105 protein-coding genes, 2 tRNA genes, 1 other RNA gene and 1 pseudogene (1 of these 109 running past the window's edge) are annotated in these 115343 nt (G+C 41.0%); 26 read left to right on the forward strand and 83 right to left on the reverse strand.

Features of this window, described 5'->3' with window-relative positions; all coding sequences use genetic code 11:
- Positions 1-724 precede the first annotated feature (724 nt).
- The 8 genes from AAHJ11_RS09340 to AAHJ11_RS09375 form a co-directional block, all read right to left on the reverse strand.
- Entirely contained in the window at positions 725-850 is a 126-nt protein-coding gene (locus AAHJ11_RS09340; RefSeq protein WP_320975246.1) for a hypothetical protein, read from the reverse strand.
- Between the two features lie 69 nt (positions 851-919).
- Positions 920-2131: a clostripain-related cysteine peptidase gene (locus AAHJ11_RS09345; RefSeq protein WP_148367910.1), complete on the reverse strand. Its 1212-nt coding sequence runs from the start codon at positions 2129-2131 to the stop codon at positions 920-922.
- 90 nt (positions 2132-2221) lie between these two features.
- Positions 2222-2623, reverse strand: coding sequence for a hypothetical protein (locus AAHJ11_RS09350; RefSeq protein ID WP_004296669.1), 402 nt, complete (start codon positions 2621-2623; stop codon positions 2222-2224).
- A 77-nt stretch (positions 2624-2700) separates the two neighbouring features.
- Entirely contained in the window at positions 2701-3324 is a 624-nt protein-coding gene (locus tag AAHJ11_RS09355) for a murein L,D-transpeptidase catalytic domain-containing protein (RefSeq protein ID WP_320975247.1), read from the reverse strand.
- 134 nt (positions 3325-3458) lie between these two features.
- Entirely contained in the window at positions 3459-4319 is an 861-nt protein-coding gene (locus AAHJ11_RS09360; protein ID WP_002561589.1) for an RNA polymerase sigma factor RpoD/SigA, read from the reverse strand.
- A 183-nt stretch (positions 4320-4502) separates the two neighbouring features.
- Positions 4503-6038 carry a trypsin-like peptidase domain-containing protein gene (locus tag AAHJ11_RS09365; RefSeq protein ID WP_148367908.1) on the reverse strand — a complete coding sequence of 512 codons (1536 nt, stop codon included), beginning with the start codon at positions 6036-6038 and terminating at the stop codon, positions 4503-4505.
- Positions 6039-6257: 219 nt separating this feature from the next.
- Positions 6258-7409 carry a dipeptide epimerase gene (locus AAHJ11_RS09370; RefSeq protein ID WP_148367907.1) on the reverse strand — a complete coding sequence of 384 codons (1152 nt, stop codon included), beginning with the start codon at positions 7407-7409 and terminating at the stop codon, positions 6258-6260.
- 4 nt (positions 7410-7413) lie between these two features.
- A complete protein-coding gene (locus AAHJ11_RS09375) occupies positions 7414-8394 on the reverse strand; it encodes an NlpC/P60 family protein (RefSeq protein ID WP_234133884.1) in 981 nt (326 codons plus the stop codon).
- A gap of 98 nt (positions 8395-8492) precedes the next feature.
- Between AAHJ11_RS09375 and rnpB the strand changes: the two genes are divergently transcribed.
- The 3 genes from rnpB to AAHJ11_RS09390 all read left to right on the forward strand — a co-directional run bounded on the left by rnpB (position 8493) and on the right by AAHJ11_RS09390 (position 13650).
- Positions 8493-8879, forward strand: an RNA gene (rnpB, locus tag AAHJ11_RS09380) — RNase P RNA component class A.
- A gap of 112 nt (positions 8880-8991) precedes the next feature.
- On the forward strand, positions 8992-10311 hold the full coding sequence (locus AAHJ11_RS09385; RefSeq protein WP_099147404.1) for a YihY/virulence factor BrkB family protein: 1320 nt from the start codon (positions 8992-8994) through the stop codon (positions 10309-10311).
- A gap of 54 nt (positions 10312-10365) precedes the next feature.
- Positions 10366-13650, forward strand: a complete 3285-nt coding sequence (locus AAHJ11_RS09390; RefSeq protein WP_320979168.1) for a S41 family peptidase — start codon at positions 10366-10368, stop codon at positions 13648-13650.
- Between the two features lie 212 nt (positions 13651-13862).
- Here AAHJ11_RS09390 and AAHJ11_RS09395 read toward each other — a convergent pair whose 3' ends face one another.
- From AAHJ11_RS09395 to pstC, 6 genes are all read right to left on the reverse strand, one after another.
- A complete protein-coding gene (locus AAHJ11_RS09395; RefSeq protein ID WP_099147586.1) occupies positions 13863-14408 on the reverse strand; it encodes a nitroreductase family protein in 546 nt (181 codons plus the stop codon).
- A gap of 32 nt (positions 14409-14440) precedes the next feature.
- Complete coding sequence (locus AAHJ11_RS09400; protein WP_004303876.1) at positions 14441-15043, reverse strand: riboflavin synthase; 603 nt, start codon at positions 15041-15043, stop codon at positions 14441-14443.
- Between the two features lie 410 nt (positions 15044-15453).
- Complete coding sequence (gene phoU / locus AAHJ11_RS09405) at positions 15454-16143, reverse strand: phosphate signaling complex protein PhoU (RefSeq protein ID WP_004296659.1); 690 nt, start codon at positions 16141-16143, stop codon at positions 15454-15456.
- A 143-nt stretch (positions 16144-16286) separates the two neighbouring features.
- Positions 16287-17045 (reverse strand): phosphate ABC transporter ATP-binding protein PstB, encoded by a 759-nt coding sequence (pstB, locus tag AAHJ11_RS09410; RefSeq protein WP_099147582.1) that lies wholly within the window; start codon positions 17043-17045, stop codon positions 16287-16289.
- 8 nt (positions 17046-17053) lie between these two features.
- Positions 17054-17929 carry a phosphate ABC transporter permease PstA gene (gene pstA, locus AAHJ11_RS09415; protein ID WP_148367901.1) on the reverse strand — a complete coding sequence of 292 codons (876 nt, stop codon included), beginning with the start codon at positions 17927-17929 and terminating at the stop codon, positions 17054-17056.
- Between the two features lies 1 nt (position 17930).
- Positions 17931-19127 carry a phosphate ABC transporter permease subunit PstC gene (gene pstC, locus AAHJ11_RS09420; protein ID WP_320975250.1) on the reverse strand — a complete coding sequence of 399 codons (1197 nt, stop codon included), beginning with the start codon at positions 19125-19127 and terminating at the stop codon, positions 17931-17933.
- 177 nt (positions 19128-19304) lie between these two features.
- Between pstC and AAHJ11_RS09425 the strand changes: the two genes are divergently transcribed.
- The 4 genes from AAHJ11_RS09425 (at position 19305) to AAHJ11_RS09440 (ending at position 24133) form a co-directional block, all read left to right on the forward strand.
- On the forward strand, positions 19305-20117 hold the full coding sequence (locus AAHJ11_RS09425; RefSeq protein WP_099147584.1) for a PstS family phosphate ABC transporter substrate-binding protein: 813 nt from the start codon (positions 19305-19307) through the stop codon (positions 20115-20117).
- Positions 20118-20165: 48 nt separating this feature from the next.
- Positions 20166-21905, forward strand: a complete 1740-nt coding sequence (locus tag AAHJ11_RS09430; protein WP_074638588.1) for a glutamine--tRNA ligase/YqeY domain fusion protein — start codon at positions 20166-20168, stop codon at positions 21903-21905.
- 101 nt (positions 21906-22006) lie between these two features.
- Positions 22007-23458 carry a tetratricopeptide repeat protein gene (locus AAHJ11_RS09435; RefSeq protein ID WP_148367898.1) on the forward strand — a complete coding sequence of 484 codons (1452 nt, stop codon included), beginning with the start codon at positions 22007-22009 and terminating at the stop codon, positions 23456-23458.
- Between the two features lie 30 nt (positions 23459-23488).
- Entirely contained in the window at positions 23489-24133 is a 645-nt protein-coding gene (locus tag AAHJ11_RS09440; RefSeq protein WP_074558997.1) for a DedA family protein, read from the forward strand.
- A 125-nt stretch (positions 24134-24258) separates the two neighbouring features.
- On the opposite strand, the gene AAHJ11_RS09445 is transcribed toward AAHJ11_RS09440, so the two are convergent.
- Together AAHJ11_RS09445 and tpx are read right to left on the reverse strand one after the other, a co-directional pair.
- Positions 24259-25143 carry a DUF3078 domain-containing protein gene (locus tag AAHJ11_RS09445; protein WP_074558996.1) on the reverse strand — a complete coding sequence of 295 codons (885 nt, stop codon included), beginning with the start codon at positions 25141-25143 and terminating at the stop codon, positions 24259-24261.
- Positions 25144-25325: 182 nt separating this feature from the next.
- Positions 25326-25826 (reverse strand): thiol peroxidase, encoded by a 501-nt coding sequence (gene tpx / locus AAHJ11_RS09450; RefSeq protein WP_074559007.1) that lies wholly within the window; start codon positions 25824-25826, stop codon positions 25326-25328.
- A gap of 137 nt (positions 25827-25963) precedes the next feature.
- On the opposite strand from tpx, the gene AAHJ11_RS09455 reads away from it, so the two are divergent.
- The 4 genes from AAHJ11_RS09455 (at position 25964) to AAHJ11_RS09470 (ending at position 28769) form a co-directional block, all read left to right on the forward strand.
- The gene (locus tag AAHJ11_RS09455; protein ID WP_004296649.1) at positions 25964-26527 is read left to right on the forward strand and encodes an HdeD family acid-resistance protein; all 564 of its coding nucleotides are present in this window, start codon (positions 25964-25966) and stop codon (positions 26525-26527) included.
- Between the two features lie 83 nt (positions 26528-26610).
- Positions 26611-27090, forward strand: coding sequence for a DUF4494 domain-containing protein (locus AAHJ11_RS09460; RefSeq protein ID WP_004296648.1), 480 nt, complete (start codon positions 26611-26613; stop codon positions 27088-27090).
- A 6-nt stretch (positions 27091-27096) separates the two neighbouring features.
- Complete coding sequence (locus AAHJ11_RS09465; protein ID WP_117934866.1) at positions 27097-27765, forward strand: YggS family pyridoxal phosphate-dependent enzyme; 669 nt, start codon at positions 27097-27099, stop codon at positions 27763-27765.
- 26 nt (positions 27766-27791) lie between these two features.
- The gene (locus AAHJ11_RS09470; RefSeq protein ID WP_074558993.1) at positions 27792-28769 is read left to right on the forward strand and encodes a dihydroorotate dehydrogenase-like protein; all 978 of its coding nucleotides are present in this window, start codon (positions 27792-27794) and stop codon (positions 28767-28769) included.
- Between the two features lie 113 nt (positions 28770-28882).
- On the opposite strand, the gene AAHJ11_RS09475 is transcribed toward AAHJ11_RS09470, so the two are convergent.
- Positions 28883-30208 carry a PhoH family protein gene (locus AAHJ11_RS09475; protein WP_148367896.1) on the reverse strand — a complete coding sequence of 442 codons (1326 nt, stop codon included), beginning with the start codon at positions 30206-30208 and terminating at the stop codon, positions 28883-28885.
- Between the two features lie 131 nt (positions 30209-30339).
- On the opposite strand from AAHJ11_RS09475, the gene AAHJ11_RS09480 reads away from it, so the two are divergent.
- Positions 30340-31830: a bifunctional folylpolyglutamate synthase/dihydrofolate synthase gene (locus tag AAHJ11_RS09480; RefSeq protein ID WP_195650450.1), complete on the forward strand. Its 1491-nt coding sequence runs from the start codon at positions 30340-30342 to the stop codon at positions 31828-31830.
- On the opposite strand, the gene AAHJ11_RS09485 is transcribed toward AAHJ11_RS09480, so the two are convergent.
- A complete protein-coding gene (locus AAHJ11_RS09485; RefSeq protein WP_148367895.1) occupies positions 31798-32172 on the reverse strand; it encodes a RidA family protein in 375 nt (124 codons plus the stop codon). The genes AAHJ11_RS09480 and AAHJ11_RS09485 overlap by 33 nt on opposite strands.
- 95 nt (positions 32173-32267) lie before the next feature.
- Between AAHJ11_RS09485 and AAHJ11_RS09490 the strand changes: the two genes are divergently transcribed.
- From AAHJ11_RS09490 to AAHJ11_RS09500, 3 genes are read left to right on the forward strand one after another with little or no spacing between them, the layout of a single operon-like run.
- On the forward strand, positions 32268-33884 hold the full coding sequence (locus AAHJ11_RS09490) for a formylglycine-generating enzyme family protein (RefSeq protein ID WP_320996227.1): 1617 nt from the start codon (positions 32268-32270) through the stop codon (positions 33882-33884).
- Positions 33885-33905: 21 nt separating this feature from the next.
- On the forward strand, positions 33906-34574 hold the full coding sequence (locus tag AAHJ11_RS09495; protein ID WP_074558988.1) for a hypothetical protein: 669 nt from the start codon (positions 33906-33908) through the stop codon (positions 34572-34574).
- Positions 34575-34594: 20 nt separating this feature from the next.
- Positions 34595-37876 (forward strand): CHAT domain-containing protein, encoded by a 3282-nt coding sequence (locus AAHJ11_RS09500; protein WP_413579427.1) that lies wholly within the window; start codon positions 34595-34597, stop codon positions 37874-37876.
- On the opposite strand, the gene AAHJ11_RS09505 is transcribed toward AAHJ11_RS09500, so the two are convergent.
- The 3 genes from AAHJ11_RS09505 to AAHJ11_RS09515 form a co-directional block, all read right to left on the reverse strand.
- Positions 37851-38144, reverse strand: a complete 294-nt coding sequence (locus AAHJ11_RS09505; protein WP_320979164.1) for a RyR domain-containing protein — start codon at positions 38142-38144, stop codon at positions 37851-37853. The two genes, AAHJ11_RS09500 and AAHJ11_RS09505, sit on opposite strands and share 26 nt — an antisense overlap.
- Before the next feature lie 37 nt (positions 38145-38181).
- Positions 38182-40440: a hypothetical protein gene (locus tag AAHJ11_RS09510; RefSeq protein ID WP_413579428.1), complete on the reverse strand. Its 2259-nt coding sequence runs from the start codon at positions 40438-40440 to the stop codon at positions 38182-38184.
- A gap of 95 nt (positions 40441-40535) precedes the next feature.
- Entirely contained in the window at positions 40536-40895 is a 360-nt protein-coding gene (locus AAHJ11_RS09515; RefSeq protein WP_148367890.1) for a hypothetical protein, read from the reverse strand.
- Positions 40896-41047: 152 nt separating this feature from the next.
- On the opposite strand from AAHJ11_RS09515, the gene AAHJ11_RS09520 reads away from it, so the two are divergent.
- From AAHJ11_RS09520 to AAHJ11_RS09535, 4 genes are all read left to right on the forward strand, one after another.
- Positions 41048-43318 carry a DUF3987 domain-containing protein gene (locus AAHJ11_RS09520; RefSeq protein WP_148367889.1) on the forward strand — a complete coding sequence of 757 codons (2271 nt, stop codon included), beginning with the start codon at positions 41048-41050 and terminating at the stop codon, positions 43316-43318.
- A 248-nt stretch (positions 43319-43566) separates the two neighbouring features.
- Positions 43567-44055, forward strand: coding sequence for an HU family DNA-binding protein (locus AAHJ11_RS09525; protein WP_148367888.1), 489 nt, complete (start codon positions 43567-43569; stop codon positions 44053-44055).
- Positions 44056-44125: 70 nt separating this feature from the next.
- Positions 44126-44224, forward strand: coding sequence for a smalltalk protein (locus AAHJ11_RS09530; RefSeq protein WP_004303901.1), 99 nt, complete (start codon positions 44126-44128; stop codon positions 44222-44224).
- A 16-nt stretch (positions 44225-44240) separates the two neighbouring features.
- Positions 44241-44684, forward strand: coding sequence for an N-acetylmuramoyl-L-alanine amidase (locus AAHJ11_RS09535; RefSeq protein ID WP_217723665.1), 444 nt, complete (start codon positions 44241-44243; stop codon positions 44682-44684).
- A 62-nt stretch (positions 44685-44746) separates the two neighbouring features.
- Here AAHJ11_RS09535 and AAHJ11_RS09540 read toward each other — a convergent pair whose 3' ends face one another.
- The 27 genes from AAHJ11_RS09540 to dnaN all read right to left on the reverse strand — a co-directional run bounded on the left by AAHJ11_RS09540 (position 44747) and on the right by dnaN (position 74450).
- Entirely contained in the window at positions 44747-44980 is a 234-nt protein-coding gene (locus AAHJ11_RS09540; protein WP_004296628.1) for a DUF4248 domain-containing protein, read from the reverse strand.
- A 546-nt stretch (positions 44981-45526) separates the two neighbouring features.
- Entirely contained in the window at positions 45527-46285 is a 759-nt protein-coding gene (locus AAHJ11_RS09545) for a WecB/TagA/CpsF family glycosyltransferase (RefSeq protein ID WP_320982833.1), read from the reverse strand.
- A gap of 11 nt (positions 46286-46296) precedes the next feature.
- On the reverse strand, positions 46297-47373 hold the full coding sequence (locus AAHJ11_RS09550; RefSeq protein WP_320979953.1) for a glycosyltransferase family 4 protein: 1077 nt from the start codon (positions 47371-47373) through the stop codon (positions 46297-46299).
- Positions 47370-48341 carry a glycosyltransferase family 2 protein gene (locus AAHJ11_RS09555; protein WP_320996232.1) on the reverse strand — a complete coding sequence of 324 codons (972 nt, stop codon included), beginning with the start codon at positions 48339-48341 and terminating at the stop codon, positions 47370-47372. Before AAHJ11_RS09555 ends, AAHJ11_RS09550 begins: the two co-directional genes overlap by 4 nt.
- Before the next feature lie 12 nt (positions 48342-48353).
- Positions 48354-49151 carry an alpha-1,2-fucosyltransferase gene (locus AAHJ11_RS09560; RefSeq protein WP_320982835.1) on the reverse strand — a complete coding sequence of 266 codons (798 nt, stop codon included), beginning with the start codon at positions 49149-49151 and terminating at the stop codon, positions 48354-48356.
- Positions 49152-49178: 27 nt separating this feature from the next.
- On the reverse strand, positions 49179-50402 hold the full coding sequence (locus tag AAHJ11_RS09565; protein ID WP_320982836.1) for an O-antigen ligase family protein: 1224 nt from the start codon (positions 50400-50402) through the stop codon (positions 49179-49181).
- 249 nt (positions 50403-50651) lie between these two features.
- The gene (locus AAHJ11_RS09570; protein ID WP_320982837.1) at positions 50652-51821 is read right to left on the reverse strand and encodes a Coenzyme F420 hydrogenase/dehydrogenase, beta subunit C-terminal domain; all 1170 of its coding nucleotides are present in this window, start codon (positions 51819-51821) and stop codon (positions 50652-50654) included.
- A complete protein-coding gene (locus AAHJ11_RS09575; RefSeq protein ID WP_320982838.1) occupies positions 51821-52927 on the reverse strand; it encodes a polysaccharide pyruvyl transferase family protein in 1107 nt (368 codons plus the stop codon). Before AAHJ11_RS09575 ends, AAHJ11_RS09570 begins: the two co-directional genes overlap by 1 nt.
- Before the next feature lie 20 nt (positions 52928-52947).
- Entirely contained in the window at positions 52948-53952 is a 1005-nt protein-coding gene (locus AAHJ11_RS09580) for a glycosyltransferase family 10 domain-containing protein (protein WP_320982839.1), read from the reverse strand.
- 87 nt (positions 53953-54039) lie between these two features.
- Complete coding sequence (locus AAHJ11_RS09585; protein ID WP_320982840.1) at positions 54040-55587, reverse strand: hypothetical protein; 1548 nt, start codon at positions 55585-55587, stop codon at positions 54040-54042.
- Positions 55588-55729: 142 nt separating this feature from the next.
- Positions 55730-56377: a galactoside O-acetyltransferase gene (locus tag AAHJ11_RS09590; RefSeq protein ID WP_320982841.1), complete on the reverse strand. Its 648-nt coding sequence runs from the start codon at positions 56375-56377 to the stop codon at positions 55730-55732.
- A 4-nt stretch (positions 56378-56381) separates the two neighbouring features.
- Complete coding sequence (locus tag AAHJ11_RS09595; RefSeq protein WP_320982842.1) at positions 56382-57719, reverse strand: fatty acid--CoA ligase family protein; 1338 nt, start codon at positions 57717-57719, stop codon at positions 56382-56384.
- Between the two features lie 19 nt (positions 57720-57738).
- Positions 57739-58437, reverse strand: a complete 699-nt coding sequence (locus tag AAHJ11_RS09600) for an SDR family oxidoreductase (RefSeq protein ID WP_320982843.1) — start codon at positions 58435-58437, stop codon at positions 57739-57741.
- Entirely contained in the window at positions 58437-58730 is a 294-nt protein-coding gene (locus tag AAHJ11_RS09605; protein ID WP_004297017.1) for an acyl carrier protein, read from the reverse strand. The genes AAHJ11_RS09600 and AAHJ11_RS09605 overlap by 1 nt, the downstream gene beginning before the upstream one ends.
- 137 nt (positions 58731-58867) lie before the next feature.
- Positions 58868-60277: an undecaprenyl-phosphate glucose phosphotransferase gene (locus AAHJ11_RS09610; RefSeq protein ID WP_320982844.1), complete on the reverse strand. Its 1410-nt coding sequence runs from the start codon at positions 60275-60277 to the stop codon at positions 58868-58870.
- A 22-nt stretch (positions 60278-60299) separates the two neighbouring features.
- A complete protein-coding gene (locus tag AAHJ11_RS09615; protein WP_320982845.1) occupies positions 60300-61427 on the reverse strand; it encodes a chain-length determining protein in 1128 nt (375 codons plus the stop codon).
- A 12-nt stretch (positions 61428-61439) separates the two neighbouring features.
- The gene (locus AAHJ11_RS09620; protein WP_320996234.1) at positions 61440-63854 is read right to left on the reverse strand and encodes an SLBB domain-containing protein; all 2415 of its coding nucleotides are present in this window, start codon (positions 63852-63854) and stop codon (positions 61440-61442) included.
- On the reverse strand, positions 63832-64428 hold the full coding sequence (locus tag AAHJ11_RS09625; protein WP_217721039.1) for a UpxY family transcription antiterminator: 597 nt from the start codon (positions 64426-64428) through the stop codon (positions 63832-63834). The genes AAHJ11_RS09620 and AAHJ11_RS09625 overlap by 23 nt, the downstream gene beginning before the upstream one ends.
- Positions 64429-64785: 357 nt before the next feature.
- Positions 64786-65730: a tyrosine-type recombinase/integrase gene (locus tag AAHJ11_RS09630; protein WP_413579433.1), complete on the reverse strand. Its 945-nt coding sequence runs from the start codon at positions 65728-65730 to the stop codon at positions 64786-64788.
- A gap of 399 nt (positions 65731-66129) precedes the next feature.
- Positions 66130-66522 carry a HEPN domain-containing protein gene (locus tag AAHJ11_RS09635; RefSeq protein WP_148364975.1) on the reverse strand — a complete coding sequence of 131 codons (393 nt, stop codon included), beginning with the start codon at positions 66520-66522 and terminating at the stop codon, positions 66130-66132.
- On the reverse strand, positions 66519-66830 hold the full coding sequence (locus AAHJ11_RS09640) for a nucleotidyltransferase domain-containing protein (protein WP_148364974.1): 312 nt from the start codon (positions 66828-66830) through the stop codon (positions 66519-66521). The genes AAHJ11_RS09635 and AAHJ11_RS09640 overlap by 4 nt, the downstream gene beginning before the upstream one ends.
- 210 nt (positions 66831-67040) lie before the next feature.
- Positions 67041-68747 (reverse strand): serine protease, encoded by a 1707-nt coding sequence (locus AAHJ11_RS09645; protein ID WP_148364973.1) that lies wholly within the window; start codon positions 68745-68747, stop codon positions 67041-67043.
- Position 68748: 1 nt separating this feature from the next.
- Complete coding sequence (gene rlmB, locus AAHJ11_RS09650) at positions 68749-69492, reverse strand: 23S rRNA (guanosine(2251)-2'-O)-methyltransferase RlmB (RefSeq protein WP_148364972.1); 744 nt, start codon at positions 69490-69492, stop codon at positions 68749-68751.
- 41 nt (positions 69493-69533) lie between these two features.
- Complete coding sequence (gene recN / locus AAHJ11_RS09655) at positions 69534-71195, reverse strand: DNA repair protein RecN (protein ID WP_148364971.1); 1662 nt, start codon at positions 71193-71195, stop codon at positions 69534-69536.
- 32 nt (positions 71196-71227) lie between these two features.
- Entirely contained in the window at positions 71228-72436 is a 1209-nt protein-coding gene (gene coaBC / locus AAHJ11_RS09660) for a bifunctional phosphopantothenoylcysteine decarboxylase/phosphopantothenate--cysteine ligase CoaBC (protein ID WP_148364970.1), read from the reverse strand.
- Positions 72436-73215, reverse strand: a complete 780-nt coding sequence (locus tag AAHJ11_RS09665; RefSeq protein WP_004316864.1) for a 3'-5' exonuclease — start codon at positions 73213-73215, stop codon at positions 72436-72438. Before AAHJ11_RS09665 ends, coaBC begins: the two co-directional genes overlap by 1 nt.
- A gap of 110 nt (positions 73216-73325) precedes the next feature.
- Entirely contained in the window at positions 73326-74450 is a 1125-nt protein-coding gene (gene dnaN, locus AAHJ11_RS09670; protein ID WP_004297029.1) for a DNA polymerase III subunit beta, read from the reverse strand.
- A 153-nt stretch (positions 74451-74603) separates the two neighbouring features.
- Between dnaN and AAHJ11_RS09675 the strand changes: the two genes are divergently transcribed.
- Positions 74604-74978, forward strand: a complete 375-nt coding sequence (locus AAHJ11_RS09675) for a DUF3127 domain-containing protein (RefSeq protein WP_087318232.1) — start codon at positions 74604-74606, stop codon at positions 74976-74978.
- A gap of 150 nt (positions 74979-75128) precedes the next feature.
- On the opposite strand, the gene AAHJ11_RS09680 is transcribed toward AAHJ11_RS09675, so the two are convergent.
- From AAHJ11_RS09680 to AAHJ11_RS09700, 5 genes are all read right to left on the reverse strand, one after another.
- Complete coding sequence (locus AAHJ11_RS09680) at positions 75129-76709, reverse strand: DUF3352 domain-containing protein (protein ID WP_413579436.1); 1581 nt, start codon at positions 76707-76709, stop codon at positions 75129-75131.
- Between the two features lie 83 nt (positions 76710-76792).
- On the reverse strand, positions 76793-77551 hold the full coding sequence (locus AAHJ11_RS09685) for an MBL fold metallo-hydrolase (protein WP_148364968.1): 759 nt from the start codon (positions 77549-77551) through the stop codon (positions 76793-76795).
- A gap of 158 nt (positions 77552-77709) precedes the next feature.
- Positions 77710-78702 carry a UDP-N-acetylmuramate dehydrogenase gene (gene murB / locus AAHJ11_RS09690; protein WP_373149799.1) on the reverse strand — a complete coding sequence of 331 codons (993 nt, stop codon included), beginning with the start codon at positions 78700-78702 and terminating at the stop codon, positions 77710-77712.
- A 47-nt stretch (positions 78703-78749) separates the two neighbouring features.
- Positions 78750-79598 (reverse strand): DUF4348 domain-containing protein, encoded by an 849-nt coding sequence (locus AAHJ11_RS09695; RefSeq protein WP_217721042.1) that lies wholly within the window; start codon positions 79596-79598, stop codon positions 78750-78752.
- Complete coding sequence (locus AAHJ11_RS09700; RefSeq protein WP_320979394.1) at positions 79598-80551, reverse strand: NAD-dependent epimerase/dehydratase family protein; 954 nt, start codon at positions 80549-80551, stop codon at positions 79598-79600. The genes AAHJ11_RS09695 and AAHJ11_RS09700 overlap by 1 nt, the downstream gene beginning before the upstream one ends.
- 136 nt (positions 80552-80687) lie before the next feature.
- Between AAHJ11_RS09700 and kbl the strand changes: the two genes are divergently transcribed.
- Both kbl and AAHJ11_RS09710 read left to right on the forward strand, forming a co-directional pair.
- On the forward strand, positions 80688-81881 hold the full coding sequence (gene kbl / locus AAHJ11_RS09705; RefSeq protein WP_148364964.1) for a glycine C-acetyltransferase: 1194 nt from the start codon (positions 80688-80690) through the stop codon (positions 81879-81881).
- Between the two features lie 170 nt (positions 81882-82051).
- A complete protein-coding gene (locus AAHJ11_RS09710) occupies positions 82052-82459 on the forward strand; it encodes a DUF2721 domain-containing protein (protein WP_149939683.1) in 408 nt (135 codons plus the stop codon).
- Between the two features lie 31 nt (positions 82460-82490).
- Here the strand turns inward: AAHJ11_RS09710 and AAHJ11_RS09715 are convergent, their stop codons facing one another.
- The 10 genes from AAHJ11_RS09715 to purU all read right to left on the reverse strand — a co-directional run bounded on the left by AAHJ11_RS09715 (position 82491) and on the right by purU (position 92781).
- Positions 82491-84755, reverse strand: a complete 2265-nt coding sequence (locus AAHJ11_RS09715) for a sensor histidine kinase (RefSeq protein ID WP_148364962.1) — start codon at positions 84753-84755, stop codon at positions 82491-82493.
- Between the two features lie 154 nt (positions 84756-84909).
- Positions 84910-85389, reverse strand: a complete 480-nt coding sequence (locus AAHJ11_RS09720) for a ferritin (protein WP_099146809.1) — start codon at positions 85387-85389, stop codon at positions 84910-84912.
- 141 nt (positions 85390-85530) lie between these two features.
- Positions 85531-86691 carry a diaminopimelate decarboxylase gene (gene lysA / locus AAHJ11_RS09725; RefSeq protein WP_217721044.1) on the reverse strand — a complete coding sequence of 387 codons (1161 nt, stop codon included), beginning with the start codon at positions 86689-86691 and terminating at the stop codon, positions 85531-85533.
- Positions 86692-86769: 78 nt separating this feature from the next.
- Positions 86770-88089, reverse strand: coding sequence for an aspartate kinase (locus AAHJ11_RS09730; RefSeq protein ID WP_099146807.1), 1320 nt, complete (start codon positions 88087-88089; stop codon positions 86770-86772).
- A 13-nt stretch (positions 88090-88102) separates the two neighbouring features.
- On the reverse strand, positions 88103-88831 hold the full coding sequence (locus AAHJ11_RS09735) for a cell division ATP-binding protein FtsE (protein WP_004304028.1): 729 nt from the start codon (positions 88829-88831) through the stop codon (positions 88103-88105).
- Positions 88832-88871: 40 nt separating this feature from the next.
- Positions 88872-89483 (reverse strand): bifunctional phosphoribosyl-AMP cyclohydrolase/phosphoribosyl-ATP diphosphatase HisIE, encoded by a 612-nt coding sequence (gene hisIE, locus AAHJ11_RS09740; protein ID WP_148364961.1) that lies wholly within the window; start codon positions 89481-89483, stop codon positions 88872-88874.
- Positions 89484-89662: 179 nt separating this feature from the next.
- Positions 89663-90415, reverse strand: a complete 753-nt coding sequence (gene hisF, locus AAHJ11_RS09745) for an imidazole glycerol phosphate synthase subunit HisF (RefSeq protein WP_148364960.1) — start codon at positions 90413-90415, stop codon at positions 89663-89665.
- A 103-nt stretch (positions 90416-90518) separates the two neighbouring features.
- Positions 90519-91238 (reverse strand): 1-(5-phosphoribosyl)-5-[(5-phosphoribosylamino)methylideneamino]imidazole-4-carboxamide isomerase, encoded by a 720-nt coding sequence (gene hisA, locus AAHJ11_RS09750; RefSeq protein WP_148364959.1) that lies wholly within the window; start codon positions 91236-91238, stop codon positions 90519-90521.
- Between the two features lie 95 nt (positions 91239-91333).
- A complete protein-coding gene (gene hisH, locus AAHJ11_RS09755) occupies positions 91334-91924 on the reverse strand; it encodes an imidazole glycerol phosphate synthase subunit HisH (RefSeq protein WP_148364958.1) in 591 nt (196 codons plus the stop codon).
- Complete coding sequence (gene purU / locus AAHJ11_RS09760) at positions 91924-92781, reverse strand: formyltetrahydrofolate deformylase (protein WP_004297049.1); 858 nt, start codon at positions 92779-92781, stop codon at positions 91924-91926. Before purU ends, hisH begins: the two co-directional genes overlap by 1 nt.
- Positions 92782-93200: 419 nt before the next feature.
- On the opposite strand from purU, the gene AAHJ11_RS09765 reads away from it, so the two are divergent.
- Positions 93201-93274: transfer RNA gene (locus AAHJ11_RS09765), tRNA-Asp, on the forward strand.
- Positions 93275-93328: 54 nt separating this feature from the next.
- Positions 93329-93402: transfer RNA gene (locus AAHJ11_RS09770), tRNA-Asp, on the forward strand.
- A 125-nt stretch (positions 93403-93527) separates the two neighbouring features.
- On the opposite strand, the gene AAHJ11_RS09775 is transcribed toward AAHJ11_RS09770, so the two are convergent.
- From AAHJ11_RS09775 to AAHJ11_RS09815, 9 genes and pseudogenes are all read right to left on the reverse strand, one after another.
- Complete coding sequence (locus AAHJ11_RS09775) at positions 93528-94529, reverse strand: aldo/keto reductase (RefSeq protein ID WP_148364957.1); 1002 nt, start codon at positions 94527-94529, stop codon at positions 93528-93530.
- A 95-nt stretch (positions 94530-94624) separates the two neighbouring features.
- Entirely contained in the window at positions 94625-95515 is an 891-nt protein-coding gene (locus tag AAHJ11_RS09780; RefSeq protein ID WP_148364956.1) for a helix-turn-helix domain-containing protein, read from the reverse strand.
- Positions 95516-95518: 3 nt separating this feature from the next.
- Complete coding sequence (locus tag AAHJ11_RS09785; protein WP_148364955.1) at positions 95519-96346, reverse strand: hypothetical protein; 828 nt, start codon at positions 96344-96346, stop codon at positions 95519-95521.
- Between the two features lie 3 nt (positions 96347-96349).
- Positions 96350-97216: a DUF488 family protein gene (locus AAHJ11_RS09790; RefSeq protein WP_235016832.1), complete on the reverse strand. Its 867-nt coding sequence runs from the start codon at positions 97214-97216 to the stop codon at positions 96350-96352.
- Between the two features lie 350 nt (positions 97217-97566).
- Positions 97567-98730: an aldo/keto reductase gene (locus AAHJ11_RS09795; RefSeq protein WP_148364954.1), complete on the reverse strand. Its 1164-nt coding sequence runs from the start codon at positions 98728-98730 to the stop codon at positions 97567-97569.
- 12 nt (positions 98731-98742) lie between these two features.
- Positions 98743-99306: a flavodoxin gene (locus AAHJ11_RS09800; RefSeq protein WP_148364953.1), complete on the reverse strand. Its 564-nt coding sequence runs from the start codon at positions 99304-99306 to the stop codon at positions 98743-98745.
- Between the two features lie 75 nt (positions 99307-99381).
- Positions 99382-99948, reverse strand: coding sequence for a sugar O-acetyltransferase (locus tag AAHJ11_RS09805; protein ID WP_148364952.1), 567 nt, complete (start codon positions 99946-99948; stop codon positions 99382-99384).
- A 42-nt stretch (positions 99949-99990) separates the two neighbouring features.
- Complete coding sequence (locus tag AAHJ11_RS09810) at positions 99991-100815, reverse strand: carboxymuconolactone decarboxylase family protein (RefSeq protein WP_148364951.1); 825 nt, start codon at positions 100813-100815, stop codon at positions 99991-99993.
- Between the two features lie 11 nt (positions 100816-100826).
- A pseudogene (locus AAHJ11_RS09815) lies at positions 100827-101186 on the reverse strand (putative quinol monooxygenase); the annotation flags it as partial.
- A 253-nt stretch (positions 101187-101439) separates the two neighbouring features.
- Between AAHJ11_RS09815 and AAHJ11_RS09820 the strand changes: the two are divergent.
- Complete coding sequence (locus AAHJ11_RS09820) at positions 101440-102336, forward strand: helix-turn-helix domain-containing protein (protein ID WP_148364949.1); 897 nt, start codon at positions 101440-101442, stop codon at positions 102334-102336.
- Positions 102337-102374: 38 nt separating this feature from the next.
- Here the strand turns inward: AAHJ11_RS09820 and AAHJ11_RS09825 are convergent, their stop codons facing one another.
- On the reverse strand, positions 102375-103634 hold the full coding sequence (locus AAHJ11_RS09825) for a phosphatase PAP2 family protein (protein WP_320974376.1): 1260 nt from the start codon (positions 103632-103634) through the stop codon (positions 102375-102377).
- 414 nt (positions 103635-104048) lie between these two features.
- Complete coding sequence (locus AAHJ11_RS09830; protein WP_413579441.1) at positions 104049-104615, reverse strand: flavodoxin; 567 nt, start codon at positions 104613-104615, stop codon at positions 104049-104051.
- A 236-nt stretch (positions 104616-104851) separates the two neighbouring features.
- On the opposite strand from AAHJ11_RS09830, the gene AAHJ11_RS09835 reads away from it, so the two are divergent.
- Positions 104852-105751 (forward strand): helix-turn-helix domain-containing protein, encoded by a 900-nt coding sequence (locus AAHJ11_RS09835; RefSeq protein WP_234133870.1) that lies wholly within the window; start codon positions 104852-104854, stop codon positions 105749-105751.
- Positions 105752-106543: 792 nt separating this feature from the next.
- Here AAHJ11_RS09835 and AAHJ11_RS09840 read toward each other — a convergent pair.
- From AAHJ11_RS09840 to AAHJ11_RS09880, 9 genes are all read right to left on the reverse strand, one after another.
- Entirely contained in the window at positions 106544-106966 is a 423-nt protein-coding gene (locus tag AAHJ11_RS09840) for a pyridoxamine 5'-phosphate oxidase family protein (RefSeq protein WP_167511767.1), read from the reverse strand.
- A gap of 92 nt (positions 106967-107058) precedes the next feature.
- Positions 107059-107937 carry a helix-turn-helix domain-containing protein gene (locus tag AAHJ11_RS09845; RefSeq protein ID WP_413579443.1) on the reverse strand — a complete coding sequence of 293 codons (879 nt, stop codon included), beginning with the start codon at positions 107935-107937 and terminating at the stop codon, positions 107059-107061.
- Between the two features lie 124 nt (positions 107938-108061).
- Positions 108062-108610 carry a Crp/Fnr family transcriptional regulator gene (locus AAHJ11_RS09850; protein WP_117934956.1) on the reverse strand — a complete coding sequence of 183 codons (549 nt, stop codon included), beginning with the start codon at positions 108608-108610 and terminating at the stop codon, positions 108062-108064.
- A gap of 40 nt (positions 108611-108650) precedes the next feature.
- Entirely contained in the window at positions 108651-110015 is a 1365-nt protein-coding gene (locus AAHJ11_RS09855; RefSeq protein WP_195475319.1) for an MATE family efflux transporter, read from the reverse strand.
- A gap of 237 nt (positions 110016-110252) precedes the next feature.
- Positions 110253-111818 (reverse strand): STM4011 family radical SAM protein, encoded by a 1566-nt coding sequence (locus AAHJ11_RS09860; RefSeq protein ID WP_413579445.1) that lies wholly within the window; start codon positions 111816-111818, stop codon positions 110253-110255.
- Between the two features lie 11 nt (positions 111819-111829).
- Positions 111830-113107 carry an STM4012 family radical SAM protein gene (locus tag AAHJ11_RS09865; protein ID WP_413579446.1) on the reverse strand — a complete coding sequence of 426 codons (1278 nt, stop codon included), beginning with the start codon at positions 113105-113107 and terminating at the stop codon, positions 111830-111832.
- Positions 113104-113958: an STM4013/SEN3800 family hydrolase gene (locus tag AAHJ11_RS09870; RefSeq protein ID WP_413579447.1), complete on the reverse strand. Its 855-nt coding sequence runs from the start codon at positions 113956-113958 to the stop codon at positions 113104-113106. The genes AAHJ11_RS09865 and AAHJ11_RS09870 overlap by 4 nt, the downstream gene beginning before the upstream one ends.
- Entirely contained in the window at positions 113945-114955 is a 1011-nt protein-coding gene (locus AAHJ11_RS09875) for an STM4014 family protein (protein ID WP_413579448.1), read from the reverse strand. The genes AAHJ11_RS09870 and AAHJ11_RS09875 overlap by 14 nt, the downstream gene beginning before the upstream one ends.
- A gap of 3 nt (positions 114956-114958) precedes the next feature.
- Positions 114959-115343 carry the end of an STM4015 family protein gene (locus AAHJ11_RS09880; RefSeq protein ID WP_413579449.1) on the reverse strand. It continues 689 nt past the right edge of the window, so 385 of the gene's 1074 nt are visible here — the last part of the coding sequence; its start codon lies beyond the right edge, outside the window; it ends in the stop codon at positions 114959-114961.

The raw sequence follows: 115343 nt of genomic DNA on the forward strand, positions 1-115343 counted from the left end.
AAACTATTTTTTCTAATTATTTTTGAATACATTTGCTAAAGTGCTGATGCATAACGATGTTGTAGAACATATTTTTTTGATAGGATTAGAAGGGCGTAGAAATAGACGAGGAAATGAGAGTAATACCAGATGCATTAGGAAAGCCTTAGAAGAGCTATGTTTTACGAGTGCTAAAGCTATGCTTTAGCACTCGTAAAGCACCGCTTTAGCATTGCCAAATCACCGCATTGTTAATAACAAGCGGGGACAGTAGGGACACTTTTTCGAGGCACCATCACACACACGCGTACATATATATGCTCCCTGACTAGCTACATTGATAAACATTCCGCATTGGGTCAGAAGTCAGGAGGGGTACATATCTTCCTTCACCTCATGGCAGCCACCAGCTACCATACCTATGTACAGACCAATTCTGCTCTCTACTTGTCAAAGAAGAAATTCTCATCAACATTCATACGATAACTAATGTCTACAGGAAGAAGGAACGGCAGAATATGCGTGACATGGGCAGTAGAAGTGTCCGCTCCGGCTTTACAGATAAGCCCTATTCCGTTAACGTCGATGTTTGCAGAACACCTGTGGATATTATTCCTCAAAATAAAGATCACTCTATTTGCGGACATTTACAGGACTTCCGTGGTTCATAAGACGCTCACCAGTTCAGCCAGTCAGCTTCGGAGAAAAAAACAATGAGATATTGCGGTTCACTACCCGGTAACACTCATTCTTCACCGCCATCCCCTTCTTCCCCCATCGTTTCATTATTTTCTACCTTATTATACGCGCGCATGTGTGTGTGTGAGAATATTATGCGGTGTCCCCACTGTCCCCTTTGTACCTGTTCCACTATTCATGACTTTATTTTTGCAAGGGTGGCTCCTGCGTGCGTTGGTATTTGGAAAACTCCCTCTCGCATTTACCAACCAGTTTCATTCCATCCGGCAGCGGAATACCATTGTAATGTTCGATAAAAATTATTCATTGCAGAACTATGCGTTCCATTAGGAATGTATGTAGAAAGTCCTTCTGCTTTTTCCATAGAAAACATATTCTTGGTTATTCCCGAATAATTTTTTGAGGTAGTCTTAGAATATATAACAGTCTCAACGAAGGATTGACGCCATAACTGATAATCTGTATTATCTTTTCCTCCCGTCAAAGTCTGAATTAAATTATCAAAATCATAATTGGCATGATTATTAAAATCATAAAGCAATATACCATTACGATCTACCACGCTTTCATCTTTGATATACTTAGGAATAATAGTTTTAGTAACCATAGCGAAATTGTCTAAAGCAGTACTATTAATCACAGAAATAGCAACTCCACCTGTCCAGTTAGCATCACTCCATGGTATTTCACCTGTATAATATCTTTCATAATAATCAAAATAAGCATTTGCGATATTAATGGGTAAATTATTTTCAGTAAACATTTCCGGAACAACCGCACTATAAGGTGCTCCAGGCCCTGGTATTTCAGTAGGTGAACCAATAAAATATTCTGCACAATCGCGTAACTCATAAGCTACTTCAACAGCCTGCATAGAACACGAATCAAATAAGATAAATTTCAGAGGTTTAGGAAAAGAAGACAATAACACTTCATGAAAATCCGGGATATTCATTTGGGTTAGACGATAATATCCGATTGAGCGAGAGTTTGCATCTTTAGTAGCCGGCACCCATGAAGAACTATGAGATAGAAAAACAAAGCCATAACTATCTGCAGGGAAGTAACTAACTGTTTGAGAAATAACAGCAGACATCACATTCTTATCTAAAGGATTTTGCTCAGCATAAGTAAAAAGGGTATCTGCCACTACTTCACCATTCTGATTTTTTAATGAAATAAGATGGGGAACATCATCAACCATTTCGCTATAAACCACTAAGTTGCATTTGGAATAGTCAACCTCTTCCATCCCCTTTTTCATGTCTCTAAAATTATTTTTAAAGAGAGTAGACAGTTCGTTGTTCCCATTATCACCTACAATATATATCAACACAGTACGCCCCACCTGTTCACGTGGTTGAGGTGTAATAGGACCTTCTTCATCATCGTGACAAGCTGCCACCAACATTGCAACACAGAACAAAAGGGATAATATTTTAATCTTTCTCATAATATTTTTTATTAATGACGAGGCAAAGATAAAAAAATAAGAGATGCAAAACTGCATCTCTTATTATATTAACAATTCAACTATTGCTTATTACTCTTCCGGTTTCGTAAAATGGAATTTATCGGAATCAATCCGCGACACCGTCATTCTATTATTCTTCTTGTATTTATTCAGAATCTTCGTTGCTTCTTTCTCTAATTTCTTCTTGTTTTCCGAGAAGTAAATCATACATGTACTATTCTGCTGCAACTGATTATCCTCCAGATAATTCTTCAACTGATAACTATATAACTCACGGTGAGACAAGAAACCTTCCTTGCTGACCTTCGCACTATCTAATATCTGAATGTCCGTGAAATAGACTACTGTATCCGTAAATGAAGCAGAAATTCCAAAAGCATAAACTGGTTTAGAGTGGTCTTTTTTCAAGGAAAAAGCGGAGCACATGGTAAACACAAGTGCAATTGCAAATAGTATTTTTACGTATTTCATATCATATAATTTTTAACCTTGCAAAGGTAACAAAAAAGAGGAGATTACCTCTATTTATCTCAAATAAATAGCATTTCTTAGTCATAGACCCATAACAGGAGTGGTTTCTTCTCCGCTTTGAGCAACCCGTCAACTTTCCTCATCACTTCATCAGATATTACAGGACACCCCTGACTGATTCCTAACGGAAGATGCAAAGGATATACCTCTGTTTCCGGCAATGGAGTATAAGAATGCAACACGATATACCGCTTGAAAGCATTATTATTCGTCGCTTCCAATCCATGTAATTTATAATGAATATTGATTCCCCACTTGCTATACGACCGGATACCCACCTTGTATTTCCCCAACGAAGAGCAATAGCTACCTTCCACATTGCTGAATACAGGCTTGGACACAGTGCTATTTTTCCCATATCCATGAGCACAGAGACTGGCATATTTCACGGAATCTCCCTTGAAGTCCCATACAAAGAAACGCCTCTTACCAGAATGAATACTGAAATCTACCAGAAAGCAATAATTCGTATTATATCCGTTCTTATCACAATAAGCCTTTCCCGCCTGTGCTTTCTCCCGCAAACGCTGCTCTACTTTAGCAGGCACCGAATCAGAAGAGGATGCCGCACATTTTGCATATGCCACCATCCCAGCTCCCAAAGCAATAAGAACCAATGATATTAAAACTGACCTTTTCATTAAACTCGCATAGTATAAGATTGAATTATAGAATGGGGCTTATGTAAAAAGTCGCATAAGTACATTCTTCTATATGAAAAGTGCGACTTATGCGACTCAAATTCTTTTTTCTTTCAGAAACTGATATTCCTTACTTATCCCAAGTAAGATTTGAGCAATTTACTACGATTACTTTGTCTAAGTCTTCTAATTGCTTTTTCTTTAATCTGACGAACGCGCTCACGTGTGAGGCCAAATTTATCGCCGATTTCTTCCAATGTCATTTCTTGCTGTCCGATACCGAAAAACATCTGAATGATTTCTTTTTCTCTATCGGTTAACGTAGAAAGAGCTCTATCAATTTCCCTCGCAAGAGACTCATTAACCAGAGAGCGGTCCGCCATTGGCGAATCATCGTTAACCAACACATCCAACAGGCTGTTGTCCTCCCCTTCCACAAAAGGCGCATCCACCGAAATATGACGGCCGGATACCTTCAGCGTATCAGAGATTTTATCAACCGGAATTTCCAGTTCGTCTGCCAACTCCTCGGGAGACGGGCGCCGCTCGTTTTCCTGTTCAAACTTCGAGAAGGCTTTGCTGATCTTATTCAGCGAACCTACCTGATTCAACGGGAGACGAACAATACGCGACTGCTCTGCCAATGCTTGCAGAATAGACTGGCGAATCCACCATACAGCGTAGCTAATGAACTTAAATCCACGTGTTTCATCAAATTTCTCGGCAGCCTTAATCAGTCCTAAATTGCCTTCATTAATCAAGTCAGGCAAACTCAAACCTTGGTTTTGGTACTGTTTAGCCACAGATACGACGAAACGAAGATTGGCACGTGTCAATTTTTCCAATGCTACACGGTCACCCTTACGAATGCGTTGAGCGAGTTCCACTTCTTCCTCGACAGTAATCAGGTCTTCACGGCCGATTTCCTGCAAATACTTATCAAGAGAAGCGCTCTCTCTGTTAGTGATACTTTTGGTAATCTTTAGTTGTCTCATTCTTTAAAAACAGATTTGGAGTGCAAAGTTACGACAAATAATTTGTTAACATACAAAATTAAGTAACTTTTACACTATATTTTTCATCTAATAAAACAAAAAGAGATGCCGACAAGTTGATTGGCGGCATCCTTTTTCTATTTCATTAGCTTATCCTGTGATCTTCTTACCTTATTTTATATATTACTCTTGAGTCAGATCGACAGCGAAATATCCGCGTTTACCTGATGGGAATACACCAGTCAGGAACAATACCTGATTCGGAGACTTAACAGCAGCTTTCATCACTTCTTCCAGATCGCTGACTTTGCGCATCGGCTGGTCATTAGCTTTCAGGATAATGAAGCCTTTACGAACTCCCGCATCCGACATCTTACCGGAGGAAACTCCTGTCACTTGCAGACCGTAGCCCAGATTCAATTGCTTCTTCAAGTCATCCGGCAACTCTTTGAAAGCAGCTCCCAGGATTTCCATACCTGCATCCTTCACAATCTTGGTAGTACCTTGCTCGTTCTTCAACGTTACTTCAACGGTCTTTTCCTTCTTATCGCGCATCAGTTTCACTTTCACCTTATCACCCGGACGATGTTTAGCAAGTGCTTCCTGCAAGTCAGCCATATTGGACACTTTCTTATTATCCACACCGATAATTACGTCATCGACTTTGATATCAGCTCCTGCAGCAGAACCATTCTCTACGATTTCAGAGACCCATACTCCTTCTACAACACCCAGTTCTTTAGCTTTATCTGCCAGAGTCTTACCGGATTTGTCAATCGGTTGACGGTCGTCCATCAAACTGCTACCGATAGAGCCACCACGAATACCGAGCAATGCACGTTGTACTGTTCCGTATTGTTTCAGGTCGGCAATTACTTTCGTCATAATGCTGGTCGGGATAGCAAAACCGTATCCTGCATAAGCACCTGTCGGAGAAGAAAGCACTGAATTGATACCAACCAATTCACCTTTGGCATTTACCAGTGCACCACCACTGTTACCCTGGTTGATGGCAGCATCCGTCTGGATGAATGATTCTATACCACCATTATATACTCCCAGAGAACGGGCTTTTGCACTTACGATACCGGCAGTTACAGTAGAGTTCAAATTGAACGGGTTACCTACTGCCAATACCCACTCTCCTACTTTCAACGCTTCGGAGTCTCCCACCGGAATAGTCGGAAAATCATCACCCTCAATTTTCACCAGCGCAAGGTCGGTGCTAGGGTCAGTACCAATCACGCGTCCTTTAAATTCACGGTTATCATTCAGTTTCACACTGATTTCATCCGCACCTTCAATCACGTGATTGTTCGTTACGATATATCCATCCTTCGAGATGATTACTCCCGAACCAAAACCTACACGAGGTTGAGACTGTACCTGACGTTGCTGTCCGCGTCCATCACCAAAAAAGAAATCGAAAATGTCCGGCGCTTGCTGAACAGTTCTTGTTTTAGCTTCTTGAGTAGACCTTATATGTACGACAGCATGAAGCGAATTCTCAGCAGCCTGGGTCAAATCAACAGGTTGGGCGTTCACAGCATCAAAAGCAGCCAATTTTACATTGGGATTCTGCTTGAACATCTCATTGAAAGACGTCTCTTTGGCAGCTTCGTTAGATTGCAACAGTTTGTAAGTTGTCAATCCTGCAACTCCTGAGCTAAGAAGAACGATTGCTCCTACTCCCAGAATGTTCTTTGTTGTTTGTTTCATGATTTATAATTCTTTAAAATGTTAATATTCGACATTGTTTTAACTTTTACGACGTTAAAATAATAACAAATATCGTTCACTTATTCTACTTGTCACTCTTTTTTGTCCACTTTTAACAGAGAATATTTGGAGCTTAACAGCGGTTAACGACAACACCTGACAAATTTACATTCGTTGTATGTCAGATGGCTTTAACACTCTGACATTCATTCAGTAAAGTCAGATTTTCATGACACCGATTCCGGGTAAGTCATTCAGGGTGATCTTTCCTTTCACCACTTCCACCCCTTTAAAACGATCATTAGAGATAAGCAGGTTGCCATCCAGATCGGCAAAATCAACTAATGGCGAGAACTGTGAAGCTGCAGAAATAGCACAGGAAGTCTCTGTCATACAGCCCACCATCACACGCATGCCGAGTGCATGAGCCAATGTCACCATCTTCCATGCTTCACGCATACCGGTACACTTCATCAGCTTTATATTGATTCCCGTGAAAGCACCTTTCAAAGCGGCTACATCTCCCAAACGCTGCAAGGATTCATCCGCAAATATCGGTAGCGGGCTCTGTTGCGTTATCCAGGCAATATCCTCTAGCTTCTCCTTAGGCATGGGCTGTTCTATCATCACAACGCCTTTTTCTTTCAACCAATGAATCATATCGAGCGCATATTGGCGGTCTGTCCATCCTTGATTGGCATCTATTGCTATCGGAAGGTCTGTTACCGAACGAATGGTTTCAATCATCTCCTTATCATTGTCCCGTCCCAGTTTCACCTTTAATATATTAAACTGATCGGCACACTCTTTTGTTTTCGCCCGTACCACATCCGGTGTATCGATACCTATCGTAAAGGTAGTGGAAGGTGTCTTTTCTTTGTTCAATCCCCATATCTTATACCAGGGAGCGCCCAACAGTTTCCCTACCAGATCATGAAGGGCGATATCTACCGCAGCTTTCGCTGCCGTATCCTTTGGTGAGAGGCTGTCAACGTATGACAAAATGTCATCTAGCTGAAAAGGATCACTAAACTGTTCCAGATTCACTTTCCCCAGGAAATTCATCACAGACTCTACTGTTTCTCCCAAATAAGGAGGCATAGAGGCTTCTCCGTACCCCGTCACGCCTTCATATTCTATTTCTACCTGCACATCGGGAGTTGTTGTACGCGAATAAGTGGCAACTGTAAACACGTGCCTCAACTTCAGTTCATAAGGAAAAAAAGTCATTTTCATCTTCCCTCCCAAACCGAGCTTATTTATATGAATGGTAGAAAGCGACGATTCTCCGGCTAATGCCTGACGGACTACTAACCCCGAACCAAAAGCAGCCAAAGCTGCCGTTTTCAAAAAATCTCTCCTGTTCTGCATTCTTTTATTTATAAAAGGGGTTCTTATTTGTGGTATTCATTCCTTTCTCCTTATTTATATAAGGTAAGAAACGGACAGCAAAAAGTAAACGCTTCGTGTTGAATTCATCATAGTTTTGATCCGCAGGATTCATGCTGCTGACGTGCACATCTCCCAACGCGTGGATAAACTGCTTGTTTCCGAGGTAAATGCCGACGTGAGAAATACTTTCTTTACGTTCCGCAGTCGCTTTCCGGCCGAAAAACACCAGATCCCCCCGTTTGACATTAGAGAAGTCAGGGGCAATATCGATATGTTCGCCCACATAGGCCTGCTGAGAGGCATCTCTAGGGATAATAATGTCATGCATAAAAAGTACGGTTCGTACCAGTCCGCTACAATCCACTCCCTTGGAAGAGGTTCCTGCCCAAAGATAAGGAATTCCTATCATTGAGTAAGCGGTTTCAATGATGCTTTCAACATCTTGTTTCAGTGAAGCACGCCATTTTGTTTCCGGTTGGGAAATGGATTTCGAAAGATATGCTTTCCGACCGTCGGGATAAGATACTTGATAGAAATGTCCTTTGTTCCCCTCCCACTTCAAACGATTGCCCGCAACAACATCGGATACGGGTTGGGAACTCTCATCCGGCTTTTCATACGCAAATCCGTAGTGCGAGGTAACCACTATCTTTTCCGCCCGGTTCCATTCATCATACCGTTCTTTCGACATGGGGGTAATCACCATCCGGTGCACCCATCCGGTATAATCATCCGGTGTTTGTATCTCGTACCAACCGTTATACTGAAGTACCTTGACCGGCATTCCCAACAATGCCTGCGTACTCATACCGGAAGTAAATTTGCCTTCCTCGCGCAAATTGCAAACTGAAATATGTACTACCCCATAAGCCGAATCGGCAGGCATGGGGCGTATTTCCTGTGCTTTCAGGCTAGCTGCCGTCATCGCCAGGAAACAATAGAAAAGGAGGATATTCTTCTTCATTAAAATCCATTTTAATGATAGCAAAGTTAGAAATTATTTCTATTTGTGACACTTTCTTTGGCTAAAACAAAATAAATGACGTATTTTTGCAGCCTAAAGCAGTTGGCCGGTCTGTCGCGTGCATGTTTCGTGCAGGAGGAAAGTCCGGGCAACATAGAGCATCCTACTTCCTAACAGAAAGCTGTCCGCGAGGGTAGAGTAACGTAGAAGAAAATAACCGCCGCTCCTTTCGGGGAGAGGTAAGGGTGAGAAGGTGGGGTAAGAGCCCACCAGTCGCATGGCGACATGCGGGCTGTACGTCTTAGGAGTTGTAAGGTCATGTAAACCGGCGTTATGAGAGTTGCTCGCTCCATGTCGGAGGGTAGACCGCTAAAGTGTCGTGGTGACACGCCACTCAGATAAATGACAGGCACCTGATATAATTAAAGATTAATAATCGGAAATTATATGGGGTACAGAACTCGGCTTATAGGCTGACTGCTTTTTCTTTTAATTATCCATTTAATTACAAATGACTAATGGATGAGGATCGACTGTTCGAGCAAGGCTGTTGTAATCAGTAATTAGTTGCTTGCAATTAGTAATCAGCGAAGAACCATGAAGAAGAAAATCACCGATATATGGAAGTTTCTTACGTATGACATCTGGCGCATTACGGAAGACGAAGTGACCCGGACCAAGTTCTCACTCTACAATATTATAAAGACCGTCTATCTTTGCATCAACCGGTTTACCAAAGACCAAATGGCCAATAAGGCTTCTGCACTGACATATAGCACATTGCTTGCCATTGTACCGATACTTGCCATTCTGTTTGCCGTAGCACGCGGTTTCGGATTTGACAACCTGATGGAACATCAGTTCCGCAACGGCTTCGGAGGGAATATAGAAACAACGGAGGCCATTCTCTCATTTGTCAATTCCTATCTTTCACAGACTAAAGGAGGTATTTTCATTGGAGTCGGTTTGGTGATGTTGTTATGGACGGTTATCAATCTGGTCAGTAATATTGAAATCACCTTCAACCGTATCTGGGAAGTGAAAAAAGCACGATCCATGTATCGCAAGATTACGGACTATTTCTCCATGTTCCTGCTGATGCCGATTCTGATCGTGGTATCCGGAGGACTTTCCCTGTTTATGAGCACCATTCTCAAACAGATGGATGATTTCGTTCTGCTCGCTCCTGTCATGAAATTCATGATACGGCTTATTCCTTTCGTCCTGACATGGCTGATGTTCACCGGACTGTATATCTTTATGCCGAATACGAAAGTGAAATTCAAGCATGCACTCATTGCAGGTATTCTGGCAGGGTCCGCTTATCAGGCTTTTCAGTTTCTGTACATCAACAGCCAGTTGTGGGTGTCAAAGTACAATGCCATTTATGGTAGTTTTGCCGCACTCCCCCTATTTCTGCTTTGGTTGCAGATATCCTGGACAATCTGTTTGTTTGGAGCCGAACTGACGTATGCCGGACAAAATATCCGCAGCTTCAGCTTTGACCAGGACACCCGTAACATCAGCAGACGATACCGGGATTTTATATCCATCCTGATTATGTCACTCATAGCCAAACGATTCGAAAAGAACAAACCGCCCTATACGGCTGCAGAAATATCGGAAGAACACCAGATTCCTATCCGGCTGACAAACCAGGTACTTTATCAGTTACAGGAAATAGAATTGATTCACGAGGTGGTTACCGACGAAAAAAGTGAAGAAATCGGTTACCAGCCTTCAATGGATATCAATCAATTAAATGTGGCTGTCCTGCTAGACCGTTTGGACACATACGGCTCCGAGAATTTCAAAATTGACAAAGATGAAGAATTCAACGACGAATGGAAGGTGCTGACCGAATCCAGAGAAGAATACTATAAAAAAGCAAGTAAAGTATTACTGAAGGATTTGTAGGAAGGCCAAAACTTAAATCGCGAAAAAGAACTTAACACAATTAGATTAGAAAAAATGAAAAAGCTACTGCTAAGTGCATTTGTCATCTGTCTAGCAGGGACAAGCATTGCACAAGAATCTCCTTTATGGATGCGCCACTGCGCTCTTTCGCCAGACGGAACCACCATTGCATTCACCTACAAAGGAGACATCTACACGGTACCGTCAACCGGCGGACGTGCCACACAAATCACTACCAATCCGGCTTTTGATACGGAACCGGTGTGGAGTCCCGACAGCAAACAGATTGCCTTTGCATCGGACCGAATGGGAAGTCTCGACGTTTTCGTCGTATCCAGTGAAGGAGGAACGCCCCAGCGACTGACCACTCATTCGGGCAGTGAGAAACCCGTTGCCTACAAAGATAGCAAACACATTTTATTCACAGCCAACATTGCTCCCTCTGCCGAAGATGCCGGATTTCCTTCCGGTCAGTTCCAGCAAGTATACGAAGTGCCCGTGACGGGAGGACGCCCCACTATGTTCTCATCCATGCCAATGGAATGCATCTCTATCAATAAGGAGGGAGTGATGCTCTATCAAGACAAGAAAGGATACGAAGACTATTGGCGTAAACATCAGGTATCCCCTATTGCCCGCGACATCTGGACATACACTCCCGGAAAAGCCCCTATTTATCAAAAACAAACAACCTTCGGAGGTGAAGACCGTGAACCGGTATGGAGTCCTGATGGTCAATCATTCTATTATTTAAGTGAAGAGAAAGGGTCCTTCAATATATTCCAACGTACTCCCGGAGCCACTACTTCCCGACAAATCACTTTCCACACAAAGCATCCCGTACGCTTTCTAAGCATTTCAACTACAGGCACGCTTTGTTATGGTTATGACGGTGAGATTTATACACTTGTTCCGGGCAAACAACCCCAAAAGGTGAACATTAGTATCCTGGCAGACAAGAATGACAAAGATATTATCCGCCAAATCAAATCCAACGGAGCTACCGATATCGCTGTGTCTCCCAAAGGAAAAGAAGTTGCATTCATTATGCGCGGTGATGTTTACGTAACCTCCATTGACTACAAAACAACCAAACAAATCACCAACACACCCGATCAGGAACGTAACATCAGTTTCGCACCCGACGGACGCACACTCGTCTATTCTTCAGAACGCGATGGATTGTGGCAGCTTTACACTTCCACCATCGTACGCAAAGAGGAGAAACAATTCACCTATGCCACAGAATTGAAAGAAGAACGTTTGACAAACTCCAAAGTGGCTTCTTTCCAACCACAATTCAGTCCTGACGGTAAAGAGGTTGCTTTCCTCGAAAACCGTACCGCTATCCGTGTCATCAATCTGAAAAGCAAGGCTGTACGCACAGTGATGGATGCCAAATATCAATATTCTTATGCCGACGGTGACCAATGGTTCCAATGGAGCCCTGACAGCAAATGGATTCTATCAGACTTCATCGGCATAGGAGGCTGGAACAATAAAGACGTCGTTTTGCTGAAAGCCGACGGAAAAGGCGAAATGGTCAATCTTACCGAAAGCGGATACAGCGACAGCAACGCCAAATGGGTGTTGGGTGGAAAAGCGATGATATGGAACAGTGACCGTGCCGGATACCGTAGCCATGGTAGCTGGGGAAGTGAAGACGACACCTATATTATGTTTTTCGACGTCGATGCCTACAACCGCTTCCTGATGAGCAAAGAAGACATTGCCTTACTTGAAGAAGCGGAAAAGGCAGAGAAAGCAGAAAAAGAAAAAGCCAAGAAAGAAAAGGCAGAGAAGAAAGAAGATACTAAAGACAGTAAGAAGAAAACTACCCAAAATGAGAATGCGAAAAAAGACAGTACAGAGGTAAAACCTCTTACATTCGATTTGGAAAATCGTTTTGACCGTATCGTTCGTCTAACTGTAAATTCTTCCCGCCTGGGTGACGCTGTCATGAGTCCGAAGGGTGATATTCTTTATTACCTGGCAGCTTTTGAAGGAGACTACGACCTTTGGGAGCATAAACTGAAAGAAAACACAACTAAAATATTATTAAAAGGAGTTGGCGGCGGCTCACTCATACCGGATAAAGAAGGAAAGAATATCTTTATGTGCACAGGCGGCCGATTGAAGAAAATAGAGATTGCCGGTAGCAAAATTACACCGATAGAATTTGAAGCATTCTTCGATTACCGCCCTTATGATGAACGTGCATACATCTTCGACCACGTTTGCCAGCAAGTAAATGACAAATTCTATATTGCCGACCTGCATGGAGTAGACTGGAAAGGATATAAAAAAGCATACGAACGCTTCTTGCCCCACATCAGTAACAATTATGACTTCACAGAAATGTTGAGTGAATTGCTCGGCGAACTGAACGGCTCCCATACCGGAGCCCGGTTTGCAGCAGGAGGCAGCGCAATGCCTACCGCTACTCTGGGAGTCTTTTACGATGAGTCATACAACGGTGCCGGGTTAAAGATCAAGGAAATCATGAAGCAAAGTCCTTTCACCCAGAAAAAGACAGAAGTGAAGGCAGGTTGCATCATTGAAAAAGTAGACGGCACAACGGTTGAAGCCGGTGCTGATTACTTCCCGTTATTTGAAGGCAAAGTCGGACGCAAAGTAGTACTTACCGTATACGATCCTTCCACTAAAAAACGTTTTGAAGAAACAGTAAAGGCCATCAGCTATGGCACTCAAAGCGAGCTGCTTTACAAACGTTGGGTAGAGCGTTGCGCCAAGAAAGTTGAAGAGCTTTCCGGCGGACGCATTGCTTATGTACATATTAAAGGTATGGACAGCCCCAGCTTCCGCAAGATCTATTCCGAACTGCTCGGCCGTTATCGTAATAAAGAAGCCGTAGTGGTAGATACCCGCCATAATGGTGGTGGATGGCTGCACGATGATGTGGTCACCTTACTTAGCGGAAAGGAATATCAACGTTTCGTGCCACGCGGACAATATATCGGCAGCGATCCATTCAACAAATGGCTGAAAGCCTCATGCATGCTAACTTGTGAAGACAATTACAGCAATGCACATGGCACTCCTTACGTATATAAGACTCTAGGCATTGGCAAACTGATAGGCGCCCCGGTGGCAGGAACGATGACAGCCGTGTGGTGGGAGCGCCAGATAGATCCGTCTATTGTATTCGGTATCCCACAGGTAGGTTGCATGGATATGCAAGGCAACTATCTCGAAAATCAGACCTTGCAACCTGATATTCTAGTCTATAACGAACCGGCAGCCAGCCTGAAAGGAGAAGACGCGCAACTGAAAGCAGCAGTAGACTACCTATTAAAAGATTTGTCAAAAAAGAAATAAATACTGCATTATTGATGCCGCTTTTCCGGCGGCATCAATAATAAGTTAATTATCAACACCTTAGAAAAGCCATTATTGGTTTTAAAGAAACAGGTCGTTCCTTTAAAAGGAAAGCATCGTTGGTTTTAAAGGAAAGGGACGTTCCTTTTAAACCAACAATGCTTTCTGTTATATGCTTATCCTAAAAGCCTAAGAATATAATTATTTTTCAATCAATAACGATTGTATGAAATCACCTTTTCTTTCGGCTTCCTCATCTTCTTACGTTTTTCCTTTGCCGGATAGCCAATGACAATATCCAGCAATAAACGTTTCGAAGCAGGAATACCGGCAAGTTGTTTCATCTCTTTTTCATCGAACCAACCCAGAATACAAGAGCCCAATCCTTCGGCTTCAGCAGCCAGAGAAATATGAGCAGCCGCTATTCCAATGTCGATCAACGGGAAATGCTTGCCTTTAACCTTTCCACCAAGCAGGGAAGTGATATTAGCAGATTCTTCTACAACCAGAATATGCACGGGAGCATCTTTGGCAAACTTATTCATTCCCAAGCCAGCAGCAGCTTTCCCGGCTTTTTGAGCCAGTTCCTTGTCTGTGATGACCACAAACCTCCAAGGTTGTGCGTTGCAGGCCGAAGGCGCCAAACGTGCAGCTTCAAGCACCCGTTCCAACTTTTCCGGCTCCACCGGACGTTCCTTATCATACGAACGGTCACTTTGACGAGCCTGCACCAATTGAAGAAAATCAGTATATGCCATTTCCAATCCTCCGGTCACTTATTTATATTTCCTTATTTATATTGAATCATCCGGCTGATATACTTGCCGATAATATCAAATTCGATATTTACCACACTGCCAATCTCAAATGTATGGAAGTTCGTATGCTCGTAAGTATAAGGAATGATAGCCACCTGGAAAGTATCATCCGTCGGATTACATACCGTCAGGCTAACGCCGTTCACAGTCACCGAACCCTTATCCACAGTGATATATCCGCGTTTCGCCATCTCCTTGTCAAACGCATACCGGAATGTAAAATACCAACTGCCTTCCGCATCCTTAATATCAATACAAGTGGCAGTCTGGTCCACATGCCCCTGAACGATATGTCCATCCAGCCGACCGTTCATCATCATGCTACGTTCAACGTTCACCTTATCCCCCACTTTCAACAAACCGAGGTTAGAACGCTCCAACGTTTCTTTCATGGCAGTCACCGTATACGTATCATCCGTCAGAGTCACCACCGTCAGGCATACACCATTGTGAGAAATACTCTGGTCAATTTTCAACTCATTCACAAACGAACACTTAAATGTAAAGTGTATATTCTCCTGGTCTTTCACCAGTGCTACCAAAGTAGCATATTCTTCTACGATTCCAGAAAACATAATTTTATTTACTATTTTACGATTTACTATTTACTATTTTGATTTACTATTTACTATTTTACGATTGAAAATACTCTTTTAATGCAAGGGTCAAAGATACGAATTAGAAAGGAGCTTAAAAAATAAGAGCAAAAAAAAATAGGGCTTTTCACAAAGCCCCATTTTTCAGTTTTCAATAGGTATTAGTTTTTTTTTAAGGTAAAAAGATTGTTTTCAGGATAACGGTGCAAATATAGGCGGTTTTACCGATACTATCCAAATTATAAAACATGTCATATAACATCTTTTTGAAAATTCTTTGGATTTATTATCATTTGAAGCAAAAACTCCTGTAACTTGTCCATTACAGGAGACAAATATAAGATAATTTTTTAAGGAGCCCTAATTTCTGTTTAAAAATCGGCAGAAAATTACTTTTCCGGGTAATTTTCATCCGTTTTTCCACGATGTTTTAACACTTTGGCATCAATGAAGAAAACAATCTCCTCGGCAATGTTGGTAATATGATCTCCCGAGCGTTCCAGTTTACGGAACACACTGACTAAATCTACGCAAGTATGTACAGCTTCCGGATGTTCGATAATATAGTCTGAAAGAATCCCTGTTGCATCCGCATTGATTTCATCCAGCAAATTATCCTTGGCAAACACTCCTGCCGCCAAATCATTACTCTCTTCATTCAAGGCACGTTTCGCCAGTTCCAGCATCGACAACACCTCTGCCTGCATTTCTGCCAGGCGAAGACGAGACAACAGTTCCGCATCTAATACCGGTTCTTTGCAACGAAGTACAAAACGGGCGATCCCTTCCGCAAAGTCACCTAAACGTTCCAAGTTCGTATTGATTTTCAACATAGCCAACACAAAACGAAGATCAATCGCCACCGGATTATACAATGCGATAATATCTTCCACATCACTATCTATCTTCAATTCGAAAGCATTCACTCTGCGTTCGCGAACCATCACCTGTTGAGCCAACTCCTTGTCAAGGGTCAACACAGCCTCTCCGGCACGGTCAAGCTGGTTGTACACCAAGGTCCACATTTCATCAATTTCCTTCTTCAATAGGATGAGTTCCGATTCTATAAACTTTACCATAGTCTATTATATATAAATGATTAATATTCTGCTAATTAGATTTCAGAGATAAATTTTAAGCACGGATTACACGGATGACGCTGTTGCTTTAAACAAGCATATTTCTAAAAACCGTGAAATCCGTGTAATCCGTGCCTAATTCATTACCCGAAACGTCCCGTTATGTAATTCTGGGTAGCCTCCTTCTCCGGATTGGTGAATATCTTTTTCGTCTGATCGAATTCCACCATTTCTCCCATATAGAAAAACGCCGTCTTATCACTGACACGGGCTGCCTGCTGCATATTATGCGTAACGATTACAATCGTATAATCCTTCTTCAGTTCATGAATCAACTCCTCCACTTTCGCCGTAGAAATAGGATCGAGCGCAGAGGCAGGTTCATCCATCAGCAATACCGAAGGAGAGACAGCCATCGCACGGGCAATACAAAGACGCTGCTGCTGTCCGCCGGACAGTGCATAAGCCGATTCCTTCAACTTATCTTTCACCTCCTCCCAAAGAGCCGCTCCTTTCAACGTTTCCTCTACACGCTGGCGGATGAAAGCATTATCTTTTATTCCGTTCACACGAAGTCCGTAAGCCACATTCTCGAATATGCTTTTCGGGAAAGGATTGGGACGTTGGAACACCATTCCCACATTCTTGCGGAGTTCGTCCACTTCCACGCCTTTCGCATAGATATTATGTCCGTCGATACAGATTTCTCCCTCCAGACGGGTAGCAGGAATCAAATCATTCATCCGGTTGAAAAGCCGGAGGAAAGTAGACTTGCCGCAACCGGACGGTCCGATAAAAGCAACAACCGATTTTTCCTCAATCTGCATGCTGATGCCCTTCAATGCATGAAAGTCCCCATACCAGAAGTTCACATCACGCGTATCAATTTTCACTGTATCCATATACTAATTTAGTTCGTTTTTACTCTTTTCTCAAAATACTTTCTCAAGGCATTAGCCAGCAGATTCACCAACAGGATCATCATAATCAATACCAATGCCGTGCCATAAGCCAGCGGCAGTTGTGCCTCCATATCCGTTCCACTGGTGGAAATTACATACAAATGGTAAGGCAAGGCCATACACTGATCCAGAATGCCGGTAGGCAGTTGCGGCAGGAAGTATGCGGCACAAGTAAACAGAATCGGCGCCGTCTCTCCCGAAACACGTCCCAATGCGAGAATCAACCCTGTTATAATGTTCGGCATACCCATCGGCAGAATGACGCGTCCTATCGTCTGCAACTTCGTCGCTCCCAATGCCCGGCTACCTTCACGCATACTGTCAGGAATGGCTTTCAAGGCTTCCTCCGTTGTCCGGATAACCAAAGGTACGCAAAGCAAACCTAATGTCAAAGAGCCTGCCAGAATACTATCACCGAACCCCATATAATTGACAAACAGCGCCATACCGAACAATCCGAATACGATGGAAGGAATACCGCTCAAGTTATTGGTCATCACCCGGATAAAGCGTACCAACCTGCCTTTCGGCGCATACTCATTCATATAAATACCACTCATCACCCCTATCGGAAATGCAAACAGCGCACTTCCCACCATCAGATAGAAGGTACCTACAATAGCCGGCCAGATACCGCCACCCGTCATTCCGTCCGTAGGAGCCGAAGTGATGAAATCCCAACTGATAGTACCGATTCCCTTATAGATGATAAATCCCAGAATCGCAAACAATATCAATACAATGCAAAGACTCAACAACCGGAAAATTCCGAAAGCAAATTTCTGCGAACGGTGTTTAGCTTTATTATTACTCCGTATTTCCATCTTATTTACTACGTTTTAATCCTTTAGAAGAAATATATTCCACACTAAAGTTGATAATCAATGTAATGAAGAACAGTACGACACCCAACAGGAACAATGCCTGATAGTGCGGACCACCTGCAGGAGCCTCTCCCAGTTCGGCGGCAATCGTAGCCGGAATGGTACGCAAAGGCTCAAGAATAGTTGTCGGAATCACGGCCGCATTACCCGTCACCATCAATACCGCCATCGTCTCCCCGATAGCACGTCCGATGCCAAGTACCACACCGGATGTAATACCCGAAATAGAATAAGGAATCACTACCTTATATATAGTCTGCCATTGAGAAGCCCCCAATGCCAGGCTCGCTTCCCGCATTGCACGCGGACAGTTGCGCATCGCATCCTCCGTCACCGTTATGATGGTAGGCAATGCCATAATAGCCAGTACGATACTCCCTGCCAGGCCGCTCTCTCCTACTGGAAGATTAAAAAACTTCTGAATCAACGGAACAATGACAATCAACCCGAAAAAGCCATAGACCACCGAAGGAATACCGCTCAACAGTTCGATAATCGGTTTCAGCCAGTTCCGCACTTTCGGGTTTGCCACTTCAGACATATAGATAGAAACCGAAAGCCCGAACGGCAAAGCAAAAAGAATAGCGAACAGACTCACCCACAACGTACCGGTAATCAACGGCAGAAAGCCGAATTGAGCTGCCGGAGTGGCCGTAGGAAACCATTCGGCACCCGCAAATACATCTTTCACGGAAATGGTGTTATCTTCTATGAAATGCACCGCGTCCGGATGAACAATAAACTTCTGCGGAACAAAAGCTACGATACCCGGTGTTTTCTCTACCAGTTCCGTAATCTTGTCGCCTGCATATTCATAAGCAGGTCCCAGCTCCTCTTCCGTATAATACTGCGTTATATCCTCCAAACGAAAAACCCGGATAGGGAGATCTTCCCCACCGAGCTCCTTCCAGTTTGTGATCTCCTCATCAAAAACATTTTTTATCTGTGCAGGGCTCAACACACTAACTTTGTTGCTCTTATTCAGCGCCAACACATATCCCTCTTCAATCACCTTACTCTTGAACAGCCCGAAAGCTTCCGTGAAAAGGAAGAGTACAATCAGCAGAATAGTAATACTTGTCACGAAACCGCTACAAGTCAACATTCCTTCCACAATCCTTTCAAATACCTTTTTCATACCTACTATGATTTCTGATGCAAAGAAAGCGTCTCTTTATTAAGGAGGTGTGACTAATGTTTGAAGGAAATGTTTCAATCGTATTACATTTGTGTTACAGGCAATATTTCCATTCCGGATGAAATGGAAATGTAATATCCGATTGCTTAATTTGCAAAGTCAATAAAAAGAAGAAATATGAAAGTGAGAAGAAACTTATTAATCGCCCTTTCCTTACTCTCGCTCGGTGCCAACGCGCAACGTATAAAAGGTAGCGACACGGTACTACCTGTCGCACAACAGACAGCAGAGCGGTTTATGAACCAGCATCCGGATGCCCGTGTCACAGTAACCGGTGGCGGAACCGGTGTGGGTATCTCCGCCTTAATGGATCATACAACGGACATTGCGATGGCCTCCCGCCCGATCAAGTTCAGCGAGAAGATGAAAATTAAAGCGGCAGGAGAAGAAGTAAACGAAGTGATTGTTGCCTACGACGCCCTCGCCGTGGTGGTGCATCCCTCCAATCCGGTGAAACAGCTGACCCGCCAACAACTGGAGGATATTTTCCGGGGGAAGATAACCAACTGGAAACAGGTAGGCGGAGACAACCGAAAAATAGTGGTCTACTCGCGTGAAACATCGTCCGGTACTTACGAATTTTTCAAAGAGAGCGTATTGAAAAATAAAAACTACATGGCAAGCAGCCTTTCCATGCCGGCAACGGGCGCCATTATCCAGTCTGTCAGCCAGACCCAAGGAGCCATCGGATATGTCGGACTTGCCTACGTATCTCCCCGTGTCAAAACGCTTTCCGTATCTTATGACGGAAGCCACTACGCCACCCCTACGGTAGAGAATGCCACCAACAAGACCTACCCTATCGTCCGCCCGCTTTACTACTATTATAATGTAAAAAATAAGGAACAAGTTAGTCCCCTGATTCAGTTTATTCTTTCATCCGACGGACAAGACATTATAAAAAAGAGCGGTTATATTCCGGTTAAATAAAAAAAATGTCCTACTTTTGTAGCCTAAATACAGATAACATTAACCGTTATGACAGATATTAAAAACGAAGAAGCAGGCGAAAAGAAAAGCTTGAACTTTATTGAACAGGCAGTAGAGAAAGACTTGAAAGAAGGTAAAAATGGTGGAAAAGTGCAGACGCGTTTCCCGCCCGAGCCCAACGGCTACCTTCACATCGGCCATGCCAAAGCTATTTGCCTTGATTTCGGCATCGCAGAAAAACACGGCGGTGTATGTAACCTTCGTTTCGACGACACAAACCCTACCAAGGAAGATGTGGAATATGTAGAAGCTATCAAAGAAGATATCCAATGGTTAGGCTACCAGTGGGGAAATGAATATTATGCTTCTGACTACTTCCAGCAATTATGGGATTTCGCGATCCGCCTGATACAGGAGGGAAAAGCATATATCGACGAACAAAGTTCCGAACTGATCGCACAGCAGAAAGGCACGCCTACCCAACCGGGTGTGGAAAGCCCTTACCGGAACCGTCCTATCGAAGAGAGCCTCGAACTTTTTAAGAAAATGAATAGCGGCGAGATCGAAGAAGGCGCCATGGTGCTCCGTGCCAAGATTGACATGGCTAATCCGAATATGCACTTCCGCGATCCGATTATTTACCGTGTAGTGAAACACCCGCACCACCGTACGGGTACTACCTGGAAAGCTTATCCGATGTATGACTTCGCCCACGGACAGAGTGACTTCTTCGAAGGAGTGACTCATTCTCTGTGTACACTTGAATTTGTGGTACACCGTCCGCTTTACGACCTCTTCATCGATTGGTTGAAAGAAGGAAAAGACCTGAACGACAACCGTCCCCGTCAGACTGAATTCAACAAACTGAATCTAAGCTATACCCTGATGAGCAAACGTAACCTGCTCACACTGGTGAAAGAAGGATTGGTAAACGGATGGGACGACCCCCGTATGCCGACTATCTGCGGTTTCCGCCGTCGCGGTTATTCACCGGAGTCCATTCATAAGTTTATCGATAAAATCGGTTATACCACTTACGATGCCCTGAACGACATCGCCCTGTTGGAAAGCTCTGTCCGGGATGATTTGAACAGCCGTGCTACCCGTATATCTGCCGTTATCAACCCGGTAAAACTGATTATCACCAACTATCCGGAAGGACAGGTTGAGGAACTGGAAGCAATCAACAATCCGGAAGATCCGGAAGCAGGAAGTCACCTGATCGAGTTCAGCCGCGAGTTGTGGATGGAACGCGAAGACTTCATGGAAGATGCTCCCAAGAAATATTTCCGCATGACACCGGGACAGGAAGTACGTCTCAAAAATGCTTATATCGTGAAATGTACCGGTTGCAAGAAAGACGAAAACGGTGTAATCACAGAAGTATATTGCGAATATGACGCAAATACCCGCAGTGGTATGCCGGATGCTAACCGCAAGGTGAAAGGTACGCTCCACTGGGTAAGCTGCAACCACTGCCTGCAAGCAGAAGTACGTTTGTACGACCGCCTGTGGAAAGTGGAAAATCCACGCGACGAACTGGCTGCCATCCGCGAAGCAAAAAATTGTGAAGCACTGGAAGCCATGAAGGAAATCATTAATCCGGACTCATTGAAAATTCTGCCCAACTGCTACATAGAGAAGTTCGCAGCTACCCTGCCTCCACTCTCCTACCTGCAGTTCCAACGGATCGGTTACTTTAATATCGATAAAGAATCAACCCCGGAAAAACTAATCTTCAACCGCACAGTAGGGTTGAAAGACACATGGGGGAAGATTAATAAATAACTAAGCTTTCAAGCTTAACTTTACAATGGGGCTGTGTCAAAAGGATCATCATCAAAACTTTTGCAACAGCCCCATCTTAGCAATTAAAAATCTAAAATAAAATGGGTAGGAAAAATTCACCATCAGCAAAAAAGGAACTAGTCACACTAATCACAAACTACGAAGAAGCAAAAGCAGAAAACCGACAACTTTATCTGGATGCTGACCAATTGGCTGACATCGCTGACTGGTATGCCTCCGAACGAAAATTCAAAGAAGCACAAGAAGCAATCACTTACGGGCTTAAAATACATCCGGGAAATACAGATTTGCTTATAGAACAAGCCTATCTTTACCTGGACACCCAAAAGCTACAAAAAGCAAAGAAAGTGGCAGATTCAATTACCGAAGAATTTGACTCCGAAGTGAAACTGCTGAAAGCCGAACTATTGCTGAATGGAGGAAAACTGGAAGAAGCCCAATGGCTGTTAAGCACAATAGCGGATGCCGACGAACTGGAAACAATCATTGATGTTGTCTTTCTCTATCTGGACATGGGATATCCGGAAGCAGCCAAAGAATGGCTCGACAAAGGGAAATCCCGCTATGCCGAAGATGAAGAATATATGGCTCTCACAGCCGATTATCTGGCATCGACCCATCAGGTAGAACCGGCCATCACCTATTACAACAAACTCATTGACAAATCCCCGTTCAACCCGTCCTACTGGATGGGGCTGGTGAAATGTTACTTTGTTCAGGAACAAATAGACAAAGCCATCGAAGCCTGTGATTTTGCATTGGCAGCCGACGATCAGTACGGAGAAGCTTACGCCTACAAGGCACATTGTTTCTTCTATCTGAACAATTCGGATGAAGCCATCGAGAATTACCAAAAGGCGATTGAGTTCAAATCCATTCCCCCCGAACTGGGTTATATGTTTATGGGAATATCCTATGGCAATAAAGAAGAATGGCAGAAAGCCGATGACTATTACGACAAAGTAATCGCACGTTTTGAAGAAAACGGAGACAAACAGTCTATTTTATTGATAGACACTTATACCAGCAAAGCTTTCGCCCTGTCACATCTGGCAAGGTATGAAGAAGCGCATGAGTTATGCGAAAAAGCCAAAGAGATAAACCCGAATGAGGGATTGATTTATCTGACAGAGGGGAAACTATACCTCGCAGAGGAACTGGAAGACGAAGCTGCCATCTCTTTCGAAAAAGCGATAGAGACGAACCCTAACATAGAAATGTGGTATATGATTGCCTCTGCTTATTCGGAAAGTGACTATCTGTTCGAAGCGAAAGAATACTTTGAAAAAGCATACCAGATGAATCCGAAATACGAAGATGTGACGGAGAAATTGAGTGTTCTTTGCCTTATGCACGGCGAAATCGACAACTTCTTTAAATATAATAAGGAATGCGAGCATCCATTGGAAGAAGACATGATTCTGGATCTGTTGAACAGTCCCGAACATAGAGAAGAAGACGAAAGAACTCTCAAAGAAGTATGGGAACGCATGAAAAAAGAGAATAAGAAAAAACCGAAAGGAAAAAAATAAATCAATTTATAAATTCTATCCTCAAAAAACATGGAATCAGTAGCAGAACTTCTTAAATGGGTATTAGAAAACTTGAACTATTGGGTAGTCACCATTTTTATGGCTATCGAAAGCTCTTTTATTCCCTTCCCCTCGGAAGCCATAGTGCCACCTGCCGCATGGAAAGCAATGGCTGACGACAGTATGAATATCTTTCTCGTCATCCTATTTGCAACCATAGGAGCCGATATCGGTGCATTAGTAAATTATTACCTCGCCCGTTGGCTGGGTCGCCCTATCATTTATAAATTTGCTAACAGTCGTTTAGGGCACATGTGCCTTATTGATGAAGAAAAAATACATCATGCGGAAGAATATTTCAGAAAGCACGGTGCAGCTTCCACTTTCTTTGGCCGCCTCATTCCGGCTGTACGCCAACTTATCAGTATTCCCGCAGGATTAGCCGGCATGAAAATAGGTTCTTTCCTGCTTTATACAACTCTCGGCGCTGCTATATGGAACAGTATATTAGCTTTGCTCGGATACCTGATTTACCGTTTTACAGACCTCAAAACGACTAATGATGTCTATGTAATGGCAACCGAATACAGTCACGAAATTGGCTATGTCATCATAGCAGTGGTGGTAATGGTAATCGGTTTTCTGGCTTATAAAGGGCTGAAAAAGAAAAAATAAGTATTAAGTATTAAGTATTAAGTATTAGGTATTAACCGTAGCTGGTATTTTGCTCTAATTGTTGTTTACACAATTAATCAAACAGCCATGGTAATACTTAATACCTAATACTTGATACTTGGTACTTAGAAATTAAACTGGACTCCTACTCCCAATATCTCTTTAAATTGCACACGAGCACCTTTTGTACCATCCTTTTGCACGATTTTCACATCATCGTCATACATCAGGTTAGTAGTAAGTGTGGTTGAGAACCATTTATTGATAATCATATTTATTTGTACTTCCCAGTTCACATCTATGTTCAGCGGCTTATGCAGATAATCGGAATATAGATCCAAACGTGAATATACTGTCATATTCTTTAAGAATTCATATTTAGCTTCTCCTTTCAAGTTAGCACCGAAGCTGGATAATAGATGTTTGCCCGGATCAACTCCATAAGCTCCTTCGTCAGAGAGACGGTCATTGAGTACAAATGTTCCGCGCCACGCAGCCGGAGACAATACAACGGTAAATATCTTACCCGGATCATACGTAAAGCCCAAACCGGTAGTCAAATAGGCAGGAGCCATAAATTCGGAGATAGCAATGTCTTTATTAACAGAGTAGTCATATCCCGGAGAAAACTGTGTCTGGAAAGTGGCGAACGCACTGGCATACCAGTTTTTGGCAATAGAATAGCCATAATTCGTATTCAAATAGATTTTATCATTCGCTTTCCGGGTTCCGTCATCACCAGTCTTATTTAATCCATAAGCCAGTTCAATACGGTTATTCCACAGATGTTTTCCTTTCTTATAGTTAATCTGATAAGTGCCCTGCAAGTCAAAGGCAACAGAGTTATCACCTCCGGCAGCCCAATTAGTGAGGCTCACTTGCGTTAGTTTCAGTCCGGCAAATCCTTCTTTTGTCCAGGGAGAAGTTTGTGTACTATCGGCAGTTTGGGCCGATAAAGTTCCAGCGCCCATACATAACAGGGCGATGAATAGAGTTTTCATTTTGTTCATGATAGTTGAGGTTTAGTGTAGAAAAAACACAACCTAACAAGAACGGAGCTATGGCAGTTTACCAAGCCTTTTTACCAGTTCCCATTAGGTCAAAAAGTTGAAATAAGTATTAGGTGTTAAGTATTAAGTATTAGTCGTAGCCGCTGATTTGCCGCGGTTAATACTTAATACTTAATACTTTATTATTGTATCGCAGCTAAGGCTTTGTCATAATCAGGCTCCTGAGTGATTTCAGGAACAAGTTCCGTATATGCAATCTTGCCATCTTTGCCAATCACAACTACGGCACGAGCCAAAAGTCCTGCTAACGGCCCATCTGCCATACGCACTCCGTAACTTTCGTCGAAATCAGAGAAACGGAAATCAGACAATGGAATTACATTTTCAATACCTTCTGTCGTACAGAAACGGCCGTGTGCAAAAGGAAGATCCTTAGAAATAGCCAATACTACCGTATCTTTCAGTCCGGCAGCCATCTTATTAAACTTACGTACAGAAGTTGCACATACGCTGGTATCCAGACTGGGGAAAATATTTAAAATCACATTTTTACCATTTAAATCTTTCAGAGAGAAAGAAGATAAATCTGTTTTTACCAGCTCGAAGTCAGGAGCTACCTTACCTACTTGTATAAATTCACCGATCAGTTTCACCGGTTGTCCTTTGAAATTTGTTGTTGCCATAATGCATGTATATTTAAAATTTACTTTATATAGGAAACAACTATTCCCCCAAATATGTTCACGGAAAACCTTTTCTAAATTCAATTTGTTATTCACCAACGAAATCACTTTAGTGTTCAATTTAAAATATAAAATGTATGGAAACTGTATTCAATGAGATTCAACATTCAGTAAAAAATTGGTGGACTTCTCTTCTTTTGGGAATCGTGTATATCATTGTAGCCCTTTGGCTCATGTTCTCACCCGTAAGCACCTATGTAGCTCTAAGCATCATTTTCAGTGTATCGATGCTGATAAGCGGTATTCTGGAAATCATCTTCGCTCTTAGCAACCGGAAAGGCGTCCCGAGCTGGGGATGGTATATCGTAGGAGGACTGATCGACCTCGTTCTGGGTATTTACCTGATTGCCTATCCGATGGTCAGTATGGAAGTTATTCCTTTCATTATCGCCTTCTGGCTTATGTTCCGCGGCTTCTCCTCCACCGGCTATTCCATCGACCTGAAACGTTACGGAACCCGCGACTGGGGCTGGTACATGGCTTTCGGTATTCTTGCCATCCTGTGCTCTCTTTTAATATTATGGCAACCCGCCATAGGAGCGCTCTACGCAGTGTATATGATTTCTTTTGCTTTCCTCATCATCGGACTTTTCCGTGTCATGCTTTCATTTGAACTAAAGAATCTACATAAAAGAAAATAAAAAGCTTTCGGCACTTACTTTGGGATTTTGTTTATCTTTGTAGGCAATTTACATCAATCAATTAATTAAAAAGGAAGAAAATTATGGCAATGCATACATGGTTTGAGTGCAAGATCCGTTATGAAAAAGTAATGGAAAACGGAATGCAGAAGAAAGTAACTGAACCTTATCTTGTTGACGCACTCAGTTTTACAGAAGCAGAAGCACGGATTATTGAAGAAATGACTCCGTTTATCTCCGGAGAATTTACCGTTTCGGATATTAAACGTGCCAACTATAGCGAACTTTTCCCCAGCGACGAAGAAAGTGCCGACCGCTGGTTCAAATGCAAACTTATTTTCATCACTCTGGATGAAAAAAGCGGTGCTGAAAAAAAGACTTCCACTCAAGTATTGGTACAAGCTGCCGACTTGCGTGACGCAGTCAAGAAGCTGGATGAAGGGATGAAAGGAACCATGGCTGATTATCAGATCGGTATGGTATCCGAAACTCCGCTCATGGATGTATATCCTTACAGCGCCGAACCGAATGACAAACCGGAGTTTGATCCGTCAAAAGCATAAGTAACAATGAGTATTGCTGACAATTTAAAGCAAGTGCTGGCCGAACTCCCGCAAGGAGTCCGGCTGGTTGCTGTCTCAAAATTCCATCCCAATGAAGCGATAGAAGAAGCATATCAGGCGGGACAGCGTATTTTTGGAGAAAGCAAAGTGCAGGAAATGACAGCTAAATACGAAAGTTTGCCCAAAGACATTGAATGGCATTTCATCGGACACCTGCAGACGAACAAAATCAAATACATGATACCATACGTAGCGATGATTCATGGAATTGATAGTTATAAACTGCTGGTCGAAGTCAACAAACAAGCTGTCAAAGCGGGACGTACAGTGAACTGCCTGTTGCAGATTCACGTTGCGCAGGAAGAAACCAAATTTGGTTTCAGTCCCGAAGAATGCAAGGAGATGTTGAATGCCGGAGAATGGAAAGAGCTGACTCATGTACGCATCTGCGGATTAATGGGGATGGCCAGCAACACCGATTGTATTGAACAAATCAATCGGGAATTTTGTTTACTAAATAGGCTCTTTAACGAGATAAAAACAACTTGGTTCATCCACTCCGATACTTTCTGTGAGCTATCAATGGGAATGTCACATGACTACCACGAAGCCATTGCCGCAGGAAGTACGCTGGTACGAGTAGGAAGCAAGATTTTCGGAGAACGAATTTACTGATTAAGTGTTAAAAAAAACATATTGCTATGACCGATTTAAAAACTACTTTCGCTGGGCTTTCCCTTAGAAACCCTATCATCATTAGTAGCTCGGGGCTGACCAACAGTGCCGGCAAAAACAAAAAATTGGCAGAAGATGGTGCCGGTGCAATTGTTCTGAAATCACTGTTTGAGGAACAAATCATGCTGGAAGCAGACCAACTGAAAGATCCGGCTTTCTATCCGGAAGCCAGTGACTATCTGGAAGAATACATCCGTGAACACAAGCTATCCGAATACCTGACTTTAATAAAAGAAAGCAAGAAGGTATGCCCCATTCCTATCATTGCCAGCATCAACTGCTACACTGATTCCGAATGGATTGACTTTGCAAAGATGATTGAAGAAGCCGGTGCCGATGCATTGGAAATCAATATCCTTGCCCTGCAATCGGAAGTGCAATATACATACGGTTCATTCGAACAACGCCACATTGATATTCTCCGCCACATCAAAAAAACAGTCAAGATACCTGTAATCATGAAACTGGGTGATAACCTGACAAATCCTGTGGCATTAATCGATCAGTTGTATGCCAACGGTGCAGCAGCAGTTGTTCTCTTCAACCGTTTCTATCAACCGGACATCAACATCGAAAAGATGGAGCATATTTCAGGAGAAGTATTCAGCAATGCTTCCGACCTTGCCACTCCGCTCCGTTGGATCGGAATTGCGTCTGCAGTAGTAGACAAAATCGACTATGCAGCTTCCGGTGGTGTTGCCAACGCAGAATCAGTAGTAAAAGCTATCCTTGCCGGTGCTTCAGCCGTAGAAGTTTGCAGCGCAGTCTATCTGAATACAAATGCATTCATCGGAGAAGCCAACCGCTTCCTCTCTGCATGGATGGAACGCAAAGGATTCAAAAATATAGCTCAATTCAAAGGCAAACTGAATATTAAGGATGTTCAGGGTGTTAATACATTCGAACGTACACAGTTCCTGAAATATTTCGGAAAGAAAGAATAAGAAAGAAAAGCAAGAAGTAAAAATCAGGCACGGATTACACGGATTACGCGGTTTAAGATAATTGGAGAAACCGTGAAATCCGTGTAATCCGTGCCAAATTTATTTTTTCATCATTACAGCAAGTTACTTGCCAACTCACTCAATTCACTTCGTTCACCTTTCAGCAAATTGACGTGTGCAAAGATATTCTGGTCTTTCATACGATCAATCATGTATACCAGACCATTGGACTGACTATCCAGATAAGGTTGGTCAATCTGTTGGATATCTCCCGTAAATACCATCTTCGTACCTTCACCTGCACGGGTGATGATTGTCTTTATTTCATTCGGAGTCAGATTCTGCGCTTCGTCGATGATGCAATACATTTCGCTCAAACTACGACCACGGATAAATGCCAAAGCTTCAATCACCAGCTGCTCGCTTTTCTGCATATCTTCTATGCGCTTCACTTCGGTAGAGTTTGCAGCAAACTGACGTTTTATCACGTTCAGGTTATCAAATAACGGCTGCATATAAGGAGCCACTTTCTCCTGCGCGTCTCCCGGAAGGAAACCGATATCCTTATTGGAAAGCGCCACAACAGGACGTGCCAGCAAAATCTGTTTGTAATCCGTCAGTTTGCCCAAAGCAGCAGCCAAAGCCAGCAATGTCTTCCCCGTTCCTGCTTTTCCAGTCAGAGCCACCAGTTTAATTTCCGGGTCATTCAGAATCTCAAAAGCAAAACTCTGTTCCGCATTCCGTGGTTCGATTCCATAATTCTTGCCTTTCATCACACGAATAATAGAATGGGTAAAAGGATTGTAGCGTGCAAGCACACTATTCCGGTCACTCTTCAATATAAAACATTCATTGGGGTGAATCAAATCCTTAAAGTCGAATTCACTCAAGTCAATGCCCTCCTTTGAAGAATAAATACGGTCGATCAATGCCGGATCTACATTTTCAAAGATCTCATTGGACTTCTCGAACACATCTACGTTATACACCTTATCCGTAATATAATCCTCGCAAAGCAAACCGATGGAACGAGCTTTCATACGCAGATTCACATCTTTGGTCACCAAAATAGTCATCATTTCCGGATCCTCTTCGGTCAGGTATTCGGTTGCCGCCAAAATCAAATGGTCGGGTTTCTTTATAGGAAACGATTCCCACACTTTGGTAGCCGGTACATTGCTCGTCACCACAAACAGACGTCCCAATCCTTCGCCAAGCTTCACTCCGTCGGAGAAAAGCTCGTCGCTTGTCAGCACATCCAATTCGCGCACGAACTCACGAGCATTGAAATTTATCTGCTCGTTTCCTTTTTTGAACTTATCCAGTTCTTCGAGTACAACAAGAGGGAGGTAAATATCATTTTCCTGAAAATTCTTCAAGCAATTGTAGTCGTGAAGAATAACATTCGTGTCTAGCACAAAATTTTTCTTAGTTCCCATGATTTCTTAGATTTAAATGTTGATATTTGCAATCTCATTCGCCAATCCCCCATTTATAGTCAGATTGACGGTTCTAAAGATAAACAAATTAGCGGGCAATAAAGATTGCCCGACGTTAAATATTATAAAACATGGACTATCAGAACACTTTAAAGTACTTATATGAGAGTGCGCCAATGTTTCAACAAATAGGAAGCAAAGCATATAAGCCGGGTTTAGAGACCACACATCAATTGGACGAACATTTCGGGCATCCTCATCAACAATTCAAAACGATACATATCGCCGGAACCAATGGAAAAGGTTCCTGCTCGCATACTATCGCAGCCGTATTACAATGCGCCGGTTACCGGGTAGGGCTATTCACCTCCCCCCATTTAATCGACTTCCGCGAACGTATCCGTATCAACGGTGAGATGATACCGGAAGAGTATGTAGTCAATTTCGTAGAAGAGCATCGCTCCTTCTTCGAGCCGCTGCACCCTTCATTCTTCGAACTGACCACCGCTATGGCATTCCGTTATTTTGCCGACCAGAAAGTAGATGTAGCAGTTATCGAAGTAGGCATGGGCGGAAGATTGGACTGTACGAATATCATCCATCCGGATTTGTGCGTTATCACCAACATAGGCCTCGACCACACCCAATATCTGGGTGACACGCTGACGAAGATTGCCAAAGAGAAAGCCGGAATTATCAAAGAAGGAGTTCCGGTCATTATCGGCAGAGCCCAAGGGGCGGTGAAACGTGTATTTACCATGAAAGCCAAAGAAAAGAATGCGCCCATCGAATATGCCCGTGAAAATACCCGGTACTGGGACATGGAAATAGTTCCTTATTCGAAGTTGCAAGAAATAAGACCGGTGATGGACAACGCAATTCAGAGCATGCGCGAAATGATCGAAGCAATGGACGAACAGTCAGAAGAAGAGGCAAATCAGATGCGGCAAGCATTACTCATGTTAGACCTGCCAGACAGTCTACGTGCGCTAGACCAGATACTCGACAAAAGAAAAGATGCTATCAAAATCCACAATGAGATGTTTCCTTTAGGACTTTTCACCGAGTTGAGCGGAGCTTACCAATTCGAAAATATGTTCACCATCCTAAAAGCCCTTGCGACACTGAACCGTCTGAACTACAACATCAGATCCCAGGACTATCGCGAAGGTCTTGCAAACGTATGTCAGCTCACCGGTCTGATGGGGCGTTGGCAGAAAGTGCACAGCTATCCGGATATTATCTGTGACACGGGACATAATGTGGATGGAATCGAATATATCCATGTACAGCTCAATGTCATTCACAAAACCTTCGATCAGGAGATCCATTTTGTATTCGGCATGGTCAATGACAAAGACATCCGGGGGGTTCTGCGAGCATTGCCGAAATATGCCACCTATTATTTTACCAAAGCAAGCGTCAAACGCGCACTTCCGGAAAATGAACTGCTGGCATTGGCAGAAGAAGCCGGATTGAAAGGTACCACCTACCCCACTGTTGTAGAAGCTGTACAGGCGGCAAAAAAGAACTGCCCCCCCAAAGATCTGATCTTTGTAGGAGGCAGCAGTTTCATTGTCGCAGATTTGTTAGCGAACCGCGATACACTCAATCTCTACTAACGCATCCTTTGGCAGAGCTTTTACGGCAACCGCCGAACGTGCCGGAAAAGCTCCGTCAAAATACGTGGCATACACACCGTTCATCCCTGCAAACAGGGACATATCCTGAAGAAATACAGTAGTTTTGACAATGTTTCCCATTGTCAATCCTGCTTCTTCAAGAATGTGTTTGACATTCTCCAACGACTGGCGCGCTTGTCCTTCTATGCCTTCCGCCATCTGTCCCGTAGCGGCATCGATAGGCAACTGACCGGACACAAATACCATACCATTGGCTTCTATCGCCTGACTATAAGGGCCGATAGCCCCCGGAGCTTTCTCACTGCAAATTACTTTTTTCATATATATTTCTTTTTTCTGTTTACTGAACTTCAAAGATAAAAATAAATTTCGATTAAGATTGACAAATCTGTTTCTTTTTATTATCTTAGCAGCTGATGAGCAAGCATAATTACGACATATTCATTAGTTACCGTAAGAAATGTTCGGGCGACAAGCCTGAAATGCTACAACTGATGCTGGAAGAATCCGGATTCCGCAAAAGGGTGAGCTTTGACAAAGACAATTTAAACGGTCGGTTTGATGTTGAGTTGATTCGCCGCATTGATGAATGTAAAGACTTCATTATGTTCATGGTGCCGGAGACGTTTACAACGATCCGCCCACTCAATGAAGAAGCGGTTGAGGCAGGCGAAAAAGCAACATGGGACATGGAAGAAGTGGCTTTCTACGAACGGATGGCGTCCTTGACCAATGAAGAGTTTGAAACAGAAATTAAGCAGATCAGCCGTACCGGAGAGATCGATTTTGTCCGGATAGAATTAGGCCGTGCGTTACGTCGCCAAAGTAGAACCCCCAAACAGATAAATATCATTCCGATTGCTCCGCAGGAAAGTGAAAGCTATGATTTCGCTACCCTGCAACTCCCCCCGGACATTAGTGGATTGAAAGACTTTCAAGCTGTATTTTACAGCAACTCACGAGTAGCCCGATTCAAAGATATAAAAGGTGACCTCCTGAAGCAAATGTTGTCAAAGCCTTCTTATGTATCTGCCAAATGGCTTATGATGACTTTCATTGCTCTATTATTAATAGTAGCGGGAAGCAAAACTTATACTTCCATCCAAAGAACGGCAGAACAAAAACTGGAATTCAAGGAGTGTCGCACTTATGACGATTACAGTAGTTTCATAAAGAAACACCCGGACAGTTCTTTGAAATCGACGTGCGACTCTATCCTGCATGAATTCAACGCGCTCCGGAATGACGGACGCGCCTCCGTGAACAACACCGGAAACAGGGATATAAAAGACAGAGAGAAAGAATGGGTAGACGTAAAATGGAATCCTACGATCACACTGCCCCAGCTCCGCTCCCTGGTGGACATGATGAACAATATGCTGCTGATTCCGGCCAAAAACAAAGAATTCATCATGGGAAAAGCTACAGGAAAAGGGTATGACTCACCACAGCACACCGTTGTATTGAGTTCCGATTATTATATGTGTAAATACGAAGTAACACGCTCGCTGTGGTATGCCGTTATGAATGACTCCATTGTTACGGAAAAAGGCATGCTGCCTATGACACATATAACGTGGAATGATGCCGAAGCCTTCACCAAGGAGCTGAACAAGCTCACCGGTTTACCTTTTTCCCTACCTACGGAGGCGCAATGGGAATATGCAGCCACCGGAGGCGAAAGTTATCCTTATGCCGGTTCAGACAACATTCGTGATGTAGCTTACTACGCCTCCAATGCCAATGAACGCTTGCATCCCGTTGGTGAGAAACACGAAAACGGGTTCGACTTATACGACATGTCAGGCAACGCCGCCGAATGGTGTACGGACTGGATGAACCGGTATGAAAATACACGGGTCACAGATCCCCAAGGTCCGGCAGAAAATCCCGGACACCATAAAAAGATTGTGAGAGGAGGCAGCTACCTGGCCAACGAACGTGATATGGACATTCGCCATCGCAGCGTACAGACTTACGATACATCAGAACCACATATCGGATTTCGTGTGATACTTAATCCTATTCAATAACACAATGAATGCAGAATAAAAATGAGCATGAAAACTATTTTCAGAGTATTCATCCTCCTGTTTTTTTCCATCGGAGGGCAAATAAGTGTCAATGCACAGACAACGACACCCTTTGAAATGGTGTTCGACGCCTGTAAGAAAGCATGTGAAGCATTGGACGGCGGCTTTGCCAGTGGTGAGCAACTGCTGGCAGTAAGCAAAACGCTGCGTGATGCAGCCCCTATCCCATTAACCGTCAAACAAACTCAGGGCGATGTCTTGAGCCTGAAAGGACATCTGGTCTTTGATTACGAATTTATTCAAGCCTGCGTTGATAATGAAACAATCTATGAAATCGCGGACAAGTATGCAGCAGAAGCGAGGATGAGAGGTGATAAGGATTCCGCCAACAAAGTAAGATTAGATACCAAAATGGTGGCTGCCGGTCAGACCTGTACTTTCGAGATTCCGAGCTGTTCGGGAACCTCGCAGATAGGCTGTGTGGCAGAGGTGAACCGTTCTTTCAGTTGGAAAATAAAGACAATCGGTTATCAATCGAAAAGTGAACGGGAATACAAATGTAATGACAGCGTCCGGAAAGGGCTTCCTTTCCGAAAAGAAAAGGTTAGCTCGGACGAGCGGTATAAAATCATCGTCTCGATCACCAATAGAAGCAAGAGAGACGGGAGCTTTGCCTTGATCTTATTTTAATCCACTAAAATTTCTATTATATGCGACAATTCATTCTATCTCTATTAGCCTGTCTGTGTCTGACAGCCTATTCACAGACTGCAAGCCAAGCCGACCTACTGGTTGAAGAAGCTCAAAAACTAGAAAGTAAACAAGATTACACAACCGCCATTACCCAACTGAAACAAGCGGACGAATTATATGTCAAAACGGGAAAGACACAGAGTGCGGAACGTGCTACCTGCCTGCACATTTTAGGCCGCTGTTATCTGAATCTGGAGCGTCCCGAAGGACTAACCTATACACAAATGGCAGCAGATATGCGCAAGACCATACTGGGTGAAACAGATATCAAATATATTTCCTCCCTGAACAACATAGGACTCTACTACCTGACTGTTGCAAAAGACTATCATAAAGCAACAGAAATTCACAGCAAGACATGGGAACTGTGCAGTCGCATTCAGCCTCGTCCCGAACAGGCATCCATGTTTCATCTCAATCTCGCCCGCTGCTACATAGCTTTAGGGGAAATGGATAAAGCAAGTGCCATCGTAGAAGAAGAAATAGCCATCAGTAAAAAGATGTATGGCGAAAAGTCCCTTTCAGTAGCCCGTCAACTCCAGCAGATAGGTTCGTTGTACTACCTGTCGGAACGTAAAGACGTAGGGGTAACTTATTATGAACAGGCCTTCAATATCTTTCCTGACGATTCAAAAGAATACGAGCAACTTCTCAATTGGATATCGTCCATCTATCTGGAATTGAACAATCAGCCGAAAGTATTGGAATATATGAAATTGGCAGAAGCTCACAATAAAAAAGAACTGGAAAAGCCTTGCGACGAGCCCGGTTGCCTGACCGAGCGCGCCCAGTATTTTGCCAGTATAGGTGACAACGACAAGGCAAGGGCACATTTTCTGGATGCTTTAAAGAAATGCGATGTGAATACCCATAAGGAGATCGTTTTTAAGGTACGCCACTACTATGCGCAATTTCTCTCCGGAATACAAGATCACGCATCCGCCGGCGAATACTACGAACTGGCAGCAGACATCCTTCGCAACAATCCTGCCGAACAGGCTAAATTTGCATTGGAGTCTTATCTGGGCGGACTCAATTATAGCATTGCTGCCAAGTATGAGGCCTCCAATCGTATGCTCAACCAGGCACTGTCGGTTTATGCACAGATGTTGCCGGACAGACTGGACAAATATGTAGACACCTCCATTGCATTATGCCGTAATTATGGATTTACCAAGGAGTATGGAAAAGCCCTCGAAATACTTGCAAAAGCCGAAAAACAGCTTCCGACGGGTGATAAGTCAGACAAGATGGGGGAAATTCTCCGTTCCAGAGGAAGTATCTTATACCGACAGAAACAATATGCAGAATCGGCAGCAAACTACCAACAGGCTGCAGACATTTACAAAGTTCTTCCCGGTAGTGATGTAAAATATCAGGATGCACTTAGCAGTCTGAATCGTTGCCACACCATGATGGGCAATGAGACAGCCGCCAGACAGACAGAACAAGATGCGGAACGTCAGCGAATGGCGGTTTTAAACAGGCTATTAAAAGAGAGTCTTGAACAACTGGATGCTTATCGCCTGCAATGGGGAGAAGACGGGTTGATGTATGTCTCCGCATTAGGGACTATCGCCGATATCTATTATACCCAAGGACAGACCGACAAGGCATTAGCCTATATGGAACCTTTCCTCTCCGGCGAAACAACCGCACTGCGTAATCTTTTCCGTCTCTCGAAAGCCGATGAACGCCTGGCATTCTGGAAGGATATCCGTTCCTCACTGGACAGTATTCCCCTCCGTGCAGCCAATATCGCCGCAACAGGTACGCCTGAACAAAAACAACGTTTTGCCCGGTTAGGTTACGATGCATTATTGTTTTCGAAAGGTATTATGCTTAATTCGTCTATTGAACTGGAGTCTCTGATCCGCGCTTCGGGAGATAAGTCTCTGCTCGACCAATACAACAAAGCTGCCCTTATGGCGGAACAAATTTTATCCATGCAAAGTGAACTCCCGAATGCAACCAATCAGACGGAAGCACAGAAAAATATCATCCGCCAAAAAGAGGAGTATGAACAGTTGCAACTGAACCTGATGCGAAAGTCTACTGATTTCGGCGACTATACCCGTTATCTTTCCGTCAAATGGCAAGACGTACAAAAGCATCTGCATGGAAACTCCATCGCCATAGAATTTGCTCTCATAGACGATGAATTACTAGCTCCGGACAAACATCTGGCCGCTTTCGTACTTCGTCCGGGCGACGCGTCTCCCACCGCAATCAAGTTAATGAGTCAGAAATTGCTATTGAAAGAGATGCAATCGCCTACGGCTTTCACCGCAACCGAAAACGGGGCACATTTCTGGAAAGCGCTGGATGAATATATCAGCAAAGCGGATACCATTTATTTTTCACCTGACGGGATACTTCACCAGTTGCCTGTAGAATATCTTCCGTATGGAGCGGGTAACCTGCCGTTAGCATTCCGGAAAGCCGTCTATCGTTTATCGTCAACAAAAGAAATCGCACTCGACAGAGTTTCGCTGAACTACTCATCAGCCGCACTTTTCGGAGGATTGGACTACGAAATGGCTTCAACCAAAGTCCGCAATATTGTTTCTACAGATCATAACTCCGGGAAATTCCGTAACGGACAGAATGGGTATCATGAGTTACCATATACGCTCAATGAAGTAAATAACGTAAATTCCCTGCTGAAAGAAAAGAAGATTAAAACCAATCTATTCATAGGTGAAAACGGAACGGAAAAGCAGTTCCGGGCACTCGACGGCAAAGCTGTTTCGTTAATTCACATAGCTACTCACGGAGACTATAAAGAATTGAAGCGACGTGAAGCCGATGATGCGATGAAGCATTGCTTCCTGATTATGTCCGGCGCCAATGCCACGGAAGAGAATAACGACGGACTGCTCCGTGCAGATGAAATCAGTGCACTAAACCTCCGCGGTTGTCGTATGGTTGTTCTTTCTGCCTGCAACACCGGTCAAGGTACTCTTGGTGCGGATGGTCTTTTCGGTCTTCAACGAGGCTTCAAGAATGCAGGAGTACAAACCATCCTCATGACACTTTCAGCTGTTGACGACCAGGCCTCCATGCTTCTCATGACTAAATTCTATGAGAACATCATTTCAGGGTTATCCGAACGACAGGCTCTTATCAAAGCACAACAGTACCTTCGTGAGAACGGATATGCAGACAGTAAATATTGGGCACCATTTATCTTGTTGGATGCAGGCAGAGCGCCTATTCCTCATCCTTCGAGATCTTGAACCCTAGTTTCATAATCAGTTTCAAGGTTTCCACCGAAGAATTTCTGTCGTACACCTTTTCTTCTTCAGATAATTCTTCATACGGAACCAGGCACGGATGCTGCTTCAGCACATCATCCCGCTTTTTTCCATACGTCCAACCTTGTTCTATTCTGGTTTTCGACCAGACTTCATGAACATTCTTAGCCATCTCTTCTACCAGGTATTCCAACTCCTTCGGGAGTTGGATATGTCCTGTATCCACCGGATTGGGAATATACTCTTTCATTTTATGATTCATTATTTATATATTAGCAGAACAATTTTCAGTTCTTTTTCAATCTAAAACTTAGCTCAACCACACACTGATCATAAGGGATGGTTTCCGGATATTTACTTCTTAAAACATCATTATCGACGATGCATTTATGCTTCTTCTGCTGAAAATCTTTATCTCCGTCACACGTTACAAATCCTTGCAGTTCCATACATGCATTCCAACGCAAATGTTCGCACTTACTCAAATTATCAAATAATGTACTGGAAACAACATCACAAACCTTAGAATAGTTCAATGTATGGGCTTCACGCTGCGTCAGTTCAACCATTTCTTTCAACCTTTCCTTATTATCTTTGCCATCCTCTCCCATGGCCCCGGCTAAAAACTTTTTGGTATCGATATGCCATACGTTAGCCCTATCCTGCTCTTCCTGATAAGCCAATTTAATTTGTGCATCCAAGCTATGCTTGTCCCGCAATGCCTCTCTACGCGCATTCCATTCTTCTTCCGCTGTTTGCTTCAGACTTTCCTTCGCTTTCTTCTTCTCTTCAATTTCCTTCTCATTCGTTCCAGGCATTGCGTCAATCATAATTTTCTGATATGCATAATAAAATTCCTTTGCCAATACTTCAAGCACATCTGTCGATACCACATCGTATGAGAATATTTCTTCCTGCGCTCCAAAAGTTATGATTACATTCCGGGTATTGCCATAAATATTAAAATACTCTTTTATTTGCTTCAGCTGAATGGTGTTGCAACTTCCATTGACGCGCAGATAAATCCTAAAGTCATTGAAACAATCCTTCCTATATCGATAGGCATATTCGTAGAGATCAATCGCCAATGCCATCCCTTCATTATCATTTCCTATAGCAATTACAACATAGTTTAGATCATGAATGATTTCAGAGAGTTTTTCCCAGAAACGTTCGGAATGGATAGACATTTCTTCACACCATTCCAACTCATTTTTCCTCTCCTTCAAGGCAGGTGCTTTCATTAAAAAATCACCTTTCAATTCATCCATATGTTCATCAACCACATATATTTTTCGAGGATTCCTATTGCCATTTGCATCGATCAATGCCCCAAACTCATATAGAAAACGAAATGCGTCACGCCCGGTTTCTCCAAAACCAATAATCATCGACGTAAAAGGTTTCTTTACACAAGCCTTCGAAGTATCGACATCTGCAAAATTCACGGGATGATTCCTTACATTCTTTTTTAATTGCAATACAGCAAGATTAGACGAGTCGATGATATGAATCTGATGTTTCAACCCATCACATATTTCCAACTTCTGGTTCTGGTTGTTCTTACGCGCATGGCAATAAATCTGAACCTGATTATGGACTCTGTCTTCTTTACATTTCGCTATTTCCTTAAAAACAGACACCGCCTCCAGATTCAGCTCTTCATTGGGAGACAAAAAATAGAAAGTTGCCTGCGGGTACTTCTTGATTAGGTTTCCCAATCTCCTCAATCCGAGATATTTGTATAAATCAAATTCCGATTTGACTTTATCTATAACCCGGCCTGTAATTCCAAATTTAGAGTTAACCAGTATGCCGTCAAGCTCTTCTATCTTTTCTATGAATTTTTCAGTTCCGTCATGAGACGAATTAAAGAAATGACTGAATGTGAACCGACCATGAGAACTGCTTTCATTAGCAGAAAGCAACCTCACAAAAATGAATCTGCAATTCTCCCATCCTTCTTCATTCTTCCCCTTTGGCTCTGCCGCTTTTTTTCTTATACTGTCAGCCAGCAATATCGCATTATCATTGACACCCCAGAAAATAAACAGCCGGCATTTCTTCTTACTTGGAAGATTCGCCACACATAACCGCACCCATGAGATGAATCTGAATCCTAACAGTTTGATGATAAAAACCGCACTCACTATAACGGCCAGGAAATGTATCACAGAAAATATCGTCATGTAGAAAGGATCATGATGCAGTTCTTTAGGAACCTCCAAAAGATCGGAATGCGAAGCGAACATTTCCATAGAAGACAGAGCAGACCTAAATGCCAATGCTATCGAATTACTGTCACTCCCTCCCTCATTGAAAGCGTACCAATATATCAGGAAACCTGCAATAAATACTGTACCTGCAATCCATTTCAGGTTATCTACCAAGAATTTCCGTTTCTTAAAAAGCAGGTATACTAAACCTATCCCGATAATGATTAACAAAAGGGTAGAATACCCCCATTGATTTAAAAAACAAGGGTCTGTCGCGTGCTGTGCATTGCATTCACCAGTTTGAGAGATTATTGTGCTTAACATATACATATTCGATAGATTGATTATTTATTCTACAAATTTATACAAAATATTGAATAACAAATAGGTTAGTGACAAAAAACTCCGGCTTGTCAACTTCCACATCACAATTTCACTCCATCCCAATGCATCACTGCCACCCACTCTGTCGGCTGACAAGTTCCGCAAGAACGGTGCGGAACCGTAGCGACCACCAAGTCACAATGGGAAGACAGTACGATTCTTAACTCCTTCAGCAACATATCCATTTGAATGATTAAATGAAGATATTTCGTCATACACCGGATCACCCGTACATACTGATAAATGCACATATCCTCTCCCCGCCTTATCTCCCCTAATGTTTTAGGAGAGATAGCTAATTCGCTTATGAAAAAATTGTTACTAAAAATACGATCCGTATCCATTAAAGCCAATACCAAATTGCTTAAGAACTCATAAGGTTCCTGTTTTTCTTTTGCCATGTCACTCGATGATTAATAAATTATAATATTTCATTTTTTATTTGCTTTATCAAGTACTATCCACATAGGGAAGCAACCCTATTTTTAATATCCCGACCTTTGTTCCCGTTATCTGATAATCAGGTAGCGCAATCCTACAAAAACAATTTTATATGAAAGTCTTAGAAGAAATCAAAGTCTCAGTTTACAAAAACGTGTATTCAAAAAAGCCCCAAGTCATGTCTTTCCTTGAGGTCATCATCATGTGTATTCATCCTGTTTATGCAACGATCATCAACTCTATCCGCCGATATCATGCGGAAGGAGACCATGCCGCCGCACAGAAATTGAAGAGTCAACTCCCCTGCTTCACTCCGGCGGGCACATTTGACGGAGCGCATGCCATCAAACATTTTCTGCTCCCCAGCCATATTGTCGGGCTTGATTACGACCATGTAGCCAATCGTCTGGAAGTTATTCAACGATGCGCGGCAGATCCTCATACGGTGGCAGCAATAGAAAGTCCGACCGACGGTGTGAAAGTCTTCGCCTATGTGGAAGGTATCGAAGGCCGCCATCGTGAGGGGCAACAACTGGTGAGCCGTTATTACAACCAGTTGCTCGGATTGGAAAGCGATCCGGCGTGTAAAGATGAAAGCCGCCTCTGTTATTTCAGCTATTCCCCCAACGGTTATATTGCCAGTCTTTATCAGGCATTTGTTCTGGAACCGCCTGTAAAAGAAGAACCGGAAAATGTATCTGAAGAAGAAATCTCCCAATTTATTTCGTCCTATATTTTCTTTCATCCGCTAACAGCCGGTCAACGCCATTCCAACGTCTTCAAACTTGCCTGTGAAGCCTGCCGTCGGCACTATCCCCAAGAAAGCATATTACGCGAACTTACCGCATTTTTCGAACACACGGATTTTCGTCCCGAAGAGCTAACGAGTGTTTTATTGTCTGGATACAAACAAGTTAATGAACATACACCCACTTCCACCCCAGCCAACGGGCCTTCCTTTCAAAAGGACATAAGGACAAAAAGACCTTATGGTACTACAGAAAATTCCGATGCCGACGACGAAGCCTATTGGTTGGGAGAGGAATTCCGGAAAGGAACTCCTTTATTTCCCCGAAGTTTGTACAATAATCTTCCCGATTTACTGAATGACTGTATCATTGAAGACGGAAGCGAACGCGAACAAGATGTCGCTCTCCTTTCCGATCTCACAGCCTTGAGCGCAGCACTTCCGCAGACTTTCGGAATTTATAATCATAAGAAATACTCCACGCATATATTCAGTGTCATACTTTCGCCTGCCGCCAGTGGTAAAAGCATCGCCCAAACCGGACGATACCTGTTGGAAGAAATACATTCAGAAATTCTTTCCACCAGTGAATCCATGATGAAAAACTACCAGACTGTACATAATAACTGGCAATCAGAATGTCAAAAACAGAAAAAGAAAGGAGATGCATGCTCCGAAGAACCGCAAAGACCTCCTTTCAAGATGTTATTCATTCCTGCCACCACCAGTTATACCCGCATGCAAATGCAGATGCAGGACAACGGTCCACAGGGAAGCATCATTTTCGACACGGAAGCACAAACGCTATCCACAGCCAATCATCTGGATTGTGGCAATTTCGACGATATGCTCCGCAAGGCTTTTGAGCACGAAAATATAGAGTCTTCCTACAAAGCCAACGGCCTCATTCCAATCTATATACGCCATCCCAAATTGGCTTTGCTGCTGACGGGTACTCCCGGACAAATAGACGGCCTGTTGAGCAGCTACGAAAACGGATTGCCCAGCCGCACCCTGATTTACACTTTCCGCGAAGCCCCGCACTGGAAAGAGATGGGCGACGACTGCATCTCGCTGGAAGATTCTTTCAAACCGATCGCGCATCGTGTTTCTGAATTATATAACTTCTGCCTGGCTCATCCGGTTCTTTTTCATTTCAACCGCCTGCAATGGAACCGTCTGAATGAGATTTTCTCACGTATGCTGTCCGAGGTGGCATTGGAAGGCAACGATGACCTCCAAGCCGTAGTGAAACGCTATGCTTTTCTGGTGATGCGCATCAGCATGATCCAGACCCGTATCCGGCAATTTGAGGCATCCGATCTTTCTTCCGAGATTTATTGCACGGATGCTGATTTTGAGCGTTCTCTTCAAATCGTTCTATGTTGTTACGAGCATAGCCGTTTGTTGCACTCATCCATGCCGTCTCCTTCGGTCCGTCCACTGAAGAATCCGGACACTATTCGTAATTTCGTTCAAGAGTTGCCCGACAGTTTCACGACAGATGAAGCGATTCAGATTGGCGCAAAATATGATTTCAACCATCGTAAGGTAACACGTCTGCTAAAATCGCTTAATGGAGTAAAGATCAATAAGATATCCCATGGTTCTTACACCAAGATGAATGAGCAATAGTCACATCTGTCCTTTTTGTCCTTTTGTCCTTTTGAAGAGTCCGGAAAAACATCGGGAGATTTGAAAAAAACATCGCAATGATTGAAATCAAACATTGGGAAGTTTCGATACAAATCTCCCGGTGTTTTTTCTTTTTATCTGTACGCCTGTGTGCGTCACTATGCGCCATGCCGCTTTCCCGATGTAGTACTTTTGTCATGTAATCGATTACAAGGCAATTAAAAATTAATGATTTAAAATTAAAAGTTATGGCACAGAATTACACTCTCATGGCTCGTAAGAACCTGTTGAAACCTAATGAAACTCCGAAGTACTATGCAGTGGCGCGTAGCGGTCGTAAAGTGACGGTCAAAGAAGTTTGTAAACGTATCACTGAACGTTCTTCTTATTCCAAAGGTGAACTGGAAGGTTGTATCGGTGAGTTTTTGCTCGAAATCGTCAATGTACTGGAGGAAGGAAATATCGTCCAGATGGGGGATTTGGGTAATTTCCGTATGAGTATCAAGACCGGTACTCCTACCGATACGGCAAAGGAATTCAAGGCATCGTGCATCAATAAGGGCAAAGTGCTCTTCTATCCGGGTAGTGATCTCCGCAAGTTGTGTAAGACGTTGGATTATACATTATATAAGAGTGATTCTTCCACTGATTCGGATAAAGATCCGCTTCCTGATGATGGCGGTGATGATAATCAGGGAGGTTCCGGCAGCGGGGAAGCTCCGGATCCGGCAGCTTAATCCGTCAGTTACGGGTTGGTTATTGAGTTTATGATGTATCAGTAGTATTTATTCTTTAATTCAAATTTATATGAAAAAGCAACTTTGGAAAAACATTCTCCAGTTTATCGTGACTATCGCGACTTCAATCATTTCAGCTATCGGTGTAACGTCCTGCGTGGGGCATTAATCTCCTGCTGACCGATATGGAAAATTCAGAAGAAAGCTATCTCCCACGTGAGATTAAGTTGTTGGTGATTCATTGCAGCGCAACGCGCTGCAATGTTTCCTTCACCGTAGAACAGCTTCGACAATGTCACCTGCAACGAGGTTTCAAAGATATAGGGTATCATTTTTACATCACCCGTAACGGGGAACTTCATCATTGTCGCCCGGTATCGGAGCCCGGTGCGCATGTGCGAGGTTTCAACCGGCATAGTATTGGAATTTGCTATGAAGGTGGTTTGGATGAAGAAGGTCGTCCGGCGGATACGAGAACACAGGCGCAGCGCTTCGCGCTACTTGACTTGTTGACGATTCTCAAACATCAGTATCCGGATGCGCAAATCCTGGGACATTATCAGCTTAGTGCTTCGATTCATAAAGCTTGTCCTTGTTTTGACAGTCAAAAGGAGTATATGGATATATAAAAAGAACTACGGGAGCTGGCGAAAGTGCAGTCTCCCGTAATTCTTTTTTATGTTTATATCATTTATAGTTCTCCCGGCTTTCCCAAGTAATAGGTAATAAGCCGTACTTCTCTCACAGAAAATGCCTTTGTCTTCGGATGAAAGTCCGTAGATAGTATCTCATTCATCAGCGGCTTGCATCTCCGCATCCACCTCCGGAGTTTATTGACCGAAGCACGAATTGTCAAATCCGGAAAATACATCTGGGCCAACTCTTGTTTATTATAACATTTCACTACAAAATCTGAATGTTCCATCGTTTCCTTATTACTGTTTTCTATGCTATAAAGTTACAAATATTTCAACATATAAACAAAGAAATCTGATATTATTATCCAGTATTATGAGAATAAAAAGAAATATCAACGATCTTCACAGACAGTTGATATAGTGGGAAATTCACATCGGCTTTAACCTCCGATGTCAGGGCGTAGATCAGAAATGCACCGTCGTGCTATTTCCAATCCACAATGTAGGAGAATCATGCTTTTTACAGCATGAAGCTAGGGACCTACATTTTTTCATCTCACATGCGAAACACTCACGTGTTTATTACATCTCAACATTTTATTTTATACCATTTCTTATTGCCATATCATTTAAATCTAAATTTTTCACATCTTCATACATAATTATAAAACGACATTGTAATCTTCCAACACGACACACTCTATATACAGTTAGCAATCAACCATAACTGATAAAAGCATATATATATGAGTACATTAAATTAGCTCTCATTTCTTGTAGTTCTCTCCTCCCTATATACCTTTAAGCTCTCCTTTTGCATGATTTTTATGAAATCATGCAAAAGGATCTTTATAACGTCCCAGTAATTGTTTAGCAAAGTAGTAAAAGAAACAAATATCGTCAATAAAATAACGTCTAAAAAGGCGCTTCGGCTCTCTTAGAAAACGATAAAACCACTCCATTGCCATTTTTTGGAATAAAATAGGAGCACGTTTAATATTACCAGCTTCAAAGTCAATAGTTGCTCCAAGAGCCATAAAAATTTTTATATTGAACATCTGACTACGATATTTAGCTATCCACTTTTCTTGTTTTGGAGCACCAACTCCCACTAATAATACAGTTGCACCGGAAGCATTTACTATATCAATCAATTCCATGCATTCCTTTTCATTCTTCTCAAATCCAAAAGACGGAGAATGAGTACCAACAACAATCTGCCTCCCTACTTTCCTGTTTATATTTTCCATTGCTTTATTAGCAACTCCTTTAGCAGCACCTAATAAAAAGATTCTGCAACCAGGATCATTGGCATGATAATTGTAAAATGCCGGAAAGAAACTTGAACCAGGAATAGCTTCAGGTATCGGATGTTTTAACAGTTTGGATATCCAATACAAAATCCGACTGTCGGACACCACCCAATCCGCTTGCCGATAGCTCTCATAAAATTCCCGATCATGTTGGAGCTTTACCAAGTGGTCAATATTGGGAGTATAAAGAACTCCCTCATTCAACTCACACAAAAGTCTACTTTGTGTAAAAGGCTGAATATCAAGATTCAAAAAACAGATTCTATTTTCAGCTATCATTTGCTTTGACTTTAGATCTCTTTCATTTTACTTATCAACACTCGTGAAATTTCATCAGAATCATATCGACCAGCCGTCTTCACGGCTTGCCATCTCATCGCATTTCGTTGTTTATCAGTAAGTTTATAAAAATAAATAACTCTTTCTACCAATTCATGACTATTGCCAGCCTCAAATAAGAAACCTGTTATTCCATCTTTAATATATTCTGGTAAGCATCCAATATTAGAACCAATTACAGGACATCCGCAGGCCATTGCCTCCAATCCGACGAGTCCTAAGCTTTCATAGAGTATGGTTGGAAATATCATGATATCAGCCTGATTAAATAATTCATTTAACTCATGGTGGTTTTTAGGACCGAGATAACTACAACAATCCAACAGGTCAAGTTCTTTGATTTTCTTTTCTAAAAGTTCAGTCTGCGCTCCATATCCAACAAACACTATATTTTTTCCTGCTATTTTTCCTCTCGACTTCAACTCTGAAACTGCATCTATAAGAACATCCCACCCTTTTCCAGTATCTATTCTTGAGACATAAAGAATTGTACCTGTTGAGATTATGTGACTATTCAAACACGTAAACACTTTTTTGTCCACACCACCGGATCCACTTACAAACAATTGTTTAGAAACTATTCCAGGAATCTTATCCAATACAATATTTTTAAAGTATTCTGACGGCACTACTATCAAGCTAGACTTAACAAGCAGCGGAATTGCAATACTTAATAGCTTCTCTGATGTTTTATCAATCGTGACGATATCCCCCCCATGGATATTCATAACCAGTTTAAATTTCCTAAAGCACCTACAAAATCGTAATGCTGGAGCGGAATGTGTTATTTGATGATTATAAATAAAATCATATTTCGTAAAAAGCGTCTTATAGATGATGGTAAAATAAAAAATAATATACTTATATACTTTAACTATAAAGCTATTAGAACGACCTCGAATAAAACAGCAATCGAAAACGATATCATTCGTGTTATGTTCTATACTCTCCTTAAACATCTTTACAAATGTTCCATATGTTTTATCCTTTTCTGAAGGATACATATTTGAGATCAATAAAATTTTCATTGTTTCTTAAACATAGATGCCAATTTTACATAAATCAAAGCGATATAGTAATTAGGTAATTTTAATAATATTCTAAAAGGTAAAGGAAGACTTACAAAATACTTCCTATCCATTTTTTCTACCATTCCACGTGTAAAATAATAATATTCTTTATATCCCAGTCTGCAACACTTCACTAAATCACGCGCATAAATTTCCGCCTTAGAAAAGTTTAATGCATCTACATATTCAATACCCTTATCTTGGAAAAATTGCTCTAAGAGGTTCACAGAGATCATCACTTGTTCTGCAAGTTTAGGAGAATATGTAGCTGTATATGAATTATTATTTGTACAATTATAATGGTATAGTGCATCATTTATACTGCATACTTTTTGAGCATAAAAAGTTAACCTAGGCATCTGTTGATAATCTTCAGCATTATTTATTCCTTCAAGAGATTGAACATCATTATCAATATATAAGCATAGTCGTATAAGTCTTGCCCAAACACTTACTGGCACTTTTTTTCTTAATAACTGCAAAGTCATCTCTTTAGGAGTATTATATATAGGAGAAAACATTGTGGAGAATTTCCCTTTAGGCAGATGAACAATTGTATTGCATGTAACAATGTCAGCATCGTTTTGTCGTTGTGCACTAACAAGTTTTTCTACCATATCCAACTCTACAAAATCATCTGAATCTACCCACATTACAAATTCTCCAGACATCATACTAACAGCCTTATTTCTTATTGCTGACGAACCAACATTTACAGGTTGCCTTACTATTTTAACCTGCTGCATCCTAGCAGGATAATCCTCTAAAGTAGCTTTAAGTATACCAATACTATCATCTGGAGAATTATCATCAATAAATATATATTCTATATGAACATAAGTTTGTTCAAAAAGACTCCGGGCACAACGTTCAATATAGGACTCAACATTATATATCGGTACACCGATAGATACTAATGGATTCATAAATAAATTCTATTACAATGAAAGCCAAGAAGGAGGAAATATTTCAGGAATTTCATCTCCAATCCATTTCTTTGGCTTAATAACTAATTCTTTTTTATTTCCTAACATTGCCCCCCAAAAACTAAATGTGCTGTTGGCTATAATACTAGCCGTACATAAGGACATTAAATACATATCCAAATAACTATTCTCCTTCTTATTCCAATCTATATAATAAGCATTAGGTATATTCAGATTCACCTTAACCCACGGAATATCATCAGAAAACACAAAAAACACAGGTTTTTGGAACTTCTCTTTCATTACACTTATAGCCGACTCATAATATTGAGGCGTACAAGACTGTAAGAATAAGTCTTTACGACAACTATCGCAATAATCTCCTCTTCTCACATGCACTGATACTGAGTTCGTATTTCGTATCAAAGAGAGTATATCATCATTTTTCTTATTTAGAAATCCCTCTCTGAATCTCATTTTATCTACATTATTCTGGAAGTATTCTTTGTTTTGCCAATATCCGTCAAAGTAAACTTTCCAAGGCGAAAGTTGATCCTTCCCTATAAAATATTTTAATCCAAGCCCTCCCAAGGCTCTAATAAAAAAGGCAGAAGCATCACTTATAACAGTATGGGGCGGAAGTTGAATATCAAAAACCTTATCAACCTCAAGCCCATTATGTTTGTTGAGAATATTTCTGTTGTAATATCCATAAATATTTTGATTAGGATAGTTATCTCGAAGATATAAATAAAATAAATATTGAAATATCTGATTTCCGAGTCCAGGAGTAAATAAAACAATTTTCATGAGTGAATTTTATATTTATTATCGAAGCTAATTCCTACAATTACAATACCTGTTCTCCATATTACTTGCAGCTTGCATTTTTGGACTAAATATCAATGCATTCATCAAGGCAAATGGAATCCCCATAAGACCAGAGAACAGAAGATGTCCAGCGAAACATGATGCTGCAAGTATAAAAATATCCATTCCGAAAACAAACTTGGCATATTGACTTTTCTCCCTGTACCTAAAAGCTTTTACAATGAGAGAAAAATAAAATGAATAAACAATAATTAATCCAACGATTCCATAGTTGAGTAACGTATCCGCTTGATCCATTTCTACAGTTCTAGCTCCCCCCATTCCAAATAGTTTAACTACAATATTCCCTTCTTCCCACTCTGCTCTCTCTTCCTCCCAAAAAGTATCACGTGAAGAATAGATGGCATTTACCCCATCTTTATCAAAGAAATACGTCCAACGATCAATTGCACCGCTATACTCAAGCAATGCATAACCACAGTATGATACCACGCATATTATAGAAAGTAAGACGATTAGCTTTATTTTTGACATTTTCAAGAAAGAACGAAAAATGCCATATTTCATGTGTACAAATGGAACTAGAATCAAACTTGTCAAAACAAGAAGTATGCCCGCCTTTGTTGTAACCAATAGAGCCGCTATTAAAAAAAGCAGGTTAATAACCAAAAGAATAATCTTCTTCGTAACATACCTATTATAAATAAAATAATAAGAAACACCATATAGAACAGCTTGCATTCCAGACATCTCATTGTGGGCATACATAAATCCCTTACACCCCCAACCTTCACCATAGGCATAATATCCTACTCCCAACAACCCACTATAAATATTCAACAAAAGTACAATAGAATTTATATAGAATATCACTTGTATATCCTTTTCTTGTATACTTCCCGATTTAAACACAACAACGGCAGCATAATATATAAAAACAACATTTACAAATTTCAATAAATGGTTTATGGTTGGAACTATTTGAGAATCCGTATTAAGAATGACGAGTAATAAAAAAGCAGGAATATAAATTACGGTAAAAAACAGTAATCCTTTGAATCTTGGCGATGAACATAATATTTTAAAAGCAACTGACAAAATAAACGCCTTAAAAATAATGCCAATGGAAGATTCCATTCCCTTATTAAGAAAAAATCCGTTTATAGTATCCACTATAACCAAAAAGAATAATGGCTTCACTAGTAATTTACTGTCACATTTTATACTCATTATTCGTTCAATTCATTTTATTTTCTCTCGAAAAGACAACATCTTTTTCCAACAATATTACACACCCAATCACTCATCTTATCAAAAACAGCATTCAACAGGTATCTCCTTATTAATTCAATATAAAAGTGACTAGAAGCATGATGATGGAATACAACAAAGTTCCAATCAAGTTCTTAAACATTTTTTTGCTCAACAAATTAACGAATTGATGAATATAAGGAGATATAAAGAAAATAATACTAACTATTAGCGCATGACAGCAGAAAGCATTTTACGTAAAACTTTCTTCATCCATTCAGGTAATATTGCTATAAGCTCCGACTTAACATTAAGAGGATATGTCAGAACCGTTTTAAAGAACGACTCCAAATCTTTTTCATCTAAACGCTTATATATTATATCACGCATATCGGGCCTTGGTGTGGGGGCAACCAAGTTTCTCTGGAATTTCATTACATCATTTAATGACACTTCTTCCATATCAAACAGACTCTTAAACATAGGTATAAGTGCCATGACATTAGGAGTGTTTAAAATAAGACAGGATACTCCTTTCTTTGAAAAAAAATCAGGAAGTATCGACTCTATACCCCAAAAATCACCAATTGTTATATCTCCTACACGCTCTGGTCTGCTATACGAACACCGGTAACAACATTCACGATATGTATCACCTTTAAGAAAATGATAATAATAAGGGTCTATGACACAACTTCTCGTTTTTGTTTTTGTTTTCGTATTTATTTTAACATTTAATCCCCAGCCCGAACTTTTATCACGAAAATTAAAATCAATTATCGGCTCTCCATATCTATGCTCGAGCCATTGAATATAACTTTTGAAAAGTTTAATACTAGGAACCCCGTGGCATATCAGATCAATAGTCAACAGATTAGATTTGTCTACATTTCCTAAAAAAGAGTTCAATCCTGCGATTTGACACGGTGTACCACTATATAACACTTTAATCCCTTGACTTAAAAGACAACGAACCTCTGAATAAGTATGCAATGTATCGCTTTGAACATATTTTGAACTTTGAAGCGAAGGGAGATCATCCAAGCTCCTAATAATTTTATGCCCAACATTCCATCCTTTATAATAAGATGCTCCAACACATACTCCATTTTGTTCCAAAAAATATCGTGCCAATGCTGCAAATGCTCCTCCTGATGCACTTTTATAAAGCTCTTTATCATTTTTAGATTTTACAGCAAAAACCTTTTCGGATAATGGGTAAACTTTCAAATTATTTTGCGGACAACGTCTTTGGCATAATCCACAATCCACACACTGACCTAAATCGATAAAAGGCTCAAGAAACCCTTCAGACGAAAATTTCATTGAAATGCAAGACTTCGGACATACTTGTTCACATGTTCTACATCCTGTACAAAATTCTGTTATATTCTCCATTATTCAATAGCTCTATAAAGAAAGTCATCCCCTATTCTTCTGTATCTCGCAAAAATAGCATTCACTTCTTCCCAATTGACAGGATCGTTCCCCATTACACGCCAATCTTCAGAGTTTATTACATGTAGCCGTTCGAGATTAGTTAATTTCAATAAGTCTTCTATACGACCTGAAAAACGATCAGGATAAATACAAATTGGGGTTGTATTGAGATTAAGACTAAATGCCGTAGCATGAAAAGAATCAGTTATCACATAATCTGCAAAAGCAATATAAGATGGAAAATCAAATGGTTCTGGCAAGAAAAGCAATTTTCCGCTTTTAAATATCTGATGGACATTAGCACCAAAACGAATCAACTTCAAACCTTTTTGGCGGGCGAAAGATTCTGCAAAGTCATTAAACCAAGGATGTTTATTCAATTGATAAACCAATACATAATGTTCTTCGGAAGGCTTTCGTATATACCTATGCCAAAAAGCAGCATCTAATTGTAATGTAGGGTCCAAAACATGAACAGATCCTGAAATACCCAACTCCTCTATGATTTTCACGCCACTTTCTTCACGTAGTGAAATAGCAGCATATCTTAATAAATATTTTCGTATTTCTTCTTTTTCAGAATCTTCCAAAGATGTTTTTCCAAAACTGGCTGCGTATGATATCTTTTTAATATTATCCGGGCAAAAAGTCAAAAAATATGATTTCAAAATTCTCCCATACCATCCACTATTCCATGTCTGATCACTGCCGGTACAATAAATATCCGCATCTATCTGTAATTTATCAAAATCATCCTCACAATTTAACACAGGACCTCGAAAAGAAATATTATCATTACGAAACTGTCCAAAAACTTTATCCTGACGCCATAAATAAAAGAAATATAGTATCGATTTTATTGCCTTTTTAGCTAGACTGTCATTCCTGGTTGCCATCTGGACTCTTTTCCACAAACTAACAGAAGAAAGACGTCTATAATCAATAATATTAGTAATCAATCCCAGTCTCTTAAAGATTTCTTGAGTTGCAAATGTTTGAAGAACAGAACCATAATTAGGCACATCATGCAATGTTAAAATTGATATTCTTTTCTGAATCGACATAATAAAAATTTAAGTTCTATCTATAATGTTATATTAAACAATCTCGCCAATTTACACAAAAACAAATCTTTTAAAGTGTACTTCATTGGGTATATTGTTTCCGGTAACGACATTTTTTCAATCACAGAGCTATATGAGTCTATTTTATTAACCTCATTTGCAATGAGATTGAACATATTGTATTTATCCAATACCAAATTTTTTGCTACAGAGACAGCTTCTTTAGATGCTGAAAAGAGATCCTGATCTATTATTTTTTTAATAGCGCTTATCGTTTTTTCATAGTCTCTTATATCAACTTTCAGCATACTATCCTGCTTAAAATAATCGCTAATATTTGGACAACCATAATATATAGGATAACAACCCGCTAAATAAGAATCTGCCAATTTTTCTGTCCAATAATCCATACATTGCCCATTTTCAATAGCCAGCACATATTTATATTTAGACATCACTTCCAATTTGTCATCAACAGGATTATAACCATTGCCATATACATCAATAAAATCAATATGATTCTTTAATATTTTATTAGCAAAATTTACTCTATCTCGATGTCCCTTAGTAAACTTTTTATTTGACGTTATGAAACATACTTTATTTAATCGAGATTCTTTCGCTTCATAGTGTTTAAAATCCTGATAGGACATAAATGTATCAAGATCATCTTTAAAGACATTAGCTCCTATTTTACAACCTGCCATCCAAGCAAGAGTAGGCATTAATCTTCGCATAAGGCCTTTGTTAATCATCTTAGGCTGGCATCCAAAAACATAACCAAATTGTTCTCGAAACGCTTTAGGATATCGTTTCACATACGGCGGCTCTCCCAAAAAGCACAATCTTTTTTCTTTTGGACACAATGTTGGTAATTCTTTTTCAAGTCCCCATACAACAAGATAATCATATTCTTTAGGTTCTTCAAAATAAAATTCACAATTTCCCCATATACACCGCTTAGAATCAGGGAATTGACGCCAAATAGGAATAGAAAATGGTCCGGGAATATAAATTTTTATCATAATAATATTATAACTGTTTCTTTTGCTTAAAAACAAATTAATTCTGAAAGTTTATTGTTATTGTTTCATTATTGTATAAATCATTTCTCACTTATATTCTCTATTTATCTTGCAATAAAAATATTTTACCATATTTTTCACATATTCCTTTTCTATCATTTCCATTACAAAGAACCAAACACAAAATATGAAAACTATTAAAACGATAATTATTGTAATACAAATACTTAATGTGCTATTCCCCAATAAAAAACGGACTAATACCCCTAAAGCAACGGAAAACAAAAACGTTATATATGGTCTTTTTACATATCCATTAAAAAATGTTCTGATATTTAATCGACATATTTTTCTTGCAAAATATACAGTTTTTAGTTCATATATTATTCCCCATACAAAGAATGAAACAACAATATATGCCATAGGAGAATATCCCATATAAAATAATAAAATTAATAGAAGCAAGGGAAACATGTTGATTAATGAACTGTAGAAGCTGTTTCCTTTTATTTTTCCTGTAGCACCAATACTTGTCTCTAAAGGAAGTAGTAAGCACTCATTCAAAGTTCTAAGAATCCCAACTAATGTCATGAGGTAAGCCCACTGTGGTACATTTACTAACCACCATACTAACAATTTATCAAGACATACCAATGCAGGAGCAGCAAAAAAAGCGAATATCAAAAAAGAATATTTACAACTATACATTGAAACCTGAAGCATATTTTCTCTATTATTCTCCCCTTCAGATTTTACAATAACAGGATTAACAGCTTTAATCATATTATTCGAGAATGCTTGTAACTGAGATATCACTTGACTTGCTATTGATATTGCTGCATTAATGACTGCTCCAAAATAATGGTTCATTAATAAACCCGCACCATAATTTCCTACCATACTTGTAAACTGTGTGGATAGTTTCCATGATGCAAAAGATGCCATCTGTTTCATCTTTTTCTTCGAAAAATATGTTACTGGCTTAAAAACACATTCAGGATAATGCTTATGGCAATATATTTGCATAGCCATCATAACAGCAATAGATAATGCCGCCATTAAAATACCGTATACAATCAATTTATCTCCAGATACAAATGTTGTAATATAAACCGCGATTGTTAGCTTTCCAAAAGAATCTATTATACCCACTATTGAATAGTATAACATATTTTCATGAGAATTAATTACAGCATCATATGGCACAGATAATACTGTAATTACTACACTAAACACCATAGAATAATAAACCACTTTTGCTGCATACAGCCTTTCAATAGGAATATTTATTATCTTATCAAAAAATAGATATGAAAAGGCACAAAGCAATATACACGCACAAACAGCAATAATAAAATGCAACATCACACTTACATTAAACACCTGTTTCTTATCTTCAAAATTACCAGATCCTTCTGAATAACTCATAAATCGTTGAGTAGTAGCCGCCATAGACGCAGACAAAAAGCCAAGCATATTAACTGCCCCACCAATCACTCCAAAGATACCATAATCCACGACTCCTAATGATTTCAGAACTAAGCGAGTGGTATAAAGTGTAAAAAATATAGTAATACACATCTTTCCATAAAGAAAAAATGTATTTTTAACTATTTTATTGGGATTACGGCTCATATTCTAATTGTAAAATTCACTCATCGATCAACAATGTCTAAAAATAGCAAGATTTATTAACATTGGATTTCTTTCATTATTAGTAATATAATTCGATATGGAAAGTAAAACTAGATTTCTGACAATCATAACATAATATGCTTCATAAACGCAAAGCCAAATAATTCATAATTTGTCCAATCCGGCTCTCATAATAATATTTGTAATTGGTTTGTAATTTCTTCTCTGGCAAACGATTTTGTTCATCATAAATAAGCTTTTCATGTTCCAATGTTTCCTCAACAGTAAATCTAAAGCCAATAATCTTAGCAGGATTACCAACCACAATACTATATGGTGGAATATTTTGGTCTCGTACAACTGTCCCTGCACCAATTACAGCACCACGACCAATATGTGCACCTGATAACAACATAACACCAGCACCAATCCAGACATCCTCCTCTACTATAATATCTTTCTCTAATAAATTACTGTTCCCAGCTTTACCAAATACTTCCCCTATTTTCGATTGATGTTGACCTGTTATAGCAGTTAACCCTTCAGCAACAATAGAATTTTCTTTTATTACCAATTTACCACCAGTAATATACAAAACACTACGGTAATCAATATATGCATAATCATGCAAAAAAATATTCTCTCTTTTACCCAAAAGAGTAGGAGGCAAATAATGTGAGTTTACTCCACATTTCCCCAAACAATCATTACGTGTCGAAAAATATTCATAATTAAGGATTCTCAACCCTCTAATGATTGCATTCCATTTTCCTATAATTTTTTTAAGCATAGACTTACAATCTTTTCTTCTTAAATCTTTCAGAATACTCCGATTCGGTCATTAAAATTACTTTAGCAGGAATTTTATATCTATCAAGTTTACCATTACAAAACTGCACTATTTGCTTTTTTGCCTCTGAAGGCTTCAATGGCTCCTTAAAAAGAACTTTTGCAACTACTATCATTCCTGTAATAAAGTTTTTTTCACCATAAACAATACAATCTACTAAATTCGGTATTTGAAATAATACTGACTCTACTTCAGAAGGCAAAACTTTCTCTCCACCAACATTGATTAACTCTTTGCTACGTCCAACTATTTTTATATAACCATCACTTGCTTCTTCTACCAAATCTCCTGTCTTAAACCATCCATCCTCGGTAAATCGTTCCATTGATGAATTTAGATATCCCATGACTTGAGTTTTACTACGAATCCATAGTTCACCTTTGACTATTTTTATTTCAGTATTTGGATCATCTATTTTTAAAAATGTACTATCAGATGATCTACTTGTAGTTTGACTAATACCTGTTTCACTCGTCCCAAAAGTTTGAAGAAACTTAACACGAGGAAAAGCTGTTTTTAATTTTAATAGTAAACTATCGGGCATTGGCTCCGTCCCGTAGGTAATCATCCGTAGAGAACTCATATTATAGCCTGAATTTGATTCACTTATCAACATTAAATTTAGGAATGTTGGGGATGCCGGAAGAATGTTAACCTTATATTTTTCTATCAATTCCGCGACATGTTCCGGTTCTCGATGTTCAGGGAAGACCATTGTTACACCCATCGAAAGACAATTTAACAAAGAGTTAAGTCCACCGATATGATCAAACATTAAAAAAATCAAAAATACAATGTTCTTGCCACGTTTCCCTTTATATGAGTCAACCAAATTATCGAGATTGTGAATCATCGCTTTTGGCGCTCCTGTAGAACCGCTACTAAAAAGAATAAGACCTGAATGATGATACTCCTGAAGCCTTATCACAAGAGGATGATCTTCGGTTTTCTCTGTTGTTTTATATATATTGAGCTTATCATCTATTTCAATACGATAATCACTATTTGCGACACGAATTCGGTCGACTATCTCTTGATTAATCTTTGTAGTAATTGGCACAATGATATTTCGATTCTCATACAATGCAAAAAAAAGCGCAATAGACTGAAAACTATAATCCGAAATTATTGAAACAATTTCCCCTCGATTGATTTGTTTACTGATTATTATATAATAATCCTCAATTTGTTCCACAAGTGCTTCATAAGTATATTCCTTTCCCTTGAAAATAATAGCATTCTTACTACCATCTTCTTTCATCTTTTCAAACAACCAATTCATAACAAACTCTTTTTTACAATTAAAATACGCCACCTAAATAAATTATTTGCCCTGTTATAAATTCACTCTCAGGACGAATAAAGAAATCTATGACATTTTTAACATCCTCAAATTTCCCAAGTCGCTTGATACATTGACGACTTTTCAGTTCTTCAATTTTATTGTCTGGAACATTTTTGATTAAATCAGTATCAATAGGAGTAGGACCAATAGTGTTAACAGTTACGCCACTTTCACCAATTTCACCAGCAAGCACTCTAGTCAACTGTTCTATTGCAGCCTTTGATGAAGAATAAACCAATTCTCCTTGTAAATTAAGTGCAACAGCTACTGTTGAATAATTTACGATACGACCATTTTTCTGTCTTATCATGAACTTTGCACACTCACGGGACATTAAAAATGTACCCATAAAATTTGTATTAAATACCCTCTCTGCAGTAGTCTTTGGAGTCAACAGAATATGATTCATTGAGGCTATTCCAGCATTATTAATCAGTATATCAATTCGTTTTTGTTCTTTGTAAACATTACGAACAAAAGCTATCACAGCAGTTTCATCAGAAACATCAAGACGGGTATGATGATAATTTTCATGGTTGATTTCACATTCACGACGACTACACCCATATACAACGTCGCCTTCGTTTAAATATTTCTCTGCCAGGAAATATCCAATTCCTTTCCTAGTTCCGGTAATAATTATAACTCGATTCATTATTCTTCCAAGCCCAATTGACGAGCAATAAAGTTACACAATGATCCAATTGTTCGAAAAGGGCTTATACGACCAGACATTGCTGTTTCGGAAGTCAGTGAAATTTCTATATCTTCATCTAGGAAAGCCGTTTCAATATCCACAACGATATTTACAAGTCCCATAGAATCGAGAATACGAGCACTACCAATAAGAGGTGTATCTTTATCCAAGTCTTTTATTACCAAACCATTTGTAGCGCAATACTCTTGAATGACATTGATTACAATGTAGTTAATTTGATTTTTATCCATATTTTTTTGAATTTATATTATAATAAAATATCCCATTAATCCAATACTATTCATCATGTTCTATAACTTACTAACATTTAACAGACTATCTTCCTCTAATATTATGTAATACAAACAAAACATTTTACAAACGTTTGCTAATATGCATTTTTCTCTCCTATAATCACATTCGCTATAGTCTTATAAATAATATATAAATCAAGCAATATTGTCCAATGCTCCATATACCAGATATCAGCCTTCACACGTTCCTCCATTTGTGAAAGTTCTCTCGTTTCACCACGGAAACCATGCGTTTGAGCCCAGCCGGTTACCCCAGGTTTAATAAAGTGTCTTACCATATATTTATCAATCAAACGGGCATAAGTCTCCGTATGAGCCAACATATGAGGTCGAGGACCTACTATCGACATTTCACCTTTAAAAACATTGATAAACTGTGGAAGTTCGTCAATATTGGAACGTCGAAGAAAATCTCCAAAACGGGTTTTCCGGGGATCATCAGCCGTAGCCTGTATGCTATCAGCCTCATCGTTCACCTTCATGGAACGGAATTTGTAACACAAAAAATCAACGCCATTCAAACCGGTACGCATTTGTTTAAAGAATACAGGACCGGGAGAAGTCAACTTTATGATACTCCCCACAATGAGGTAAACAATAGGAAAAACTGTAACTAGAAAAATACCGGAAAAAACAATATCGAATAGCCGTTTTAAGATACGGTTCTCTACCATAGCAAGAGGCTCATAACGCAGATTCAAAATCGGCATATTACCAACCATACTGTGCCAGATACGACGGGGAAACCCCTTGCAAACATTAGGAACACCATGAAAATAAAGCAGATGGTTCTCACAATAATTCATTATAGAGAAATTATAGCGGCCCTCCTCCATAGACAAAGAACAAAAAATATGCTTAACTCCCGTTTGTCCGGACATAAAATCAGAGAAACCATCAGGACTACCCAAATAAGGACAGTGGGAGGAAAAAGCATCATTAGGTCTAATATCGAAATAACCGATTACCTCATAAATAGAAGATGCCAAAGAACTCTCCATCTCCTCATATAGCATCTGCATATTATTACCTCCCCCAATAAATACGGCATAACGTTTATGTTTACCCTTCGCACAATAGACTATCAGCAGATGACGAATAATAATGCGATAAATACTTAAAACAGCAAAGAGTATAAAAAAATAAGTGACAAAAAAAAGAGGAGAAAAAATAGAGATTCCACTAAAAGTCATGATACATGCCCAAAAGATGGAAAAGGCTATAATATTCTTTAAAACACACAATACAAGCTGATCTGCACGAATTTCCCTACTATTCCAAACTTTCCCACGAGATGCTGAACAAGCTAAATAACAGAGACTAAGAGAAGTCATCATAAAAGAGACAGTACAGGAAAAAGGAAAATACATAAAAGCCTTTTTCCAGAAGAAAAGGAGTTGGAACAAACACAGATTCAGAATGAGCAAGTCTCCCAAAACCGCAATAGACTCTACAACTTTATTTATCTGGTTAGTTGATGCCATTTCACTTAACTAATTAGATGTATTAAGCCCGGAGTTCTTTAAACTTATTCAAGAAATCTTTTCCGAATAAATTCCAGGATATAACAACACAAACAGCCAGGAAAATAAATGCCAGAACATATATCTTCTTACTGGTTCCCGAAGGTTTCAACGGTACTACAGCAGGCTCTACAACAGCAAAGACAGGCTTCTCCTCCTGGACTTTGGCTCTTGCAACCTGAAGTTGACTTGCAACCTGACTATACACCTGGTAAGAAAGACTCATATCATTTTGTAAACGTTCCTGCTCGGCACGAACACTCTGCAAAATGATATTGTCATGAGAGTCCAAATAATCTGCATATTTCTGCTGTGCGGCATAATATTCCTGCTGACGTTCCTTGAAGAGTTTCTCCAGATAGGCGCAATCTTCTTTCGCTTTGGAAGTACGATAGTCAATAATGTGTTCCTGCAACTTCTTCACTACCGAATCGGCAACAACTGCAGCCACTCTGGGGTTCTGAAAAGTGACAGCAACGGAAGTCATGGATGTCTTCTTATCTACAGAAGCAACAATCATTTTCTTGAGAGTCTCAATTTTTTTTAACTCATTCTTTGATAATTCGATTGTACCTTGACTTACTTTATCATAAGATCCTGATTCATCCTCTTTAGTAAATAATGACTTTATTCCATCAATTACCATACTAGGAAACCCGATTACATAACTCCACCAGGGAGAAGATTCTTCATCCAGATAAGCATCCAATGTCATCGTTTCATCTTTAGCCACCGGTATGTTCATTGTGGAAAGTTCCAGCCGGAAAGGTGTAGAAGATACGATATCAGCAGATAAAGAAGCATTCAAGGCATCAGTGCCATCACCCATAGTAACTCCACTTCCTAAAAAAGAAGCTGCCAAACCAGATAGACCACCACCTTTATTGTTCCCCATCTCTGGAGAAAGGGTCACTTCAACTGTATACTCTTTAGGAATGCTTATTGCTATAATAACACCAATTACCAAACCAATGCCAGCTGCCTTATAGATTTTCTTACGAATGCTTATAACCTTACGAAAAAGATCTATCATCTCAATCTCCTCATCATTGTGAATATCCTGTTGTTGTCTTATTTCTTTTTCAGACGTATGTTCCATCAGAGTAGCCATAAAAGGAATTCGTTATTTCTTTATTAAGTTAGCAATAGAGGCAACCATCATTCCCAAAGTACTGAAGGTAGTAGCATAACCTAAGATATTTCCAATATTAGTCTTTTTCTTAGCTTTACTAGGCACAATTATCTCACAACCCGGTTCAATCTGTTTCTTACCACTACCTTTCACTTTGGTCACCTGACCATTCATATAAACTATAAATTTCTTACTCTTCTTCGCATTTTCAGAATAACCACCAGCTTGATCCAGATAATAGTCTATATTCTTACCTTCCATATAAGAAACTGTATTCGGAACCATTACGGCACCATTGATCGTTACTGTATTATTATTTTTCGGAATAGAAATCACATCACCTTCACGCAAGACAATATCTGATGTACTTCCAGGATTCGCTAATGCTTTCTCCAAATCAATACCGACTGTAAAATGGTCCTCTACGCGAACACCCAAAGAGTCCATCATAGCTTCACCCAACTGTCTGCTCATCAAGCGGATCACATCACCCATGCGTTTCTTTTCGCTTGCATTGGCTACACGAGTCAATTTTGCACCACGTAAGTAGGCATAATTCGTTGCACCTCCCGCTTTATTGATTAAGTCCGAAAGACGTTCTTCACGACTAGTCATAGCATAAGAGCCTCCGAACAGAATTTCACCTTCAACAACCACATTCTGTTGAGCCTGATAACCCGGACTACGACGTACATAAACTTCATCATAAGGTTGAAGGACAAAGCCGGGAGTTCCATCTACAATAAAACCTTCTTTCAGGGAGAATGTATATATCTGGCCGATAGTATCGTTGTCTACTGTACTACGAGGATTCTTAATTCTACGAGATACATCTACACGGACTACAGAAGCGGCTTCACGCAATCCACCTGCCTGAATAATCAAGTCTTCAAGGGTCATGTTATCAGCATAAGGATAAGAATCCGGTTTGGCTACTTCACCGTGGATTACGACGTTGCCTCTGTCTTCCAGGTCATGAATACTAGGAATATAAAGGATGTCGTTTTTCATCAGGATGATGTTTTGGGAAGCACCGTCCATGATAGCTTTAATGTCTACTGGAACAACTTCGGTAGTCAAGTCCTCACGCTGGCGGTAGAGAACGGCACGGTTCAAGAAGGCATCACCGGTCAGGCCTTGAGCTTCGTTTACCAGTTCACGGACTGTATTCAGTTTTCCATTCAACTGGTAGATGCCGGGACGATAAACGGCTCCACGGATTTCTAGTTTATTGATGAAGCGGTTAAGGATGGCTTCGGCGGTCACAACATCACCGTTTCGCATTTTATAGACACTATAGTCAAGGTCTTTGACTGTGTTTACTTCATATTCCTGTCCGTTCTGACGTACGACACGTAAGGAACGGGTATAGGCGTCGGCTTCAAAGCCACCGGCATAGCTGATAAGAGTGGATAGACTCTCATCCTTTTTCATTTCGAAACGCATGGGACGTTTCACTTTTCCGTCGATCTTAACCAATACGTCATAGGCGGGGACTATTACTACATCCCCTTCCTGAAGACGAATGTCATCCTGAATGTTTCCTTTCATGATAAATTGGTAGACATCGATTGTGGCGATATTTTTACCATTACGTACCAGCTGCACATTACGAAGGCTTCCTATGTCACTGACTCCACCCGCGCGGTAAAGCGCATGGAAGACTGTGGCAAAAGAAGAGAGGGAGTAAGTGCCCGGTTGGACAACCTCACCCATTACATTGATCTGGATAGTACGTATGCTGCCCAAAGTCAGACGGATGTCAGAGGTGGGATCATTCGTATTATTAAGACCATTATATATCTTGTTTAATGTTTTTTTGAGATAGCCGTTGGCTTCAGCAATGGTTAGTCCGTTCAGGTTGACAGGACCTATTTTCTGAATGTTGATCGTGCCGTCAGGAGAAATATGCTGGCGGATAGTGTTCTGGCTGGCTCCCCAGATGTCGATAATCACTTCATCACCGGGACCCAGACGATAGCTTAAAGGAGTGGCGATGTTGACGCTGGGTTCAAAAGTCAGATTACGGGTGTTGAAGATGTTTCGTCCGAAAACCTGGTTGCCACGTGCGAGGTCTTGAGTACTTGGGTGGTCTTCCAGCATATCGGAAGTGTTTTCTTTCATTTCCTCACGCAGGCGTGATTCATTGACATCGGTACCTGTTGCATTGGAAGCGTTGACATTGTTTTGCTGCTCATATAGTTGCTTCACACGCGTTGCCTGTTCTTTGGTCACGCCTTTGCGTGCCAGTTCGGAGGCTAGTTGTTTCTGTTCTTTACCCTGGCGGATGCCGTCCTTGACATATTCAAGAACTTGAGAGTCGCTCATGTTTTGAGCCATTAAGGGAGAACAAACTCCCAACAGCAGAATGAATAGAAATACGTTAAAGTTTTTTAGTATCGTCATTGGTAATCTTTGTAGGTTCTACATAACCGATTGGCATATCGACACAAGCACAGCCAAGCATATTTAAACGAACGGCAATCTTACTCTTTCCGGCTACAGTCACAAGTTCGCCGACAAGCCCGCTCAAAGGACCTTTTATGACACGAACTTTCTCACCACGCGCCAGTGGAGTATCATTCATACAGACTGCTTCTTCGGAATAATCGAGCATAAAACGGAAACGTGCCATCTGCTCGTCAGGAATAACGGCAGGAGTACTCTCTCCACGCATCACCATATAACGGCTGACCGTAGAAAATGAAAGAACTTCCATACGTTCTTTTGGATTGACATGTACAAAAACCATCATTGGGAGTAAGACTGTATTAACCATCTTACGACGGTCGCTCCATTGATGAATTTGCTGCTGAACGGGAACAAAAGAATCAATTCCCATTTTAGATAAACGTTCGGCAACTTTCTTCTCATGATGCATTCGAACAAGTGCTACATACCAACGTTTTGAGTGTGCTACGCCTTCCCCTGTCCCACTACTAGGCCCGGCATTTGCTGATTTCGGTTTCGTTAAAATCATATTTTTTTACCCCATGTTATTCCGTTACTTCTTAGGTAACGGAAATATATTCGCTACAAAGATAGGTAAAAATATTAATAGCAAACAAACAAAAAACTTCTTTTTTTCCTTTTTCTCTAAAATATGCAACATGAATCTATCTGAACATGAAGGATAACATCTTCATGCTCAAAGACTTTTTATTACCTAAATTCAAGAATGCTTTATATTGAATGTTAGGTACCTGCTTTTATATTCCCTCATAATCGATTTTTTATCTTTTTTCACAACGATGTGTATTCTAAATGTGTGTTGTCCGTTACCTAAGAAGTAACACTAGCATTAAGTCCCTAATCCATAATGCTTTAATAATACTAATCAGAACATTTTAAAATTACAAACGTAAGAATAATTCAATTTATTCACCTTTGTTCTTTCTTCCAATTCGAAACCCTTTAAATATATCTGTGTTGTTTTAATAGATTTGTGTCCTAGTGATTCGCTAATCATTTCGATAGGTACACCTCTGTACTTGGCAGTCGTAGCCCAAGAATGACGAAGCGTATACGACGTGACGGGCGAATGTAGCCTTAATTTTCTGGACAGGCTTTTCAACTCATTATTAAAACGTCTCAAAGCTGACTGATACTCACGATAGGCTCCTTCTTCATTCCGCTTGTACGCTCCGCTTAATATCCGGAAAAGATAATCAGGATAATCGGAACTCCGGGCATCTGATTTATTATACAGTCCCCCAATTGCATTCTGCGCTGACTCTAACACTTCTATGCTCATAGGAGTACCGGTCTTGATGCGATTGTACTTTAAAAGTCCCCGCTCCAAATTGGACTTTTCCAAATGGGCTAAATCAGAAAAAGGCATTCCACAAAACTGAAATAACAGATTGGCAATGGCTTGCGTCCGGCGAAGCTTTTCCGATTGAGGATCTTTGTTTAATAGCATGTGAAGTTCGCCGATCGGGATGGCTTTCTTCTGACGTGTGTCTACCCCGGTAAAAACATCCCGGAACAAACCATGCACATAAGGAGCTTGATGCATATCGACACCACGATTGTAGATACTACGCAGCATACGCATATACGTAGAAATCGTATTGGGCTTCAAACGGGAAGCCATCAGGTAGTTGCTATACCTCTTTAGAGTTTCACGGTTTATCTTACTAAACGTGATGAATTGAGTTCCACAAAACTGCGAAAAAGAACGAATAGCGTGTTTATACACATGGGCCGTAGAATAACGACCCTCTTGTCGCAAACAATCAATGTAATTGTTTGCACAAATAGTAAATCGATTTTTTTCCATAAATTATAACTTATCTCATACGTGTTATTAAAAACGTGCGGAATATAGTAAGATTATAGATAAAATGAACCACAATTTTTAATTTACTCACTATTTTAGATGGATTTTCAATTTATTTCTAAAAAAAATAAGTGAAGACATGCAGTATTTTCAATAACCGTGCATTTAACTTATAACAGAGGAAAAAAGAGAAATCAAACCATAATATCATTAAAACCTACAACCTGAGCTTAACAAGTGAAGTGGGGAAAATAAAAAAGAGAGAGAGTTTTTTATACAACGTCCCCAAAAACGAGGAATCCCTGCCAATTTTCGAGTTGGCAGGGATTTATTTTTACGATTCAAAGGTTTTGAAGTTACTGCATTTATTGCTCATTCATAAAAGATCAACAATTTAGTTTACTTTTTCAATAACTCATCAATTGAATTTATAAACGTCAATGCATAAGGATAAAGTTCGTCCACTGTTTTCTGATTATGATTGATGAAATCCTCATAATCTCCAGAAGAACGTTTATTAAAAATTAAGGTATAGAATTTACCCATTCCAACAGATAATTGTCCAGTAAGAACAAAATGCTTTCCCAACATTTGACGTACTCCTTCATGTGATTTGACAACAATCTTATTTGCCACTAACAATGCACTTGCAGCATAAAAACAAGCATAATACATTCTATTAATCGCAGTATTCCAATATCCTCTCTCACAATGATCTGCTATTTCGTTCAAAGTACGCCTTGCATTTTCCATCCGATATCGCACAATAGCATTTCTTTCTTCATCTGTCATAACAACGCGATTCCCTCCTTCATTACATTTTCATAAAAAGGAGTCACTACTTTCCCCCATATCTTTTTAGGCAAAATGAATGGATTGATTAAAATACCAGTTTCCAGCTCTATTTTATAAAGAGGATCAGTAATATTCAACTCATCTTCTGTCGAAAGTTCTTCCTTATCCACCAATATCAACAAATCAATATCCGAATCAGGCCGCGCGTCTCCTCTTGCTTCCGAGCCATAGAGTTTCACCTCTACAATTGGTGTCATACCTTGCAAGGCTTTCTGTATTGCTTTTATGATTTTCGTACGTTTCATACCTTCCCTCTTACATTATATATACAAAAAAAATCTATCAATACTCAAAAGATTACGACCGTAATGATTACCACCGTAATCTTTCAAGTAAATGCAAATATAAACATTCCGATTCACATTACAATGCGATAGCCCGATAAAACAAAACAAGAATAAGGAGTTAAAAATCCCCCATACCACAGATCGTTGTAGCATGGGGGATTTCATAATTTACTTGCAGTATTTTGTAATCAGCTCATCGACATTCGGATCACCCAATTCTTTCGCTTTCTTAAAGTTGCCGCAAGCTTCATCTGTCTTCTTCAGCTGTATCTGGCAAAGTCCCAATAAACGGTAAGCCTCACCATATTTGGGATCAGTCTTCAATATATTATTCAAAATCTGAATGGCTTCTTCATACCGTCCTACACGGAGGTTTACAACTGCATGCTCTGCCTGATAGGTGAGGTCTGTCGGATTCATCTCGATGGCCTTGGCAATATCGTCTAAAGCGCGTTGAAACTGACGGGCTTTCAAAGCTGCCTGTTCGCGATAATAATAGAACACGTCGTTCACTTCTCCTTTGACTGCCGTATGGTAAGCATCATAATCGAGCATTGCATTTCGCGCCTGACCGGCATTCATATTCATCTGCGCACGCTCCAACAAGTATGGAGCAAAGTCGGCCGTAATCGGTTGCGGGCAACGGGCAATACAGCTATCCATTAAGGCTACCACTTCTTTCGGATCCCCTTTCAACAGTTCCTTCGTTTTGGCAGCACTAAAGAAAGTGGCCGGAGAAGCAATATTGCTGGCATTTACCTTTTCATAAGCAGCCAAAGCACCGGCATAGTCTTGTTGGGCAAACAGTATATCGCCTTCCATTTGAGTGTAAATTGGCAGCGGATCAATAGCGATTGCCTGACGGACATTCTTCAAAGCGGTGTCATACGTCCAGTCTTTGTAAGTTTTCTCCGGCTTCGATAATTGATAAGCATACATCAGCTTACCTATATTATAATATACATCATCTTTCTTCTGGGCTACTTTCAGAGCCTGATTAAAGTCGGCAACGGCTTTATCATACCAGGTCTGGTCGTCTTTACCTTTAGATGCATAATAATTGGCACGACGGAGATAACCATCTGCATTGGCAGGGAACTGGCGGATGAAATCGTCCAACAGCTTTTCATAGTCCTCGCCCGAGAGGCTCGAAGAGGCCATAAACAGATATACTAATGCCTGATCTTCCGTTTCGGGTAAACCTTTCCGAATACCAATGCTTTTCAAGGCAGCGTCTCCCAAAGAAAGGGCACTGATTTTCTGCGACATGGCAAAAGCAGCTCCCGCCGCATAGCAAGTAGTCACCGTATCGATACCGGATGATTTCTGCGCAATACCAAATACCTGACCTTCCGCATTCATCACCGGGCAGCTCACCATCTTATCTTTCATCTGCATACTCAATGTATAATAATGGTATTCGCCGGCTACTTTGGAAACATCTTTCACCTTACCATTGACACAAGCAATGCTTTTCTGCGTAGAATAAGGAAGCATCCACGCTTCGGCTCCTGCCACCGGGGCTGTTTTGGCAATGATCAGCGCAGGCACTTTCTTCTCGGTGATAGCCACACGGAACTTAATAACATCATACATGTCATTCGCTCCAAGTATCAGGCTGACCGGCATCTGTTTGCCTTCGGAAGTAATCACCACCGCACGTTCGGCTCCTTTAAAAAGAGTATAATCTGATAAAGCCAATCCGTCTTCGGACACAAAGAATCCGTTTCCCGTATTCAGCATTTTATCATTCTTGTCATAAGTCACTATTGAGAAGACTGCACGTTTTGCCTTCTCTACCCATTTTGGGGTTTGTGCCATGCTTCCTTGTACCAGGAAGAAAAGCAGCAAAGGTAGAATTAAAATCTTCTTCATATCAGTCATTGTTTCTTTGTTTCACAGCTTCGTAAATCAGGATACCGGCAGCTACAGAGACATTCAGGGATTCGATGGTGCCCAGCATCGGAATTTTCACCCATTCATCACAGAGGGCAAGGTTTTCATAAGAAACTCCTGTATCTTCCGCTCCCATTATGATGCAGAGAGGACCTGTATAATCAGCTTTGGTATAGTCATAATCCCCTTTTTCGGTAGCAGCCACAATGCGGAAACCACTGTCTTTCAGATATTGCAGAGTCGAACGGAGGTTCTGTTCACGGCATACAGGAAGAGTATGTAGCGCTCCTGCCGACGTTTTCACGGCATCAGCATTGACTGACGCACTGCCCCGAACAGGAATAATCACGGCATCGACAGCTGCACATTCGCAGGTACGTGCAATTGCCCCGAAATTGCGTACATCGGTCACTCCGTCGAGCATAACAAAAAACGGATTTTTTCCTTGCTCAAACAAGAAAGGAACAAGATCCTCCGCTTTCTGATAAGTCACAGAAGAAATGAAAGCGATCACTCCCTGATGATTTTTACGGGTAATACGGTTGATACGTTCTACCGGAACACGCTGAACAGGTATCAGCGTACCTTTCAAAGCTGCAAAAAGCTCCTTGGAAAGATCACTTTGAATATCTTTCTTCACGAGGATCTTATCTATCTCTTTTCCAGCCTGAATGGCTTCTATCACGGCACGAACGCCGAAAATCATTTCACTTTTATCTAACATCTGGTTGATTTACTATTTTACTATTTACTATTCACTATTTATCAGTTGCGGGCAAGCAGGGATTTGGCATTGCTAAGGGCAGCTTCGGTGAGAGTGGCGCCGCTAAGCATGTGAGCTATTTCCTCTACCCGTTCTTCGTCAGTGAGACGGCGGATATGGCTGTTGGTTTCCGTATCGCTGTCTTTTTTGTATACCTTATAATGAGCACGCCCACGGGCAGCAATCTGTGGCAGGTGGGTAATACTGATTACCTGACGGTTGCGGTCGCCCATTTCCTGCATCATGTCCGCCATACGGTCGGCTATTTCACCGGAGACTCCGGTATCTATTTCATCAAATACGATGGTCGGCAGCTTGACGGCTCCGGCAATCATTGCCTTGATGGAAAGCATGACACGGGCAATTTCACCTCCTGAAGCTACGGAAGAGATATTCTGCAAAGTGCCGTTCTTATTGGCGGAAAACAGGAAGTTGACTGTATCTTCTCCTTGCAATCCCGGCTCTTTTTTCAGTCCCATTTCGATCAGGAAACGAACATTCGGCATTCCTAATGGAATCAACCGGGCGGCCAGTTGTTTTTCTACTTCACGCGCAGCTTTCGCACGGGCCTTGGTCAACACTTCCGCCTGTTGTTTCACTTGTTTATATTGTTCCTCTTTACGAGCAGTCAGTTCGGCGATACGCTCATCATAGGAAGTGATGTCCGACAATTTGCTGCGGTATTCATCCGTTAGCGCTATCAATTCGCCAAGGGTTTGTGCCCGATGTTTCTGCTGTAAGGAATAAATCAGATTCAACCGTTCATTCACTTCGTCCAGACGGACCGGATTGAATTCAACGGAGTCACTTTGTAAAGAGACTTCGTGCGAAATATCTTTCAGTTCGATATAAGCACTCTCCATACGTTCGGTAAGTTCCTTGGCCGGCTGATATACTCTTTGCAGATTATTCAGCGTATTCAGGCTATCTTTCAGGTAAGAAAGCAATCCGCCTTCATCCGAAGCAAACGACTGTTCCACCCGGTAAAGTCCGGCTTTTATCTCTTCTGCATGACTTAATGTTTCAGCTTCCTGCTCCAGTTCTTCCTGCTCACCTTCCACCAAACAGGCTTCTTCGAGCTGTTCGAGTTGGAAGCGGATATAATCTTCATCGGAGCGGCTTTTCTCTGCCAGCGACACTAATTCAGCCAGTTCGCGGTCTGTCCGTTTCCATTCATCATAATACAGATGGTATTTCTCCAATGCTGCATCATTATGTGCCAGAATATCAAGCACATTCAACTGGAATCCTTCTTTATTGAGCAATAAATTCTGATGTTGCGAATGTACATCTATCAACTGTTCGCCCAGCTCTTTCACTTGTGACAGCGAAGCAGGAGTATCGTTGATGAATGCCCTGCTCTTACCGGAAGCTTGTACCTCACGACGCAAAATGCACTCTTCATCATATTCCAGCTCGTTTTCTTCGAAAAACGGACGCATACCATAGGCAGATAGATCGAAACGTGCCTCTATGATACATTTGGAAGCTCCGTGGCGAATCGCTTTCACATCGGCACGCTGTCCTAGCAGGAGTCCGATAGCTCCCAGAATAATTGATTTTCCGGCTCCCGTTTCACCTGTTATAACGGAAAAGCCTGTTTCAAAACTGATATCCAGTTTTTCTATCAATGCATAATTCTGAATGTATAGTGAACGTAACACCTTATATTTAATTAAAAATTGAGAATTGAAAATTAAAAATTCGAAGATAGGGTGGCTACCAGACGGTCGATGATGTCCTGGGCTACTTCTATTTTCGGTTTCAGGGGATAGTCTGTACGACCTTTCCTGTCGATGATACTTATTTTATTGGTATCATGGCGGAAACCGGCGCCAGCGTCATTCAACGAGTTGAGCACGATAAAGTCGAAATTTTTGCGTTCGAGCTTTCCTTCGGCATTCTGCTGCTCATTATTGGTTTCGAGGGCAAAGCCAACCAATAACTGATTTTTCCTTTTTAGTGCTCCTAAATTGGCAGCGATGTCTTGTGTTGCCTGAAGATGGAGGGTTAGTTCCTCTTCTTTCTCCCGCTTAATCTTCTTGTCGGCCACTGTTTCCGGACGATAGTCGGCTACTGCCGCGCAAAGAATACCTGCATCAGCATCTGGAAAATAGATCTGTGAAGCCGCATACATTTCTTCTGCTGATTCCACATCTACACGCCGAATACGGGAATGTTGCGTTTTGAGCTGCACAGGACCTGTTATCAATGTCACCTGCGCCCCGCGACGGGCACATTCTTCTGCTAATGCGAATCCCATCTTTCCGGAAGAATAATTGCCTATGAAACGCACCGGGTCAATCTTTTCATAAGTCGGTCCGGCTGTAATCATCACTTTCTTTCCGGATAGTTCGTCACTCGAAGCGAAGAATTCATCCAATACCCGGATAATGTTTTCCGGCTCTTCCATACGTCCCTTTCCCACCAAGTGGCTGGCTAACTCTCCTGTTCCCGGCTCGATAATGTGATTACCGTAGGAACGCAATATATCCAGATTTTTCTGGGTGGCGGGATGGGCAAACATATCGAGATCCATTGCCGGAGCAACAAACACGGGAGCTTTTGCCGAAAGATAAGTTGTTATGAGCATATTGTCGGCTATTCCATTTGCCATTTTGCCGATAGTAGAGGCGGTGGCAGGTGCAATCAGTACAGCATCCGCCCACAGTCCGAGATCGACGTGGCTATTCCACGTTCCGTCACGCTGAGCAAAAAACTCACTAATGACCGGTTTGCTGGTCAAAGCCGAAAGAGTGATGGGAGTAATAAATTCTTTTCCCGCCGGAGTAATGACAACTTGCACTTCCGCTCCTTGTTTTATCAGTCCGCGAATGATATAGCACGCCTTATACGCGGCAATACTGCCGGTAATTCCAAGAATTATTTTTTTTCCTTTTAGCATTATTTTGTAATCAAATTACTCATTTCACGCAAACGGATTTTTGTCAATGCCGCCTTAGTGTTCAGCGTGAAATCACTATTCAAAATCCAACTGTAATATCCAGGATCTTTCTTCAAAACCTCGGCTACAGACATTCCTTTATATTTTCCGAAGTTGAATACTTCCACTCCATTATCATCGTACACCATGCGTCCGGCAAAGTCTACATTCTTGCTGAAACTTGAATAATCTGCCAGGAACGCAATATCATTCTGAAGATCGGAGTAACGGTCGAGCTGTGCTTTCAGCACTTCGTAAGTGGCCCGTGTATCTGCTTCGGCAGTGTGTGCATCTTCCAGATTCTTGTCGCAATAGAATTTATAGGCAGCAGACAGGGTGCGTTGTTCCATTTTGTGGAAGATCACCTGTACGTCTACAAATTTGCGTTTCGTCATATCAATGTCCACTCCGGCACGAAGGAACTCTTCGGCAAGGACAGGAATATCAAAACGATTGGAATTAAATCCTGCCAAATCGCAACCTTCAATGTCCCTGGCTATGTTTTTCGCCACTTCTTTGAAAGTTGGACAATCGGCTACGTCGGCATCATAAATGCCATGTATAGCAGAAGATGCTTCCGGGATATGCATTTCAGGGTTGATACGTAATGTTTTTGCTTCTTCATTTCCATTCGGATATACTTTCAGATAGCAGATTTCAACAATTCGGTCTGTGTTGATATTGGTTCCGGTTGTTTCTAAATCAAAAAAAACAATGGGATTTTTCAGGTTTAATTTCATTTCTATTTTTTATTGGGTCACTACAGAGGACGCAGAGGACACAGAGGGTTATTTAACAAATATTCAAATTTATCCTCTGTGTCCTCTGCGTCCTCTGTGGTGAATTAACATTAATCATTTAGCATCATCGGCATCAGCAGCATCAGCAGGTCTTCGTTTTCTTCCTGCTCTACCGGGATGATTACTCCGGCACGTGAAGGATCTGCCAGTTCGATGACCACTTCGTCTGCTGAAATGTTGTTCAGGATGTCAATGAGGAATGTCGATTTGAAACCGATGCTCATTGCTGCACCTGCATACTGGCAAACTTGTGTTTCTTCAGCAGAAGTAGAGAAGTCAATATCTTGTGCGGAAATCACAATCTGGTTTTCCTGCATACGAAGTTTTATCAAGCTACTTGCCTGCGACGAGAAGATAGACACACGACGCAAAGCTCCTACCAACTGCTGGCGGTCTACGGTGACTTTGTGCGGGTTGTTCTGCGGAATTACCGAGTTGTAGTTCGGGTAACGTCCTTCAATCAGACGACAAACCATCCGGTAGCTTTCGAGCATGAATACAGCGTTGCGTTCATCGAATTCGATCGTCACTGTGCCTTGTTCTTTCGGCAAAAGATTTTTAAGCAACGTAGCCGGTTTCTTCGGAAGGATGAAAGCTGCACGCTCGTTACCTTTGGCTGCCAATGTCTTGCAGCGCACCAGTTTATGACCGTCTGAAGCAACCATTGTAATATCTTCTGTAGTAATATCGAAATAAATACCGTTCATCACCGGACGAAGTTCGTCATCGGCAGTAGCAAACACCGAACGGTTGATACCTCCCAGAAGTACACTTGCTTCCATCTCTACACGGACTGCATTATCACCCAATGTAGCCGATTGCGGAAATTCATCCGCATTCTGCCCCATCAGGCTGTATTTTCCGTTCTGGTACTGCACTGTTATTTCATAATTATCCGGATTGATTTCGAATGTGAGTGGTTGTTCCGGGATTTCTTTCAGTGCATCAAGCAATGTTTTCGCTACTACGGCAAAACGCCCGTTCGTATCGCTTTCATTCACTTCTACGGTAGTCACCATCGTTGTTTCACTGTCGGATACAGTCACAGACAATGTTCCGTCTTCCAATTCGAAGAGGAAACAATCGAGAATTGGCAGCGCATTTTTTGAATTAATCACACGGCTGATGGCCTGTAAATGGCTGGAAAGAGCAGTACTTGAAACGATAAATTTCATATATTTTCGTGTATTTAAGTTTTAAATGTTCTATCGCACAAAGTTACGAAAAAAGATTTGGGCTGCCCAATAAAACAAAAGAAAAAAACAGGCATTGTGTGAGGGATATTACTAAAAAATTGTAACTTCGCCGCAGAATTTAAAATTATCGCAATGGAATTTACAGGAAAAATCATCGCTATCCTCCCCCCGAGAGGCGGAGTTTCAAAAACTAGCGGCAACGAGTGGAAATCACAAGAGTACGTTATTGAAAACCATGATCAATATCCGCGCAAAATGTGTTTCGACGTATTTGGTGCAGACAAAATCGAGCAATTCAACATTCAAATGGGTGAAGAACTGACCGTATCATTCGACGTTGACGCCCGCCAATGGAATGACCGTTGGTTCAACAGTATCCGCGCATGGAAAGTAGAGCGCGTCAGTGCAGGTGCTCCAATGGCTTCTGGTTCTCCCGTTCCTCCCCCGGCTCCATCGGCTATGCCCGAATTTACTCCGGGTGATGCAAAAGACGATCTGCCATTCTAAACTGAAAGTCATTCATCCGACGCATAAGCATAAAAACTCTCGACGGGATAATCCTATCGGGAGTTTTTTTATAATTGAAGATATTTTTATTCATACAGATAATCCGCTCCAAAACCATAGAGATAAACAATTGTATATAAACCGTAATTTTTATTCTGATTTATATTTCAAAATAATATTGGGATATACTACTCCGTCCGTACAGGCAAACTGGACAAAGAGTGTAAAATTACGGAAGAAGCCGGCATTATGCAGAAAGAAATCCGGTATGAAACGGACATAATTTTCCGATTGCCGGAATACGTGGTCGAAATCTGCCATCAACATAAAATGGTACGAATCAGACAAGTGATCCATACCCGTCTGATAAGCTATTGCACCATTGAGCACTTCACCTTTATCCAATTGACGAATATAATGCGACAGACTGTTCTCATCCGGAGCAAGCAACAAGCGTCCACCATAAAATGCCGCATACATATCCAAAGTCGGCTCTACGAAACCGGTCAGTTGTTTAAACAAGGTTGTTTGAGGCAACCGATAGACCAAGTATGCCTTATTTACAGTATAACAAAAAGTAATTCGGGGAGTTTTTCTTCCTTCATCTGCCGGAGCAGTATTGACAAGGGTACGAAGCATTCTTTCAGCCTCCGTCACATCTGCCACAGACAGGCTCAAGACTGCCGCCGCATCCTGATCCTGTAACGTATCTTCACGCAGAAAGAGACAGGCAACCAAGTCCTGTCCGGCATTTTCCATCAGATAGCGAGAAAATTCTTTATCTCTATTCTGCACTTCGCTCGTGCGAACCGTCTCATTCTGCTCCTGCGCATTTCCATAAGAAAGCAAAGATGTCCAGTCCGCAATCCCCTGTCTGCTAAAATAGAAAGCAGTAGAAGGCAGTGTCTCACCCGGGAAGCCTTTGACTGATTGCTGTTGGCGAAGCTGGTTTATAAATGCAAAGCAAGTATCCGCATCGTGAGTAATGCCGGAGAAATAGATAAAATCATCTTTCATCTTCATATCAAATTCCGTCCATCCCATCATCCCTTTCATACGGGTATAGATTGTGGCGGCCGCTGCACTTTTTTTCGGAGCACGCACCCCTGTAAAGGTAGGATCATCCGCCAACGATTTGCCACTCTTATATGCATCAATAACGTTTTCAATCAGTTTTTTTTGAAAACTTAATGCCATAAAGTCAGACGTCAGATAGCAGGCAAGAAAATCACCATCCGCCATCGGGTAAATGATTATTTCCTCTCCTTTGTAAGCAAATGTTTTCGGCGGATAAAGCGAAGATATATATTTACGCACAAACTTGTTTACCAACTCCTTATCCCCATTTCCCAATCTGCAATAAAGTATCTGGTTCCGTTCGTTATCCGGTTCATGGAAACTAATCAGCATCTGATTCATTTGCCGGCTCAAACCATGAGGAGTATCTTCCGAGAGGGCATAAAGGCTTTGTTTCAGATAAGAAAAAAGTTTGGACACATAAAGATATTGCTGATTTTTACTACAAGTCAGATCATCGACCTCCGCTACAAATTCGAGCACATCATCAGTAACAAACACGGCTGAAGTGGTGGACGGAACCAGTTCATAAAGATTAAAATCCTTCTGCCCTTCGGCCGCCGACAGTCTAAAAAAAGAGTACAATGCGAAACCTGAGCACAAAAGTACAACAGAAGACGTGATCGCTATTTTCACTATCGTACGAAGTTTCATAATATTCGCTGTTTATCGGCTAAGTGCAAAAATAATAATTTCTACAAAGAAAACAAAACTTTTGCTAAAAATTTCACCGATAATCAAAGATAGATATCCAATCCGTCGAATGCCAGGTGAATATTTTCCGGAAGGCTCTTTTCAACCTCCGCATGTAAGCCCATATCATGACTCATGTGTATAAAGTACGTCTTCTTTGCTTGAATGCGCCGCGCCACTGCCAATGCTTCTTCCAGATTCTGATGGGTAGGATGCGAGGCAATCCGAAGTGCATTCACTACCAAAACATCTATTCCCGCCAATTGTTCATAAGATTCTTCGGGCATGGTCAACATATCAGTGATATAACCTAATTGCCCGATACGATATCCCAAAATAGGCAATCGCCCATGCATCACACGTAAAGGAAGCACCTCCGTGTGGTTAACAGAAAAGGCCTGCCCCACAGAAATTTCCTGCAAAGGAATGTCGGGAACGCCCGGATAACGATGGTCGACAAAGCAATAGGGCATACGCAAACGCAAGCCTTGCGCCACATAATTTTCCGCATAAATAGGCACTGAACCAAACCGGCAAAACGGACGTAAATCGTCCAACCCGCCCACATGGTCATAATGTTCATGCGTAATGAGCACACCATCTATCTTCTCAAAAGGAAGATGCAATACCTGTGTCCGGAAATCCGGACCGCAATCTATCAAAATCCGCGCATCATCTGTCTCGACAATAGCAGATGCACGCAATCGGTTATCTTTCGGATCGGCAGAAGTACAAACCGGACATGTACAGCCGATTTGGGGTACTCCCGTCGATGTTCCACTTCCAATGATTCTTACTTTCACTTGTTTAATTGAGAATTGAAAATTGAGAATTAAAAAATAATAGTTGAGAATGAGAATTTTGGAATTGAGAACGAAAAAAAGAAAGGTTATAGAGTATTTCTACACCTGAACACTTTTCATTATTCATATAGCTATTCTTCATTCTCAATTTTTACTTCTCAATTTATTAAGTTAACTTCCGGGTGGATATCAATGCCGAACTTCTCACGAACAGAGGTTCGAACTGCATCTGAAAGCGCAAGGATATCGCTACCTTTTGCTCCACCAAGATTCACTAATACCAGTGCTTGTTTATCATGCACGGCAGCCGGACCTAAAGCCTTACCTTTCCAGCCGCATTGATCGATCATCCATCCTGCCGGGATTTTCACCCGACCGTCTGACAGCTCATAGTATGGTATCCGGGGATATTCCTGCTGCAAGGCTTCCAGTTTTTCTTTCGGCACAATGGGATTCATAAAGAAGCTGCCGGCATTACCCATTACTTTCGGGTCGGGCAACTTGCTCTCACGAATCTCAATTATCACTTTCCGTACAACAGAAAGCGTCAATGCCGGATATTTTTCAAGCTCCTGACGAATGGTTCCATAATCTAACGTATAATATTCTTTTTTCCTAAGCCGGAAACGGACATAGGTGACAAAAGCCGACTTGTTTTCCGGACGTTTAAAAATACTGTTACGGTAGGTATACCCACACTCTTCCACCGAATAAACGCGTTCTTCAGCTTGAATGTTCACTGTTTCCACTGCTGTTATCAGATCTTTCACTTCAACGCCATAAGCTCCAATGTTTTGTACCGCACTCGCTCCCACTTCACCGGGAATGAGCGACAGATTCTCCGTTCCATACCATCCATGTTCTACGCAATATGCAACGAAGTCGTCCCATACTACCCCCGCTCCCACTCGTACCGATACAGAGTATTCATCTTCTTCCGTCACTTCGATTCCTTCAATGCGGGAATGGAGTATCAATCCGTCGTAATCTTTGGTAAACAGCAGGTTACTGCCGCCACCAATATGCAAAAAAGGTGTCACAACGGCACCTTGCACAATCAGCTTCTTCAATTCTTCAACCGAAGAATATTCTAAAAAACGAGCGGCACTGACATCGATGCCGAATGTATTGTAGGGCAAAAGAGAATACATATATTTCTAGTTATAAGTTATACTGTTATAGTGCGTCGTAACCCGTATCAGATACTTGTATCTTCAAACTTATACAATTCCCATTCTCCGGCTTTCCGGCGGAAATAAAGGATATTGGAAAAACCATTGCCGATACCTTTCAACGCCAGAATTTTCGTGGGCGAATCATCGCCATTCCGCTGTCCGTAATTAATATTAGAAAGGCGGTCGACAGGAAGTACCGGTTTGAAGGCAAACCACTGATTAAGATCGAGGGTTGTCTCCAAAATGGAGAAATCATCGTCCGGATCGCTGGTTACAAAAGCTAACGGCTCCCTCACACGCTGACTCTGAAAAAGACTATCCGTTGCAAAATGTCCGAAAAACTCAACAAAGTTCTCATTATCACTTTGCTCAATGGGCCGCAGGTTGATTGCCTCCAGCATCCATGCACCTTTGATACGTTCAAAATAGTATCTTTTCACCATTCGCGTTTTCACGAACATCCACTCTACCTGCACAGAAGTGAGGGAGGTATCTCCTACTAAATCCATGTCTTCTTCTCTATCAAACAGCAGAGTATAATAATGCTGCTTGGTAAACAAGTCATCATGCTTCCAGTTGCGTTCCTCGATGTTTGATTTCTTATCTCCATTGTAGTAGGGCAATGGAAATTTCACACGCTGACGCTGTAACACTTCATCGGAAGCAAAATTGTAAATAAAATCATCGAAAGATTCATCTGCCTGTATAGGCTGCGGATCTTCCGGCGATTTATCATGGTGGCTAGAATCGGCTATCTGCCGGATTGAATCCACCTCTTTAGTAATAGATGCGAAAGGGTCAATATTTGTTTTCTTGTTTCCACAAGAGCTCAATATACCGAGCAGTATGACCCCTGCAATTAGTTTTTTCATTATTTCAGTTTCTCTCTTAACTTTTCAAGCATATCTACCGTCATGCTTTCCAAATTGTAGGCCGGCTTCCATCCCCACTCTTCACGAGCGCAGGTATCGTCCAGGCTATCGGGCCAGCTATCGGCTATACGCTGTTTCAGAGGATCTATATCATAGATCATCTCAAACTGCGGCACATGCTTCTTGATAGCCTGATATATCATTTCCGGGTCGAAACTCATGGAAGCGATATTGAAAGCATTGCGGTGTATCAATCTTGCCGGATCGGCTTCCATCAGCGTAATTGCTGCGTTCAGCGCATCCGGCATGTACATCATATCCATTAAAGTGCCTTGCTTAATGGGGCACACAAACTTTTCTCCTTTCACTGCCGAGTAGTAAATATCGACAGCATAATCAGTCGTACCTCCTCCCGGAGGGGTCACATTCGAAATAATGCCCGGGAAACGGACAGCACGGGTATCGACACCGTATTTATTAAAATAGTAATCACTCAATAACTCTGTCGTTACTTTGGTGACTCCATACATGGTACGCGGACGCTGAATGGTGTCCTGCGGTGTTTTCGTGTGAGGCGTACTAGCTCCAAACGAACCGATAGAACTCGGAGTAAACACTGCGCACCCTTGTTCACGTGCCACTTCCAGCACATTCCACAATCCGTCGATGCCTATTTTCCAAGCCAACTTGGGTTTCGACTCGGCAACTACGGACAACAGAGCAGCCAAATTATAAATCGTATCAATGTGATACTCTTTTACCACAGATGCAATTGCATCGCCATCCGTTACATCAGCAATTGCCGACGGTCCCGACTCCTTTAATTCCCCTTTAGGTTCTGCACCCGGAATATAACCTGCTACTACATTTGCATTTCCGTAACGTTTCCGTAGCTCCATCGTTAGCTCCGACCCTATCTGTCCGGTAGCTCCAATAATCAAAATGTGTTCCATTTTTTCTTCTGACTTAGAATATCAAGCTTAAATAGTGCGCAAAGTAAGCACTTTTTTTTCAGATTTTAATCAAAAAGACATTGTTATTCCAAGAAAAATTGTGTCCTTTGCAATATAACTTAATCACCCAAACACTATGTACGGTAAAATGCAAGAATATCTCCGCCAAACATTGGCTGAAATCAAGGAAGCCGGACTTTATAAAGAAGAACGACTGATTGAAAGTGCGCAGCAAGCTGCCATCACTGTAAAAGGTAAGGAAGTATTAAACTTCTGCGCAAACAACTATCTAGGATTGTCCAATCATCCCCGATTAATCAAGGCTTCACAGGAAATGATGAATAACCGTGGATACGGAATGTCGTCTGTCCGTTTCATTTGTGGAACACAAGATATACACAAAGAACTGGAAGCTGCTATCTCGGACTATTTCCAGACTGAAGACACGATTCTGTATGCTGCCTGCTTCGATGCTAACGGCGGTGTATTCGAACCGCTTTTCTCCGAAGAGGATGCCATTATCTCGGATTCGCTAAACCACGCTTCTATCATTGACGGGGTACGTCTTTGCAAAGCGAAACGTTACCGTTATGCCAATGCTGACATGAAAGACCTGGAAAGATGTCTGCAAGAAGCGCAGGCACAACGCTTCCGTATTATTGTTACGGACGGTGTGTTCTCAATGGACGGCAATGTAGCTCCGATGGATCAGATTTGTGATCTTGCCGAGAAATACGATGCGTTGGTAATGGTGGACGAATCTCACTCTGCCGGTGTGGTAGGTGCCACTGGTCATGGCGTAAGCGAGTTGTATAAGACTCACGGACGTGTAGATATTTACACAGGAACGTTGGGTAAGGCTTTCGGCGGTGCACTGGGAGGATTTACCACCGGACGCAAAGAAATCATTGATTTACTCCGTCAACGCAGCCGCCCGTATTTGTTCTCCAATTCATTGGCTCCGGGTATCATCGGTGCAAGTCTTGAAGTTTTCAAGATGCTGAAAGAGAGCAATGCACTGCATGACAAGTTGGTTGAAAATGTAAACTACTTCCGTGATAAGATGACGGCTGCCGGATTTGATATTAAACCGACACAAAGTGCTATTTGTGCGGTAATGCTGTATGATGCGAAACTGTCTCAAATTTATGCTGCACGCATGCAGGAAGAAGGGATCTATGTGACAGGTTTCTACTATCCGGTAGTGCCGAAAGATCAGGCCCGCATCCGTGTACAGATTTCTGCAGGACACGAAAAAGCACATCTTGACAAGTGTATCGCTGCCTTTATCAAGGTAGGTAAAGAGCTTAACGTATTGAAAACGGAATAACTCCGAAGCAAGGTTTCCTTGCAGAATCCATTTTTAGGCACGGATTACACGGATTACGCTGTTGCTTTATGCAAGCATATTTCTAAAAACCGTGAAATCCGTGTAATCCGTGCCTAAAAAATCTCTTTTATTAAATGAATTTTGAACCGCTGCTTAACTATAAAAAGATTATGGAAGAATTAACCCTCACTACTCCTACCCTGCTTTTCTCGGCAGTTTCATTGATTTTACTAGCTTATACCAACCGTTTCTTATCGTATGCCCAACTTGTGCGCCAACTACGTGACCGCTACGTGGAAAACCCTTCGGATATCACTGAAGCTCAAATCGAGAATTTACGGAAACGGTTGAATCTGACCCGTACAATGCAAGGACTGGGTATTGCAAGCCTTTTTCTCTGCGTAGTCAGTATGTTTCTTATTTATATCGGACTGCAATTATTTTCCGCTTACGTATTCGGACTGGCACTGATTCTGTTGATAGCTTCTCTAGGCGTATCTTTCCGCGAAATACAGATTTCCACCCGTTCACTGGAGATTTACCTGGGAACAATGGAGAAAGGGAAAAACAAGAAATAATACGGTTGGCATTCCCTTCCATTAGTTTTTATCAAGACACTACCCGGCAAGGAAGGATGACCGTAAAGCGACTTCCCTTGCCTACTTCGGATTTGAGTTCAATCCTTCCACCCAACTTTTCTATAATCACCTGACAAATAGAAAGTCCCAATCCTGCTCCCTGTGAGAATTCGTTCTGTTTGTAAAAACGGCTAAAAATCATCCGTTGTTCTTCACGTGGAATACCCTTTCCGGTATCTTCTACATAAATCCGCACGTTACCTTCATCCGGCAGATAAATATACCCTAATTTGATATACCCGGTTTCCGTAAACTTACTGGCGTTATTCAAGAAGTTTGTTAGAACTTGTATCAAACGCTCCCTATCCACATTAATCTCCAAAGGTATATTATCCACTTCTTTCAGGAATTCCAGACGTGGAGCAATCAATACCTGGTGAGTCATATAAATGTCATCAATCAGCTCTCTCACCCTACATTTCTTGAATGAGAAAGACATATAGCCTGATTCGATACGGGAAAGCTCCAGAATATCGTTAATCAGTTTGAGCAGCAACTCGCTGTTCTTGTTAATGGTACCGATGTATTCTTCGCGTTCTACGGAACTCAACCCATCTTCCAATGCCAGAATATTGGCAAAACCAACAATCGAATTAAGCGGAGTACGTATCTCATGGCTCATATTTGCCAGGAAGGATTGTTTCAATTCTGCCTTTTCAGCGAGCAAGCGCGCAGCTTCCAGTTCCTCTTCACGATCCTTTATATCTTGTATGTTGAGCAGCAAACCTGCTGTTTTATATTCGCCACCCGGTAGCTGTTTAGTAGTATAACGGAACTCCCACCACTGATATCCTTTACCGTCGAAGTTACAAAGCTCCCGTACTACTTTCTTTTGGGCTGTTTTCAGATTTTGCCAGTTGAACTTCACTCCTTCCCAATGATCGGGATGAATAAAGCTCATGAATTCCTTAAACGAAAGTTGTCTAGGATTCAGCCCTTGCGACGACCAGAATGCATCTTCAAAAACAAAACAACCGTTATCCAATCTCCAAGCATACGTCATTCCACCCTCAATAGCTAATGACAATGTTTCTTTTTCATCAGCCAATGCTATAAGCGCCTGTTTTTTTCTCGTCTGTTCCCGAAGGTATAACCACCAAAGCGAAGCAAAAAGAAATGTCAGGAAAAGAATTAGTGAAGCGACTAAAGTTCCCCAAAGAAATGGATACTTGTCTCTGAACGGAATATTAATAATGCTATATTTTGCAGGAATACTTTCCTTGCCCAATCCAATTTGTTTCATTGTATTCCAGTCTACGACATACTCTTTCCGACTTTCAACAATGGGTATATCCGAGGGGCTTGTACCATGTAATATGCGAACGGCAGTTTTCACTTCTTCTTCTACCTGAATAGGTAGCGAAGTGATGTATCCACCCAACAACTTCTCACCAAACCCAAAGGCTTCATTAATGGCTGTCAGACTGGGACTACCGCAGATGCTTCCAATATTAATAGTGGTGTAATCACGTTTCAACTGAATATAACATTGGTCGCGATAGCTCCTGTTTAAAACCCACATAAAAGTGGCATCCGAATGATTTCTGGCATTACGCAAAGGAATAGCCATGAAGCGGGTATAACCTTCTTCCTGCACCAAACGTATCTGTTCTTCCGGAGAAAGTTCAGGATTATCTATGAATCCGGTCACTTTACATCCTTTAAACTGCTCCTTTGCATCTCTTCTGATTTGTTTGTCGATATAGGTAGTGTCGAGCATGGTAAACAAACGGACGTGCTCACCGAAGAGCTCTTTTGCCACACTGATATTCTCATTAAAGGCTATCTTGTCATGAAAACCTGTCACGTTGGGATGATGTTTCAACAATCCCCAATTCGGATAATTGACACCACCAAAAACCACAGGCACTTCTTTCGCCAACTGAATTCCACATTTCATCAATGAATAAGTGGCTTGGTCTTCATTCACCAGAATCACTTCCGGTCGCCAGTCTCTCGAAACGGAATCAACCAGAAAGCGCATCCGTTCCAGTTCCGGTTCCTCCCAATAAGATTCACAGTCTAAATAAACGGTACGAATATCAGCATCAATTTTCTCTTTTTCAAATTGCTCCGCTATCATCCGGTTAAATTCCGGATAAGCTGCATAAGTTTCCTCATAAGAGTGGACAACTAAAATACGTCGTTCCTCTTTTTGAGAACAACTACTCACCCCTAAAAGGAGCAATAAAGATAAAAGGAGCAATCTTATAATTCCTCTGTTCAAACCATTCATTTATAATAACCGGGATTAATTTCTCTCTGACTCGTAATACAAAGGTAGTTTATTTTCGAACATAAGCCAAATAAGTGAAAAAAAAGAAGCTGCCCGAACTGGAATTCAGGCAGCTTCTATAATATATTAAAGAACTATTTTCAGAGTAGCATCATTAACGCTGTCCCAATTGTGAGTCTACAAAGAAAATTCCGGTATCACCGGCTTTCTTGATCTTGTCAACAATGCCTTGTGCTGTAGCTTCTTCTTCTACTTGTTCACGAACAAATCCCCACAAGAAATCCTGTGTCGCTTTATCCTTTTCAGCAGCAGCTACGTCTACCAGCTTGTCTACCAATTGAGAAACATGACATTCATGTTTGTAAACGTGTTCGAATACTTCCAAAGGAGTACCCCATCCGTTAGGAACAACATCTATTTTATCAACTTTAGCAGCTCCTCCACGCTTGATAATATAATCTGCCATGGCATAAGCATGTCCCATTTCTTCTTGAGATTGCTTTTTCATCCAATGAGCAAATCCACTGAAACCTTCTCTCTCGAAATAGAAAGACATTGCTAAATACAGGTTAGCAGACCATATTTCAGCAGTAATCTGTTCGTTAATTGCATTCTGTAATTTTTCTGAAATCATAATCGTATTTTTTATTAAGTTGTTAATGTAGTTTCTTTTTGAACTCATTACAAAAATAACAAGCTTTCAGTTAAAATTGTTCCACGCACCCTACATTTTTAAACTACATTCACACTTTGATTGTATCGGTTCACTTTTTACTTACACCAGTTCGTCAGAGGTATATCCTTTCGGCAGTTCACGGCAGTTATATCCGGAAGCCATTATTTCACCATAAGCACCGGCAGAGCGAAGGGCTATCAAGTCACCACGCTTCACTTTGTTCAGGTCAATCGCTTTTCCGAAAACATCCGACGATTCACAGATCGGTCCTACCACGTCGTATGCTTCCAATGGTTCTTCGGAAGTAATATTTTCCATTTTATGGAATGCCTGATACAGAGCCGGACGGATAAGATCGGTCATGCCAGCATCCAAGATGGCAAATTTCTTCCGAGCACCTTGTTTTACATACAGAACTTTAGAAATTAAGGAACCGCACTGTCCTACAACAGCACGCCCCAATTCAAAATGTAACGTCTGATAAGGACGCAATTTCAGTTGCCCGGCATAGGTAGCAAAATAGTCTTTGAAGTTCGGGATAGCCTGACGGTTGGGATGTCCATAGTCAATACCCAAACCACCTCCTACGTTAATATGTTCTACCAGAATTCTGCGAGCTTCCAATTTATCCTGTAATTCATTAACACGATTACAGAGAGCTACAAAATCGCCCATATCCAGAATCTGCGAACCAATGTGGAAATGAAGGCCGATAAACTTTACGTTTTTCATCTCCTGTGCCACATCTATCACCTTGTCCATATCCTGCATACTGATACCGAATTTGTTTTCTGCCAAACCGGTAGTGATATTTGCGTGAGTATGTGCGCCTACATCCGGATTGATACGGAAAGCAACATTAGCCACCTTATTTTGAGCAGCAGCCAATTCATTGATTACTTCCAGTTCGGGAATAGACTCTACATTGAAACAGAAGATGCCGTACTCCAGCCCGAGGTTGATTTCCCAGTCCGCTTTACCTACTCCTGCAAAAACGACTTTATTGGCCGGGAATCCTGCACGGATAGCGGCGCGGATTTCTCCACCGCTCACACAGTCGGCCCCCATTCCGCTCTCACGGATGATAGTAAGTACTTTCGGATTGGCATTTGCTTTGACAGCGTAATGCACTGAATAATTAGGATATTTGGCAACCTCATGGTTAATAGCCGACAATGTATCACGCAGCACTTTGGTATCGTAATAATAGAAAGGTGTCTGCAAAGTGCGGAATTTATCGATTGGAAATATTCCCTTCATAATTCGAAAAACTTGTTTAGTTGGTTAAAAAAGAGCGCTTTTATCAGTTCGGTAAAAGCGCTCGTGTTATTTATGGAATTACTTGCCGTTGAAAAGCATATCGCTCAACGATTGTAAAGCTACTTTCTTATCGCACTCCCGAATGAGGAAGGAGATATTATAGTTACTTCCCCCAAACGAAATCATTCGCACCGGTATATCGCGCATCGCATCGAGTGCTTTTGCTTCAAAACCGACATTTTCCCATTCAAGGTCACCTACAACACAGATGATACACATTCCTTTATCAACGGTTACTGTTCCGTATTTCTTCAGGTCATCCAGAATCTCATTAAGATGTTTCGTGTTATCTATCGTAACAGATACACCGACCTCTGACGTACAGATCATATCGATGGATGTCTGATAACTTTCGAAGATTTCGAACACCTTACGCAAGAAACCGTGAGCCAATAACATGCGGCTGGATTTGATCTTGATAGCAGTAATGTTATCTTTTGCAGCTACTGCCTTGATCTTACCTTTTTCCGTATCGTTGGAGATTAGTGTACCCGGAGCTTCCGGATCCATTGTGTTCAACAGACGGACAGGGATATTGGCATATTTAGCCGGCTGGATACAAGTAGGGTGCAGAATTTTTGCACCGAAGTAAGCCAACTCGGCTGCTTCCTCAAAATGAAGCTGACGCACCGGAGCGGTCTTGTCAACAATACGCGGGTCGTTATTGTGCATACCGTCGATATCTGTCCAGATCTGGATTTCGGAAGCGTTCACTGCTGCACCGATCAGAGAAGCGGTGTAGTCGCTACCACCACGTTGCAGGTTGTCTATCTCACCGTAAGCATTGCGGCAGATGAAACCTTGCGTAATGTAGATCTCCGTATCCGGATAAAGATCGAGTTGAGCACGTAACTTATCCTTAATATATACGGGGTCCGGTTCTGCATTCTTATCAGTACGCATGAATTCCAAAGCCGGAAGCAACACGGACTTCACACCACATTCCTGCAGGTAGAAGTTTACCATCGCCGTAGAAATAAGCTCTCCCTGTGCCAAAACCACTTTCTCTTCGAACAAAGTGAAAAGGTCTTTAGTATAGGAGCGGATGTAGTCGAAGTGGGATTTGACAACTTCAAGACCTTTCTGTTTATATTCCTGGGTTGCAAAAAGCTCATCAATATGCTGTTTATATTTTGCTTCCAGCTTATTAATAATCTCGTTGGCACCCTCCGGATTCTTCTTATACAGATAGTCCGAAATTTCCACCAATGTGTTTGTTGTTCCTGACATAGCAGAAAGAACAACAATCTTCTGTTCACCATCGGTAATCAATTTGGCTACTTCCTTCATGCGCTGAGCAGAACCTACGGAAGTTCCTCCAAACTTTAAAACTTTCATTTTCGTTACTGTTTTAGTTATCTATATTTAAATCTATTTCTATTGTTCTCTGTCTGGGCATATATTCATCGGTCACATCTACAATCTGATGGTCGGCACAACGATATACCCTGCCCGGATAATCTTTCAGCAGTTGCAAATTGTGCGTCGTCATCACTACCGATGAGCCGGATTCGCAGATATTGTGCAACAATTCAACGATAGCTTTACCTGTCTCTACATCCAGATTTCCGGTAGGTTCATCCGCCAGGATGATAGCCGGAGAATTGAGTACGGCACGTGCAATCACAATGCGCTGCTGTTCGCCACCGGAAAGTTCGTTCGGAAGTTTATAACCTTTGTTGGACATTCCTACCAGTTGAAGCACTTCTTCAATGCGATCCTGTATCTCCTGTTTGTTTTTCCAGCCTGTGGCACGAAGCACAAATTCCAGGTTATTATATACAGTACGGTCTGTAAGCAACTGAAAATCCTGGAATACAATGCCTAATTTGCGGCGCAGCTGCGGGATATGCTTACGTTTGATAGATCGCATATTATAGCCCAGCACTTCCGCTTCACCGTCAATTACATCCAGTTCGCCATAAAGAGTCTTGAGCAGACTCGTTTTTCCCGAGCCTACTTTTCCGATCAAATAGACAAACTCTCCTTTGTGCAATTCCAGATTTACATCACTTAGCACACAGAGTTCCTGTTGATGGATTTCTACGTTCTTATATTGTATCAACGCCCCGTCATCCATGCCGACTCCCGTTTTAATTTTAATTTCTAATCTTTACTTATTAATGCTTCTTCCATGTACTGCTATGTCTTTCCTGCAGTTCACGTGCAAGATCTTCAATGCGATAGCCTTTTGAAGCAAGCAATACAATCATGTGATAAATGAGGTCGGCTCCTTCGTAGATCAAACGTTCGTCAGTACCGTTCGTTGCTTCGATCACTGTTTCCACAGCTTCCTCACCTACTTTTTGAGCGATCTTATTGATTCCCGACTCAAACAGACTGGTCGTATAAGAACCTTCGGGCATTTCTTCGTGACGCTTGTCTATGAAGTTCTGCAATTCTTTCAGGAACATGACCGGTTCTTCGTTTTTCTCCCCCCAACAAGTATCTGTGCCTGTATGACACACAGGGCCTACCGGTTCTACTTGAATCAGTAATGTATCATTGTCGCAATCGGCCTTTATAGATACAACATGAAGGAAGTTACCGCTTTCTTCACCTTTTGTCCATAAACGATTCTTCGTACGGCTAAAGAATGTTACTTTTCCGGTTTCTACCGTTTTATCATAAGCTTCTTTATTCATGAAACCCAGCATCAAGACCTTACGTGTCTCGTTGTCCTGTATGATAGCCGGAACGAGTCCGTTCATTTTATCGAAATCCAATTCCATTTTTATATAAGTTCTAATTACTATTTCAATTTACAATTACTATCTATCGCCTACGAATGTTTTTTTTACCTGATGGTAATTCCTTCGCCGCAGCCTAAAGGCTAATTTTTGCAGCACAGCAATTACCTGATGGTAATTCCTTCGCCGCAGCCTATAGGCTAATTTTTGCAGCACAGCAATTACCTGATGGTAATTCCTTCGCCGCAAAGATACGATTTTAATTCGGGAATTTTAATTTCTCCGAAGTGAAAAACACTGGCAGCCAATGCAGCATCTGCCTTTCCCTGTAAAAAGACATCACGGAAGTGCTCCTTACAGCCCGCACCTCCCGAAGCTATGATGGGAATGGAGAGCTGATCCGCTAAAGCAGCAAGTGCTTCATTTGCATAACCGGCTTTTACACCATCGTGATTCATGCTTGTGAAGAGTATTTCTCCTGCTCCGCGTTCCTGTGCCTCTTTAGTCCACTCGAACAGGTCTTTATCCGTTTCGATGCGCCCTCCGTTCAGGTAACATTTCCAACCATTTTCGGTCTGTTTAGCATCCACAGCCAACACACAAACCTGTGAGCCGAAATTCTTTGCAATTTCGTCAACCAACCGGGGATTGCGGATAGCGGAAGAATTGATAGAAATCTTATCCGCTCCTGCATTCAGCAGACGGTCTACATCATTTAATTCATTGATTCCACCACCTACGGTAAATGGGATATTGATATTAGCAGCAATCCGTTTTACCAATTCTGTAAAAGTCTTACGTCCTTCATGGCTTGCAGTAATGTCCAGAAAAACAAGTTCGTCTGCTCCCTGTTCACTGTAAGCACGGCCTAACTCCACCGGATCACCGGCTTGGCGCAAGTTGACAAAATTCGTTCCTTTAACGGTTTGTCCGTCTTTTATATCCAGACAAGGTACTATTCTTTTTGCTAACACAATCCTATTTTATTTATTGTTCAACAATTTATAATCTATATTCCTGAAGCTTGATTCTTATCTCCCTTATAATAAAGGCATCTTATTTATTCCGATACGCTCATTATAGAAAGATTCTCAAATCCTGTAAAGTGACATGTCCTTCATATAATGCCTTACCGAAAATAACTCCGGGAACACCGGCCTCATCCAAGGCAACAATATCATCCACCTTGCTCACCCCGCCACTAGCCATCAGATAAAGGTCAGGGAATTTTGCCAGCATCTCTTTATACAAATCAATAGAAGGGCCACTCAACATTCCGTCACAGCTAATATCCGTACAGATTACTTTTCGTATACCTTTATCTATATAATTTTCGAGAAATGGAAAAAGTTCACAGGCACTTTCATCTTTCCAACCATTGACGGCTATCTTATGATCTTTCACATCTGCCCCCAAAATAATCTTCTCACTGCCGTATATTTCCAGCCAATGACAGAATAATTCCGGATCTTTCACCGCAATGCTTCCTCCGGTTACCATCTGCGCACCGCTCTCAAAAGCTATTTTCAAATCTTCATCACTCTTTACTCCTCCACCAAAATCAATAACGAGAGAAGTGCGTGCAGCAATTTGTTCCAACACCCGATAGTTAACAACGTGATGAGAAGCAGCACCGTCCAAGTCTACCACATGAAGCCTGCGAACACCATTCGCTTCAAACTCCTTAGCAACTTCCACCGGATTCTCATTATACACCTTTTTACTATCGTAATCTCCCTGGGAAAGGCGTACGCACTTTCCGTCAATAATATCAATGGCTGGAATAATTTCTATCATCTGTTTATTTACTATTTGACAATTTACTATTTAATTATTTAGCTGCATACGCTTTCGGGTATCTCTAATCTATTTTAGAAACTAAGATATGCATCTTAGAGGTTTAAAAAGTTTGTCAGAATCTTCTCTCCTGTCTTGCCACTTTTCTCCGGATGGAACTGGGTAGCATAAAAGTTATCTTTATGCAGTGCAGCACTGAACGGGTGAATATAGTCAGTTGTAGCAGCAGTAAATTCGCAGGTCGGCACATAGAAGCTATGCACAAAATAGACAAACTCTTCTTCGGTGAACCCTTCAAACAATTTGCTATTCGTTTTCCCAATGGTGTTCCATCCCATGTGCGGCACCTTATCTTCATGTTTCTGCGGGACAAAACGTTTCACGTCCACATCAAAGATATTCAAACAATCGACTTCTCCTTCTTCGGAATGCCGGCACATCAACTGCATGCCAAGACAAATTCCAAATACAGGCTGACGGAGATTCTTAATCAGTTCGTCCAGTCCCGTTACTTTCAAGTGGTTCATGGTAGTTTCCGCCTCTCCCACTCCGGGAAAAATAATTTTATCAGCCGATTGGAGTTCTTCTTTATCAGCAGTAATCACCGCTTCTACCCCCAACCGCTTTAAAGCATAATCCACAGAACGAATATTGCCGGCATTGTATTTTACAACTGCTACTTTCATCAGCTAAATATTACTGTTTTATTTTTATAAGCCAAAACTTTGCGCTCGATGTGCTTCTGCACTGCACGCGAAAGAACGATTTTTTCCAAATCCTTTCCTTTATTTACAAGGTCTTCAATAGCATCTTTATGAGTAATGCGCACTACATCCTGTTCAATAATCGGTCCGGCATCCAGTTCTGTCGTTACATAATGACTAGTTGCACCAATAATTTTCACCCCTCTCTGGAAAGCTGCGTGATAAGGCTTCGCCCCTACAAACGCAGGAAGGAAAGAGTGATGAATATTGATAATCTTATTCGGATAAGCATTAATCATCTGTTCGGAGATCACCTGCATATAGCGTGCCAATACGATAAATGTAATCTTATGTTTGGCAAGCAGCTCCATCTCCTTGCGTTCCTGTTCTTCTTTCGTCTCCTTAGTGATAGGGAACAGATAGAAAGGAATTCCAAAGCGCTCTGCTACGTGCTGCAAATCCGGATGGTTACTTATAATAAGAGGTATCTCTACATTCCACTCTCCTGCCGTATACCGGGCTAGCATATCGAAAAGACAATGTGACAGTTTGGATACAAAAATAGCCATACGCGGTTTAACATCAGAGAAATAAAGACGAAAATCCATTTCATATTTTTGCCCGTAGAGTGTTCTGAAATAATCTTCAATTTTTTCCTGCGGAACCAGAAAATCTTTCAGTTCCCATTCAATACGCATGAAGAAGATGTTCTCTACATGATCTACATACTGATCCAGATAGATAATATTTCCTTTGTTTACCGTAATAAAGTCTGTCACTTCCGCAAGGATTCCCGGTTTGTCGGGACAGTGCAATAACAGTTTGGCTGTTGTCATCATTCTTTTTACTAATTAACGATTCTAGGCGGATTATTTTCCACCTTTCTAATTTTAGTCCGCAAAAATAACGATTTATTGCAAAATTACGAATTATTCAAGCAGAAAGTTGATATAAAAACGGTGATTTCTTACAGATAGAAAGATATCGGGAGTTATTTTCAATGAAAAGAATGACAAACTTTAGGATAGTGACGGTATTCCATCGTGATAGCGTCACTATAATGACCGGATACCGTCACTATCCGATCTGAAGAAAAACGAATATTTTTTTCATTACAAAAGTACTCAAAATGAGACACTAAGCATTTTTCTCGTTTTTTCTTGAAAAAAACTTTTCTCAAAACGCTTGCAGGTTTACAAAAAACAACTACCTTTGCACCCGCAATCGAGAGAGATGCAGATTAATAAATTGAAATTCTGGTGCGTTAGTTCAGTTGGTTAGAATACATGCCTGTCACGCATGGGGTCACGGGTTCGAGTCCCGTACGCACCGCTTCTTTCATTAAGAAGCAAAGAGAATAGAAATGAGTTAATCCAATTAAAATTTGGTGCGTTAGTTCAGTTGGTTAGAATACATGCCTGTCACGCATGGGGTCACGGGTTCGAGTCCCGTACGCACCGCGAAAGCAAATATTAAATTAAAGCAAAGCTCTGAAATTCAAAGATTTCAGAGCTTTGCTTTTTTCTACAATCCAGCTTCAGGCAGTATTCATATGGCTTATTCGTAGAATCTTCTGAACAAAAGATTATTTATTCACAAAATTGAAGTCTAATTCATTATATCGATCTCCAATGATAGGATACTTTCTTAATAAGCATTCTATATTTTCAATATCTTCTTTAGATAACTCTATATTGACAGCTTCTATATTCTCATTCAGGTATTTGATACGTTTCGTACCTGGTATAGGTATAATATTCTCGCTCTGTTTCAATATCCAAGCTAAAGCTAGTTGGGCAGAAGTTATATTTTTATTTTCCGCCATTTCTGCAAATTCAGTAACCAACTTTCGGTTATTCTCCCAATATATGCCATTGTAACGTGGTAGGTGTTTGCGGAAATCATTTTCTCCCAAAGAGTTTACGTTGACAGTATTTGTCAACAGCCCTCTGCCTAACGGTGAAAATGGGACTAAAGTTACTTCTAATTCTTTCGTCAATAGCAAAATCTCCTTTTCTACATCGCGGGTCAATAAAGAATATTCACTTTCAACCGCAACTATGGGATGAACGGCACAAGCCCTTCTCAACGAATCAGAAGAACATTCACTTAATCCCAAGTAGCGTACTTTACCCTCTTTTACTAACTCTGCCATAGCGTCAACAGTTTCTTCGATTGGTATTGTGGGATCAATCCGATGCGCATAATACAAGTCTATAGTTTCAATATTTAATCTTTTCAAGCTGTTCTCTACAGCTTGTTTTACATACTTTGGAGAAGCATCCACATAACTTTCACCACCGGCAAACACACTACCTTGACTATTGCGTAAGCGAAAACCAAATTTTGTTGCAATAAAAATCTGATTTCTTTTTTCTGCTAACACTTTGGATAGCAATTCTTCATTAGCACCATTTCCATACACATCCGCAGTATCCCAAAAATTAATGCCAAGTTCTAAAGCACGATGCAATGTCTTAATGCTTTCTTTTTCATCGGCTACTCCATACGCAGCACTCATTCCCATACAACCCAATCCGATAGCGGATAGGTTTACTTCTGTTTTGCCTAATTTTCTGTACTTCATTATTTATATTTTTTAATCGGTACAAAATTAGGTAATGGAAATATGGCTGATTAACACTATTCAAAGCATCATTTGCACAAATCAAATAATTGTTGTTATCTAATTTCGCTTGGCGATTTTCCTGTGTGCTTACGATAGAATTTACTGAAATAGGCTATATTTTCAAATCCCAAGCTATAAGCAATTTCTGAAATAGAAAAATTACTATGTAATAAATACTGGGTACATTCTTTGATTATTCTTTCCGCAATCATTGTAGAGGTAGTTTTTCCAGTAGTATCTTTTACCACTTTATTTAAATGATTAACGTGTATAGACAAACGGTTTGCATAATCGGCAGGAGTACGCAAACTCAATACTGAATGTGGATAATCAACAGGAAATTGTCTATCCAATAATTCTATAAATAATTCGGTAATACGTTGCGAAGCATTCGGATGTGATTCATTTTTATTCGACTCCTGCATTTTCAAAGCTGTATGTATCAGTAAATGAAGATAGCAGCGTAAGACATCAGATTTTTTTGCATAATCTGATTGATTTTCTTCCTGCATTTGTCTGTATATATCCATGACTTTGGCAACTTGTTCGTCATTCAAGAAGAAAACCTTATCTCCAGTAACTTTGAATAATGGTGTATTAGCCAAAGAGCCGTTCTTGTCTTCTGACTGTACAAATTGCTCATTAAATATACAAAACATTCCTTTCTGTTCTTCACTGATTGATTCCCAAGCATAAGGGACTAAAGGATTAGAAAATAACATAGCAGGACGATTTACTAAAATCCATTTATCTGCATAATATAATTTTCCCACACCAATAATCAATGTGACTTTATAAAAATCTCTGTAACTGAATTGTACTGTCCCAAAATTACATTGTCGGGAAAGAACATTGAAATATGGTTTCTCTTTAGAGTAAGTTGTACCCAGTTGAGGGTCACAACGCTGGATTCTTTTATAGAACTGTGGAATACTTTCGGACATATTTCAAAAAGAAATTCTTAATTGTAACTCCTTGGGTGGATAAAAAGTTCCGATAATAATAAAAGGATTAGTACCTACATTATGGAATTTCTTAGTTGTCCCTAAAAAGAAGTATATATCTTTTTTACACCATTCTGTGAAATATTTCTCTTTTACTTTTTCACATGCAACTTGTTCGTTTTCATTAGCAGCTGCAAGGCAATTCCAATAAAGCATTCCTAATTCCCAGTCTTCAATCATGAGTTTTCGTTCTTTACCATCTTCTGATATAAACTTATATGAGAACTCATAAGGCAATTTTTTAGCTACTTTGAATATTCTTTTAGTTTCTTCTACATCAAATAAACTATGTTGGGCTTGATTGGCATATACAGCATCTAATTTCTGCTTATTCCATTCTCTTGTAGATTCTTCCCAAACAAAATCAATAATTCTTTGAGGTTTAAATACGGCTAATGATGTTCCTATTTGGGGATTTTTAGCTTCTTCAATAAGCTCAGCCATATTATAACGGACATGTTTTAAAACAATAGACTTTCTTTTTGCCCAGCCATTTTTTGTACCAATTTCTCCTACTATTTTTATTTCATTATCTATATTTGCAGGACGAAAACTTTCTTTCCTAAAATCACTTGTGTTTTTAACCAAATCAAGTTCTATCCACTGCCATTTACTATATCTCTTATCATAACTTAATTTACGAAAAGGAATAGGATATATTCTTATCCAAGTGCCATCTTCCAAGAAACCAGCAGTACAAACTAATTCATCGTATTTTTCCGATAGAGTAGGATATGTTTTTACAGCAATTAGAACTCGAGTTGTAGGCATGTTTTATAGATGTTTAAGGGTGTAAGTTATGTCAGGTAGTTGCATTAAATATTTCGCAACTCTTCCTCTATGGCATTGTTTGTGACTTTCTTCAAAGCAAGTTAAAGCTACACGTTTCTCTGTATCAATCAATTCTCGGACATATAAAAGATAATCCCAATTTTCTTTTAGGGTAGATTTTTCATATGACTCAAAAAGAATTTCATAATCTTTTTGTGATTTTAAATCTTGTCTTTGTTCTGATTCTATTCCTAGTTGCGGTATATGGATATATTTTATACCTACTCCTGTACATGCTTTCTCTAATTGACTTTTTGAAAATCCATATTTTTGACTATAGGCATTTTTGCGGACATCACAGAGAATATGTACATCATTCACGAGAAGAATATTAATGTATTTTTCTAAAGAGCGTCCTTCATATCCTATAGTGAATAATTGAGGCTCTGCAAAGGTTCTTTTTTGCTTATCTATTACTGCTAATTCTTCCTCATTTAGCAAATTAATTGCTATTGTACTTTTTGTTGCGTAATAAGGAAAATTGATATAAGTGTAACGAATTAACTCGTTTTGAGATAGACAACCAAATTTTTCTTTTATTTCTTTTATAGCTTGCTGTTCAAACATATCAAGCATCATCAAATAATTATTGGGTTGACAAATTTGTATTCTACGACCATTCTCGCTTTTTATAATACTTAAGTAGCCCAATTTAGCCAATGTCATTATATCCTGATTTGCTTGGAATGAAAAACAACCATAGTAATAAGGAATAAAATCAAATGCTTTTTCCTCTTGTTTCCTTGTAAAAAGAAACAAATATTTCTGAAGCTGTTTGGCAGTCAAATGACCACCAAATGCTTCAATCAATGCTAATAATATTTTTCTTCTGTAATATAACATATTGCAAAAGTAAGAAAACTCTCTGCATTTTCGTGTTAAATATGGCTCTTTTATTTTATTACTCTATAATAAACGCCTATCTTTGCACCAACTCAAACAACCACCGCAACACCATGCAATCTAAAGAATTGCACATGTGGGGTTATTAGTGGGGGAAAGAATTAAGAGCTTGCTAAGATATTGAGTACGTGAAGAATAGAAGAAAGGTTCATCTTCCGTACGCACCGCAAAGGAGAATGAGTAAAATCATTCTCCTTTTTTGTTGATAATAAATGCTTATCCTGTTCCAAGTTCTATATAACAAAGAAAAGAGATTCTCAACGACCTACCTGCCGTTGCTGTTCTGCATTATACCGGTCTCCTATAACAGGAATAGCTGCAACGGCATCCTCCAATTCTTTCCACTCCTCGGGCGAAAGAGCCAAAGACAATGTGTATAGGTTTTCCTCGAGATGTGACAGTTTCGTCGTTCCGGGAATGGGTACGATCCAAGGTGCTTTCTGCAACAGCCAGCCGAGTGCTACTTGCGCCGAGGTCATGCCTCGCGTGCGGCCGAAAGCTTGTAGAACATTCACGATACGGGTATTCATCCGCATCGCTTCCGGCTGAAAACGTGGCAAGGTCTGGCGGTTATCATTGTTCGGATCAAAAACCGTGTATTCATTGATACAACCACCTAGAAAACCGCGATTTAACGGACTATATGGAACAAACCCGATACCCAATTCCCGACAGGTGTCGAGCACTCCGTTTTCTTCCACCAAACGATGCATCAAATGATACTCACTTTGAATCGCTGTGAGCGGACATACAGCATGAGCCTTGCGAATAGTATCGGCACTCACTTCACACATTCCCCAACGCTGCACCTTCCCTTCTTTCATCAGGTCGGCAATAGTCGATGCTACCTCTTCCACCGGAGTATCCGGATCAGCGCGGTGCTGGTAAAACATGGGAAGTGAATCGAGTCGGAGACGACGGAGTGACTCTTCACAATAACGACGGATGGTTTCCGGGCGGCTGTTCTGACGCCCCGTGGCTTTTCCGTTAATTACCTCATGTCCGAATTTAGTCGTTACGTTAATCCGGCCTTTAAATTCGGATAATGCTTCCCCGGCCAGTTCTTCATTTGTTAGCGGTCCATAGATAATAGCGGTGTCGAAAAGCGTAATGCCACGATTTACCGCTTCATGCAACAAGCGGATGCACTGTTTCTTGTCCGGATGTTGACTGCGGTTGTAAGTCATCCCCATCACACCGAAACCGAGTGCCGATACTTCGAAAGCCGCCTTGCCTGTACCCAATACCCGATGCTCTCTAATACGTGCAGACTCATTGTCAGTACGGGATGTTTCGGGTTGCTTCGTTTCAGATGCAAAAACCTTATCCAATCCAGTTGGCACAGCCAATGCTGCTCCCGCCAGTGCCGTCGCCTTGAGAAATCCGCGACGGCTAATATTCATTTTATTGTTCTCTTCCATAAATTTACGTTTTTATATTACTCCTTTCGCCCACTCTCCGGCTTGTTTAACGCTTCCGTTCAACAACTGCCCTTCTCCCCATGTAATTTTTGGATAAAGTTTCTTGAGTTGTTTTACACTATTAGTTATCGAGCTTCCTCCGGAAGTAGCGAATGGAATAACGGTTTTACCGGAGAAATCATATTTCTCAAGGAATGTATTGACCGGACGCGGACATAAATTCCACCATATCGGATAACCAAGGAATACCACGTCGTAATCTTTCAGATCAAGCGCTTCTCCACCCAATTCCGGACGTGAATTTTCAGTCGTCATTTCAATTGAGCTACGGCTACTCTTATTGTTCCAGTCGAGATCTGCTGAGGTATAGGCCGTAACGGGAGTTATCCGGTAAAGTTTGCCGCCAATCGTTTTTGCAATGGCATCGGCAACTTTTTCTGTAGTTCCAGTACAAGAAAAATAGGCAACCAGGATTTTCTTATCGGACTGTACATTAGTATCCGCTGTCTGATTCTGCGCTTTTGATGAGCAGCTAAAGCAAAGGAGACTCATAAATATGAATATAATCTGTTTCATTTTATTTTGATTTTAAATATTTCTTATCACTAATTAGTTTAGACATTATCACGATGGAGTAACACCACAGGCTTCTCATTCTTCTATTACTTTGATAAAATGTGCAGGAACACCACCCACAACCGTATTCGCTTCCACATCTTTTGTCACTACAGCTCCGGCACCAACAACAGCATTATCACCGATAGTCACTCCCTGAAGAATCGTCGCGTTAGAACCTATCCATACATTCTTACCGAGTACGATAGGTGCAGGATAAGTCGTTTTACGGTCTTGCGGAGCCAACCCGTGATTAAGTGTAGCAAAAACCACATTATGCCCGATTTGACAACCGTCACCAATAGTCACACCACCATGATCCTGAAAATGACAGCAGGCATTCATAAACACACCCTCACCAACGGTAATATTCTTACCAAAATCCGTATAAAACGGTGGAAAGACCCGGAGCGACGATGGCACCTGATAACCGAACAACCCGGAGAGTAATCGGCGCACTTCGTCCGGTGTGTGATATGCCGTATTCAGTTGGAAGGTGATACGTCTTGCCTCATTACTCATATCGTCCATCAAACGATGTATTTCTTCTGTATTAAGCGCCTTGCGCGTCTTTACATATTCCTTAAATTCCTCGGTAGTCATAGTATTTCCTTTCAAAAGATAAAACAGGATTAGCAGAAATCATCATTTCGTCTGTTCGAGTTTGTTATACTCGTCATCTGTAACCGGTTCAAGCCACTCATTGGAGGTGTTTTCACCGGAAACTTCAAAAGCCAGATGAGCAAACCAACTGTCGGCAGCAGCCCCGTGCCAGTGTTTCACATTAGCAGGAATATGGATAACCGTACCAGGCAGAATCTCTACCGCCGGTTTACCTTCTTCCTGATACCATCCTCGACCGGCTACACCGATAAGCATCTGTCCGCCACCTTTCGTTGCACGGTGAATATGCCAGTTATTGCGGCAACGTGGTTCAAAAGTAACGTTAGAGATATTCACCTGCTCGCGCGAAACCGGAGCAAGATAACTGTTACCAATAAAATACTGTGCATAGGCTGTATTGGGTTCGCCAATAGGGAAAATCATCTCACGCTGGAAAGCTGTTTTGGCATCCTCACCAACAATATCTTCAGACCATACTCCTTTTGCCAAATTGAACGCTGCCCACGCCTTCGGCCAACCTGCATAGAAACCTATATGAGTGATAATCTCTGCGATCTCCGTGCGGGTGATGCCGTTCTTCTTCGCCGACTGAAGATGATAAACGAGCGAATTGTCCGTGATTCCCATACTGATAAGGGAGGTAATGGTTACTAAACTGCGGTCACGCAGACCGAGTTTGTCAGTGCGGCTCCAAACTTCTCCAAAGAGAACATCGTCATTGAGTTCCGCAAACTTGGGGGCAAACGTTCCTAACTGGTCACGTCCTGCCGTCTGTACTATCTTTTCTTGTGCCATAACATTGAGTGTTAAAATACTAAATACTGAAAATAAAAGGAGTTTGTTCATAATCATTTCGTTTATTGAATGAAGTTATTAATGCAATTTGCGGGGTTAAGCGGCATTTGGTCAGAGAGTACGAGAGTCTTAACCATGTGCAGCGTTCCTTGCTTGTACTTTTGAAAATGCTCCGATGCAATATGAGATTTATAAGCCTCCTGACTCACGTAAGTTTCAAGAATAGTTATCCTGCCGGGATTCTCTTTTTCGCTGACGGCATACATAGTCAGCACTCCCGGTTCAGTACGCAAGGAGACTTCACCCACTTCGGTCGCATATTTCATATATTCTTCAAGATACTCCGGATAAACCTCGATTTTCGATAGCCGTACAATACCGTCAGCCGCCATAGGTAATTTGGCACACATTCCGGGCTGTTGTTTTGTATCCTTTTTCCCTGTCATACAGCATGATAACATAACGAATAAAGACAAAACACTTAGAATTATTTTTCTCATCACCTTCTATCTTTTCATTGTTAAACTTTTGATTGCAAATCTACTGCAATAAAATGAGTGGGCTTGTATATGATTTACTGATATTTGTACCCAAATCCTCGATTCTGTAATAAAGCCATCTATAATTCAAATAAAATGAATTATATTTGCGATAAAGAATATAAAAGAAAGGATTATGGAAGAGGTTATTAAACTTGATGAGGTAGATAAATACAACAAACTTTTCGGACTCGAAACACGACACCCATTGGTAAGTGTTGTCGATCTGTCGAAAGCAACGCAGTGGCCGGAACATTTCAAGATCAACTACGGCGTATATGCTCTTTTTCTGAAAGATACTTATTGCGGAAATATCATGTATGGCCGTCAGAACTATGACTATCAGGACGGCACGATTGTCAGTTTTGCTCCGGGTCAGGTAACGGAAACCAAGATGGTTAAAAATGTCCAGCCAAATGCTCACGGCATCCTGTTTCACCCCGACCTGATTCGTGGCACGGCACTCGGTCAGGAGATCAAGAACTATTCTTTCTTTTCCTACGAAACCCGTGAAGCATTACACCTTTCAGAGGAAGAACGGGAGACCGTGATGGATTGTCTACATAAGATTGAAATAGAACTGAAACACAACATAGACAAGCACAGCCGCCGATTAATTTGTGCCAATATCGGACTACTGCTCGATTATTGCATGCGTTTCTACGAACGGCAGTTCACAACACGCGAAGAAGTGAACAAAGACATCATTGTCCGTTTCGAACGGTTGCTGGATGAGTATTTCGACAACGAGACTCCGCTACGAGAGGGATTACCTACTGTTAAATACTTTGCCGACAAAGTATTTCTATCAGCAAACTATTTCGGAGATATGATTAGCAAACAGACGGGACAGACCGCCTCGGAATATATCCAGAATAAACTGATCGAACGCGCCAAAGAAGCTTTGCTGGCAACAGATAAGACTACAAGTGAAATTGCTTACGGACTAGGATTCCAATATCCGCAACATCTAAGCCGGATGTTCAAACGGATTACGGGTTGTACCCCCAATGAATTCCGCTCACAGAATTAGTCTTTATATAAAAAGGCAAGAATAAAATATGCTACGATTTAAAACGTAATCATAAATGATGACCCTAAAGTAAGCATATTCATATACTCACCACTGTTCCTACTATGCGACGGAAGCAAATCATAGTCGAGAAAAAAACGGATTCCATAATATTCCTTTGCTTTGAACGTCAAGGAAACCCCACTTCCCATGCAGAAACCATTTCTTGCAGAAACCGACCGGTCAGTTAATTCCAATTGTGGATAATGCACGTATCCACCCAGAAGTTTACTGCCTATCAGCCATCGTGAAGACAACGGATATGAAAAATAGCTTCCTCCGCAAAGCGATATCGCATCAAATGTGTTATTTTCTGCCTGTTCTTCATTGACAATAATCAAAGTATTGGAAACAGTGAATCGCCCTCCCACGCCTACATACGGATTAAAGAAACAGGCCCCCTCCACACCGGCCGAACTGCCTGATGAAGTACGGAACTCCATTTGTTCGTCGATATCATAACTGCTCAACGGGATATTCAATCCAAGATACAAACTGACAAATGAAGGCCTATCCATTCTGTCGAACCTATCTTCACCTGCAAACCTATTGATTCCTTTTTCCCTGAATATCAGATCTGCAAAATAATACCCCACTTCCGTCGACAATATTCCGATTCCTGCCCCCGTCAGCACATCACTTAACCAATGCTTGTTGTTTGCCATCCGCATAAGACCGGTTGCAGTAGCCACACTATATGCCCCGACACCTACCCATGGACTTTTATGTCCGTATTCCTTGGTAAACATGGTAGCAGTCATAAATGCCGTAGCCGTATGTCCGGATGGAAAAGAATGTTTGTTTGAGCCATCCGGACGTTCGACGTTTGTCGTTTGCTTCAAAGTATTTACCACACCACCCATCAGCAGTGCGGAAAAAGCGTCGGAAACGAGCATTCTACCCCATGAGCTGCGACTTTGCACTCCGGCTGCTTTCATACCAAGCATCACTGCAGCAGGGGCATATTGCATATAATCATCCAAATGACGATTGAAACGGGGCAGATAGTCGTTACGTAAACCTCGAAAATGATCGTCCTCATTTTTTACAATCAAGCCACCAACCATTAACGGAATGCCGATATACATCATCTGATAGAAACGGGAAGATGAGAATTTATCAAGCCTTCTACTAAAATTGGTTGTTGTAGAGATACGCAAACTATCTCTTCTTTCCGCCATAACATTATCTGCCAAATTTTGAGCAGATAAGAAAGAAAAGCTACAAATGCCAACAATACATATTACAATCATTTTCATTACTCTGTCCATTTATGCCCTGTTCCATGCACATTACCATATCACTCTTTGTTGCTACAAAATTAATTATTTATCAACGGCTCGTTCTCTCTTTTTATAAATTAACAATATTATACTTGGCAATACCAACAGAAGTAATAGCAGACCATACATTCCATTTGAAAACAGTGAAGCCTACATGTCAGACATGACACGTCCGATAAAAGCCAAACTTACAGAATATCTCAAACTCGAAGCCCCCTACAAAATAAAATTTGGAATCATTTTATTGCCCCCCTCTCGGATGCAGAAAAGAAAGCAATATCTGAAATTGACGACGAGATGCTTTCTTATGATTAAAGATAGCAGACACCCGAAGCCGACTATTTCCTAATTCTCTATACTTCATAATACTTATCCTATTTGTATCTATTGTTATTTTATTATTCCAATTTCTTTCAACCAACCTTTTGCTCCACTTGTACTACCTGTAGAGCCAAAACCTTTCAAATGTTCTGAATCCGGAGTAAGTTCTACTATTTTAGCCAAAGTTTCATCTCGGTAAGTGGCTGCATAAGTACAGAATGGTACAATGATTTTTCCCTTCAAATTGTATTCTTTACTTTCCAGAAATGACCATATCGCCATTGGAGCTGTATGCCACCACACCGGACAGCCTACAAAAACAATATCATAATCATCCATATCCTTAACAACATCTTTTAATGGAGGACGAATACCTTTCTCCAATTCCTCTTTCGCCACCTCCGTACAAGGAGTATAATCCGTTGGATAAGGTGTAACGGTTTCAATAGAAAACAAATCGCCACCTGTAAGTGAAGCAATCTCCTCCGCCAAACGTTTTGTAGTACCTCCCCAGCTGAAGTAAGCAACAAGGATTTTCTTTCCACTCACCTGGGTGACCGGTTCATCACTTTGGGCACATGAGTAAGAACTCAATGCCGCTAAACACATCATCATAATCAATACTAATTTTCTCATCTTCAATTTCATTTTAGTTATTACCTTTCGATGATGCAAAGTTACCGGAATATAGAAAGTAACACAATAGACAAATTACTGATATTATAACCATTTTTACTAAGCACACGATATTGCAAATCAGCACACTAACACAAATTACAGAATATCAAACACAAATTACCTTTTATGACATATCCCGTATGGCATTCTCATTGAAAACCTTTATTTTTGTTGTGAAACAAAAGAATATGAATATGGAGAATATAATTAAACTGGAAACTATCCAGGAATATAACAGACTTCTAGGTGCAGAAACCCTGCATCCTCTGGTTAGTGTAACCGATTTCTCTACGCTCCAATCCCTCAAGCACTGTCGAAAGAATTTCGGCTTTTATTGTGTGTTCTATAAAGAACTTGATTGCGGTGTGCTTCAATATGGCCGTAACAAATACGATTACGAAGATGGTACGTTAGTTTTCATTTCTCCGGGACAAATAGCCGGTGTGAATGATGGCGGTGAGACTATAAATCCCAAAGGTCTTGTGCTTATGTTTCACCCCGATTTGTTATATGGTACTCCCCTTGCCCGCAGAATGAAAGACTATACTTTTTTCTCTTATGAATCTAATGAAGCTCTTCACATGTCTGACCGGGAACGCCGGATCATCTTGAACTGTTTTCATGAAATACGGGAAGAATTGGAAAATGCAATCGACAAGCATACCAAACAAATTGTGACTTCCAATATAGAGACCCTGCTCAATCATTGCGTGCGTTTTTACGAACGCCAGTTCGTCACTCGTGAAGTAGTCAACCATGATTTACTAACCGAATTCGAACAGATACTTCAGCAATATTTCAATTCGGACAAACCCTCCGAGATCGGTTTGCCCTCCGTACAATACTGTGCAGAACAAATGCACCTTTCTCCCAATTATTTTGGAGATCTGGTAAAAAAGGAAACCGGAAAGTCCGCACAGGAATATATCCAACTGGCCATAATGGAAAAAGTAAAAGAACTATTGATTGATAGTAACAAAACAATCAGTGAAATAGCATACGAACTCGGTTTTAAATATCCCCATCATTTAAGCAGGATATTTAAGAAAGTCATAGGAACTACTCCCAATGAGTACCGCGCACAAGCCGGATAAAAATCAGTTGCCAGAAGCAAAATTCTTCTGTTTTTAAAACCGATAAGATACTTTTCGCATCAGACTCTTGACAAATGACTTTTTATGTTGTATCTTTGAGAAAAGAAAAAGTATAAAAAGCATGAAATTAGATAGAAATAATCATACATAAATCATAAACAACCCGGTATTTTACAATACCGACTCCTATATGATATGGGGCAATAGTCGAATGATTATTGCCCCATTTTGTTTATAATTCAGCTTAAAATCTCTCGTCTAATTCTAAAACTGCTATCAAATAGTTTATAATAAACTCGAATACCGTTTTACTAAAACTATCAAAAAGTTTATTATAAACAGGATTCGGGTTTATTAAAAACGACGTTTTCTTTTGTCAAAAATAGAGTAAGCAATAATTTTAGCATTCACCACGAAAAAATTTCGGAACAGCTCTACAGGTAATATAAATACACAATAATTCATTTACTTCTTTATTTACACAATCGTTTTCCTCCTCCACATCCCATCTTTCTATTTTTCCAATTCGCTAATTAAATCTAAAACGTTGAATACGACTCACGGCATCTACCATATTTTACATACATTTGCGTCTGACACAGATGTCAAACATTGGGTTTAATTTAAGATGTTTGGTATATGAATGCATATAAAGTGGGGTTAGACATAAGCTCTACTGCCGCTAAGATAAAAATATAAGAGTGTTTACTCGGATTCCTTTATCAAATAAAGGAAGCAAAATATCATCAACCAGTGGCAGAACTTATTATGTTATGAGGAATAGTATAGACATTATTCGACCACAAAATCTTCCGATTTAAAATTACTATAGAAACGTCCTGAAACAGCAGTAAACTTCAATACACAGTAATCGGGATCCGTCACTCCCTCCGGATAGTACATGGTATCTCCCTCCTGCCAGATCATCTCTTTACTGGCACTGTCCGTCAAGACCTCCATCGCGCCGCGTAGCATAACACCTCTAAAAAATCTCGTATCACAGAAGTAGATACATGCATGGTTATTCTCCCGGTATTGTGCCACACGCATAGACGAAGTGTTTGTTGTCAGATAAATCGTTTTTATGCCCTCTCTTTTTCTAGGTTGCAGCATTGCTTTGATGGTAGGAAATCCTTCACCGTCTACCGAACCGATAAAAGCTGTTTTCAGCTTATCAATCATGTTGCCTACTGTTTTTTCCGCGTCTCTCATCATTTTACTTTTTATTATTGGTTTATTATCTGATGCGAAAGTAGAGAAATACCAGAAAAGTAATGCAATAAAAAGAAAGGTAGAAATAGCACTTTTTACGGTTTGTGTGCTTTACGATACAATAATGGAGTTTTTCCCGTATGCTGCCGGAAGCTACGGATAAAATAAGAAACCGTTGAAAAACAGAGTTCAAATGCAATATCAGCTATAGGAAAGTCCGTATAAACAAGCAGCCTTTTAGCCTCTTCCATCACCTTGTTCCGGATATATTGTTTTGCACTGAACCCCATGGTCGAGGTTATCATCTCATTCAGATAATTAGGAGTAATGCAGAGCTTATCCGCATAATATTGAACCGAATGTTGCTCTTTTGCATGTGTAGCAACCAAATTCATGAATTTGCTTACATGATTATTGGAAACTTCCCTGTTTCTGCCCTCTTCCATCGAAGTCATTTTAAGATAAGCACGATCCAACAACATCAGGACTTCATAAAGCAATGCTCTCAAAACGTGTACATCGTCCTGTTGATACGAATCAATCTCCATCTTTATATCATGCAAGGTTTCAAGTATGCGTGTATAAAGTTCATCAGACAAATGTAGTCGCGATGAAAAACTTTCTATCTGAAAAAACGAAAGATGCCGTACAAACAAAGAATCTTTAAAGAGGGAAGACAAAAACTCTTCTTCGAAAATCAGAGCATACCCATTGATGATATGATGAGTATCCCAGTTTCGGATTTCCCCCGGTTTAGAGAAAAGGACGTCACATGGAATTGCTTCATAGGTTTGGTTATCGACTGCAAAAGCTCCCTTACCTTCTGTTATGAAAGTAATATCATAATAGTTGAGAGTGTGGACAGTACTTTTAGCCAGGAACTTCTTCACATACTTCAGTTCTACTACATCGACCAAAAGTTCACTCCCATACTTATGCTTATAAAAAGTATATCGAGGTATTGAGTTTCTCATTCAGAATACAAAAATAGTATTCCTTACCAAATAATCCAAAGACTTTTCAAAATCGATTCGATCGAATAAGCCATGAACCATCTGATAAGGAATACATAGAAAAAATATGTCTAGGTTATATTTCCTATTTAGAACTTCCGGCCAGATACCCCAAACTGGTTACATCTGCCCCCAAGTAATGATTAATGTGCTTCAATGGCACCCTGTACAGAATATCCGGGATTTCCGCCAATAAAGAGAGATACCTTTCCCTTACTGTCAGTTTGCGGGCACTCATATCCTCTTCCTCTTTAAAGTAAAACTGATACTCCATCAGTTGACGGACCAGATTCGCAAATGAAATTGAAGATGCACACAACTCTTCAATCTCCTCTTCACTGATGTAATAAGCAGCACATTTCGTCAGTGTCTTGATAGAATACTGACTTGAATTATAGCATAACACAGCATCACCCGCAGAGAAAAACCGGTTGGTTCTCTCCTCTCCTTCATGAGTGGTATATGTATGCAAAATACCGGAAACAATAATGTACAAGCTCTGCTCCGGCATTGTGGCAGAAGCAATCGTTTCTCCTTTATCCAGATACACCATTTCCATTCGAGCCAACAGCTCTTTCACTTCTCTTTCATCCACCTGATACTCAAAACAGAGTTTCTTCAAATAAGCTTCCATACAAAATAGATTTTAGTTAATATATGTCACTTAAAAACACCTAATTCGACATAGCAGGCATCATTGTGCCTCTCAAATATAATTTCCTTTGGGTATATCGTAAATACCAGATACAAATCAATAATGAAACGACCGTTGAAATGGGTGGAGCAAATCCCATGATAAACAGCGACGAGCTATCTATCTGGCTGAACCAGTATGACAACGGTATACGGAACAGGAAAGTGGCTATCAGACTGTGAATCATCGGGAATAACGAGTTTCCTTGTCCGCTGAAATAAGAATTAATGCAGAACACGAAACTAACCACGATACAGTCGATGCTATACCCTCGCAAATAATCTGCCGCCATTGCCACCACAGCAACATCTTTCGTAAAGAAAGCAGTAAGAGTCTCCGGCAGGAATTGCGAATACACGCAAACCGACACACCGAAAACAAGAGCAATCCCAATCCCCGAAGCCAGACATTTATTCATTCTCTTGATAAGTCCCGCTCCATAGTTCTGTGCAGTCATGGTTGCCACAGCCGATGATATAGCCATCGGAGGCAGCATAGCAAACACGATGATTTTCTCAACAACACCCAAAGAAGCAGATGCAATGACTCCCATCTGATTGACAATGACAGTGATAATCAGAAAAGAAACATTGATTAAAGCATCCTGCAAAGCAATAGGTGCTCCCAACACCAAGATCTTTTTAGACAGATTCCGGTTCAATCGAATATCTTTCCGTGAAAAGTCAAAATGGAATCCGTGCCGATATAAGAACCAGAGCGCTATTCCAAAGCTGACTCCTTGTGCAGTTACAGTAGCGATAGCCGCTCCCGTAGCCCCCCAATGGAAATAACCGACCAATATAAAATCGAGCACTATATTTATCACACATGCCAGCCCAACAAAATAAAGTGGTGTTTTAGAATCACCCAGTCCACGCAAAATACCACATACAACATTATATCCCACTATAAACAGAATACCCAGAGAGCATACCAAAATATAGCTTTTCGTATCTGCCATAGCTTCTACGGGAGTATGCATCAGTTCTGCTATCCGACCATGAAAAAGTACCATGACCAAAGTTAGCACTACACCGGTTATTGAAAACAACCATACGGAAGACCCGATAGTAAAAGCTACTTTCCGATTGTCTTTGGCTCCGGTAGCAATAGCAATCAGCACTGTTGTCCCGGTAGTAATACCCAGAATAATACCTGTTATTGTCTGCATCACCTGACTACCAATAGCTACGGCTGCCACACTTGCCGAATCATCATATTGTCCGACAACGAAAAGGTCAGCCCCGCCATAAAGTGCCTGAAGTACATTAGCAATTAAAAAAGGTACTGCAAACTGCAGCAATACCTTCGGTACGCTTCCTTGTGTCAAATCTAACTCTTTCATAGTTTCTTCGATACTTTTCCTCTTTATCTTATTTTGTTACAACATAAAAAAAGTGCCGGACAAGCGAATGATTTGCACCATTCATCTTATCCAGCACTATAATTATTATTATAGCACCCTCCGATGAGGATTTTTATGCCTGTCCCTATTTCAGGGCTGCAAATATGGGCTTTGTTTTCATAATTACCAAATTTTAACCGGTTTTTATTTTCTTACGGAGATGTAACTAGCTATATATCAACTATTATCAGACGAGGTTTGATCTATAGGATCTCCGTTAGAAAAACGAAAGAAAGCTGCCAACCGATCCGGATTCAGCGTATAACGTGCGCGTTCTTTTAATAAGGGTTCCGCATTCATTACGGCACAAGAATGAGAAACCACGGACATCATCGGCCAATCCTTTAACGAATTTCCTACAACTAAGGTGTGTTCAAAAGATAAAGCCAAAGCCTTACATAACTGAATCACCCCCTCTTTTTTACTTGCTTCAGGATGAATGACTGTTATCAGCGGAGCTTTATGAAAGACCTTGCAGGGATTCTCTTTCAACCGGGTAAGAATAGCTTCTCTCTGTTCTTTATCACGTACCAATATACTATACTTGTAAACCACTCCTTCATAAGTATGAATAGTGACTTTTGCAGATTCTCCATATACCTCCAGATATACTTTCACCGGCAAACACCTGATCTGGCCCGAATAAGATAATAAACCTCCATCTGCAAACACTCCTCCCCTGAATAAATCGAAAAGAGCCTTTCCCAGCTTTTTCTTCACCTGCTCCATCGACAGAGAAGTGGCAAGATATAAGGAAACGGACTGTGCCATATATCGCAAAGCGTTAGCATAACTTTCAGGAACTTTTCCCTGTGAATCAGTCAGTGTTCCATCCACATCGAAGAAAACAGTCGTAATAAGTGGCTTGTCAGGTATTCGCCAGAACGCCCCTTCTCCCATGATTCGATGTAAAGGGTGATTGTTCAGGTTACTAAACGCAATATAACAATCACAAACCTTCCTCTCGCAAGATAGCGGCACAACAGCTCCATCACCTTGATAAAAATTACTAATCTTCACCCGGCTTCGGGGACAAGCATACATATCCCCTTTCCAATCGATAAAACAATTATTCCTTCCTCCTGCGCAAACTTCCCATTGTGCCGGAGCATTCTTCAAGTCATACTCAAAAAGATTATCCAGTTGACTGAAAAACTGAATATCTTCCTGACTTAATGGTGTCCTTAACCCTTGCATAGCATTAATGAATAAATAAATATCCGGCAAAAGAGTATTCCGTAAATCATTGAGTACGGCCTTTGCAGAGGGATTTCCTACCGCTCCGGCACATACCTGTATTCCCGCATGATGGAGTATATGAATCTGATGCGCAAATTTCTCTACCGAAGTCATCTCTGGATGAAAACTGGCCCAGAGCCTTATCTTACTTATCACAGTGGGAGTCACACGAATCTCATCAAGCCAGTGTTTAGCCGGAAAAGAAAGGTTAGTCTGACAGGAAATTCCAGCCACCTGTGGCAATACTGCCAAATGCATCATTCCTTTCCGATAATAACGATGGATCAATGCTTCACCGTAAGGAATAATAAATAACTGCAACGGCTCCCCTTTCCATTGTTCAACAGCTGCTATAAAACGATTCCATGCCTGTTCATCCTGTGTCGTATCTGCCAGATGCGACTTCTTGCCGAAAGGGCAATAAGAACAGGTATAGTTGCAGCTATTCAATTTGCCGCGATAATATATACGCCTGAAGGAAAGTAAAGAGCCTTCGTTTTCCATTTCTATTTCGTTCAATAAGAATAAGTTTCCATCAGTTCTCTTATTTCAGGAGTAATAAACAACTGACCAATATAATCGGAGTATGCCATTCCTTCGGAAGTCAGACAAACACGACCGTTATCCGTATCTTCTATCCATTGCCGTTCAGCTAACTGTCGGAACAACGGCACATTATCCGGTGATTCTCCAAAGCGACGCTTATATTCGGCCTTATCAAGCCCCATATAATACATCAGATTTTTAATGATGAAACGTTGTCGCTGTTCTTCCTGCGAAAGAATAAATCCATTACGAGCCACTGTAAAATCAGTAGTGCCCATATAATCATCTATCTCTCCGGCAATACAACGCTGGCAAACAGTATACCGGGTGGCATAATGCAAATTACCCAGGTAACTGCGTCCGCCGGAGCCACACGACAGCATCACTTCATCCCCACATGAGATTTCCGCATCAGTAGACGGATGATGAATAAAACGTCGCATCGAAGTTTGTAGAAAACCTCTGTCTTTCAACAAATCACAAGCGGCACAATATATCTGAAAACAGACATCGTCGGATTCCCGCTCCGTGATAGCCGTTCCCGGTCGTACATATAGCGGATAGATAAAGAGTTCGTTAGGCTGAAACAGAAGAGCCTGTTCCAATGAATAAAGAAAACTGGCTACAGTTTGTCCTTTGATTCCATAAATCAAATCAATATTAAAAAATGGGAATTGCCTCTTCCGGATAGCCTCCAGCGCCTGATTAATCATGTCTTGCCGGGGACGTCTTTTCAAAGCTGTTAATTCTTCGTCAAGGAAACTCTGTACGCCAATACTCACACGAGCCACTCCTGCTTGCTTCAACAAGTCCAAACGGGCAGGATCGGCATATTCTGGCGATGTTTCTACGGAAGTAAAGGTATGTGAAGGATGCACTCCGAATAAGGCAGCTGTATCCAGTAAATATTCCAGTTGAGGAACAGTGAGAAGCAACGGTGTACCTCCTCCAATGGCGAAACTATCAAATGCCAGTCCGGTAGTGAGTGGAGACAACTGTTGCGCCTGCTTATGAAGAGTTTTCAAATAAGTTGCGATATAATCCGCACGATTTGTTTGTAGAGAAAACAGGTTGCAATATCCACATTTATGGCTACAAAAAGGAATATGGAAATATAGCGATGCTTTCTGTCCTTCCACCTGTTTCAGGTAAGGAACCAGCGAAACTGGGGACGGAAAAGAACGATAAGCAGTTTTATGTGGATAACTATACATATAATCTACATATCGTGGTAGCGGTTGATTCATTTTTTCGTTAAAATAAAGTGTTTGTAAGGGACTGTATAAACCGTTTCGTGAGATATGCAATGATATTCATATCCATCCTCTCCATAGCAAGTGCCATGATCGGAAAGAGCAATCACCAGCGTATTTCCCCGCTTCTGAAAGGCCTGGAACAAACGGGGTAGCTGACTGTCGATATATTGCAGCGCGGCAGCGTGTGATTCCTTATCATCCTTCATTTTACCTTCCACATAATGACAGTTCGGATAATGAATAGCAGAAAAATTGATATACATAAAAATCCGTTTGTCCTCCGGATAGTTTTCGAGTTTCTTCAATGCAAAATCAATTTGTTTTTCAGTACTATCGAGTGCCGTGCATCCAAAAGTCGGCAGCCAATAACTTTTAGTAAAGTAACCGGGAAACACACGCCCCAGTTCATTACGCTTGCTGAAGAAGTTCACCCCTCCTATACAAATCGTTTCATAGCCTACATTGGAAAGACTTTGCACAAAAGTTGCTTCCGTAAACGGATAACTTCCCACAGGCGGAATACGTCCCGTACCAGCTTGCACAGGGAAAAACAACCACTTACGGCTGCGTAGCGAATGAGGTTCCGCCGGAGAAGGCAGAAATCCTGCAAAGATGGCAAAATGAGACGGGTAAGTAAAATTTCCCGGCGCATGTCTTTTTTCCCATTCTCCTCCGTGACTGTTCAGTACCGGTGTTCTTCCCGCCGCTTCTTCCTCCTTGCTGACATCATAACGCAAGGTATCAAAACAAAGCATCAATATATCATGAGTACCCACCACCTGATTCATATCCAGATCCGGATTTTGGGTCTGTTCGCCAGCCGGCAGTTCATCTATTTGCATGGTTATATCTCTTTTTTATGTTTTTTATCTGTTGAATATAAATAGAATTATGAGCAAACATATCCTGATACACATGATCTCCCTGTCCGTTGACTTCTATTATATAAGGTATATCTGTTCCTCTCTCAATCAGGACATCCACTCCGGCATACTGCAAATCCAAGGATTGAACCGCTTCCTGACACTGAAAATAGATTTGTTGCCGCACTACTTCCGGCAAAGACAACTCGTTCCACCAATGTGCCTTATTGTTCAGATGCAGATTGGTTATGCTTCCTTTACTACATCTCACAACGATATAATCAATTTCAGATTCCCGGCACACTACCCGGAGATCATAATTCTCTCCCTGCAACTGCTCTTTAGGAGTCCATTCTTCTAAAATAGCTTCTGTTTGCATCACCGCTTCCGCCAACGGGATCATCTCTTTTTCCGTACTCAAACGGTGGATACGTTTGGTGTTATGAATGACTCCATCCACTTGTTGCAAGGTAGTATAGACTACCCATTTATTCCGGCTGGGTTGATAACGAACAGCCATAATGCCTCCCGCCCCCGAACCGTAACGGGGTTTCAAAAAGCATCCTCTACCGCAACCGGCAAGAAGCTCTCTCAACTCATCAAAAGAATGGGGAGAAGGTAACATCGGAGTCACTCTCAAACCTCTATCCACCAGCACTTGTTTAGTCTCCTTTTTATCAAGAGCACGTAACAAAGCATGGGGAGTATTCAAAAAGCACACGTCATCAGATAGCCTCATCTCGCCCAAACGTTGCAGTGTTTCCTTATATGCCTGATTCAACAGCGCATATTTCAGGAAATCCGTTTCATTGCTTACACAAGGTTCCAGTTTGATAACTGCCTGCCGTAATTGCGGCAAGCAGTTAAAAAGTTCCCCGTAAGTCATAAAACGAACTTCCGTCTGCAAGTGTTTGCCTGCTTCAATAAAGTATTCTATACGTTTGGACAAAGAGTTGCTGACAACGATTATCTGCATCTCCTATTCTGTAATCATCGGGTAATACCACAATTCACCATCATATTCATCCACCTCTTCAGTCTCAGCAATATCTATTTTCATAGGAAGATTCTGCAGCTGTTTCTTCATATCCTTGCTCAAATAATTGTAGCGCATATTGATAAACTTCAAATGAGCGATCTTATCCATATTATCCAGCAATAATTGGGCACCTTCATCTTTGAGAGTACCGGCCGAAACATCCATTGTTTCAAGTTGGGGAAGAATATCCGACTCCATGAACATTTCTACAATCTTATCCTGTTCCTCAGAGTTGACGATCCCCAGATAAGTCAGCTTCGGGAAACGCTCTTTGGAGAACAACGGACGGAATATCTCAATATCAGCTTCAAATCCATAATCTTCC

The sequence above is a fragment of the Bacteroides sp. 90-K9/2 genome (assembly GCF_047310725.1).
Taxonomy (GTDB): Bacteria; Bacteroidota; Bacteroidia; order Bacteroidales; family Bacteroidaceae; genus Bacteroides; species Bacteroides vicugnae.

Bases quoted from the DNA above. Each gene is read 5' to 3' on its own strand.
- AAHJ11_RS09345 (WP_148367910.1), bottom strand. From the start codon at position 2,131: ATGAGAAAGATTAAAATATTATCCCTTTTGTTCTGTGTTGCAATGTTG.
- AAHJ11_RS09350 (WP_004296669.1), bottom strand. From the start codon at position 2,623: ATGAAATACGTAAAAATACTATTTGCAATTGCACTTGTGTTTACCATG.
- AAHJ11_RS09355 (WP_320975247.1), bottom strand. From the start codon at position 3,324: ATGAAAAGGTCAGTTTTAATATCATTGGTTCTTATTGCTTTGGGAGCT.
- AAHJ11_RS09360 (WP_002561589.1), bottom strand. From the start codon at position 4,319: ATGAGACAACTAAAGATTACCAAAAGTATCACTAACAGAGAGAGCGCT.
- AAHJ11_RS09365 (WP_148367908.1), bottom strand. From the start codon at position 6,038: ATGAAACAAACAACAAAGAACATTCTGGGAGTAGGAGCAATCGTTCTT.
- AAHJ11_RS09370 (WP_148367907.1), bottom strand. From the start codon at position 7,409: ATGCAGAACAGGAGAGATTTTTTGAAAACGGCAGCTTTGGCTGCTTTT.
- AAHJ11_RS09375 (WP_234133884.1), bottom strand. From the start codon at position 8,394: ATGAAGAAGAATATCCTCCTTTTCTATTGTTTCCTGGCGATGACGGCA.
- AAHJ11_RS09385 (WP_099147404.1), top strand. From the start codon at position 8,992: ATGAAGAAGAAAATCACCGATATATGGAAGTTTCTTACGTATGACATC.
- AAHJ11_RS09390 (WP_320979168.1), top strand. From the start codon at position 10,366: ATGAAAAAGCTACTGCTAAGTGCATTTGTCATCTGTCTAGCAGGGACA.
- AAHJ11_RS09395 (WP_099147586.1), bottom strand. From the start codon at position 14,408: ATGGCATATACTGATTTTCTTCAATTGGTGCAGGCTCGTCAAAGTGAC.
- AAHJ11_RS09400 (WP_004303876.1), bottom strand. From the start codon at position 15,043: ATGTTTTCTGGAATCGTAGAAGAATATGCTACTTTGGTAGCACTGGTG.
- phoU (WP_004296659.1), bottom strand. From the start codon at position 16,143: ATGGTAAAGTTTATAGAATCGGAACTCATCCTATTGAAGAAGGAAATT.
- pstB (WP_099147582.1), bottom strand. From the start codon at position 17,045: ATGGATACAGTGAAAATTGATACGCGTGATGTGAACTTCTGGTATGGG.
- pstA (WP_148367901.1), bottom strand. From the start codon at position 17,929: ATGGAAATACGGAGTAATAATAAAGCTAAACACCGTTCGCAGAAATTT.
- pstC (WP_320975250.1), bottom strand. From the start codon at position 19,127: ATGAAAAAGGTATTTGAAAGGATTGTGGAAGGAATGTTGACTTGTAGC.
- AAHJ11_RS09425 (WP_099147584.1), top strand. From the start codon at position 19,305: ATGAAAGTGAGAAGAAACTTATTAATCGCCCTTTCCTTACTCTCGCTC.
- AAHJ11_RS09430 (WP_074638588.1), top strand. From the start codon at position 20,166: ATGACAGATATTAAAAACGAAGAAGCAGGCGAAAAGAAAAGCTTGAAC.
- AAHJ11_RS09435 (WP_148367898.1), top strand. From the start codon at position 22,007: ATGGGTAGGAAAAATTCACCATCAGCAAAAAAGGAACTAGTCACACTA.
- AAHJ11_RS09440 (WP_074558997.1), top strand. From the start codon at position 23,489: ATGGAATCAGTAGCAGAACTTCTTAAATGGGTATTAGAAAACTTGAAC.
- AAHJ11_RS09445 (WP_074558996.1), bottom strand. From the start codon at position 25,143: ATGAACAAAATGAAAACTCTATTCATCGCCCTGTTATGTATGGGCGCT.
- tpx (WP_074559007.1), bottom strand. From the start codon at position 25,826: ATGGCAACAACAAATTTCAAAGGACAACCGGTGAAACTGATCGGTGAA.
- AAHJ11_RS09455 (WP_004296649.1), top strand. From the start codon at position 25,964: ATGGAAACTGTATTCAATGAGATTCAACATTCAGTAAAAAATTGGTGG.
- AAHJ11_RS09460 (WP_004296648.1), top strand. From the start codon at position 26,611: ATGGCAATGCATACATGGTTTGAGTGCAAGATCCGTTATGAAAAAGTA.
- AAHJ11_RS09465 (WP_117934866.1), top strand. From the start codon at position 27,097: ATGAGTATTGCTGACAATTTAAAGCAAGTGCTGGCCGAACTCCCGCAA.
- AAHJ11_RS09470 (WP_074558993.1), top strand. From the start codon at position 27,792: ATGACCGATTTAAAAACTACTTTCGCTGGGCTTTCCCTTAGAAACCCT.
- AAHJ11_RS09475 (WP_148367896.1), bottom strand. From the start codon at position 30,208: ATGGGAACTAAGAAAAATTTTGTGCTAGACACGAATGTTATTCTTCAC.
- AAHJ11_RS09480 (WP_195650450.1), top strand. From the start codon at position 30,340: ATGGACTATCAGAACACTTTAAAGTACTTATATGAGAGTGCGCCAATG.
- AAHJ11_RS09485 (WP_148367895.1), bottom strand. From the start codon at position 32,172: ATGAAAAAAGTAATTTGCAGTGAGAAAGCTCCGGGGGCTATCGGCCCT.
- AAHJ11_RS09490 (WP_320996227.1), top strand. From the start codon at position 32,268: ATGAGCAAGCATAATTACGACATATTCATTAGTTACCGTAAGAAATGT.
- AAHJ11_RS09495 (WP_074558988.1), top strand. From the start codon at position 33,906: ATGAGCATGAAAACTATTTTCAGAGTATTCATCCTCCTGTTTTTTTCC.
- AAHJ11_RS09500 (WP_413579427.1), top strand. From the start codon at position 34,595: ATGCGACAATTCATTCTATCTCTATTAGCCTGTCTGTGTCTGACAGCC.
- AAHJ11_RS09505 (WP_320979164.1), bottom strand. From the start codon at position 38,144: ATGAAAGAGTATATTCCCAATCCGGTGGATACAGGACATATCCAACTC.
- AAHJ11_RS09510 (WP_413579428.1), bottom strand. From the start codon at position 40,440: ATGTATATGTTAAGCACAATAATCTCTCAAACTGGTGAATGCAATGCA.
- AAHJ11_RS09515 (WP_148367890.1), bottom strand. From the start codon at position 40,895: ATGGCAAAAGAAAAACAGGAACCTTATGAGTTCTTAAGCAATTTGGTA.
- AAHJ11_RS09520 (WP_148367889.1), top strand. From the start codon at position 41,048: ATGAAAGTCTTAGAAGAAATCAAAGTCTCAGTTTACAAAAACGTGTAT.
- AAHJ11_RS09525 (WP_148367888.1), top strand. From the start codon at position 43,567: ATGGCACAGAATTACACTCTCATGGCTCGTAAGAACCTGTTGAAACCT.
- AAHJ11_RS09530 (WP_004303901.1), top strand. From the start codon at position 44,126: ATGAAAAAGCAACTTTGGAAAAACATTCTCCAGTTTATCGTGACTATC.
- AAHJ11_RS09535 (WP_217723665.1), top strand. From the start codon at position 44,241: ATGGAAAATTCAGAAGAAAGCTATCTCCCACGTGAGATTAAGTTGTTG.
- AAHJ11_RS09540 (WP_004296628.1), bottom strand. From the start codon at position 44,980: ATGGAACATTCAGATTTTGTAGTGAAATGTTATAATAAACAAGAGTTG.
- AAHJ11_RS09545 (WP_320982833.1), bottom strand. From the start codon at position 46,285: ATGATAGCTGAAAATAGAATCTGTTTTTTGAATCTTGATATTCAGCCT.
- AAHJ11_RS09550 (WP_320979953.1), bottom strand. From the start codon at position 47,373: ATGAAAATTTTATTGATCTCAAATATGTATCCTTCAGAAAAGGATAAA.
- AAHJ11_RS09555 (WP_320996232.1), bottom strand. From the start codon at position 48,341: ATGAATCCATTAGTATCTATCGGTGTACCGATATATAATGTTGAGTCC.
- AAHJ11_RS09560 (WP_320982835.1), bottom strand. From the start codon at position 49,151: ATGAAAATTGTTTTATTTACTCCTGGACTCGGAAATCAGATATTTCAA.
- AAHJ11_RS09565 (WP_320982836.1), bottom strand. From the start codon at position 50,402: ATGAGTATAAAATGTGACAGTAAATTACTAGTGAAGCCATTATTCTTT.
- AAHJ11_RS09570 (WP_320982837.1), bottom strand. From the start codon at position 51,821: ATGGAGAATATAACAGAATTTTGTACAGGATGTAGAACATGTGAACAA.
- AAHJ11_RS09575 (WP_320982838.1), bottom strand. From the start codon at position 52,927: ATGTCGATTCAGAAAAGAATATCAATTTTAACATTGCATGATGTGCCT.
- AAHJ11_RS09580 (WP_320982839.1), bottom strand. From the start codon at position 53,952: ATGATAAAAATTTATATTCCCGGACCATTTTCTATTCCTATTTGGCGT.
- AAHJ11_RS09585 (WP_320982840.1), bottom strand. From the start codon at position 55,587: ATGAGCCGTAATCCCAATAAAATAGTTAAAAATACATTTTTTCTTTAT.
- AAHJ11_RS09590 (WP_320982841.1), bottom strand. From the start codon at position 56,377: ATGCTTAAAAAAATTATAGGAAAATGGAATGCAATCATTAGAGGGTTG.
- AAHJ11_RS09595 (WP_320982842.1), bottom strand. From the start codon at position 57,719: ATGAATTGGTTGTTTGAAAAGATGAAAGAAGATGGTAGTAAGAATGCT.
- AAHJ11_RS09600 (WP_320982843.1), bottom strand. From the start codon at position 58,437: ATGAATCGAGTTATAATTATTACCGGAACTAGGAAAGGAATTGGATAT.
- AAHJ11_RS09605 (WP_004297017.1), bottom strand. From the start codon at position 58,730: ATGGATAAAAATCAAATTAACTACATTGTAATCAATGTCATTCAAGAG.
- AAHJ11_RS09610 (WP_320982844.1), bottom strand. From the start codon at position 60,277: ATGGCATCAACTAACCAGATAAATAAAGTTGTAGAGTCTATTGCGGTT.
- AAHJ11_RS09615 (WP_320982845.1), bottom strand. From the start codon at position 61,427: ATGGCTACTCTGATGGAACATACGTCTGAAAAAGAAATAAGACAACAA.
- AAHJ11_RS09620 (WP_320996234.1), bottom strand. From the start codon at position 63,854: ATGACGATACTAAAAAACTTTAACGTATTTCTATTCATTCTGCTGTTG.
- AAHJ11_RS09625 (WP_217721039.1), bottom strand. From the start codon at position 64,428: ATGATTTTAACGAAACCGAAATCAGCAAATGCCGGGCCTAGTAGTGGG.
- AAHJ11_RS09630 (WP_413579433.1), bottom strand. From the start codon at position 65,730: ATGGAAAAAAATCGATTTACTATTTGTGCAAACAATTACATTGATTGT.
- AAHJ11_RS09635 (WP_148364975.1), bottom strand. From the start codon at position 66,522: ATGACAGATGAAGAAAGAAATGCTATTGTGCGATATCGGATGGAAAAT.
- AAHJ11_RS09640 (WP_148364974.1), bottom strand. From the start codon at position 66,830: ATGAAACGTACGAAAATCATAAAAGCAATACAGAAAGCCTTGCAAGGT.
- AAHJ11_RS09645 (WP_148364973.1), bottom strand. From the start codon at position 68,747: ATGAAGAAGATTTTAATTCTACCTTTGCTGCTTTTCTTCCTGGTACAA.
- rlmB (WP_148364972.1), bottom strand. From the start codon at position 69,492: ATGTTAGATAAAAGTGAAATGATTTTCGGCGTTCGTGCCGTGATAGAA.
- coaBC (WP_148364970.1), bottom strand. From the start codon at position 72,436: ATGCTAAAAGGAAAAAAAATAATTCTTGGAATTACCGGCAGTATTGCC.
- AAHJ11_RS09665 (WP_004316864.1), bottom strand. From the start codon at position 73,215: ATGAAATTAAACCTGAAAAATCCCATTGTTTTTTTTGATTTAGAAACA.
- dnaN (WP_004297029.1), bottom strand. From the start codon at position 74,450: ATGAAATTTATCGTTTCAAGTACTGCTCTTTCCAGCCATTTACAGGCC.
- AAHJ11_RS09675 (WP_087318232.1), top strand. From the start codon at position 74,604: ATGGAATTTACAGGAAAAATCATCGCTATCCTCCCCCCGAGAGGCGGA.
- AAHJ11_RS09680 (WP_413579436.1), bottom strand. From the start codon at position 76,709: ATGAAACTTCGTACGATAGTGAAAATAGCGATCACGTCTTCTGTTGTA.
- murB (WP_373149799.1), bottom strand. From the start codon at position 78,702: ATGTATTCTCTTTTGCCCTACAATACATTCGGCATCGATGTCAGTGCC.
- AAHJ11_RS09695 (WP_217721042.1), bottom strand. From the start codon at position 79,598: ATGAAAAAACTAATTGCAGGGGTCATACTGCTCGGTATATTGAGCTCT.
- AAHJ11_RS09700 (WP_320979394.1), bottom strand. From the start codon at position 80,551: ATGGAACACATTTTGATTATTGGAGCTACCGGACAGATAGGGTCGGAG.
- kbl (WP_148364964.1), top strand. From the start codon at position 80,688: ATGTACGGTAAAATGCAAGAATATCTCCGCCAAACATTGGCTGAAATC.
- AAHJ11_RS09710 (WP_149939683.1), top strand. From the start codon at position 82,052: ATGGAAGAATTAACCCTCACTACTCCTACCCTGCTTTTCTCGGCAGTT.
- AAHJ11_RS09715 (WP_148364962.1), bottom strand. From the start codon at position 84,755: ATGAATGGTTTGAACAGAGGAATTATAAGATTGCTCCTTTTATCTTTA.
- AAHJ11_RS09720 (WP_099146809.1), bottom strand. From the start codon at position 85,389: ATGATTTCAGAAAAATTACAGAATGCAATTAACGAACAGATTACTGCT.
- lysA (WP_217721044.1), bottom strand. From the start codon at position 86,691: ATGAAGGGAATATTTCCAATCGATAAATTCCGCACTTTGCAGACACCT.
- AAHJ11_RS09730 (WP_099146807.1), bottom strand. From the start codon at position 88,089: ATGAAAGTTTTAAAGTTTGGAGGAACTTCCGTAGGTTCTGCTCAGCGC.
- AAHJ11_RS09735 (WP_004304028.1), bottom strand. From the start codon at position 88,831: ATGGATGACGGGGCGTTGATACAATATAAGAACGTAGAAATCCATCAA.
- hisIE (WP_148364961.1), bottom strand. From the start codon at position 89,483: ATGGAATTGGATTTCGATAAAATGAACGGACTCGTTCCGGCTATCATA.
- hisA (WP_148364959.1), bottom strand. From the start codon at position 91,238: ATGATAGAAATTATTCCAGCCATTGATATTATTGACGGAAAGTGCGTA.
- hisH (WP_148364958.1), bottom strand. From the start codon at position 91,924: ATGAAAGTAGCAGTTGTAAAATACAATGCCGGCAATATTCGTTCTGTG.
- purU (WP_004297049.1), bottom strand. From the start codon at position 92,781: ATGATGACAACAGCCAAACTGTTATTGCACTGTCCCGACAAACCGGGA.
- AAHJ11_RS09775 (WP_148364957.1), bottom strand. From the start codon at position 94,529: ATGAAGTACAGAAAATTAGGCAAAACAGAAGTAAACCTATCCGCTATC.
- AAHJ11_RS09780 (WP_148364956.1), bottom strand. From the start codon at position 95,515: ATGTCCGAAAGTATTCCACAGTTCTATAAAAGAATCCAGCGTTGTGAC.
- AAHJ11_RS09785 (WP_148364955.1), bottom strand. From the start codon at position 96,346: ATGCCTACAACTCGAGTTCTAATTGCTGTAAAAACATATCCTACTCTA.
- AAHJ11_RS09795 (WP_148364954.1), bottom strand. From the start codon at position 98,730: ATGGAAGAGAACAATAAAATGAATATTAGCCGTCGCGGATTTCTCAAG.
- AAHJ11_RS09800 (WP_148364953.1), bottom strand. From the start codon at position 99,306: ATGAAACAGATTATATTCATATTTATGAGTCTCCTTTGCTTTAGCTGC.
- AAHJ11_RS09805 (WP_148364952.1), bottom strand. From the start codon at position 99,948: ATGACTACCGAGGAATTTAAGGAATATGTAAAGACGCGCAAGGCGCTT.
- AAHJ11_RS09810 (WP_148364951.1), bottom strand. From the start codon at position 100,815: ATGAACAAACTCCTTTTATTTTCAGTATTTAGTATTTTAACACTCAAT.
- AAHJ11_RS09820 (WP_148364949.1), top strand. From the start codon at position 101,440: ATGGAAGAGGTTATTAAACTTGATGAGGTAGATAAATACAACAAACTT.
- AAHJ11_RS09825 (WP_320974376.1), bottom strand. From the start codon at position 103,634: ATGAAAATGATTGTAATATGTATTGTTGGCATTTGTAGCTTTTCTTTC.
- AAHJ11_RS09830 (WP_413579441.1), bottom strand. From the start codon at position 104,615: ATGAGAAAATTAGTATTGATTATGATGATGTGTTTAGCGGCATTGAGT.
- AAHJ11_RS09835 (WP_234133870.1), top strand. From the start codon at position 104,852: ATGGAGAATATAATTAAACTGGAAACTATCCAGGAATATAACAGACTT.
- AAHJ11_RS09840 (WP_167511767.1), bottom strand. From the start codon at position 106,966: ATGATGAGAGACGCGGAAAAAACAGTAGGCAACATGATTGATAAGCTG.
- AAHJ11_RS09845 (WP_413579443.1), bottom strand. From the start codon at position 107,937: ATGAGAAACTCAATACCTCGATATACTTTTTATAAGCATAAGTATGGG.
- AAHJ11_RS09850 (WP_117934956.1), bottom strand. From the start codon at position 108,610: ATGGAAGCTTATTTGAAGAAACTCTGTTTTGAGTATCAGGTGGATGAA.
- AAHJ11_RS09855 (WP_195475319.1), bottom strand. From the start codon at position 110,015: ATGAAAGAGTTAGATTTGACACAAGGAAGCGTACCGAAGGTATTGCTG.
- AAHJ11_RS09860 (WP_413579445.1), bottom strand. From the start codon at position 111,818: ATGGAAAACGAAGGCTCTTTACTTTCCTTCAGGCGTATATATTATCGC.
- AAHJ11_RS09865 (WP_413579446.1), bottom strand. From the start codon at position 113,107: ATGAATCAACCGCTACCACGATATGTAGATTATATGTATAGTTATCCA.
- AAHJ11_RS09870 (WP_413579447.1), bottom strand. From the start codon at position 113,958: ATGCAAATAGATGAACTGCCGGCTGGCGAACAGACCCAAAATCCGGAT.
- AAHJ11_RS09875 (WP_413579448.1), bottom strand. From the start codon at position 114,955: ATGCAGATAATCGTTGTCAGCAACTCTTTGTCCAAACGTATAGAATAC.